Source organism: Hyphomicrobium sp. LHD-15 (assembly GCF_031157355.1).
Taxonomy (GTDB): domain Bacteria; phylum Pseudomonadota; class Alphaproteobacteria; order Rhizobiales; family Hyphomicrobiaceae; genus Hyphomicrobium_C.
Genome location: NZ_JAVIFT010000002.1, coordinates 482501 through 595971 on the forward strand (window position 1 = coordinate 482501; position 113471 = coordinate 595971).

The window sequence follows — 113471 nt, forward strand, 5'->3', positions numbered from 1 at the left end:
GAAGGATGTGGGAATCCCAAAACAGCCAGGAGGTTGGCTTAGAAGCAGCCATCCTTTAAAGAAAGCGTAACAGCTCACTGGTCTAGATAAGGGTTCCTGCGCCGAAAATGTATCGGGGCTAAAGCCGTTTACCGAAGCTTCGGATGTGCAGCAATGCACGTGGTAGCGGAGCGTTCCGTAAGCCTGCGAAGGGCGACCCGTGAGGGCGCCTGGAGGTATCGGAAGTGCGAATGCAGACATGAGTAACGACAGGAGTGTCAGAAACACTCCCGCCGAAAGTCCAAGGGTTCCTGCGTAAAGCTAAACTGCGCAGGGTTAGCCGGCCCCTAAGGCGAGGGCGAAAGCCGTAGTCGATGGGAACCACGTCAATATTCGTGGGCCAGTGGGTGAGTGACGGGTGCTGCAAGTTGTCTGGGCTTATCGGATTGCCCGGGCAGCGAAGGTGCCCCAGGAAATAACCCCCACATAGACCGTACCCGAAACCGACACAGGTGGACTGGTAGAGAATACCAAGGCGCTTGAGCGAAGTGTGCTGAAGGAACTCGGCAAATTACCTGCGTAACTTCGGGATAAGCAGGCCGTCATTCTGGGCAACCAGAGTGGCGGGGCACAGACCAGGGGGTGGCGACTGTTTACCTAAAACACAGGGCTATGCTAAGTCCAACGACGACGTATATGGCCTGACGCCTGCCCGGTGCTGGAAGGTTAAGAGGAGAAGTGCAAGCTTTGAATCGAAGCCCCAGTAAACGGCGGCCGTAACTATAACGGTCCTAAGGTAGCGAAATTCCTTGTCGGGTAAGTTCCGACCTGCACGAATGGCGTAACGACTTCCCCACTGTCTCCAGCACACACTCAGTGAAATTGAATTCCCCGTGAAGATGCGGGGTTCCTGCGGTTAGACGGAAAGACCCCGTGCACCTTTACTGTAGCTTTACACTGGCAATCGTGTTTGCATGTGTAGGATAGGTGGTAGGCTTTGAAGCAGGAGCGCCAGCTCTTGTGGAGCCGCAATGTGAAATACCACCCTTATGAACATGGTTGTCTAACCGCGGACCGTTATCCGGTCCCGGGACATTGTATGGTAGGCAGTTTGACTGGGGCGGTCGCCTCCTAAATTGTAACGGAGGCGTGCGAAGGTGGGCTCAGGTTGGTCGGAAATCAACCGTCGAGTGCAATGGCATAAGCCCGCCTGACTGCGAGACTGACAAGTCGAGCAGAGACGAAAGTCGGCCATAGTGATCCGGTGGTTCTGTGTGGAAGGGCCATCGCTCAACGAATAAAAGGTACGCCGGGGATAACAGGCTGATGATTCCCAAGAGTCCATATCGACGGAATCGTTTGGCACCTCGATGTCGGCTCATCTCATCCTGGGGCTGGAGCAGGTCCCAAGGGTATGGCTGTTCGCCATTTAAAGAGGTACGTGAGCTGGGTTCAGAACGTCGCGAGACAGTTCGGTCCCTATCTGCCGTAGGTGTAGGAGAATTGAGAGGATCTGACTCTAGTACGAGAGGACCGAGTTGGACGCACCTCTGGTGGACCTGTTGTCGCGCCAGCGGCACAGCAGGGTAGCTATGTGCGGACGGGATAACCGCTGAAGGCATCTAAGCGGGAAACCCACCTCAAAACGAGTTCTCCCTTGAGAGCCGTTGTAGACCACAACGTTGATAGGCCGGGTGTGGAAGTGCAGCAATGTATGGAGCTTACCGGTACTAATAGCTCGATCGAACTTCGATCGCTCTCATTAAGCAATGCTCATCTAATGCCTTTAATAGGGCAGGGCGGCCCCGGATATGTCCGGGACCAAGGCAGCGCCGGCGTCTTAGACGCGACGTGCGCCCGTTGATGCTCAAAGCATCGCGCCGCCTGATGAGCGTAGGAGCACAAGAAAGACCAGAATTCGCATCACGCTTCCGCCGACCTGGTGATTATGGCGGGGTGGCTGCACCCGATCCCATTCCGAACTCGGCCGTGAAACACCCCAGCGCCAATGGTACTTCGTCTTAAGACGCGGGAGAGTAGGTCGTCGCCAGGTCTGCCGAAGCGTGACGCGAATTCAATTCATCAAACATTCCTCTTCACATGGCTATTTAACGCCGCCCCTGCCTTTTGGCTCGGGCGGCGTTTTTGCGTCCGAAGATCAGCGATCTGGATCCGGATTTGGTATTCGGGTCGCGGGGTCGCGAAGTTCGGTTTTCGGATTTTTGACCGACGGGTTTCGACCCGCTGGGTTCGGCACAGCGCTGACATGCTGAGTGCGGCTGCGCGTTCTCGTTCGGCGCGCGGGTCGGTCTGGACCCACACACCCCACCGTTGGAAACATTTTGGTTTCGATGAGCTCGTGAAAAGTCTTCCAGGGCTCATCGGGGAAGAGTTTTTTTCTGCTTCCGAGTGCGACCGAGAAATCATCAGATGGAAATCGTCGGCTAGGTCGTGGTCGATCAGCGCATGACCTCAGCGCATGAACCAGTGTGCGACTGCCGGCGATGAGAATCACTCTGCCGTCTGCCGCCATTCGTTAGTCGATATGCGGTTCGGCATGCTTGGCGATCACCGCAGGGTTGTTCGTTTTGGGATTTTTCAGCGTCGGGGGCACGACGTACTTCTTGGGCTTCGCGTGCATTTTTTCGCGAACTCACCAGGCTCTATGCGGGTAGGCGCCGGCAAAGCTTCTCGGATGTGACGCGGCCGATCAACATCGCTTCGGCTTTCTGGGTTTCGGCGAGTTTGGAGGCGAGGGCAATCACCCACCGGTGTGCGGATGTGCCGGATCGCTGCCCGGCGCTTCTAGCCTGTCATCACCCCCAAGACTTCCGTCGCGGTGATCTCTCGGATGAAGACGAACGCCTTGTGAGAGATCTGTCACGGCTGGGGATGACGCGGCTTGCCGATCAAGCGTTGAGCTCAAGCCAACGGCAAGAGAACGAGGCCGAGCAGCATCGCGAGCGACATGGCCGTCGAGAGATTGACGTCGCCGAATTCGCCGACGCGGACCTCGCGAATAACTTCGCGGACTTCGACGTCCGGCCGCGCGTCCGGCTCGCGTGCGCGTATCCAATTCCAGAAAAACCGAAAAAACGATTGCGATCGTCGCCAGATCTCGAAAGGCGCGCGGCGCCACCCATATTTCACGCCATAGATGGCGAAGATCACGACTGCGATCTGCAGCAGCGTCGAAACCCAGCCGCTGATCAGGAACCAGATCAGGGACCAAAGCAATCCCAGGACGGAGAGAAAAATCGACAGGAGCCAAGTAGCGGTTTCCATGAGATCCTAACCTTGGGCAGCTCGGTTCCTTATCTACACATGCTTCTTGTCGGAAATCCTGGGCTCGAGGAGCGCCTACGGCAAGCAAGGAAGCTCCAACAATCTGGTCGCGCTCGCGAAAACGTGACTGCAGGTCCTGAAACGAGGGCGTCCGTGCTTCGTATTGTTGGCAGTAACCGCTTTTTTTCAGGGGTCACAATGCTGTTCTCAAAGAAGAAGCTCGAAATGCCGACGCGTGAGACTGCCCTCAAGGGGCGGCCAGATGCGCTTCCGACGGCCGAGGAGCACTTCATATTCGGACGTCCGTTGAAGGGACCGTATCCTGCGAGGCTCGAAACAGCGATGTTCGGGATGGGTTGCTTCTGGGGTGTGGAGCGAAAGTTCTGGGAACTCGGTGCCGGCATCTGGGTGACCGCAGTCGGCTACGCCGGCGGCCTCACGCCTAATGCGACCTACGACGAGGTTTGCACCGGGCGGACCGGGCACAACGAAGTGGTGCTCGTGGTGTTCGATCCGAAAGTCATCTCGTACGGCGATCTCGTGAAAACGTTCTGGGAGAACCACAACCCAACGCAGGGACTACGCCAGGGGAATGACGTCGGCACGCAGTATCGCTCCGGCCTCTACTATTTTTCGGAGGCGCAGAAGCAGATTGCCGAGGAGACGAAGGCTTCTTACGAGCAGCGGCTTCAGGCGGCGGGCTTCGGTCCGATCACGACGGAGGTTCTGCCGGCGCCCGAGTTCTTTTTCGCTGAGGAATACCATCAGCAGTACCTGGCCAAGGTTCCGCACGGATACTGCGGGCTCGCGGGCACCGGCGTCGCGTGCGCGGCACCGACGGGTGTCGCGGTGGGGAGCTGATGCTCGTTCCCATCGGGTATTCGCTCGACGCGGGATGCTGTTGAGATCGTAAAATATTGGGCCACCGCCCACGCTCCGGCTTCGAGAGACCGGCGTGGGCGGTGGCCTTTTTTCTTGCGTGCCGCTTCGATGCGCCACGCTGCGCAGACCGCTGATTTTTGCGATATTCACATCACAGATGGTCTCGATTTTTACCAAGTCCACCAGCTAGTTACCGCGATGCACAATTTGGCCCTTTTTGTGCAGTGAAAGGGGGCTGGATCAATACAAGACGAGGGGTGTCATGGGCGCAAAGCGGTCCCTACTGGCCTGTGCGGGTGTTGTTGCTGTCGCCACTGTGGCTGTCGCGGAAGAATTCCAGATGCCGCCGGAAGTGACGCCCGCGCTTCGTGCGGCTTGCGAGACGGATGTCCGGCGCTTGTGCATCGGCCAAAATCCCACCGTCGCGAAGGTCAAACGGTGCGTTGCACTTAAGTATTTTCAGCTCGGGAAGAAGTGCCAAGTCGAATTGGCGTCTCTCGGCTTCGGAGGTCGCTAGTCGCCTCTACTCTTTTCTAATGTCCCCTATCCGCCGGATCTCCGCTCGCGCCGCCCAAACCTATTCGTTGGGCGGTTTTTTCTTTTCAGCGCCATCAGTTAGAACTTCTGGTTGGACTGACGGCAAGTCACGGCATGCTGCGTGGCAAAATGTTTCTCCGTTCACGTCTTTGTGAGCAGGAAGTTCTCCCCGCCATTATAGGAAATTGCCCTCTCGCTGTTCTGGTATAACATCCCTACCGTCCCTGCTGTTGGTGAGGGCATTCCGCGTCGTGCGATCCATCGAGATCGCCTTCGCGTTCGGCGCTCATCGGCGCTTGTATCTTGAAAGCCAGGGAGCAGAACGAGCGATCCGACTGACGATTTTGCCGGCGGTCACCCCGCTGGCGCAGTCAAGGGACCATCAGAGTCTCGATCGCATCCGTAAGGCCAAACAACGCGCGTCAACGATCGTCTCGGTCGGCCTCTTTCGATGGCTTCCGAGCGAAAGGTTGCGCTTTGCCTGAAGCTCAAAGGGGCAAGCTCTCAAGCTAGGAGAGGAGACCGAAATGACCAAGAAGCTAGGCCTGCTCACGGGCGGCCTCATGCTCGCGATGATGGGGCTTGCCGGCCCCGTGTTCGCGAACTCCGAGGTCGACAAGCGCGCGGCCGACCCCAATCAATGGGGCTCACCCGGACGCGACAACGCACTCACGCGCCACTCGCCGCTCAAGGACATCAACGCAGAAAACGTCGGCAAGCTGCAGATGGTCTGGTCGCAATCGACCGGAGCGCTGCGTGGCCACGAAGGACAGCCGCTCTTCATCGATGACGTCGGCGGTAAGCCGATGCTCTTCTTCGTGTCGGGCTGCCCCAACATGGCCCAGTGCAACATCGCGCAGGGCATCGACCTGTCCGACCCCGACAATCCCAAGCAGATCTGGAACTACGTCAAGACGACGGACCGTGACGAATCCGCCGTGCCGCGCGCCTGCTGCGATACCGTCAACCGCGGACCTGCGTTCGCAGACGGCAAGCTCTACTACGGCACGCTCGACGGCTTCCTGATCGCACTCGATGCCGCAACCGGCAAAGAAGTTTGGGTCGTCAAGCACGCCTGGCCCGAGAAGGGCGAGACGAGCACCAGCGCTCCCTTGATTGCCGACAATCTCGTGATCCTCGGCTTCGGCGGCGACGAGTTCGCAGCGCGCGGCCGCGTCACGGCTTACGACCTCAAGGACGGCAAGAAGGTCTGGGAATGCCATTCGACAGGCTCCGACAAGGATGTCTGCCTGACGGCTGAGACCAACAAGGCCAATCCGCATTACGGCACGGCCGGCCAGGACCTCGGCATCAAGACGCACGTCGGCGAAGACTACAAGATCGGCGGCGGCGCGGCATGGGCCTGGTTCAGCTACGACCCCGAGCTCAAGATCGTCTACTATTCGACCGGCAACCCGGGTCTCTGGAGCCCCGCGTATCGCTGCTCGAAGAAGACGCACGAAGAGTGCAACACGGGCGAGTTCGACAACAAGTGGTCGATGACCATTTTCGCCCGCAAGGTCGAAACCGGTGAAGCCGTCTGGGCCTACCAGATGACGCCGTTCGACCAGTGGGACTATGACGGCGTCAACGAGAACATTCTCGTCAACGACCTCGACGTCGATGGCAAGAAGGTGAAGGCGCTGGTTCACTTCGACCGCAACGGCTTCGCCTACGTGCTCGATCGCACGGACGGAACGCTGCTGCGCGCCCACAAGTACGTGACGACGGACTGGGCCGAGAAGATCGACCTCAAGACCGGACGCCCCGTCAAGGTGCGCGAGCATTCGCCGCTCGAGCGCGGACGCAACGTTGCCGCTTGCCCGTCCGCCATGGGCGGCAAGGACCAGCAACCTTGCGCCGTGGATCCGGCCGAGCCGAACAAGTTCTATTGCCCCACCAACAACTGGTGCATGGAACTCGAGCCGCAGGAGCGCACGCACACGCAGCAGGGCACGGTCTACGTGTTCGCGAACGTGTTCATGTATCCTGAGAAGCCCGGCACGACCGGCAAGGTCAAGAAGTTCGACGTCGTCACCGGCAAGGCCGATTGGGAAATCCCCGATCCGTATCCGAACTGGGGCGGCACGATGGTCACCGACGGCGGCCTCGTATTCTACGGCTCGCTCGGCGGCGACTTCCGTGCTGTCGATCGCAAGTCGGGCAAGATCCTTTGGCACCGCAAACTTGCTTCGGGCATCATCGGAAACCCGATCACCTACAAGGTGAAAGGCAAGCAGTACGTTTCGATCCTCGCCGGCATCGGCGGCTGGATCGGCGTGCCGGTGACCGCCGGCCTCGATCTCAACGACAAGTTCGGTGCGATCGGCGCGACGGCGATGACCAAGGCTGCCAACCTCGACAAGATTCCACAGGCGGGCACGCTGTTCACCTTCCGGGTCTACGAGTGATCACGCATTGAACGAAGAAACGCCCGGCATCGCGAGATGTCGGGCGTTTTTCCTTATTTCGGCGGGAAGCATCGTGCGGGATCAACGGAACTTGATCAACGCGCGGGGGTTCTCTGCCTTGTCGCTCAAAGTTTGCAACGATATAGAGTTACAATGTCAATTCGGATGCAAAAGGGGAGCGTGCTTGTGAAACCGCTCCGTCGTTTGGTGTCAGTTCTTGCTGTCGGAGCCATGTTCGGCTTCGGGGGAGTGATGGCCGAGGCGTTTGCAGCCGATAAGGGATTTCGCGCCAACAAGGAATTCGACGAACTGACGGCCGCGGAAAAAACCGCCGCCAAGGCAGCCGGAAAGAAAGCGTTCGAGCAAAAGAATTTCGGGGCTTTGCGCGTGTGCGGCGATCCCGGAAACATGCCGCTCTCATCCATCGAAGGCGAGGGCTTCCAGAACAAGATCATGGACGTGATCGCCAAGTCGATGGGCGCGCAGGTGATCAACTTCTGGCGGCCGTATCTCGAACGCGGGATCACGCGGCAGACCTTCGAGACCAACGATTGCGACGTGCTCGTCGATATGCCGACCGTCTACGGCGGCGTTCTGACGACAGTTCCTGTCTACCGGACAACGTATGTTCTCGCCTGGCGTAGTGACCGCGGGCTCGACATCTCGGGCTTGGACGACGCCAAGCTCCGCGACCTCAAGATCGGCGTCTATCAAACGTCGGCAATCCGCGAAGTGTTGAAGCGCCGCGGGCTTGCGGCCAACGTGGTGGTTCATACCGTGAGCCACAACGGCGATCTCCTGCCCGAGCAGCAGCCGACCTATCAGGTTCAGCAGGTCATCGACGGCAAACTCGACGTGGCGGCGGTGTGGGGGCCGTTTGCGGGCTGGTTTCCCAAAATGAAGGGCGCGCCGCTTTCGGTGCTGCCCGTCAACCTCATGGACGACGACGTTCCACTCGAGTTCGACCTTTCGCTCGGCGTCAGGCCGACGAACGTGGTGCTCAAGTTCGCGCTCGACTATGCGCTCGAAGCGAACAGAGCGGAGATCGACAAGATCCTGCGCGATTTCGGCGTGCCGCTGGTGAAGTGCAGCAAGTGCGTGGTGCCCGGAGATCTCCCCGCGCACGGCTCCTATACGAAGCCGTTCGAGATCAGTCAGGGTCCGAAGGTGGAAGCTTCGCCCGATCAGCTGGTAACGCGGGCACGCCTAGAGGCTTGGCTTGCGGAGGGCGCGGACGTCCAGACGGAGCTCGCCAACGCCGTCCTGGCCTCGGATGAAGCGCGCATCCGTTTCCTTGTCGAGAAGGGCGCGGACATCAATAAGCCGGACGCGCAGGGCTATGGCGCGCTGCAGAGCGCGGCCCGCAACCGCAGCGACAAGATCGTTCCGCTGCTGATCGAACTCGGCGCGGATGTAAACGGGCGCGACAACGACGGCTTTACCGCTCTGATCCATGCGGCGCAGCGAAACCATGTTCCGACGATCAAGGCGCTCGTGGAACGGGGCGCGGATCTCGAAAAATCCGTCGATGGCGGCTTCGCTCCGCTTTCTCTCGCCATCGAGGATGGAAAGTTCCTGGCGGCGAAGTCGCTGATCGAGCTTGGCGCGTCCGTCAATGTGACGGCGGGTACGGACCGGATCACGCCGCTCATGGTGACGGCGAGCCAGCTTGCGGTCGGCGAAGCAGCCAAGGAGATCGAGCGCCGGCAGGGTTTGCGCTCGACGGATATCGCGACTGCGCTTGTCGAGCGCGGCGCCAACGTCAACGCCGTCAACGAGCAGGGTGTATCCGCACTGATGATCGCGGCGGCGCGCGGGAATATTCCGATGATCGGGCTTCTGCTCGAAGCCGGCGCCAACCCGGCGCTCGCATCGAAGGCGGGCAAGACGGCGATCGACATCGCGCGCGAGAACCTCAACGAGGACGCGGCCAAGTCGATCAAGCTGTTCGAGGCTACGATTTCCGAGCGGTCGCAACGGCCCGGGCGCGATGCTCCGGGCGGAAAGGAAAAGCTGTGAGCCGTGGTTCGGCGCGCAGATCGAAATCTCTGCAAGCACAGGGGAGAGACGAACGGCAAGAAGCCTCGCTGTCGTTCGGCACTAGGGAGGCGGAACTTGAATGACACGAGGAAGTAAAACGTGAAAAGCCAATTCCTAAGTCTGCTGCTTGCAGCAGCGCTCTCGACCGGAGCGTTCGTCGGTGCCTCGGGTGCCGCAGACGAGCCGGCTTCTGCAGAGAAAGCGGAGCCACAGGCCGCCCCAAAGGCGGAAGGGGCGCCGGAAGCGGCTGCTGCACCTGCCGCAGGCGGTGCACCGATGAAGCCAATCGATCGCGTCAACGCGACCGAGAAGGGTAAGCTCAAGAACCCCTTCGACTACAAGGATCCCAAGATCGCCGAGGAAGGACACAAGATTTACATGGGTCTTTCCTGCAATGGCTGCCACGGTGGTGGTGGCGGCGGCGGCATGTGCCCGCCGTTGACCAACGAGACCTGGGTGTACGGCGGCGACGATGACACGCTGTTTCGCCTGATCGTGCTCGGTAGCCAGGAGCTGCAGAAGCACGGCTATGCGCGCAAGGGTCAGGAAGGCGTGGTCGGTCCGATGCCGCCTTACAAGGACCTGATCGACGACGAAACCAAGCTCTGGAAGGCGATCGCCTGGATCCGCACTGTCTGGAAGGGCCGTGCCGAGAAAGCGACTTGGTGATCTGATGAGACAACGGCTCGCTCATATGGCCTGGCATGTGAAGTTCGGCTCGGCGGCCGTTGCTACACTCCTCGCGGGATGGCTCTTGGCTGGGCAACCGGCCCGGGCCATTCCGGAGGCTCCGACAGAGGCGCCGCCTGGCGCGCTCGTCACGAAAATCCTCTATGTCGGCAAGCGTTACGCTGAGCCGCCGCCACTCTCTCTGCTAGACAAGATCCTGTCCGACGAAGGTGCGCAAGGCGCGCGCCTCGCGATCAAGGAAAACAATATGACGGGCCGGCTGGTGGAGCAGCACTTCGAGCTGATCGAAGTCGTGGCCGGCGAAAAGGAAGACGTGGTTCCGAAGGTCAAGGCTCAGCTCGACGAGGGGCATGGCCTAATTGTTGCGGACTTGGAGCCTTCCGATCTTCTGGCGGTGGCGGATCTCGCGGAAGCCAAGGGGGCCGTTCTCTTCAACGTGCGTTCGAGCAGCGATGAGCTCCGGCAGGAACAGTGCCGTTCGAACGTCTTTCACATTATTCCCAACTGGGCGATGCGGGCCGATGCGCTGGCCCAATACCTGATCTGGAAGAAATGGCGGCGCTGGCTGGTCGTTCACGGAACGACGCCGGGCGACAAGGACTATGTTGCTGCGATCCGCCGGGCGGCGCAGAAGTTCGGCGCGAAGATCGTGGATGAGCGGCCCTACGAGTTCGACGCGGGTTCGCGGCGCACGGATTCCGGCCATCAGCAGATCCAGACGCAAATGCCGCTGCTGACGCAAGGCGCGCCCGAGTATGACGTGATCTTCGCGGCAGACGTGGGCGAGGCGTTCGGCGACTACCTGATGTTCCGCACCTACGAGCCGCGCCCAGTTGTCGGGTCGCAAGGTTTGCAGGCGGTCGCGTGGCATCGTTCGTTCGAGCAGTACGCCGGCACACAGCTGCAGAACCGGTTCGAGAAGCAGGCCAAGCGCGTGATGACGGAGCGCGATTTTACGGCCTGGCTCGGCGTCCGGGTGGTGGGTGAAGCGGTCACGCGCTCGGCCAAGAACACACCCGCCGACGTCAAGGCGTATATCCTGTCCAAGGACTTCGAGGTTGCGGGCTTCAAAGGCGTCGGCCTCACGTTCCGGACCTGGGATCACCAGATGCGGCAGCCAATCCTTTTGTCGGGGCCGCGGGCGCTGGTCTCGATCTCGCCGCAGGACGGCTTTCTGCATCAAAAGTATCTGACCGACACGCTGGGCTTCGACGAGCCCGAAACCAAGTGCCGGTTCAACAAATAAAAAATCAGAACAAACGACCAGGAGAGGAAACTCATGAAGCGTCCCATGGCTGCCGCTGTGTTGGCGGCGGCGTTCGTATCTCTGCCGATTGCGCCTGCGTTTGCGTCGAAGATTTTCGTCTCGAACGAGAAGGACAATACCGTCACCGTGCTCGACAGCGAGACGTTCAAGGTGGTGAAAGTGATCGAGACGGGTGCCCGGCCGCGCGGCATGGTGCTGACGCCCGATCACAAGGAACTTCTGGTCTGCGTGGGTGACGACAACCGGCTGGACGTTGTCGATACCGAGACGCTCGAAGTGGTGCGGACGCTCGATTCCGGCCCCGATCCCGAACTGCTCGATGTCGATCCCAAGGGTGAGCGGATCTACATCGCGAACGAGGACGAAGGGTTCGTCACGGTCATCGAGCGGGTCAGCGGAAAGGTGCTTGCCGAAATCCCGGTCGGGGTGGAGCCCGAAGGCATGGCGGTTTCGCCCGACAACAAGTTCACCGTCGCCACCTCCGAGCAGACGAGCATGGCGCACTTCATAGACAACGAGACCTTCAAAGTGACGGCCAACATTCTGGTCGACACGCGGCCGCGCGTCGCCGAGTTCACGCGTGACGGCAAGCTGGTGTGGGTTTCCGCCGAGATCGGCGGCACGGTTGCCGTCATCGATCCGGTGACCCGGAAGATCATCAAGAAGTTCGGCTTCGAGATTCCGGGGGTGCGGCGGGAGCTGATCCAGCCGATGGGTATCCGCTTCACCAAAGACGGCAAGACGGCATTCGTCGCGCTCAGCACGGCCAACCGCGTTGCCGTGGTGGATGTCGCGACCTATACGCCGACGAGCTACATCCTGGTCGGGCAACGGCCGTGGCACATGGCGCTCTCGCCCGATGGCTCGAAGCTTTATGTGGCGAACGGGCTTACCAACGACATGACGATCGTCGACGTGGCAACGCTCAAGCCCGAGAAGTCGGTGCCGGTTGGTCGGCTGCCGTGGGGTGTGGTGGTCAAGCCGTAAACTGGGGCAGCCGGCAACGGGCAGCAGGCAGGCCGCACGCGGAAGAAGTGGCGGGAAACCGCCATGGGCAAGCCAACAGGGATCTACTTTGCCGGATGGGAGAAGGCGGCGCGGGGGCGATGCTGGGTCTTCTCCCAGCGGTAGGGTGCCCGAACGAGCTGGAACAAGGCCCGGTAGGCTGCCAGTGAGATCAGAAGCCAGTAGATCGGCATGATGATCGCCCAGCCGGCGAGCTCGAGGCGGCCGCGCCCGGCAACGGCTACGCAACCGAGTGCGACGCCCGACACATAGCCCAAGCTCAGATTGACGATGCCGATCCATTTGACGGCGCTCGACAGGGCGTCGTGCTCGGGGCTGATCAATGGCCCACAGGTCAGCTCCCACGCGAGCACTGCATAGAACCAAGGGTGGACCAGCGCGGAGAGGATCAAGCCGCCCATCAGCACTTGGAGACCGAAGAACGGAAACCAGCCGAGATCGCGGGCGGTTCTGAACGGCTGGCGCGTATGCACGAGGTAAGTCTGCATCCATCCCTTGAGCCAACGGGTACGTTGGTTCCGCCAGCTCGCGAAATTAGGGGGCGCTTCTTCCCAGGTCGTCGAACTCAGGACCTGCACGTCCCATCCGGCGCGGGCCAGCCGGATGCCGAGATCCGCATCCTCGGTGACGTTGAAAGGATCCCAGGCGCCAACCTCTTCGAGCACGGCGCGGGAGAAATGATTTGATGTGCCGCCCAAGGGAACGGGAAGTTTCAAGCGCTGGAGTGTCGGCAGGAGGCAATCGAACAGCACGGTGTATTCGATCGCAAACTGGCGCGTGAGAAAGGTTTCGTTCGCGTTCAATACGTTGAGGCGGGCCTGCACGCAGGCGAGACGTGGATTGGCGGAGAGCAAGCGCGCGGCCTGGCGAAGTTGGTCTGGTTCTGGCACGTCCTCTGCGTCGTAGACGACGACCAGGTCTCCGGTTGCGTGGCGCAGCGCATAGTTGAGTGCGCGGGGCTTGGTGCGGGGCTCGCCACTCGGAACCACGATTGTGCTCATGTGCGGAGGAAGGCGATGACTTTCGACGGCGCGCCGCGTCGCGGGATCGTTCTCTTCGAGGATCACGAGGATCTGAAGCCGGTCTTTCGGATAGTCGATGGATTCGAGTGCGGAAACGACATCCGCGATGACGTCGACTTCGTCGTAGAGCGGGATCAGGAGGGTGTAGCGGGGAAGCCGGCAGCTATCGATGTCGATGATTTCGGCTTTGACCCGCGTGGCGTGTCCGGTTGCCTTGTGCCACAGAGCCGCCGTCCTCAAGATCACGACACAGAAGAAAGGCAGCACAAGAACGGCAGCCAGGACGAAGACAATCTCGTCGAAAGCAACGACCGCGGTTGCGGTGCTCCCCGATATCAAAAGAAAGAGACCGCGTCGCTGCCAAGGCCATGTGGGCTCGCCGGCCGAGAGATCGGGCCGGCGGCGGCGTAGGTCGTTGACGGCGTGATCAAGGTTGAGACGCGCTTCGGCCGGGCTATCGATTGAAGAGCCATTGTGACGTCGCGCGTCAGGAGGTGCGCGCGATCTGACGCGATGCCACGGCGCTAAACGGCTCCGTCGCGGCGGTGCTGGCGAACTCCGGGGTGCCGGATCCGCGCTGCCGTCTACGTCCTGAGGCACGATCGTCCCCCAAAGCGCTCCCTCGCCGCACGGCCCCCAGCCGTTCCGGCCGGCAATCATCTTGCCATATTGCTCGCGATGTTAAATAGGGAGATTGCGAAATTGCCGACTCGCTCGTTTTCCCGAGGCTCCGCCGATGACGCCTATTCAGATCGTTCAGGCCGCGAGACATGTGGTGCCGCGCATGCGCGCTGCCGCAATGCTCGGCGCGTTGCTATCGGCGTTTCTTGTCGTGGGGGTAATGGCGGAAGCCGGCCGGAGCCAAGAGGTTACCCCCGAACAGGCCGCTCCCGCAGAGCCGCGCCGCTTCGTCATTCGCTTCCTGACCGAGGGTGAGTTTCCTCCCTTCAACTATTACGACGACGAGGGTGTGCTTTCGGGCTTCAACGTTGATCTGGCTCGCGCGATCTGCCTCGAGGTTGGGGCCGCCTGCGATATCAAGGTGCGGCCCTGGGAGGAGCTGTTGATTGCGCTCCGGCGCGGGGACGCAGACGCCGTAATTGCAGCGCATACTGTCACGGCGGGTACGTTGGCCGAGGTTGATTTTTCAGATCGCTATTTCTACACGCCGGGCCGGTTTGCCAGCCGGACGGGCGAAACGGTCGGCGAGATCACCCCGGAAGGGCTGGATGGGGTGACCGTCGGCGTGGCCAAGGGAACGGCGCACGAAGCCTTCATCAAGGCGTTTTTCCGCGACAGCCGGATCGTGCTTTTCGAAAATCCGGAGCTCGCGCGGGAGGCCTTGCAGCAGAGCAAGGTGGATCTCATTTTCGACGATGCGATCAGCCTAGCATTCTGGATCAACGGTTCGCTGTCGCGCCAGTGCTGCGAGTTCAAGGGCGGCGCGTTCCTGGAGCCCAAGTATTTCGGCGACGGGCTGGCGGTCGCGCTCCCGCGAAACGATCCGCAGATCAAGGTGTTGATTAACGACGCGCTGAAGAAGATCCGCCATAGCGGTCGATTTCAGGAGCTTGTCGAGCGCTACTTTCCGGTTCGCATTTACTAAGACCTGCGCTTTCGTTGCGCTGGGGCCACGCGTTGGTGTCGCGGTTGTCCGGTTGTCATACTCCTGAAATGCAAATCCCGTTCTAAGAAGCCCAGGATACCCGCAAAACAATGCGGATTCGGAGGCTCGCCGTATGGGAACAGAACGCTCATTCCGGACGCTGTTCATTTCTGACGTGCATCTCGGCACTCGCGCTTCGCAGGCCGATATGCTGCTGGATTTTCTGAAGTATAACGAGGCGGACACGATCTATCTGGTCGGTGACATCCTCGACTTCTGGCGCATCAAGCGCGGCGCCGTCTGGCCGCAGACCCACAACGACGTTCTGCAGAAAATCCTGCGCAAGGTGCGCAAGGGAACACGTGTCATCTACATCCCAGGCAATCACGACGAAGGAATTCGTGACTACGCCGGGATGCACTTCGGTGGCATCGAAATCGAGCGCCAAGCCATACACACCACAGCGGATGGCCGGCGTTTCATCGTGATGCACGGCGACGAGTACGATGTCGTCGTGCGGTATGCTCGCTGGTTGGCCTTCCTGGGCGATCGTGGCTACGAACTCGCCTTGTGGTCCAACTGGCCGCTGAACTTCATCCGCCGTCGCCTCGGGCTCGGGTACTGGTCGCTCTCGGCCTACCTCAAGCACCGCGTCAAGACGGCGGTGAGCTTCATCGGCGAGTTCGAGAAGAACCTTGCCGAGGAGGCCAGGCGCCACGACGTGGATGGCGTCATCTGCGGGCACATCCACCACGCCGCGAACCGGGATATCGCCGGCATCCGCTACATCAACACCGGTGACTGGGTGGAAAGCTGCACGGCGGTCGGCGAGACCGAAACCGGTGAGCTCGAGCTGATCCGGTGGCTGGATGTCGTCCGCGAAAGAGCGTCGGTGCCGGTCACGAATGCGGCGCTTCAGGCGGCGTAATGCGGATCCTGCTCGCAACCGATGCGTGGGCTCCTCAGATCAACGGCGTCGTGCGGACCTATCAGAGGCTCGCCGTGGAGCTGCAGGCCATCGGCTCCGAGCTGGTAGTGCTGGGGCCCGAGAATTTTCGCTGCATTCCCTGCCCCAGCTATCCGGAGATCGGGCTTGCGATTCCGGATCAGAAGCATTGCTCGCGGCTGATCGACGAGGCGAAGGTGGATGCCATCCATATCGCGACGGAAGGTCCCGTCGGCTGGATGGCGCGATCACATTGTCTGCGCCGCCGCCTGCCGTTCACGAGCAGCTTTCACACGCGTTTCGCCGACTACGTGAGCGCGCGCTGGCCGGTTCCGGAATCCTGGGTCTATGCCTTTCAGCGTCGCTTCCATGCCAAGAGTGCCGGCGTGATGGTGGCGACCGAGAGTCTTGCCTCCGATTTGAGGAGGCGCGGGTTTGATCGGTTGCTGCCGTGGACGCGCGGCGTGGATACGGAGCTGTTCCGTCCGGATACCGTGCGCCTGTTCGGCCAGGGCCCGGTGTTTCTTTATGCCGGCCGGGTGGCGGTCGAGAAAAACATCGAGGCCTTTCTCAGCCTTGATCTTCCGGGTGTGAAAGTTGTTGTGGGAGATGGCCCGCAGCTCGCGGAGCTCGAGGCGCGCTACCCGACGGCAATCTTCACGGGCGTACGCGAGGGACGCGACCTTGCGCAGTGCTATGCCTCCGCCGACGTCTTCGTGTTTCCGAGCCGCACCGATACGTTCGGCATGGTGATGCTTGAAGCGATGGCCAGCGGCGTGCCTGTGGCGGCGTTTCCGGCCATCGGGCCGAAGGATCTCGTCACGCCGAATATCTCCGGTGTTCTGAGCGAGGATCTGCGCGGTGCGGTGCTCGCTGCCTTGAGCCTCAATCGCGAGCGCGTGCGCGAGCAGGCGATGGCGTTCACGTGGCAGACGGCCGCCGGGATTTTTCTTTCGAACATCGAAAGCGCGCTCGCCCAAGCGCGGCAGCGCGGTGATGTCGTCGCGCGCGATTTCCCGATCGCGCGCGCACGATCCGCCTGAGAGAAGAAAAGCTTACGAAACAGCAAGGTTTCCGCGGAGCTTGTGGGCTTCGTGCGCGGGCTTGTACGTATTTGCAGCGTGGACTGAAAATGCTCTGGTCAGCGAGTTCGAATTGTCTATGCTCGGCCCTTCTCGGGAAGGAATGCTACGCCGCACGGCGGGTGCCGCCGGCCCGCATAGGCAAATATGCCCACTCGTAAGATTGCGCGGCGGGGGACCGGGCCTTCATGTCGTCTTACACGAGGTTCGCTGCTTTTTTTCTGTGCGCGCTGGGACTCTCACTTCCGGCGCCGTCCGAGGCCAAGTGCCGGATCAAAGGGCCGGATCTGGAAATCGCGGGCGTGAAGCTGACGGACAGCGATAGTGCGGTCGCGGTCGTCGGAGCGTCTCCCAAGCTCGTCGAGAGCGAGGACGATCTTCCGCACGCGCGCTTCGTTTCAACCAACGGTTCGCAGGAGCTGGTTCTTTTCGCTCATTATGGTGCGGTCGAGGACGAGTATGCCGAAGCGGAAGTCCGCTATGCGGGACCCGAAGCGCTCGCGCTCAAGGACTTGCCGATCGAGAGCTTCAAGACCGCGCGCGGCGTCGAGCTTGGGATGAGCGTTGCGCAGGTGCAGGCGTTGTTTGGGACTTGCTTCAAGTCTCGACAGAAGACCGGGCAAGAACTCTTTTTCGAGTATGAGGTTGCCGACGCGGATCGCGATCGCGAACTCATGGCGTTCGGCTACCCGATCTACTACGCGGAGTACGAGTTCAAGAAAGACAAACTGGTGCGGTTCCGTTTCGGGTTCGCATACCCCTGATCGAAGCCGGCTGACAGCCGATGCCGTTTGTCCGGCTTACCTGCTGGTAAGCCGGATCCGAAGCGTCTGGATGTTTTTCGTGAGGATCGGCTGCCTGAAAGGCGCTCGCCGATCAGCGGGGGCGACGCGGACCGCCGCCAGGGCCGACGGACGAGGGCGGAGGCCCAGAGCGCGCGTCCTTGTGGCGGAAATTGATGCGACCCTTGGTAAGATCGTATGGCGTCATCTCGACCGTGACTTTGTCGCCGGCAAGAATGCGGATGCGGTTCTTCTTCATGCGCCCGGACGTGTAGGCGATCACTTCGTGTCCATTGTCGAGTTTAACGCGGCAGCGGGCGTCGGGAAGCACCTCCTCCACCACACCTTCGAACTCGAGCATTTCTTCTTTCGCCATTCAATCCCTCAAGCGATCCCGATCGCAGTAACTCAACTAGGTAATAGGAAATGCAAAAGCAACGGGGAGCAGACATCTCCGCTCCCCGTGCTCAACTGTATTTTCGCGACTTAGAGCGGACGCAGGTTGACGGCAGCGATCTTGCCGTTGCGGCCACGTTCGGTCTCGTAAGCGATCTTCTGTCCCTCGCGGAGAGTCTGAAGCCCGGCGCGCTCTACGGCCGAGATATGCACGAACACATCAGCGCCGCCTTCTTCGGGCTGAATGAATCCGTACCCCTTTTGACCGTTGAACCACTTAACAGTGCCGTTCGACATTATAGTGCCTCCAAAGCAGATCGTCATAGTCTCCGGACCCGATGACCGGAGATGCCATCAAATCGCGCGATGGAGACTTCTAGTTTCAGCGTGGGGCGCTGTCGCAGAGTGAACCCAAGGCGTGTTCGATGGCCTTATATGAACCGGCTTTTCTATAAAGGCAAGATGTTGCACAGAACGCTGACGGCATGATCTCTGAAGCACTGTCAGCATCTCAAAATTGAACAACATGAGTAAATAAGGATACTTCTCCAGCAAGTCTCCAGGGCGGGGGCGGTCCTGGATATTAATGCTGACCCAGCTGAGATGTTGTCATACTGCAGGGAAGTCTCTGGTCTGGATTGGTCTAGGAAATCCCAGTAAAGTTCTATTGGAGCTGACAAATTCTTCGATGCTCGCGGTGGCCGAGTTTGTGCTACATGGCATCAGGCGCGCGCCGCTGCTCCAAGGTTCTGAACTCCTTGTTGCAAATGCAGGGGCGCACCCGTATAAGTCCCGGCTGAGCCGCCCGGCGGGGCATGCCGTGGCGGCTTTTCATGCTTTTAAATCTGCGGATCCCGCAAGAAAGCATCCCTCGACGCGCTGCCTAAGGGCTTGGCGACGTGGAGGGTTTGTCCACCGCTTTTGCGGCCGGACTGCGGGTCGCTTCGTATTCTAAGGAGAGCAAAATGCCCAAGATGAAGACCAAGAGCGGCGCCAAAAAGCGCTTCAAAGTGACTGGGACCGGTAAGGTCAAGGCGGCTGCCCAGGGCAAACGCCACGGCATGATCAAACGTCACGCGAAGTTCATTCGCGATGCGCGCGGCACCATGGTGCTGAACGACAGCGACGCGAAGATCGTCAAGAAATACATGCCGTACGCCCGCTGAGCTTTCCAAAGCTCGCCGTTATCTCATTCCAGTCATAAGGACGTAAACCATGGCTCGCGTAAAACGCGGTGTTACCGCCCACGCCAAGCACAAAAAGGTTCTGAAGGCCGCCAAGGGCTACTATGGCCGCCGCAAGAGCACCATCCGCGTCGCCAAGCAGGCTGTCGAAAAGGCACTGCAGTATGGCTATCGCGATCGCAAGCGCCGCAAGCGCACGTTCCGCGCGCTCTGGATTCAGCGCATCAATGCCGCGACCCGCGAGCATGGCCTGACCTATGGCCGCTTTATCTTCGGCCTCTCGAAGGCGGGCATCGACATCGACCGCAAGGTGCTGGCCGATCTCGCCGTTCGCGATGCGGCTGCTTTCAAGGCGCTTGTCGACCAAGCGGCTGCAGCTGCAGGCAAGGCGGCCTGATCCTTCTTTCCTTGCTCGGAAGTCTTGGCCGCGCGATGACTGGGATGATCCCGGCGTCGGCGGCCTTTTCCTACGTGGCTCGTCCGAAGCCCGCGCAATGGTAGGCATGGAATGACTGGTACGACCGGAACTGGCACGATCGAACTCGATACACTCAAGAGCGAGCTCTTGGCCCAGATTGCGGCTGCGAAAGATCTCACGCAGCTCGAGGCCGTGCGCGTGACCGCGCTCGGCAAGAAGGGCGCGATCGCGGCGCAGATGTCGAAGCTCGCGACCTTGCCTCCCGAGGAGCGCAAAGCGTTCGGCGCCGCCAACAACGCGGTGAAAGAAGCGGTCACGCAGTCGCTCGACTTGCGCAAGGCGGATCTCGAAGGCGCAGCCCTCGAAGCTCGCCTCGAAAGCGAACGGGCCGACGTGACGCTGCCGGTGCGCCTCGGGCCGGAGGCGCTGGGGCGCATCCACCCGGTGAGCCAAGTCTTCGACGAGTGCGTCGAGATCTTCGCCGATCTCGGTTTCGACGTGGCCGAAGGGCCGGATATCGAAACCGACGAGATGAACTTCGACAAGCTCAACATTCCGGCCGAGCATCCCGCGCGGCAGGAGCACGACACGTTCTATTTTCCGGCCAAGCCCGACGGCTCGCGGCTGCTTCTGCGGACGCATACGAGCCCGGTGCAGATCCGCACCATGGTGAGCCGCAAGCCGCCGATCCGCATCATCGCGCCGGGGCGCGTCTATCGCAGCGACAGCGATCAGACGCACACGCCGATGTTCCATCAGATCGAAGGCCTCGTCATCGACGAGACGACCCACATGGGTCATCTCAAGTGGGTGCTCGAAGAGTTCTGCAAGGCGTTCTTTGAAGTGTCGGACGTGAAGATGCGCTTTCGCGCATCGCACTTTCCGTTCACCGAGCCGTCGATGGAAGTCGACATCGGTGCGGAAGCCATCGGCAAGCCGGGGCAGTGGCTCGAAATTCTCGGCTGCGGGATGGTGCATCCGAACGTGCTTCGGAATTGCGGGCTCGATCCCGACAAGTACCAGGGCTTCGCGTTCGGCATGGGGCTCGACCGGCTGACGATGCTGAAGTACGGCGTGCCGGATCTGCGCGCGTTTTTCGCGGCCGATCTCAGGTGGCTGCGCCACTACGGCTTTTCCGTGCTCGACGTTCCGACGCTCGGCGGCGGGTTGTCGAGCTGATTTTTCTCCCTCGCCCTCTGCCTGAAAGACCGGGAAGAGGGGATCACGGAGCACCCCATGAAGTTCACGCTCTCCTGGCTCAAGGACCATCTCAAGACCAAGGCGACGGTCGACGAGATCTCGACCAAGCTTTCGGCAATCGGGCTCGAGGTGGAAAGCGTCGAGGACCCGGCGGCCAAGCTCGGCGCGTTCCGCGTCGCGCGGATCGTGGAAGCCAAGCGCCATCCGAATGCCGACAAGCTGCAGGTGGTGCAGGTCGAGGTCGAGAAGGGGCAGCCGCTGCTGGAAGTGGTGTGCGGAGCGCCGAATGCGCGCGCCGGCATGATCAGCGTGTTCGCGCCGCTCGGCACCTACATTCCCGGCTCCAAGATCACGCTCGAGAAGAAGCCGGTACGCGGCGTCGTCTCGAACGGCATGATGTGCTCGGCGGCGGAGCTCGAGCTTGCCGCCGACAGCGAGGGCATTCTCGATCTTCCGGCCGAAATGGCCGAGCATGTGGGCGCCCGCTACATCGATGCGGCAGGTCTCAACGACCCGGTGTTCGAGGTGAAACTCACGCCGAACCGGCCGGACTGCACGGGCGTGCGCGGCATCGCGCGCGATCTCGCGGCGGCGGGGCTCGGGACGCTCAAGGACGAAAAGACGATCGCCGGCGTCGAGGGTGGCTTCGACAATCCGATCGCGATCGAGCTCGAATTCCCGAAGGGCGCGGAAAGCGCATGTCCGGTGTTTGCCGCCCGCCTCGTCAAAGGCGTTACCAATGGGCCTTCGCCCGAGTGGCTGCAGACGCGGCTGCGCGCCGTGGGGCTGCGGCCGATCAATGCGCTGGTCGATGTCACGAACTACATCAGCCAGGATCGCGGGCGGCCGTTGCACGTCTATGACGCCGACAAGCTCAAGGGCGCGGTGCGGGCACGACTCGGCAAGGCCGGCGAGACGTTCACCGGGCTCGACGGAAAAGAGCATACGGTCGACGAGACGATGTGCGTGATCGCCGACGACAGCGGCCCGCTCGCGCTTGGCGGCATCATCGGCGGAGAAGCTTCGGGTTCCACCGAGCAAACCACCAACGTGCTGATCGAGAGCGCGTATTTCGATCCGCTGCGCACGGCCGCGACGGGCCGCAAGACCGGTCTTGTGACGGATGCGCGTTATCGCTTCGAGCGCGGCGTCGATCCAGAGAGCGTGCTGGCGGGGCTCGATCTCGCGACGCAGATGATTCACAAGCTCTGCGGCGGCAAGCCGTCCAAGGCGACCGTTGCCGGTCATGTGCCGGACAACAAGCGCGCCATCGTGTTCGATATCGGCCGCGTGGAAAAGCTCTCGGGTCTTTCGCTGCCGGGCGCCGAAATCAAGACCATTCTCGAAACGCTTGGCTGTGTGCTGGTCGGCGAAGGGGATGTGGTGGAAGTCACGGCACCCTCGTGGCGGCCGGATATTCATGGTGCGGCGGATCTCGTGGAAGAGGTCGTGCGCATCGCCGGCATCGACCGCATTCCGGCGACGCCGTTGCCCCGCACTAGCGGCGTGTCGCGGGCGGTGCTCACCGACAAGCAGAAGCGTGCGCGCCGCGCCCGCCGTCTGCTGGCGGCCCGAGGCTTCGTGGAAGCCGTGACGTGGTCTTTCCTGCCCAAGCCGCAGGCCGAGACGTTCGGCGCGGGCAGCACGCTCGTAGAGCTTGCCAATCCGATTTCGGTGGATCTCGCGGTCATGCGGCCGAGCCTGCTGCCGGGCCTGGTGACGGCCGTCGAGCGCAACCGCAATCGCGGGTTCGCCGATGTGGCGCTGTTCGAGCTGGGCCAGGCCTATCGCGGAGAGACACCGCAGGATCAGTATCTGGCCGCGGCCGGCGTACGGGCCGGAACGGCAGGTGCTTCCGGTGGCGGACGCCATTGGGACGGCAAGGCGCAGGCGGTTTCGGTGTTCGACGCGAAGGCCGATGCGGTGGCCATCCTCACGGCGCTGGGTGTCGACCCCGCCAAGGCGCAGGTCACGCGCGATGCGCCGGCCTGGTATCACCCTGGGCGCTCCGGCACATTGCGGCTCGGTCCCAAGACCGTGCTCGCCTACTTCGGCGAGATCAATCCGAAGACGCTCGCCGTGCTCGACGTGGCGGGGCCGGTGGTCGGCTTCGAAGTGTTCATCGATGCGCTTCCGCCGGAGAAGCGGAAGAGCCGGGCCAAGGCGCCGCTCGATCAATCGGATCTGCTGGCGGTCAAGCGCGACTTCGCGTTCATCCTGGATCGCGGCGTTCATGCCGGTGATGTGGTGCGGGCCGCGCTCGGCGCCGACAAGGCGCTGATCGACAGCGTCACCGTGTTCGACGTGTTCGAGGGCGGCGCGCTCGCGGCCGAGGGCAAGAAATCCGTCGCGATCGAGGTCACGCTGCAACCCAAGACCGAGACGCTGACCGACAAGGCCATCGACGCGATCGCGCAGAAGGTCATCGCCGACGTGAAGAAGGCGACCGGCGGCGAAATCCGGAGCTAGGACGTTTCGTTTGTGCGGCGGGGGGCTGCCACGCTTCCGGTTCGCTCCGGGGCAGGCTCGCGGCTACGCTCCTCCTATCGATATTCTGTCGCCGTCCTTTAACGATTTCTGGTAATAGACTGCGCGGCTGGATAGGGCGCGATTGCTTCGCTTTGAAGCGAAATCTCGCTCTAAACTTTTGATGAGCCCAATGATTCACGCTTCGGACTGATGGGTCCGAAGCGATCATGGGCTGGGTGCGGGAGACACGAGATGGTTGCCGACGTCAGCGCGAGTGGTTCTGCTCCTCTGGTGATACCGAGGCCGGATTTGCATCACATCATCGTGGTTGGAGGCGGCGCAGGCGGGCTTGAGCTTGCGACGGCGCTGGGCGACAAGCTCGGCCGCGATACTTGGTTTCGCAAAAAGCGGGCTGCGATCACGCTCGTCGATCGTTCTCGCACGCACATCTGGAAGCCGCTGCTGCACGAAATCGCCGCCGGCAGCATGGATGTCGACCGGCACGAAGTCGAATACATGGCGCAGGGCCATTGGCACGGCTTCAAGTATCGCTACGGCGAGATGATCGGTCTCGATCGGGCGAAGAAGCTCGTGCATCTGGCGCGTACCGTCGATGAGGACGGGCGCGAAGTGACCCCCGATCGCTGGCTGCCTTACGATACGCTGGTTATTGCCGTCGGTAGCGTCTCGAATGATTTCGGCGTGACGGGTGTCAAGCAGCACGCTCTGATGCTCGATACGCCCGAGCAAGCCGAGCGCTTCAACCGCCGCCTCATCAATGCCTGCGTGCGCGCCAATACCCAGGCTACGCCGATCCGGCCCGAGCAGCTTCATGTCTCGATCATCGGGGCGGGTGCGACGGGTACGGAGTTGTCGGCGGAGCTGCACGGCACCGCGCGTGGCGTGGTGGCGTTCGGGCTCGACAAGATCAATCCTGAGAAAGATATCAAGATCACGCTGATTGAAGCTGCCGATCGGATCGTGCCGGCGCTGCCGCCGCGTATTTCTCAGGCTACAAAGGACATTCTGACGAACCTCAACGTGGACGTGCGCACCAATGCGCGCGTGACGGAAGTGACGGATACCGGCGTCAAGCTCGCCTCCGGCGATTTCATTCCGTCCGAACTCGTGGTCTGGGCCGCCGGCGTCAAGGGACCGGACGTTCTCAAGAACTTGGATGGCCTCGAGATCAGCCGCTCTACGCAGCTCGTCGTCAAACAGACGCTCGAGACCACACTCGATCCGGACATCTTCGCGATGGGCGATTGCGCCTATCTGGTTCCGCCCGGCGAGACGCTCCCTATTGCGCCGCGTGCGCAGGCGGCCCACCAGGAAGCCTCGCATCTCGTCAAGCAGATCGTGGCCCGACTGAACGGGCAGCCGCTCAAGCCTTTCAAGTATCGCGACTTCGGCTCGCTGGTGTCGCTCGGTCATTATTCGACCGTCGGAAGCCTCATGGGCTTCGTGACCGGACGGAACATGTTGATCGAGGGGTTCGTCGCCAAGCTCATGTATCGCTCGCTTTACAAGATGCACGAGACGGCGCTGCACGGATACTGGAAGGTGGCGCTGGATTCTGTTTCGCGCCTCCTGACGCGCCGGACGGAGCCGCACGTCAAGCTGCACTGAGAGGCAGCGGGCAACAGGCAGGCGGCAGGGAGCAGGCATCGGCAACATGGCGCAGGACGTACATGCGACCGGGCAATGCCTGTGTGGGGCCGTGCACTTCAGAGTCGCCGGGCCGCCGATCTGGATGGCGCAATGCCATTGCCGGGATTGCCAGCGCGCTTCCGGAACCGGGCACATGTCGAACGCCATCTTCAAGCTGGCGGATGTTGAGATCGTCGGCGAGACCGCGAGCTATGCGAGCGAGGCCGACAGCGGCGCTACTCTGGCGCGCCATTTCTGCCCGACGTGCGGGTCACGCCTGTTCAGCGTCAACTCGGCGCGGCCGTGGCTGATCATCATGGCGGTGGGTGCCTTCGACGACACGCGCTGGTTCAAGCCGCAGATGGTGCTCTACACCAAGAGCCGGGCGGCGTGGGACCACACCACCGATCAGGTTCCCAATTTCGAAGGCATGCCGCCGCCTCCGCCACCCAAGTCGTAGCTGCTCTGTCGTTCCAGGCCTTGTGCCCCGGACGTGAATCCTCGGCCTAAAGCCGAGGAGGGGCAGGCGTGCCGGCTGTTGCCTGGCTGCTTTCATACCGCTTTGGCGTCAGATCCATCCAATTTTACGAAACCCTTCAACTAGGAATTGACGGGGAGCTGTTAGGGTTTCTGCCACGGGTCAGAGGGCCTGCAGGAGGACGCTCCCGTGTGTGAGCTGAGCGCAGTCTTTATGTTCGTGATGGCGCACTTGGTGGCCTGGCATGCGCTGGGCGGCGGCTGGCGCGGTGCGGCGCGGGCGCCGTTCGCGGTGATGGTGCCGGCGGTCGCGCTCTTGGTGCTCAACGCCGTCTTCTACGATTCCTACCAGGGCCTGCTGCTTCGGCTCTGGGCGTTGATCAGCTGGGAATTTTTGTATCTGTTCGGCTATGTCACGCTACGGATGATGATGCGCTCTACCCCGGTTCGCTCGTAGCGAGTTCACAGCCTAGGGTTTGCCCTGCAGGTAACCGATCCGCCCGCCGGATTCCTCGCGCAGCCGTTCGAGATGCTTCAGAAGCTCGGCGGGATGCAGCGGGAGCCCCGTCGCTTTGACGCTGTCCTCCTCGAGATTGGCGAGGATCGGCATCAGCTGCTCGGCGGATTTGTGCAGCATCACGATGGTCGCCACGCAGTTGCGAGTCATGTTGCGCGGGACTTTCGGGATGACGCCCGAGAGCAGGTTTTTCGCGCGGTCCGAGAGATAGCTCGACAGTCGCCCGAAGACGGCAATCAGGCTCACGAAGAAGTCTTCGCGGAAGCGGTAGTCCCGCGTCTCCATCCATTCGAAGAACTTCGTCATGATCATATCCTGCCGGCGCAGGACGGGCGTGATGCGGTAGTCCTGCCATTCGGCCACGAGATCGAAGCGCGGATCGATGTCGATGTCGCCCGGCGCATAAGTCTCCCTGGCCTTGACGCCGATGCTCTTGAAGAACTCCCGGTTCTTGTTCTGGTCGAGCCGGGTCTTGAACGCCGGCACATCGATCGCGCCACCGCTGGCGTCGGCATAGGCCTGCGAGACGAGCTTGGCGCAGAACAGAGTTTTCCGGCCCTTGAGGCGCATCGTGAAATCATAAGGGATGTGCGGCGCCTTGCCGGTCTTGGTGGCTTCGATGCGCTCATAGGCGAGCTGGGCCGCCTTGGCTGCTATCTCGGCGTCCTTGAAGCGATAGAGAACCGCGCGGCCGAGGCCGTGGTCGAGAACATGGGCAAGCGAATTGATGACCGAGCCATCCTCGATCAGCGCTTCCACGACCCAGTGCTGGCCCTGTGGGTCGATGTAGATGATCGCGGTGTGGCTGAACTGCGTGTCGACATCGCCGATGCGCGCGATCGCTGCACTGTTGTGGGCGCTGCCACGAACGAGGATGACGTCGCCCGAGCGGAACGGGATGTTGTGGCCGTTGTAGAAGGCCGGGTTGACGAGGGTGTTGTGGGCGCTGCCCGAGAAACCGCGCTTGGTTTTTTCGTCGGCGACGAGGCGCGGATTTCCGGCGGCGATTTCGCCCAGGATGTCGCTTGCGTAACGGGCGAGGCGAAGTACGTCTCTCAGCGCCGTTTCGGCCGCGCGATCGAGCAAGCCGTTGGATTGCCAGGAGGCGATGCGGTCGCGCAGGCGGATGCGGGCGGCGAACAGGCTGTTCAGCAGATGCGGGGCAGCGCTTGCAATCTCGTAGCGGTCCGTGGCCACCACATCGGGGTCGTGAAGCGTCTGATAAAGCGTTTGCAGCGCGGCCGTGAGCTCGGCGGATGTTTCATAGCGCCCGTCTGCAACGGCGCTGATTTGTGAAAGCCGCTGTTCGATTCCGCTGATCACCGATCGCTGCACGGTATTCCCCCCGGTCCTGGTTCCGCCCCACTGGACATGTCGCAGTTTTTTACGACAGCAATCCGGGCCGGAAAATGCTCAGGCCCACATTATATCGCTGGGGCCGGGTGTTCCGGCCCCAGATCATCTTACGATCCCAATCGGCAGAGTGCGCAATATTGCGAGGCTTCGGCGGCGCATCGCGTTCGATCGTGGTAAAAACGCGCCGGAAGCTTTGCGTTCAGCCGCCCCTCAGTGCGGCCAGAAGGTCGGGGGTGGGGTAGGAATCCGCCGGCAGTTTGTATTTTAACTGCATGGCCTTGATGGCCTGGCGGCTTTTGAGGCCGATCAGCCCGTCGATCTCGCCGACGTCGAAACCGCGCTGGGTCAGGAGCCGTTGCAGCTCCTTGGCCTCCTCGATGTTCAGGACCGGGATGCCTTCACGGCCGCGACGCATCACGGGGGCGCCGTCAATACGGGTCGCGAGATAGGCGGCCGTCGTCGCGTAGTTGAGCGACTGGTTCCATTGCAGATAGACGTCGAAGTTAGGCAGGGCGAGGAAGGCCGGTCCGAAGCGGCCCATCGGCAATAGCAGAGATGCCTGCAGCGCATCGTTCTGGAGCGGCTCGCCGTTGGTCTGCTTCACCCCCCAGGCGGCCCATTTCGAGCGCGGATGCTTGATGGTGAGATCGGACTGATCCCATGGCAGATTTTCAGGAACGATGACCTCCTGCAGCCACGGCTCGTTTGGCCGCCAGCCGAGATGGTGCATGTAGTTCGCGGTGGTGCCGATGATGTCGGTTGCGTTGTCGAAGAGGTCTGGGCGGCCGTCGCCGTCATAGTCGATGGCGTGCTCAAGATAGCGCGTGGGCAGGAACTGGGTCTGGCCGATTTCGCCGGCCCAGGAGCCGATCATCGTGTCGGGGGTCATGTCGCCGCGATCGATGATCTGCAGGGCGGCTTTAAGCTCATCGCGGAACATCGGGCCGCGGCGGCAATCGTAGGCCAGTGTCACCAGCGAGCGCATGATCGGCAGCTTGCCCATGCCGGCGCCGAAGTCGCTTTCGAGCGCCCAGAAGCCGGTGATTACGGCTGGGTGGACGCCATATTCCTTGACGGCACGATCGAACGCAGCGCGGTTCTTCTGGATCTGCGCCCGCCCATTGGTCACGCGGTTGGGGGTCGCGAGCTTCGCTGAAAAGTCGAGGAAGCTCTGGGCGAAGAAGCCCTGGCGGCGATCGCGGGCGATGACGCCCTGGTCCGGCGTCATGCCGTCGAGGGCGAGCGAGATTGCGCGCTGGCTGATGCCTTCGGCGGCCGCCTCGCGCCGGAAGTCGCGCATCCAGGAGTCGAACGACCAGGAGGTTTTGCAATTGCGTGGCGCAGGGGGCGGCGGCAGACCCTTGGTCGAGACGCGGCCCGTTGCAGCGGGTACCGCCGGTGTCTGGACGGCCGCGGGCGTGGCGGCAGGGGGAGCGACTTCTGCGCTCGGTGCGGGGGCTTCTGCCGGTGCGGCGGCGGGCGCTGCGGCTGCGGCGGGAGCCGGCTGCTTTTTCTGCGGCTTTGCCTTGGGGGCGTCACGCGTGGGGCCGAACTCGATGCCCTGCGCCAGCGACGGTCCGTTTGCGACGGAGACCGAGAGAAGAGAGACGGCGGCGGCGGTTAGAACAGGAGCAAGGCGCATTTCGGTCCTTCCGAAGCTCAGTTTCGCCGCCACTCATGCCGACCGATATGGCGGCGTCAAGACGCCAGGACGTCTTGGAAGCCCGAAAAATGAAGGCGCAGGCTGGTGATGCCTGCGCCTTTGTAACCGTATGAGAGGGGTGTCTCAGCAGCGATCGCGGCAGGCTTGGCGGGCCGCCTCGGCCGCGGCGATGCAGACGGCGGTTGCGGCGCCGCCGGTATTTGCCGTGCACCATGCGACGGCTGCTGCGGCTACGGTGTCGCAAGCGGCTTTGCAAAGGTCTTTCAGCGGGTTCCACTGAGGCTCCAGCAGCGTTTCCGCCGTGAATTCAGGCACGCCGGGATCGCCGATGATCCGATCCGTTGCTCTCAATGCGCCGGTGGCCCTCAGGCCGGAGACAATCTTCTCCTTTTCGGCTTCCGAAACGTTATCCCATTGATGTTTATTGACTTTAATATCCGTCATGACGTCCTCACTCTAAGGATGCAGAGACGGCTTTAGTTAAATCTTAAATTGTATTTTTCATCAATCACAATTAGAGGCTGTCTCCCTTCGAGTCTGATCGTTTTGGGCGGCAATTCGTGTCCGCTCGGTGCTGCGATCTCCCTTTTTCCTCGGCGTGCGAGGTGATAAGCACGCGCGCATGACCGACATCTCATTGATCCGAAATTTCTCCATCATCGCGCACATCGATCACGGCAAGTCGACGCTGTCGGACCGGCTGATCCAAATCTGCGGCAACGTCTCGAACCGCGAGATGAAAGAGCAGATCCTCGATTCCATGGATATCGAGCGCGAGCGGGGCATCACCATCAAGGCGCAGACCGTGCGCCTCGACTACAAGCACTCGGACGGAAAAATCTATCAGCTCAATCTGATGGATACGCCCGGGCACGTGGACTTCGCCTACGAGGTGTCGCGCTCATTGGCGGCCTGCGAAGGCGCAATCCTGGTCGTGGACGCAAGCCAGGGCGTGGAAGCGCAGACGCTCGCCAACGTGTACCAGGCGCTCGACAACGACCTCGAGATCCTGCCGGTCCTGAACAAGGTCGACCTGCCGTCGGCGGACGAAGACCGCGTGAAGCAGCAGATCGAAGACGTCATCGGCATCGACGCTTCGGAAGCGATCGGCGTTTCGGCGAAGACCGGCCTCAACGTGGAAGCCGTGCTCGGGGCGATCGTGGAGCGTCTTCCGCCGCCCAAGGGCGATCCGGACAAGCCGCTCAAGGCCATGCTGGTCGATAGCTGGTACGACGCGTACCTCGGCGTCGTGGTTCTGGTCCGCATCATCGACGGCACGCTCAAGCGTGGCCAGAAGGTGCAGATGATGGCGACGGGCGGCCACTATCAGGTGGAGCGCATCGGCATTTTCCGGCCCAAGCAGGAAATGCTCACGGAGCTGGGGCCGGGCGAGGTCGGCTTCTTCACGGCCGCGATCAAGGAAGTGGCCGATACGCGTGTCGGCGACACCGTCACCGACGAGAAGAACCCGACGCCGGAGCCGCTGCCGGGCTTCAAGCCGGCGCAGCCGGTGGTGTTCTGCGGTCTGTTTCCGGTCGATGCGGCCGACTTCGAGGATCTGCGCGATGCGATGGGGCGGTTGCGCCTCAACGACGCGAGCTTCTCGTTCGAGACCGAGACTTCGGCGGCGCTGGGCTTCGGCTTCCGTTGCGGTTTCCTCGGGCTCCTGCATCTCGAGATCATCACCGAGCGCTTGGAGCGCGAGTTCAATCTCGATCTCATTACGACCGCGCCGTCGGTCATCTATCACCTGCACATGACCGATGGATCGATGGTCGAGCTGCACAATCCGGCCGACATGCCGGATACGGTGCGCATCGATCATATCGAAGAGCCCTGGATCGAGGCGACGATCCTCGTGCCGGACGAATATCTCGGCGCGGTGCTGAAGCTTTGCCAGGACCGCCGGGGCCGCCAGAAGCAGCTCACCTACGTCGGCACGCGCGCCATGCTGATCTACGAACTGCCGCTCAACGAAGTGGTGTTCGACTTCTACGACCGGCTGAAGTCGGTCTCGCGCGGCTATGCGTCGTTCGACTATCACATCAAGGGCTACGAGGAGAACGAGCTCGTCAAGCTGTCTATCCTCGTCAACGACGAGCCGGTGGATGCGCTTTCTATGATCGTGCACCGGACGCGGGCGGAGAGCCGGGGACGCGCGATGTGCGAGAAGCTCAAGGAGCTGATCCGCCCGCACCTGTTCAAGATTCCGATCCAGGCGGCGATCGGCGGCAAGGTCATTGCGCGCGAGACCATCAGCGCGCTTCGCAAGGACGTGATCGCCAAGTGCTATGGCGGCGACATTACCCGCAAGCGCAAGCTGCTCGACAAGCAGAAGGCCGGCAAGAAGAAGATGCGCGAGTTCGGCAAGGTCGAGATCCCGCAGGAAGCCTTCATTGCCGCGCTCAAGATGGACGAGAACTAGAGCTAGGCGGGCGGCGCCTCATTCGTCCATTCAGGCAACGGCTAACCACTATCGGCGCAGAGCTAGAGGCAAACGTTCGCAGGTCTCGTTGTTCGGCTGCTTTTTCTGATCGTCACACTCATTGTTCTACAAACACACATCAACGGAGGATATCCCATGCCCACGCTTTCCGATCGTCGCCGCAAGCAAATTCAGGCTCGCCAGCGCAAGGCCAAGAACGCGCTGAAGCGCGAAGCGAAGGCTGCAAAGCGCGAGCGCAACAAGGCGAAGTGAGACCTTGCGGTTCGGTTCAAAATGAAGGCCCTCCGGAAGGAGGGCCTTTTTTCGTGTCGGTTGGGATAGATGGAGGCTAGACCGGGGTCCGGGGCTACCGGTTTTGTCATCCTCGGTCAGCTCTGGAGCATGATTGCCTTTGTTTGACTGGCAATCACGCTCCAGCTTTTTTGGTGAGACCGATGATTCACGCTTCAGACTTTTCCTGCGCTGCCGATTCACGTCGCGCCCGATAGGGGCCGCGACGATCGGAGCGCGTGGGCCCGAAGCGATCATGGTCTGGGCGTCGCTACTCCGCGGCGGTGTCGAAGGCGTCGCTCTCGATCATCGGGAGCGTGAGGGCGTCGATCTCGTCGAGAGCCTTGCCGGCGATGCCCTGCACGTCGCCGTACATGCCGACAGTCGCTTCGATCACACCCTTGATCTGTGCTTCGCGCTTGGCCCAAAGCCGCGTCATCGCCTTTCGCTCGCGATCGAGATCGGCCTGCATGTCGGTGAACTTCTCGACAATCGCCTCGACGCGATGGCGGAAACGCGGCCCCGTGAGATAGTCGTAGACCATCTCCATCTTGGTCTCTTGGCCTACCCTGGCGTGACGGGCGGACGCGAGTTCAATCAGGGACTGGCGCAGCGCGATGGCAACCGGAATTGCGATGCGCGATTCCACCACCCAAACGCCGTCGATGAGATCGAAGCCCACGACATCCTTCGGAAGCGCATTGGAGACCAGAAGCGCCATGTCGGCTTTCGCCGCGCGCTGATCCCCGCGCAGTTTTGCGAGCCAGCCGTCGCTCCAGTTCTTGGTGCGTTTCGATTCCCAAAGGATCGTGCCGCACGGCTGATCGAGCGGCCCCATCACCCTTTGCAGCACGTCGCCGCCGAATTCGCCCTTCGGCACCGGCTCGATGAGATCGCGCGGGAACTTTCCGCGCAAAGTTTTCTCAAGCTCCAGCTCCAACGCTTCGCCCTGAAGCTGCTGCGAGCCCTGCTCGGCCTTGCGCTTCAGATCCTCGATCTGGCGCTGCATCGAGGAAATCTGCTCTTCCTTTTCGAGCACCTTGAGCTTGAGGCCGTCCTCGGCTTCCTGCCGGGCTTTCTGGCGCACGTCGCCGAGCGATTCCTGCACGCGCTTCTCGATGGTGAGGTCCATCTCGCGCTTGGCGTCGTCGAGCTCGCGCTGCTTGCGGATCAGATCCGCCTGCGCCTTCTGCGCTTCGGCGAGTTTGCCGTCGCGCTCGCGTAGCACGTCCTGCAGATCCGCGAGCTGCTTGTTCTTTTGCTCGATGTCGGATGCGGCCAGCAGTTTGGCCTTCTTGGTTTCTTCGGCGGAGATGCGCTCGCGCTCGGCGGCCACGCGGGCCGCGATCTCGTCGCCTAACGATGCCTTTTCCTTATCGAGTGCCGCTTTCTGACCGCGTATCTCGGCTTCGCGCTTGGCGACCTCGGCATCCTTCGCCGACAACGCCTGTTCGAACTTTTTGCGCGTCACCGCGATGAGGGGCGCGGCGAGCTGCTCCGTCAGGTGAATTTCGGTGCTGCAGTTCGGACATTTGATTGTGGGTTCGGTCATGCCGTCCTTCCAAGCGCATTTTGATAAGACCAATCACGGTCTTTAGTGAGACCGATGATTCACGCTTCGGATTGTTAGGATCCGAAGCGATCATGGTCTCGGGATGCAGAAGCGCGAATCCATTACGTGCCCCGAGCGTTCCCTGCGGCGCGCTTGGGGTGCAACCAGTGCTGTGATGTCGCGAGTCTATGTTCTCTAAATGTTCTCACTCTTTCCCCGCTCCGTCAACAGCAATCTCGCCACCGCGTGGGCGATGCAAGTTGAGGGCGGGGAGGCCCGAGTTCCGGGAGGCGTGTCACTTGCCGCGTTTGGCGAGCCACTCCTTCATGAAGGCAATCTCTCCGGCCTGGGCTTTGATGACCTCCTCGGCGAGCTTTCGCACTTCAGGGTCTTTCCCGTACTTCAGCGCGACCTCGGCCATGGCGACGGCGCCTTCGTGGTGGGGGATCATGCCGCGCATGAAATCGACATCGGCATCTCCCGTGAGCGGGATCGACATGTCGGCGTGCATCTTCGCGTTTGCAGCCTCGTAGGCCTTCACGACATCGCTTGCGGGCTGCGTGGTTGCTTGCGCGGGCTGCTCATGGCCATGGTGCGCGTGGGGATCGTCAGCCAGGGCCGACCAGGCGAGGGCGCCAGCGAGCGAGAGCGTTGCGAGGGAAAGAGCAGTCGAGCGTATCATGGAGTCTCCGAGGGTGATGATGTCGGTTGCGCCGATGACGATGATGAGCAGTCTTCGGCTCAGCCGTTGACGACGTTCATCATCGCTTCTGGGTAGCGGGTGCCGGATGCAGCGCCGGCAGGGAATGCGGCTTCGATGTCCGCCAACTCTTTGGCCGAAAGCGCGACGTTCACCGCATTGGCGTTCTGGTCGAGATAGGTCCGGCGCTTGGTGCCGAACAGCGGCACGATGTCGTCGCCTTGGGCGAGTAGCCAGGCGAGTGCGAGTTCGGATGGCGTGACGCCCTTGGCGGCCGCAATCTCGCGCACCTTGTCGACGAGCAGCAGGTTCTTCGCGAAGTTCTCGCCCTGGAAGCGGGGGCTGGTGCGGCGGTAGTCGTTTGGTTCGAAATCGTCTGGGCTCTTGATCGCGCCAGTGAGAAAGCCGCGGCCGAGCGGGCTGTAGGCAACAAATCCGATGCCGAGCTTGCGGCAGGTCTGCAAGACGTCGTCCTCAGGATCACGCGTCCAGAGCGAGTATTCGGTTTGCACCGCGGTAATGGGATGAACCCTGTGGGCGCGGGCGATGGTCTCGGCGGAGGCTTCGCTCAAGCCGAGGTGGCGAACCTTGCCGGATTTCACCAGCTCCGCCATGGCGCCGACGGTTTCCTCGATCGGCGTCGTGGGATCGACGCGGTGCTGATAGTAGAGATCGATGTAATCGACGCCGAGGCGTTTGAGGCTCCCGTCTATGGATTGGCGCACGTATTCGGGACGGCCGCTGATGCCGCGCGCGGCAGGATTGCTCGGATCGCGCACGATGCCGAATTTGGTCGCGAGAAACGCCTGGTCGCGCTTGCCCTTCAGCGCGCGGCCGATCAGCTCCTCGTTGGTGTGGGGGCCGTACATGTCGGCGGTGTCCAGAAACGTGATGCCGAGATCGAGTGCGTGATGAATTGTGGCAATGGATTCGGCATCGTCGCGGCGCCCGTAGAAATCGGTCATGCCCATGCAGCCGAGAGCGAGGGCCGAGACTTCTGGGCCGGTAGGGCCAAGAGTGCGCGTTTTCATGGACTGCTCCGTATTTCGTGAAGAGGGGTGATCTGGCCGATATGGGTCCGCACAAGCCCGTAACCAAGGCGTTCAGACCAGGCCTTGCCGTTTGGTCTCGGGATATGTGCAAAAACGTCCCGCGCAGTATTGCCGGACGTGACCTTGCGAAATTGTCGCACGCAGCTCCTCATTCGTCCTGCTGCGGAAGATGAGGGATGAAGCCGTTTCATGGCTGGTCATTCCTCGTTTCCAAGGCGCGAACGTCTGCAACGGGCGTCGCAACGATAACTTTGGGAGTTGAAACGATGAGGAAAGTACTGATCGCCGCCGTTGCGGCCATGATCCCCGCTTCTGCCGCGCTCGCGGATTGGGCCAGCGACTTCAAGACGCTCGACACCGATGGCAACGGCCGGATCAGCCGCACGGAATACGAAGCGAACGTGTCGAAGCTGAAGCTCGATCCGGCGCCGACCTTTACGGCAATGGACGCCGACGTGAACAACGGCGTCGATGAGGATGAATGGGCGACGGCGGAGAAAATGGCGAAAGCCTTCCCCGTGTCATGCAAGTCGTCCGGCGAATCCTGGTGTCCGAAGGGGTACTGAGCCTCGGGATACCTTTGATTCGGCTCGAGACCCGGAGGGAGACTTCCGGGTTTCGGGTGCCGCGGCCGGCAAGCGGGGCCGGCAGCGGCGCTCTTTGTGGATGTGATTGCCGCCGGGATCATTGCAACTCGATGCGGTTCAAGCGCAGCGCGTTGGCAACAACGCTGAACGATGACAGGGACATCGCGAGGGCCGCGATCATCGGCGAGAGCAGAAGGCCGAAGACCGGATAGAGAACGCCCGCCGCGATCGGTACGCCCGCCGCATTGTAGAAAAAGGCGAAGAACAGGTTCTGGCGGATGTTGGCCATGGTCGCGGCGGATAGCGCCCGGGCGCGCACGATACCGGTCAGATCCCCCTTGAGCAGCGTCACGCCGGCGCTTTCCATCGCGACGTCAGTGCCGGTGCCCATGGCGATGCCGACATCGGCCGCGGCGAGGGCCGGAGCATCGTTGGTGCCATCGCCGGCCATGGCGACGACGCGTCCTTCACGGCGGAAGCGTTCGACGATCTTGCTCTTGTCCTCCGGCAAGACTTCGGCTTCGACGTCGTCGATACCGAGCTTGCGCGCAACGGCGAGCGCCGTCGTGCGTTGATCGCCGGTGAGCATGACCACGCGAATGCCGGCTTTCTTGAGAGCCGAGATGGCGGATGGCGTGGAGGCTTTGATCGGATCGGCGATGGCAATGATGCCGGCGGCTTTGCCATCGATGGCGACGTAAATCGCAGTCGCGCCTTCGCTGCGGAGTGCGTCGGCGGCTTGGTCGAGGCTTGCGTTCCCGATGCCAGCGTCGGCCATGATCTTGACGTTGCCGATCACGAGCTTGCGGCCTTCCACCGTTCCGACAACGCCTTTTCCTACGGGCTGATCGAAGCCTTGCGGCTCGGTGAGCACGAGGCCGCGTTCCTGGGCAGCCTGGACGATGGCGGCGGCAAGGGGATGCTCGCTGCCGCGCTCGAGACTGGCTGCCAGGCGGAGAAGGTCTGCCTCTGTAATTCCCTCCGCCGGGCGGATCTCGACGACACGCGGTTTGCCTTCGGTCAGCGTGCCGGTCTTGTCGACGAGCAGCGTGTCGATCTTCTCCATGTGCTCCAAGGCTTCGGCATTCTTGATCAGCACGCCGGACTTGGCGCCGCGGCCGACGCCGACCATGATCGACATCGGCGTTGCCAGGCCCAACGCGCAGGGGCACGCGATAATGAGCACGGAAACGGCTGCGATCAGACCGTAAGTGAAGCGGGGCTCGGGCCCCCAGATCGACCAGGCGGCAAACGCGATGAGGGCGACGGCGATGATGGTGGGAACGAACCAGGCCGCGACCTGATCGACGAGGCGCTGGATCGGCGCGCGGCTGCGCTGGGCTTCGGCCACCATCTGCACGATGCGGGCGAGTACGGTATCGCGCCCGATCTTGTCGGCGCGCATGATAAAGCCGCCGGACTGGTTGGTGGTGCCGCCGATGACGTTGTCGCCTGCGGTTTTGGTTGTGGGCATGGACTCGCCCGTCACCATAGATTCGTCGATGGCGCTGCGACCTTCGAGAATCTCGCCGTCGACAGGAACGTGCTCGCCGGGACGCACGCGCAGCCGATCTCCAACAGCGATCTGGTCGAGATCGACATCCTCGTCAGTGCCGTCTGCGCGAATGCGGCGGGCGCGCTTCGGCGTGAGGTTTAATAGCGCGCGGATGGCGCTGCTGGTGCGTTCGCGGGCGCGCAGCTCCAAAACCTGGCCGACAAGCACGAGCACGGTGATGACGGCGGCGGCCTCGAAGTAAACGGCGACCGATCCGTCGTGCCCGCGCATCGAAGCAGGGAACAGGCCAGGCCAGAGCGTGCCGACGATGCTGTAGATCCACGCGACGCCGGTGCCCATGGCGATCAGCGTGAACATGTTGAGGTTCATTGTCTTGATCGACGACCAGCCGCGTTCGAAGAACGGCCATCCGGCCCAGAGAACCACTGGTGTCGCGAGAAGCAACTGTATCCAGTTGGATGTCTGGCCGCCGAGCGAATGCTGAAGGCCGGTGAGATGGCCACCCATTTCGAGGACGAAAACGGGGAGGGTCAGGACGAGTGCGATCCAGAGGCGGCGCGTCATGTCTGCGAGTTCGGGATTTGGCGCGGCGTCTGCCGTCGCGACCTCAGGCTCGAGCGCCATGCCGCAGATCGGGCACGAGCCCGGGCCAACTTGCCGGATCTCAGGATGCATCGGGCAGGTGTAGATCGTGCCGGGCGGAGACGCGTCCGGCTCTTTCGCGACTGGAGCGAGATACTGCTCCGGATTGGCGATGAACTTCTCGCGGCAGCGCGCGGCGCAGAAGTAATAGGTGTGGCCCGCATGGGTGTGCTGGTGCTTGGCGGTCGCCGGATTGACCGTCATGCCGCAGACCGGATCTTTCACGCCAGATGTGTTTTCACCCGAAGAAGCGCCTGGCCCATGGGCATGCTGATGCGTGTGCGTGTGACGGGCGCCGTGGCCGGTACCACCCCCGTGCTGGCAGCAAGACGACCCTTGCCTTGCGGGATCCTGCTGGTCGGCCATGGCATGTGCTCCAATCGAACTTGAGACTTCCGATATACCCTGTGGGGGTATTGATTGACAGGTATACCCCCGCAGGGTATTCGTCAAGGCATGATAAAAGCTTCGAAAACCTCTCGCCTCAAGCGCCTCTCCCGCATCGAAGGTCAGGTGCGGGGGCTCAGCCGTATGGTCGAGGAGGATCGCTATTGCATCGAAATCGTGACGCAGATCGCGGCCGTACGGGCCGCTTTGAGGCGCGTGGAAGAAGATGTGCTGCGGGACCATATCTCCCATTGCGTCGCGCATGCGATGGCAAGCGGGGACGCGGCTGAGCAGACGAAGAAGATCGATGAATTGATGGACGTGTTGGCGCGCAGTGCGCGTTGATCTCGATCAGAAGTCGGGTCGATTAAGCGGGAGGTGTGACATGGGTACTAAGCCGTTGTTGCTTGATCGTCGTCATGTGCTGGGCCTGATGGCCGCTGGGCCGATAGTGCTCGCCGGCCGCGCACGCGCAGACGCACTGCCGGCGATGGCAGTGCATCATGATCCGACCTGTGGCTGCTGCCACAAATGGGTCGACCATCTCAGAGCCAATGGATTTTCGGTGACCTTGACCGACGAGCCGAGCATGAAGGCGGTCAAAGCCCGGCTCGGGGTGCCGGCTGCGCTCGCGTCCTGCCATACCGGCGAGGTGGGCGGCTACGTCATCGAAGGCCACGTTCCTGCGGATGCGATCAAGCGGCTGCTCGCAGAGCGGCCGAGCGCGCGCGGGCTAGCGGTGCCAGGAATGCCGATCGGATCGCCGGGCATGGAGGTGGAAGGCAGCGCGCCGGAAACCTACGACGTCATGTTGTTCGGCGCGGAAGAGCCCAAGGTGTTCGGCCGCTACCGCGAATCCAAGGCGGCGTGAGGCGGAGCGGCTTCCCACTTGCTTCAGAAGCGCTGTGACAGTCCGACGAAGACGTTGAGGTCGTCGGCGGCTTCGGTCACGCCGACGTTTGCGCCGGCATCGAGCTGCAGATTGTCTGTCACGGCGTAAGTGAAGCCGCCGTCGAGCGTGACGACCGTTTCTGCGCCGCTCTCGGTGCTGCGCTCGACGAAGGCTTCCACGTACATGCCGAGACGCTGCGTCAACTCGAAGCTCACGGTTGCGGAGTTGACGAAGGTCGGCTCGTAGCCGCTTCCGCTTTCGCTTCTCAGGATGTCGATCTCGGTCATGAGGCCGAAGCCCATGCCATTGCCGAGGTCGATCGCGAGCGGCACGATCACGCCGCCTTCCACATCGTTATTTAGGCTTGCCATGTCGTTGGTTGGAAGCTTGACGAACGGCATGACGCCGAGCGCGGTGGTGCCGCCGTCGTTGCCCCAGATGTTGTGCTTCAGGCGGACGACGAGATCTCCGAAGCCGTTTTCCGTTTCGCTCGTGCCACCGCCTGATGTGCGGATATGGCTGAAGGCGCCGTAGACGAACTGGATATCGGTGCTGTTCGTGAGGCCGATCTTGAAGTTGAACGGCGCGACATCGTAGGCGCGGGTGGTGATGCCGTCGCGACGGTCGTGTGTGTAGGCGACGAGATCGGTCTCGAGCTGAAAGCGCCCGGCGTCGACCGTGTAGGGGCTTTCGGTCTTGTCGGGGCGGTCGGTCGACATATCGCGAAGCTGGCTCGTGGGCGTCGGGTTTCGCAGCGAATACTGGCGCTTGTCGGCAGCTATAGCCGCGGTGCATGCGATCAGCATCACGGCCGTGCCTCCGATGTGTCCTGCGGCTATTCCCAAACCCCGGCGTCCCATCTCGCTCCCCTTGTTGCGAACTATTTGCAACAGAGAAATTGCACGGATGAGCGACGGACACAATACTTATTCGGAATAATTCGCATTTGCATTTTGGGGTGTGGCTTTCGCGGCCGGGTCTAAAGCAGACGTGGGTGTGAAGCTCTCTTGGCGTTGCCACGGGTGCTTCCCGTGCGAAGGCCCGCGTCGGAACTGCGAGACGGTGAAGGCTCGATGGTGAGGCATTGTGCGAGCCCGCAATTACGCTGCGTGTACGCAGCGTATCCCGCTCGCGGTGCTTTTCTTATGAGAACTCACGATTCGTCTTGGGGCGGGCGCGCTGCGTAGGATTGTCGCATCACGATTCAATAACGACAATCATCGGGGAAACGCACATGTCGATTGCCAGTACGGAGGTCGCGTCAGAGCGCCAGGCGGGTATTACCAAGGACGAGCGGCGCGTCATCTTCGCGTCGTCGCTCGGCACCGTGTTTGAGTGGTACGATTTCTATCTCTATGCAACGCTCGCGCCGTTCTTCGCGGCGCTGTTCTTTCCACCCGGAAACGACACGGCGGCGCTGTTGTCCGCATTCGCGACCTATGCGGCGGGCTTTCTAGTGCGTCCGTTCGGCGCCATCATTTTCGGTCGCGTCGGCGATCTCGTGGGGCGCAAATATACCTTCCTCGTCACCATCGTGGTGATGGGCCTTTCGACCTTCGCGGTCGGTTTGCTGCCAACTTTCTCGGATTCGACGATCCTCGGCTTTTCGGTGCCGGGCATCGGCTGGGCCGCTCCCGTGCTTCTGGTGACGCTTCGCCTGCTGCAAGGCCTCGCGCTCGGCGGCGAATACGGGGGAGCCGCGACCTATGTGGCCGAGCACGCGCGGCCCGGTAAGCGCGGGTTTGCAACGTCGTGGATTCAGACGACGGCGACGCTGGGCTTCTTCCTCGCGCTGCTCGTCATCGGTCTCTGCCGCTTCTACTTCTTCGACGCGAAGACGTTCGCGGAGTGGGGCTGGCGCGTCGCGTTCCTCGTGTCGCTCGTCCTTTTGGTGTTCTCGATCTACATCCGGCTCAAGCTCAACGAGAGCCCGCTGTTTGAGAAGATGAAATCGGAAGGCAAGGGCTCAAAGGCGCCGATCACCGATAGCTTCCTGCGTTATCCGAACAACAAGTACGTGTTGCTCGCGCTGCTCGGTGCGACCGCAGGCCAAGGCGTCGTCTGGTATACGGGGCAGTTCTATGCGCTGTTCTTCCTGACCATCACGGCCAAAGTCGATCCGCTCAACGCTTACATCCTGATCGCCGCTTCGCTGTTGATCGGTACGCCGTTCTTCATCTTCTTCGGCTGGCTCAGCGACAAGATCGGACGCTTGAAGATCATTCTTGCGGGCTGCCTGATCGCGGCACTCACTTACTTCCCGCTGTTTGATCTGTTGGCGAAAGCGGCCAATCCGGATCTCGCCGCGTTCCAGGCAAAGACGCAGATTTCGCTCAGCGTCGACCCGGCGGAGTGCAATTTCCATATCTTCGTCGGGCCGTGGTCGAAGTTCACCGAATGCGACAAGGCGAAGGACCACATCATCAAGCAGGGTCTTTCGTTCGAGACGCTCGAAGGGGCGGCCGGTTCGCCCGTCGTCCTCAAGATCAACGGAACAGAGGTGAAGCCCTTCACGCCCGAGGCCTACAACGAAGCCCTGGTCGCGGCGGGATATCCGAATCTTGCAAAGGGCGAGAAGGACGGCAAGACGGTCTACACAGCCGTTCCGGCGGATGTTTCCAAGATCAACTGGGGGCTAGCGCTCGGTATTCTGGTGATCTTCCTGATCTACGTGGCGGCGGTCTACGGCCCGATCGCGGCGTTCCTGGTGGAGCTGTTCCCGACCAAGATCCGCTACACGTCGATGTCGCTTCCCTATCACATCGGGAACGGCTGGTTTGGCGGCATGCTGCCCCTTCTGGCGACAGCGATCGTGGCCTGGGCCGGCAACATCTACGCGGGCCTCTGGTATCCAATCATCGTTGCACTCGCGACGTTTGTCATCGGACTGTTGTTCCTGCGGGAAACCAAGGACAGGGATCTCACCGAGATCTAGGCAGCGGGCGTTCGTTTGTCCGATCTTCGACCAGAGCAAACGTGGGGAGGCTGTGCGGCGTGGTGCTGCACAGCCTTTCTCGTTGCCAAATCGCAACGACGTTCGTGTTTCGTGGGTGAAGACGCGGAGAATGGTGCTGGCACTTCGACCATTCTCTCTCCGCACGCAAACCCAACGATTCCAATGCTTAAACTCTACTATTTTGGTATGGTTTTTACAGTTGCGGGAGAAGTCACTTAGACTCGATCTAATTCATTGGTGTTGCGGGATTTTTCTTGTCGAGCTAGCAGAGGTGTCATGAGCTCTGCTGTGTCGCTGCGGAGTGCCTTGGTCACAGATCGCTTGCCGTATCGCATTCATGACGATGGTTTCGACAGAGGTTTCCGATGATCTCACCGCATTCTACCTGCGGCATTGGAAGCTGCTGCGCGGGCTCTTGAAGAGGCGGACCGGCTCGCTCGATCTAGCCGAGGACGCGCTGCAGGAAACGTGGCTGCGTCTCGCGAGCATGACCGCGCCCGATACCGAAATTCGCGATAGGCAGGCGTTTATTCTGCGGCTGGCCGGTAACATCGCCACCGATCTCGTCCGCCGTGAACGGCGCCACAGCTCGCGTGCGATCAGCGACGAAGCTGTGCTGGAGGCGGTTGCGGACAGCACGCCCTCGCCAGAAACCTTCGTCATCGACCGGGATCAGCTTCGCCAGCTCGTGTTGGCGTTGGCGCAACTCCCAGCCAAGCCGCGAGCGGCACTCTTAATGAGCCGTTGCGACGGGCTTTCGCATGCGGAAATCTCTACCAGGCTCAAAGTCTCGGAAAGCATGGTTGCGAAGTATCTCGTTCGGGCGCTCTGCCACTGCCGGGATCATTTTCGCCGCATTGGCTGATTTTCGAGGGTGTTTCGCTGCAACTTGGCTCGCTTCGTTTCGTCTTAGCAGGTAAGGGGCGTGCTCACCGGCGCGGCTCGTGCGGAGCGATGCGGAAATTTCAAGTGAACGTGGGACGGCTCGACCGATGACGCCCGACTATCCCGGCAAGGCGGATGTTGCGCTCAGCGACGAAGCGGTCGGCTGGCTCGTGAAGCTCAAGTCCGGGCGGGCGACTGCGGCAGATGAGGACGCATTTGCACTCTGGCGCGGCCAGAGCCCGGCGCATGAGGCTGCCGCGCGCGAGGCCGAAGCGGTCTGGCAAGGGCTGGGCCTCGCTGGCGCTGAGGTGCGGGATGCAGAGCGCAAGGAGAAGCGGTCCAAGCTGACGCGACGGACGGTGCTTGGGGGTGGTGCTGCGGCACTCGCCGGAGCGGGCCTCTATCAATCCGGCGTGATCGGGCCGCATCTTTTCGCCGACTACACGACGGCCGTTGCCGAGCAGCGGAGCATTTCCCTGCCGGATGGCTCGTCTGTATTCCTGAATGGCGATACGGCGCTCTCCGCCGATTTCGATGGGCCCGCGCGCGAGCTTATCCTGTACAAGGGGCAAGCGACGTTTTCGGTCGCGCGCGATCCTAACCGGCCCTTCATCGTGGAAGCCAACAACGGGCGCGCGCAGGCGCTCGGGACGTTGTTCGATGTCGATATTCGGCCCGTTGATACCGTTGTGACGGTTGTGGAAGGCAAGGTTGCGGTGGCGTCCGGGACGATAGGATCCAGCGCCGTGGACGTGGTTGCCGACCAGCGCGTTCGCTACGGGGCCCGCAAACTTCCTTCGCTGCCGGAGCGGGTTGACGCGAACGCCGAGACGGCGTGGCGCAGGGGCAAGTTGATCTTCAACGGTCGGGCGCTGGGCGATGTGGTCGCGGAAATCGAGCGGCATCGGCGCGGGCGCATCGTGATCGTCAATTCTAGCCTCAGCTCTCTTGAAGTGACCGGCGTGTTCGATATTTCGGACCCGGAGTCGATCCTCGGCATGATCGAGGAGACGCTACCCGTTCAGGTTACGCGGCTGCCGATGCTTACCGTCATTCGCTAGAGGCGCAGTGTGTGGGCTGGCCGATCGCCGCTTTGCCGCGGATGGAGGAGCGCATTTGCGCCCTTGATCAGGGCTAGCAAAAAATATCTGTACTTTTTACTGCAAGAATCCAGACGCCATTTCGTCCTCGCTGATGACGGACATCGAATGTCTCGGGGGACGAGATCTCGATGTCCTTTTTTGGGGTTGGCGTGTAGGGATTGGTGAGTTTGATGAGTAACGGGATATTGCGGGGGGCGTCCGCCTTCAATGGTTCGATCAAGGCTGCTTTGCTGGGATCGGCGGCCGTCTATCTGGTGCTTGGCCTTGCGGGACGCGGGTTTGACGAAGCGCAGGCGCAAAGCGCGGTTGGGCAGAGCGCGGCGCAAGGGATCACCTACAATATCCCGGCGCAAAGCCTTGGTTCGGCACTGACTACCTTTGCCGATCGCGCCGGATTGAAACTGCTGTTCCCTTCAAGCCTTGTCGCCGGGAAGTCGAGCCCGGGGCTTTCCGGAAAGCTCTCGCGCCAGCAAGCGCTCTCTCGCCTGCTGGCCGGAACGGGTTTGAGCTATCAGTTCACGAGCGGGAATACGGTGACGATCATCGGTCCGGGTGTGGGCGCAAACGATGCCGCTGCGACCCTTCCAGGCGCGATCGCGCTCGATACGATCGACGTGGGGGACGGTGGCACGGAATCCTCCGCGGATGTTCCGTACCAAACGCCGGGTTCGAACGCTTTCATCTCTCAGGAAAATATCGAGCGTTTTCGCGGCAATTCGGCCGGCGATATGTTCAAGGGAACTCCCGGCGTCATCTCGGGTAGCAACACGAACGGCGCTGCCATCAATCCGAACATCCGCGGATTGCAGGGCATGAACCGCGTGGCGACGTCTGTCGACGGTGCGGAGCAGGCGACCTCGACTTATCGAGGATACTACGGCGTGGACAATCGCACGTATGTGGATCCGGATCTGCTCGGCGGCGTGAGCATCACGAAGGGACCGAGCGATGGGGCGCAGGGCGCTTCGGCAATCGGCGGGTCCGTCATCATGGAGACGCTGAACGCCAGCGATATCCTGACGGACGGCAAGAGCTACGGCGTGCGCATTAAGGGAAGCGTCTCGGACAACAGCATCGCGCCGCTCGACGGGCTGGCAACGCTCCCATTCCCCTACCAGAGCATTCCCGGCCAGACGGATGGGCGAACCGGAGATACGTCCCTTCTGGATTTCGAAACGAAGTCGGGCAGCTTTGCCGCTGCGTTCGCGGGTGAAAACATCGAGGTGGTGGGTGCCATCGCGCGCCGGAAATCTGGTAACTATTTCGCCGGAACCGATGGGCCTACGACTTACAAGACGCCTACGGGGCTGGAGCTTAATCTGTCGCCAGCGGGCTTCGGAGAGGAGGTGCTCAACACCTCGGAGGATTCACTCTCTGCTCTGTTCAAGACAACGCTGAGGTTCGGTGATGGGCATCGCCTCAGGCTTGGCTACGTTCATTATGAGAACGATTTCGGCGAAATCCTGCCGAACACGATCCGCGGCGGATATCGACAACTGCCGCTCAGCACCGTCGAAACCGACAGCTATACGGCCCGCTACAGCTGGAAGCCTTCTTTCAGTGACTTGATCGATCTCAAGGTGAATTCGTGGTTCACGAACACGGACGAGAATTCCCTGCAATCCGATCTGATCCAGGTTATCGACCGCAAGACGAATTCGGAGACGTTTGGCCTCAACGGCTCCAACACATCTCGGATAGAGACGGGGGTTGGCAAGTTCGCCTTCAACTATGGCGGTTCCTACGTGCTGGAAGACGTGGAGCCGCGCGAACCCAGCACCAACAACAGCTACTATATCATGTCGGGTACGCGCGAAACGTCGAGCGCGTTTGCCAAAGCAGAGTGGGAACCATGGCAGTGGCTCAAACTCGATGGCGGTCTGCAATACCTCAACTATGAGGTCGAGGACACCAGCGGCTATGCGGGAACGTTCTACGGCCGGCCGGCTTTCGAAGGCTATCATGGCGACGAGGTCAGCCCCAGCTACGGACTCACAATTACGCCGGTTCCGGGATTGCAGCTGTTTGCCAAGTACATGAGCGGTTTTCGCCCGCCCAGCATTCGCGAGTCGACCTGGAACAGTTCGGGACTTACCTACAATCCAAATCTGAAACCGGAGCATGCCTCCAACTGGGAATATGGCGCGAACTATCTTGCATCGGATGTGTTCAAGGCGGCCGACAAGCTGCGGCTCAAGCTCGCCTACTTCGATAACGACTACGAAGATTATCTGGGCCGGATGTACGGGTTCACTCCGACCTGGACGCTTGTCACTCAGATCGTCAACTACGATCGGGTGACGATGAAGGGTGTGGAGTTCTCGGCGAGCTACGACGCGGGGTTGTTCTTCGCCGAAACGGCCATGAACTATTATACGGATTTCAGCTATTGCCGTACGGCTACGACCTGCGCGTCAGGTGCCTATCAATCCGACTACATGGTCAATCAGGTGCCGCCGGAGTTCACCGCGACAACCACCCTCGGCGTGCGGCTGCTGGAGGAAAAGCTGACGCTCGGAGCCCGCCATACCTTTGTCAGCGCGAGCATCGGCGACTTTCTCTATGATCCGACCAGCTTCGCCTCGCTCGTTACGGTGCCTTGGCCCGAGTATCACCTGTTCGACCTATTCGCCGAATGGAAATACACGGACGAGGTCCAATTCGGCTTCTCCGCAAACAACATAACAGACCGATACTACGTGGATCCGCTCTCGAATGCGCTCTTGCCATCGCCCGGACGTACGCTGCGAGCGGATTTGACGATGAAGTTCTGATCGATTGGCAGGCGGGAGAGCCCCCGCCTGCCAACCTGCGTCGCGCTATCCATACGGGGCTGGCGGATATGATTTTTTCGTTTAAAATCATAGGCCAGCCGACGCTTGCGGCACTCCACGACAGACGGGATCGAAAATTTTTTGGCTAAGCTGGGTGTAAAAATCCAGTTCTGAATCGTCTTATGGGTAGTGGGCGCAGAGGGCGCCGGTCGAGCGGGTCGGCTGAGGCCATGCTTGGATGGGGACAGAATGAATATTGCAGTAGATGCCGGCGGGCGGGCGAAGCGGCTCAAAGCCGCGACGAACACGACGCACGACCGGTTGGACAAGCGGATCATGGCGGCGGATCCGTTCGCCGAACGCGCGCGTTACGGCCAGTTCGTCGTGGTGCAGCACGCGTTTCACCGGGAGATCGACGCGCTCTACGACAACGCGGTGCTGGATCGGCTGTTGCCGGACCTCGCTGGTCGCAGGCGGTTTCCGCAAATCACACAGGACCTCGCCGATCTCGGTATCGTCGCGCCGGGATACGATTCCGCGCCGCAGTTCGCAGCTGACACTGCCGACATTCCGACGGCGCTCGGATGGCTCTATGTGGCCGAGGGGTCGAACCTCGGTGCTGCGTTTCTGCTCAAGGAAGCCTTGAAGCTCGGTCTTTCCGAAACCTTTGGCGCTCGGCATCTCGCCGGCGCACCTGAGGGGCGCGGTTTGCATTGGCGCACATTCACAGCCGCGCTCGATGCGGTCACGCTCTCCGAGGCGGAGGAGGCTCGTGTCATCGCGGGCGCTGAAGCCGCCTTCAAGCGCGTTCTGGGTCTCGTCGAGGTGCTGTTGCCGGTCGCGGCCGAGCGGGGCGTCGCGGGCTGATCCCGTCGCCGTTCGTGCGACGACAAAAGAATTCCGGTTGCCGTGCTCGTCAGGCGGCAAGCGGTGCGCTCTCCCTTTACGGGGGCGACCAAACGCAAGCCAGTCAGGGCCGGGGCAAACCGGCCGATAGCCAGCCAGCGTTCGTTTCGATCGATACGAACATTCAGCGCAAAAGTGGGGCGTGCGCTGCTCCGAGCATTGCAAGGTTGGGCCAGGCATGACGCGGATTCCTTATTTCTGTCTCGGCTGCCTCATGCTCGCGCTCGGTTTTATCGGGGCGTTGCTTCCGCTGATGCCGACGACGATCTTCCTGATCCTTGCCGCCTGGTTCTTTGCGCGCTCGTCGCCGCGTGCCGAAAACTGGCTGCTTTCGCACCGGCAGTTTGGCGCGACGTTGCGGGCCTGGCAGGAGAGCGGCGCGATATCGCGCTCCGCGAAGCTGATGGCGTGCACGGGCATGACGACAGGCTTCGTGCTGTTCTGGATCGGCGCTCATCCCCAGCCGTGGCTTGCCGCGGGCGTGGCCGCGATGCTCGTGGCTTCCGCCTTCTATGTGCTTTCGCGCCCGAGCCCTTCGCGCTCTTGAGGCCGACACCCAAAAGGAACAATTTCGGAATGCGATCGTATCGACCTGTTTCGTTCCTGAAGAAGGACTTGAGCTTGCGCCTTTGCGCTGCCGTGCTGGCCGCCACCTTGGCAGGCGCGGCGGTGCTGTCTAGTCCGCTTGCCGCGCAGGAAATACAAGGGCAAGAGACAGGTGCGCCACAAACGCCTGGAGCAAGCGAGCCGGCGCCGAATGCTGCAGCTCCTTCGCCCGAGGCGGCTGGTCCGAGCGCACCGCTCGCTTCCGAACCTGGTTCGCCGTCGGACGCTGCGCCCTCGCAGTCCTCTCCCTCAGAGGCTACCGTTCCTTCATCTGGCGCGGATGCTTCATCGGCAGAGCCGCCTGTTGCCGCGGACGGCGGAGATGCCGCGATAGCTCCTGTCTCTCCGCCTTCGGCCGCAGCGTCTTCAAGCGAGGCATCTCCCACAGCCATGCCGGCGGCTGCGCCCGCTGACGGGCCGTCCGATACGCAGGGCGTAGCGACCCCTCAATCCGCAACCGGGCCCTCCGACCAGGGCGTCGCCGAGGCGCCCTCTGCGAAGCCGGGCGCGTCTCCCGGAGCGCTACCGCATGACCTGTCACCGTGGGGCATGTTCCAGGCAGCCGACATCGTCGTCAAAGTGGTGATGATCGGTCTTGCCGTGGCGTCCTTCATTACCTGGACGGTTTGGCTCGCGAAGGCGTTCGAGCTTGCGGGTGCGAAACGGCGCCTGCGTGGCGCGATCCGCCGGTTCGCCGCGGCAGAGAACCTGGCCGATGCGGTCGAGAGTGCTTCGCGGTCGCGAGGAGCGGCTCGCGCGCTCGTGCGCGAGGCAGCAGAGGAAGTGCAGCGATCGGCTCCGGCGCTCGACTACGGAGATCCGGATGGCGCGCACGCCGGCGTTAAGGAGCGGGTCACTTCGCGCTTGTCGCGGGTGGAGGCGAACGCGGGGCGGCGCATGACGCTCGGCACCGGCGTGCTGGCGACGATCGGTGCAACGGCTCCGTTCGTCGGTCTGTTCGGCACGGTTTGGGGTATCATGAATTCGTTCATCGGAATCAGCCAGTCGCAGACAACCAATCTTGCCGTCGTTGCGCCGGGCATCGCCGAAGCGTTGTTGGCTACGGCGCTGGGCCTTGTCGCCGCAATTCCGGCGGTGATCATCTACAACGTATTTGCGCGCGGCATCGCGGGCTATCGGGTGCTGCTCGCCGATGCTTCGGCCGAGGTCGAGCGTCTGGTCAGCCGCGAGCTCGACTTCCGGCGCATTCCCGCAAGTGCGCCGTTCGCGCAGGCTGCGGAGTAGCGTCATGGCCGGCAGTCTCAAATCCCGCAACGACAGCGATGATCTCGACGAAAATCACGAGATCAACGTCACGCCCTTCATCGACGTGATGCTGGTGCTGCTGATCATCTTCATGGTGGCGGCGCCGCTCTCGACGGTGGACGTCGCGGTGGACCTGCCGGCATCGAATGCCAATCCGACGCCTCGCCCTAACGAGCCGATCTTTCTCACCGTCAAAAGCGACCTGACGCTGGCTTTCGGCAACGATCCGGTGACGCGGGAAGGGCTCAAGAGCGCGCTCGACGGCAAGACGAAATCCAATACCGACGAGCGCGTGTTCGTGCGCGCGGACAAGACTGTCGACTACGGCGATCTGATGGAGGTGATGAACCTCCTTCGCAACGCGGGCTATCTGAAGATCGGTCTCGTCGGGCTCGAGGGGCTGCCGACGCCGGCGCCTGGCGCGGCTGGCGCCTTGCCGGTTGACGGTGCGATGCCGTCGGCTGCGCCCGTGGCGCCTCCTTCCGCGGAGGGCCGCTGAGCGTGATGGCGCTTCATCTCGACGTTGAAAGCGAAACGCTGCGCCGGCTGCTGCTGCGCTGGGGCGGCGCGGGGCTCTGCGTGGTGCTGGCGCATGCGACGGCGGCATTCGCCGTGCTCTATTGGCCGCAGCCGAACGTCGCCGCCGGTGAGCCGCCGGCCGCAGTCATGATCGAGCTGGCGCCGCTCCCTGCCGCGCCCGACGTTCCTGAGCAGGAGCTTGCGGTCGGTCCGCAATCCGTGATGTCGGACACGAGTACGCCCAGCGAGAAAAAGGACGATCCGGTCGAGAAGGTCGAGCCCGAGCAGCCGAAGCCTGCGCCTTCGGAAGCCAAGGTCGAGCCAGTCGAGGAGCAAGTCAAAACGGAGATCGAGACGGCCGAGCTGCCGCAGATCGATACGGCCGAAGCGGTGCTCGAAGCGCCTAAGCAGCCGGAGGCTGCGCCGGAAAAGGTCGAGGACGAAAAGCCGCCCGAGCCGCCCAAGAAGACCGAACAGAAGAAGCAAAAGCCTCAGGACAAGTCGCAGAAGGCCGCGCAGGTGACGGCCGCGCCGAAGCCGATCAAGGCGCAAACGGCCAAGACCAATGCCGCGCCTTCGTCGGGCGTTTCGTCGTCGATGTCGATTGCGACCTGGCGCGGCACGGTCATGGCGCACATCAATCGCCAAAAGCGTTCTCCTGGCGGATCCAAGGGGAGGGCGTTTGTTGGCTTCAGGATCGATCGCGGCGGCCGGGTAACGACCGCGTGGCTAGTCGGTTCGTCGGGCAATCCGGCGCTCGACAAGGAGGCTGTTGCTCTTGTCCGCCGGGCGAGCCCGGTGCCGCCGCCGCCCGCCAATGTCAAAGGCGGGTCGATCCTGCTTTCCGTTCCGTTGCGGGTGAGATGATCCGGGCGAAGGCATAGTCGACGGCCGGCTGCGAACTGAACCTCGATACAACGAGTAGGCGCCATTCCCGAGCAATCTCTGGATCGCGCAGGATGCTCAGTCGCCCGGAGATCCGACGGTGCGGATGCCGTACCGACGCTTCAGCAGTGCGAGCGCCGCCCCTCGGTCGTACTCCCCGCTCCGCAAAATATAGTAGTGCTGGGAAACGGCGCCGAAGCCCTCGGTCTGGCCGATCTCGCCGGCGACTGCGGAAATGTCTTCGAGGATGTTAGCAGCGCTTTCCTCCACATTGAGCTTTGCCAGCATCTGCTCGAGCTGAACGGCGCGATTGGCGATCATTCGTTCGCTTTCCCGGTAGATGTTGTGCGCAGCCGTGAGATGCTTTTGCACGCGCTGCATCTCCTCGTCCGAAGCCGATCGCTCTTTCGGTTTCCTCCAGTCCAAAACCCACTGTGCGGGTTTGATTGAGCTGTTGAGTTCCAACCATTGCCGCTGCAGCCCCGTGCCGGGCGGGGTCTCCATTACTGTCTTCTTGCTTTGAACCACCGGTTCGTCAGTGCAGGCGGGTAGAACAAGCGCGAGCACGATGGCGATGAATGACGCCACGTTGAATGGCGCATAACTTCTTTTGTCGTTCGGTGAGGCGCGCCAGCTTGGCATGTTCTCTCCTCCGCTTGCCCGTACCCCGGAAACGTTGCCGCCGCGGGGTTGGATCTGATCCGCCGGTAGGGAAATGAGGCAAGAACTCGGAGGCAAAAGTCCCGGCCTAGCATGAACCGTTGCCCGTTGTTCGCCGACAAAAGAACTCTAACCTGGAGATCCGAACAGAACCGGGCTTCGTTGGACGAAGAGGTCGATGTTCCGTCGCAAACAGCTGGCTTGGCATCAAGAAGGCAATGGCAACAACAATAACGACGCTCCTTTTGAGCGCAGCAACGGTGCTGGTCTTGGTCAGCGCATTCGCGCCATCCAGCAGCTACGCCGCGCAGCCTGGGGCATGCGACGGAAGTAGTCTCATCGCCGAACTTGCCCTAAAGCGTCCGGCAGGGCTTACATCCTTGCTCGAAAATGCCTCCAAGGCAGAAAACAGTCAGGCCGTACTCTGGCGCATCGAAAGGAACGGCACATCGCCGTCGTTCGTTCTCGGTACTCTCCATATCGCTCATTCGAGCCTCCAGGAACTTAGTCCGGCTATAAAATCCGCTATCGCCGCTTCGCGCGTGGTGGCCCTTGAGCAAGAGCAACTGTCGCGCGGGGCTTACGGTCAGGTGATGGCGCAGGCTGGAAAGCTGATGAGCGCCCGCGACAAGCCTTTGCAACGCATGCTGGACGAGAGCGAGCTGAAAGTGGTCGAGAAGGCGATTTCCGCCGCTGGCTATCCGGAAGATCTCGCGCTCGGCGTCCGGCCATGGGTAGCCACACTCTTTCTGGCAGGCGGATGCCCGCATGAGACGCACGAACCGATGGATTTGATTGTCGCTAATTTTGCCAAGTCGCATGGCAAGCAAATCTTGGGGCTCGAAACTCTCCTCGAACAGTTCGAAACGCTGGCTGCCATACCAGACGAAGCCCAAGCTGCCTGGTTACGCGCCAGCATCGAGATGAATGATCGGGCCGACGATGTCACGGTCACGATGCTGGAATTATACAGAGATCGTCAGATCGCGGCTTCGCTCGATATTATGCGGGAGCTCGCACCGAACGCCGGGTTGACCGATGCACGGATGCAGGACATCCGACACGGCTTGATCACGGATCGAAACATGCGAATGGCCCAGAGGGGAATGCCGCTGTTCGAGGCAGGTGGAGCATTTGTTGCCGTCGGTGCGACCCACCTTCCCGGATCGGACGGTTTGATCTCGATCCTGAAATCGAACGGCTTCACCGTGACGCCTGTCGAATAGCGCAGTTCTCTGACCCGAGCGAGGAATGGAAAGCATGAGGTTTGCTCTCGTGGTTGTCGCGAGTCTTGTCTCGCATTGCGCGGCACTCGCCGGAGATCATCCCTATGCTGGTCTCTGGTCTGAGGCGGGGGCAGACGATCTGAAGGGAAATCCCGAATTGTCAGGTCCGCAAGGGTGCTACAATCGGTTCACCGAGCAATTTCCCGACGGCCGCTTCCGATATTATCTGGTCGATCATGCAAAGTGGCTCGGCGAGCGGAAAGTCGAGTATCTGCTGGCTCAAGAAGGCCAGTGCACCATGAACGTCGACGGCAGAGGCGAGAAGTGCGTCGGTCATGTCATGGGGGAGAAGCAAAGCGAGTGGTTCATCGCCTACCAGGACGCAGCCTCGGATGAAGTTCGCGCGACCTATTACGAGAACGTGTTCTTCTTCGAGAAGCGCTTCGGCGGCGAGCCGATCATCCGCAACAAGTGCCCATTCGATATGCCGGCGATCAAACATTACATCTCGGGGAAGACCATCGCCGACTGCGCAACGCGGTGCAGGGCTTTCGGGCGCTCCGAAAGCGAGGAGTTCAAAGGCATGCTGAAGGAACTTGGGGTGACCAAGTAGATGCCAATTCCGCACGCGCCGACAACTGAGATTTCTCGATGACCGCGCGCGTGGCCAGCCGGGCCGTGATCCTGATCATGTCCGGGATCGCGACTGCAATTTTGATCGGCTTCGTGACCCTTCAGCTGTTCGAGCCGCCCTCTGTGCCGTCCAAACAGGCCGCGGAGAAGTCTCGGCAGCCACCCGTGGAGGGCTTGCCTCCGTCGCTCGATTGTGGGTTCAACGCCTTCATGCACAGCACCACGGCCATCTTCTTTTATTTCGACGTCGCGGTTTCCGAGGGCGAGACACCACGCTTCTATGAACGGGCTTTCGTCTCGGCAGACGGCGCCCGCCAGGCCTACGAGGGCGGTGATCGTCCGGTGTGGGTGTACAGCCTCGATGCCGATAGCCAGCCGACGATTGCCTCGCCGGACGGCGCGACCCATATTGTTCTCTACGGTTTGAAACTCGGTGTTCCTGGAATCAGCGAGGTCGAGGCTGGCGTCAGGAGCAATGTGTTCCGGAATCTCGGCGGCAAATGCCGGCAGACAAACCTCGACGGCAAACAAAGATAAGAGCGCTCAAAATTTCTCTCTGCGCGCGATGAGATGTCCGCGTACGGCCGTAGGGGAGCGGTGCGGTCTCTGACCGGAGTCGATGTTTTCCGGTCGACAGACTTCGATGCCAGCTTTCCCCCAGATCGAAATCTGGTCCCTGCTGCGCTCGGCCTGTCAGGACGTGGTGGAGCCGATCGGGATCGAACCGACTACCTCCGCAGTGCGATTGCGGCGCTCTCCCAGATGAGCTACGGCCCCTAAGGGTATGGGATCGAGGCGATTAACCCTCGCGCTCGATGGCTGGTCCGATCGGGACGGCAGCCCGAAGTCCGCGCATTTACCGTCCGCTTTCCAGCATTGTCAAGAAACGCCCGGCCTCCCCGAGCTGCCGGGGGCTGTGGCCGATCGGCCGAAAGCGCCGTGGAAGAACGGGTTTGCCGGGGCGCCGGAGCGCCACATCGGCTTGCCGGGTTCTCTCCCAGCGGTTACACGTCGAAAAGATATTTCCGCGGTTTTTGAGGATCTCGCGCCCCATGATCGAGCTGCTCGGCTTCATCAGCTATCTCATCACGCTTTACACCTACGTCATCATCGCCTCGGTCATCCTGAGCTGGCTGATGGCATTCGGAGTCGTCAATCCCTACAACCGGTTCGTGAGTTCCCTCGCGCATGCCTTCCATGCCGTGACCGAACCGGTGCTGCGTCCGATCCGCAATTCGCTGCCCGACCTCGGCGGTATCGATATCTCGCCCATCGTTCTGCTGCTTGGCCTGTTCTTCATCCAGAGCGTGGTGCTTCCCAACATCGCCAAAGTCTTCTTGTGACGCAGGCGGGTGGACAACGCGCCCGGTCCGCCTTCTCCTGCAACGGGAGCGGGTGCGTCATCGTGCGCGTGCGTCTCACGCCAAAATCGTCCAAAGATACAATTGACGGCGTCGAAACAACGGCTGAGGGCCCCGCCCTCAAAGCCCGCGTTCGCGCGGTGCCGGCCGACGGCGAAGCAAATGCGGCGCTTATCCGGCTCCTGGCCGATTGGCTCGGGGTTGCGAAAAGCGGCTTGCGGCTCGTCCAAGGCGGGAAATCGCGTGTGAAGTCGGTCGAAATCACAGGCAATTCACAAGAGATCGAGGCGCGCTTGGCCGAGCGTCTGGCTGCTCTCGTTTCACGGAACCAAGAAGCGTAAGGCAAAAAAGAGGAGAGGGAGCCCATGGCAGCCCAGATCATCGACGGCAAGGCCGTCGCTGCGGAAGTTCGCAAGCAGGTGGCAGAGGATGTGAAGGCGATCGTGGCCAGCCATGGCTCGGCGCCGGGCCTCGCGGTGGTGCTCGTCGGCGAAGATCCGGCCAGCAAGGTGTACGTCAAGAACAAGGCCGCGCAGACCGTCGAGGTCGGCATGCAGTCGTTCGAGTACAAGCTGCCGGCGGAGACCTCCGAACACGAGATCCTGACGCTGGTGCAGCGCCTCAATGCCAACCCCAACGTCAACGGCATCCTCGTGCAGCTGCCGCTGCCGAAGCACGTCAACGCCGAGAAGATTTTGAACACGATCGATCCCGACAAGGACGTCGACGGGTTCCATCCGACCAATGTCGGCCGTCTCTGGATCGGCGAGCGCACGCTGGTGCCTTGCACGCCGACGGGTTCGGCCATTCTGGCCAAGAAGGCGGTGCCGAGCCTGCAGGGCCTCAACGCCGTCGTGATCGGCCGCTCGAACATCGTGGGCAAGCCGATGGCGGCGCTCTTGCTCCGCGAAAGCTGCACGGTGACGGTTGCGCACTCCAAGACCAAGGATCTGCCCGGCGTTTGCCGTACCGCGGACCTTCTCGTTGCGGCGGTCGGCATCCCGGAGCTGGTCAAGAAGGATTGGATCAAGCCGGGCGCGATCGTGATCGACGTCGGCATCAATCGCGTGCCGGGCGAGAATGGCAAGACCAAGCTGGTCGGCGACGTGGCTTACGACGAGTGCGCGGAAGTCGCTGGCGCGATCACGCCGGTCCCGGGCGGCGTCGGCCCGATGACGATCGCCTGCCTTCTGCAGAACACCGTGACGGCGTTCAAGATTCAGAAGGGTATCAAGGACTAGGCAGTAGATATGCCGGCATTCGGCATCCGGCACTAGGCATTCGGAGGGGGCGGCCGCGCGAGCGGCGCCCCCTTTTTTTGGTCTGTCACCGCTTGGTGATCACGCCACGCGCTCTTGTCTCAGCGTTTCACCGCGATAAGACAGCGCTTCGGCGACGTGGATGCGGCCGACGGTGTCAGCGCCGTCGAGATCGGCGAGGGTGCGGGCGACGCGCAGCGTGCGATGATAGCCGCGGGCCGAGAGCTTCAATGTCTCTGCTGCCTGGCGAATGAGCGCGACACCCGCGTCGTCGGGCTGCGCGACGGTTTCCAGCATGTGTCCCGAACAGTCGGCGTTGGTGCGCAGCTTCGATATGCCATGATCGATGAAGCGCTGGCGTTGGCGTTCCCGCGCGGCCGTCACGCGGGCGCGCACCTCGACGCTGCCTTCGTTCGGCGGCGGCAGAACGAGGTCGGCCGCGGAGACCGCCGGCACTTCGATCTGGATGTCGATGCGGTCGAGAAGCGGGCCCGAAATCCGCGCCTGGTAGTCGGCCGCGCAACGCGGGCCGCGCTTGCAAGCCTGCCCCGGCCCGCCGCCGCAGCGGCAGGGGTTCATGGCAGCGACAAGCTGCAGGCGCGACGGATACGCAATGCGATGGTTGGCGCGGGCAATAATCAGCTCACCGGTTTCGAGGGGCTGGCGCAACGCGTCGAGCACGGCAGGCTGGAACTCGGGTAGCTCGTCGAGAAACAGGACGCCCAGATGCGCGAGGCTCGCTTCGCCAGGACGCGGGCGCGTGCCGCCGCCAACAAGCGCGGCCATGCTCGCCGAATGGTGCGGAGAGCGGAACGGGCGCTCGGTGCAGAGCTTACCGCCCAACAGCTCACCGGCCAAGCTGTGCACCATCGAGACATCGAGCATCTCTTCCGGCGTGAGGGGCGGCAGGATCGAAGGAAGGCGGGCCGCCAGCATGGATTTGCCTGAGCCGGGCGGGCCGATCATCAAGAGATTGTGGCCTCCGGCTGCCGCCACCTCCAATGCGCGCTTGGCGTTTTCCTGGCCGCGGACGTCGCGGAGATCCGGAAGGGCGGTGCGGTCGCGATCCAGTGCAGGCTTGGGGCGTGCAAGCGTTTGCAGCCCCTTGAAATGGTTGACCAGCGACAGGAGATGCGGCGCGGCCAGGATGTCGGCGTCCTCGCCGGCCCAGGCGGCCTCGGGCCCGCACTCGGCGGGGCAGATCAGGCCTTTGTCCATGGCGTTGGCGCCGATAGCGGCTGGAAGCGCGCCGGGGATCGGACGGATCGAACCATCGAGAGCCAGCTCGCCGACGGCCGCATATCGTTCGATGGCATCGGGCGCGATGGCTTCCATCGCGGTCATGAGCGCAAGCACGATGGCGAGATCAAAGTGGCTGCCTTCCTTCGGCAAATCGGCGGGAGCCAGGTTGACCGTGATGTGTTTGTAGGGGAGGCCGAGGCCGACGGCGTGCAACGCATTGCGGACGCGTTCGCGGCTTTCGGCGACTGCCTTGTCCGGCAGGCCCACGATCATGAACGCCTGCGCACCTGGGGTGATGCGGACCTGGACCTCGACGGCGCGCGCTTCGACGCCCACGAATGCGACTGTCGCGATGGTTCCGTACATCGGTGTGCGCCCCGGTCCCGCTGTGATCCGTAGGGTGAACGTTCGCAGGGCCGGCGTTCCGTCGCGTGAAGCTGTGCGCAAGGGTGGCCGTGTTGTCGAACCTGGGCGGCATCAGGGCGTTTCGAGATCTGCCATTATCGCGCGGTAGCGTACGTAAGTTATGGTTTGCCAATGTTTTCTGCAGGGGAGATGTCGAAATGACCGAATCCGAGCCGCGAAGCTCGCTCGTTTCCTGCCTGGGCTACAAGGATGCCGATGCGGCCGTCATCTGGTTATGCCGAGCATTCGGGTTCGAGGAACATGCCGTCTACCGCGACGAGGCGGGCAAGGTCGTTCATGCCGAGCTTACGTTCGGGAATGGCATGATCATGCTGGGACCTGACCAGGGCGGTGATTTCGGTAAGCGGGTCATGACGATGCCGGAGCGCGCGGGTGGGCGCTGCACGCAGACGATTTACGTCATCGTTGCGGACGTCGATGCGCATCATGCGCGTGCGGAGGCGGCGGGTGCCGAGATCCTCATTGCTCCGCGCGGCGAGAGCTATGGCGGGCGCAGCTATTCCGCGCGTGATCCCGAAGGACATGCCTGGAGTTTCGGAAGCTACGATCCCTGGGTCCGCTAGGCTTTGAACTCACTGTGGATGGCTCATCACTGCACCAGCAGCAATGAGCTCACAGCCTCGTGCTTGTGCTCGCTTTGTCGATCGTTCAGGTTCGGTGTCCTAGCCTCTTGGCGGTGGAGTTTTCTATGAGCTTGTGGAGATGTTTGATCGGATTGTCGGTGGTTTTGACGGCGGCGTCGGGTGTGCGCGCTGAAGATGAAGCGGGACTCGTCGGTGCGACGTGGCTCGCGGAGGATATCGGCGGGGCGGGTGTCGTCGACAACGTACAGTCCAAGATCACGATCGATAGCGCCGGAAAGGTGAGCGGATCGGGTGGATGCAACCGGTTGATCGGATCGGTGGAGGTGGATGGCGACAAGATCACCTTCGCGCCGCCCGCGACGACGCGGATGATGTGCCCTCCCGCCGTGATGGATCAGGAAGGGAAGTTCATCGACGCGCTTCAGAAGGCACGCGGCTTCACGCTCGAAGAGCCGTTTCTGAGGCTTCTCGGCGAGGACCGCGCGGAACTCGTTCGCCTCATCAGGTCAGAGCCGTGAGCGTGGAGTTGGGGAAAGCAGAAGTGGCTTTGACGATACGCGCTTTTCGCCCGGACGATGCCTATGCCGTATGGGAGCTTCTCGAGCCCGTGATCCGAGCGGGCGAAACTTACGCGCTTGCGCGGACGCTGACCCGGGCTGAGGCCCTTGGCTATTGGACAGGGGCGGATCGCGAGGCGTTTGTTGCGGAGGCGGGCGGGCGCGTGGTCGGCACTTACTATCTCAAGGCAAATCAAGCAGGCGGCGGTTCACACGTTGCCAACTGCGGTTATGTCTCGGCTCAAGATCAAACCGGGAAGGGCATTGCGCGCGCGATGTGCTCGCACTCTCTCGCGGCGGCGCGCGAGAGAGGTTTTCGCGCCATGCAGTTTAATCTGGTCGTCAGCACGAATACGCGCGCGGTCGAGCTTTGGAAAAGCCTCGGCTTCGAGATCGTGGGCCAGCTTACGCGCGCGTTTCAGCATCCGGTTCACGGCGAAGTCGATGCCTTCGTCATGTATCGTCTGCTGTGACGACGCTTGATGTGCGACTGATCAGATCTTTGCGAAGTGACCCGCAGGGCGGCACGACCATTTCTTGACGTACCAGTTCGGGTGCTCGCCGGTCCATTTCGCGACCTCGGGGATCGCGCGCATCATGCATTGCTGCGGAGTTACGCTCTCGCTCGCGTAGGTGAGGCCGACATCCTTGCACTTCGCGGGGTCGGCGGAGAGGCAGACCACTAAAGCAAGCTCGATCATCTTATGGACCCTTTTTATTGGCGTTGAGCCGTTCCTCAAGGCCGGGCGTTTCGGGTCCCCATTGTCGTTTGTTGTTATTGGGAATGCGGTCATTGCCGCCTTCCGAAGCATTGGGAGAAAGCTAAATTTGGATTCGTCCACCGCCTACCAACAAAACCAGATTTGCATTTCCATTTCGGAATTCCATGGCTGGGAATGTCGCAGGTCCGGTCGATGCATGGTGTGTTTCCGTTGATTTTACGGGCGTGCCGAAGCGCCGGGGATTAGTTGTCGCGGGCTTTTGCGCGTGACGTTGCGTCAACGCGCCTCGCGTCCGGCGATATCAAACATCATTCAAATTCGACGGTGGGGACAAAGCGCGAGAGAAATTGACGCAAACCGCTATGCGAAAAATCGGACGAGCAGGCCGAGCCCGATCGTCGCGATCAACGTCAAATCGACGGGACCGAAACGATTGTCCACCCAGGCCGAAAGATGCTGGTAGCGCGGCATGAGGCGCGCGAGCCAAAGGGCTCCCAAGAAGATCCATCCAAGAAGGAAAGCGATCAAAGCGAAGACGAGGACGGTGTGTCGGGATCCGGGAGGCGTGGGGTCCGGCACGAGCGCAAGCAGGATCACGATGCCGATGGCGGAATAGACCAGGAAGCCGGCGAACACCTTCGCCGATTTGAGGAAGCCGGCGGGGTCGGTTTGCCACTGGCGGCGGAGGGCCGGGACCGCCGTGGCGAAGACCGCCAGGAGGAGGATGACTTTCGAAAGACTGGTGAGGTCCAAAGCTGTTGTCTCCGTCGCGCCATCGACAGGCATTTTCTTGCATCGAACCGGTGGTGACATCGCCGGGTCAAGCTCCAGCACCCGTATCACTACGCCCGTGCCGGGTTTGATGGAGCGTACACTGTTATTATTTTGCAACAGACGGAGCACAAGGGAAGGGTAATTACTGAGGTAGGGAACTCTTCCCATTTTCAAAGCCAGACTATCCGTTCACTGTTCTGGCGTGAAACGTTATTGCGTTTTGTGTTCTCCGCCTCCGCGGTACCCAAAATCGACAAATAACGGCTGAGATCGGGTGTCATCGGCACGGCGGGTAGGAAGCCTCTCCGTTGTCGGTGTCCAAATGCCCGGCGGGAGGAGCATATGTATCGCGTTCGACTGGGCTCATTCTGCCCGCAGTCCTCTTGGTATTTCGGCCAGAAATTCCGTCCGCCTTGGGACTAGCCCATCGCGCGTCATAGGACGCTGACGCGCTCAAGCGCACGCCATCTCGAAACATCACGATTTGCGCACCACCATCGCTCGATGGGGGACGGCATCACTTGTGCCGCGTTCTGCGCGGACGTCACCAGATTCAAGATCTCAGAGAATTCGATCGCGCAGAGCGGGCCTCGAAGCCCGACTGCGTGAACGGGTGGGTAATGCATAACAATGGGAGGAAGTGGAATGCTCAAGAAGACGATCTATTTGGCATGGGGATGTGTGCCGCTCATTCTCGGCGCCGCATCTCAGGCTGAAGCAGGAGACGCGGCCCGTTTCTCCGGCTTCTATGCCGGCGGACATGCAGCCTATGCCTACGGTGCGCCAGGTATCCAGATCTCCGGGTCAGAAGACGGGGCTGCGGAAATCGAAAAGGTGTTCGACATCACACCCGATCAGCGTAACAACGCGGGCGATTCGTGCACCAGCTCGTCATGCCGCTATGCGCGAGACGGCGTTTTCGGCGGAAAAATAGGCTCGGATGCCGACGGTTTTACGGGCGGTGCTCACATCGGCTACAACACTCAGTTCCAGAATGTCGTGCTCGGCGTTGAAGGCAGCTACGATTTCGGCGAACTCACCGGCAGCGGCAAGGGAGAGATCGAGGCCAAAAGCGGCAGCCTCTATTCCGGTCAAACGCTGGTCGATACGCCGACCTATCTGACCGCGCGATCCAGCCTTGAAAATCTGGCGAGCTTGCGCGGCCGCATCGGTTTCACGTCCGGATCGTTCATGCTCTACGGCACGGGCGGCGTTGCGTGGGTGGACTTCGAAGGAAGCGTGACGTCGCCGGATGGCTTCCCGCATCCCGTGAACACGGCGGTTTCCAACGAAAGCGCGACGCTGAAATTCGGCGAGAGCATGGTCGGTTGGGTGGCCGGCGGCGGCATCGAGTACATGGTTAGCGATGCGATCTCGATCCGGCTGGAGGCGATGCACTACGATTTCGGCGATGTTAAATTCGACGCCGAAGACGAAGGGAACATCGAGCAGATGGTCGGCAAGCAAGCCGTAACCGTCAATCAGGCGCGGGTTGGCGTCTCCTATCATCTGAACTGAAACGCGGATTTCTTCTCCCGCGATGGGGCCGTCCGCGAAAGCGGGCGGCTTTGTTGTTGGGCGCGGTGTTCCGCGTGTCAGGCGCTGGCCGCGGCGCGCGCAAAATGTGGGCGCAGAGCGGAAACCACGAACGCCACGCCGGTTGCCGCGAAGGTGGCGGCGATCACAAGCGCGACCTCATCCGTCATGCTTCCTGACCATTTGGAAGCGTGTAGGCCAACCGCCGCGAGGATGGCCGTGCCGGTCAACAAGCGAATGAGGCGGCCGGCGATGCGCGCTTCGGATGCGAAGAGCGCGCCCGCGATGCAGGCCACGAGTGTCACGATATAGGTTGGGATGGCGTAGGCTTCGCCAACCGTGAACACCGCGAGCGCGGTTGTCGCGAAGGCGAACGGCTGGCTCCACGTCACCCCGCTCCACACCTTTTCCCAGTGTGGCGCAGGACGTCCCGCGTCGCGGCGGCGCGAGAGCCAGATCGTGATGCCGGTGTGGGTGACGATGGTGAGGGCGAGGCCGAGTATTCCGTAGGCGACTTTCACCAGGAAACCGCCGAACCAACCGAAGTGCAAGGGTTGGAGGGCGCCCAGGATCTGCTTGCCGATCGAGCCGGTCTCGAGGCCCCCGTCTCCGAGCGGCTTGGCGTTGCCGTCGAAATAGTAAGTGTTGGACATCGCGAGATGGCCGGGCGTTCTCATGCCGAGATGGATGATCTGGCCGGCGTGAGCAACGTGACTCAGGTTGGCAGACACAAACTCGGCGTCCGGTGTCTTGGCTTGGATCTGGCGGATCATCGCCGCGATATCCGGAAGGGGTGCGGCCGTCTCGTCCTCGGAGGCGTGCGGCCCCAGGATGGTGGCGAAAGCTTTCTCGGAATCGCCATCGTAGGCTGCGAGCGCCAGCACGCCGACGATCAGCGTCGAGAGCCCAAGCAGTGCGCCGGTCGTCGAGACGACGACGTGAAACGGCAGCCCCCAGACGCCGAGACGATTGTGCAGGTCAGCTTCCTGCAGTCGGCGCGAGCCGCCCCATCTCAAATAGAACGCATCCTTGAACAGGCGCGGGTGGGACAAGAGGCCGGAAACGAGCGACGAGAGCAGGGCGACGCCGGTCAGCCCCACCAGAAACATGCCCCAGGTGCGCGGTAAATGAAGGTGCATGTGGAGATCACCAAGGAACTCCGACCACGGCGCCTTGTTCTCGGCGACGAGGGTGCCGGTCTGATCGGCGATCCAATTTCCTTCTCCGCCGGTCTCGTGATCGTGGAAGCTCACGAGAAAGCGTTTCTGGATCGGGCCCGGACCCATCAGGAACATGTCGTGCACGGCGTTGGCGGCGAGCGCTTTCTGATAGGCATTTTTGAGAGCCGTCGCCACGGCTTCGGGTGAGAGCGGTTGCTCAACGACGGGCGCGTTAGGTTGCTCCCAACGCTGCAGCTCATGGAGGAAGACGACCACGGTGCCGGAAAGGCAGACGATGTAGATGAGAGCGGCAAAGGCGATGCCGAGCGCGGAGTGGCCAGCGAGCATCGCGCGCACGAACTGCGGCGGCAGGAAGGGCTTCTTGCGTGCCTTCTGTGGTGTTGTGTCCTGCATATCAAAGCACCTTGGGCAGGAAGGCGATCCCGTATCCGAGCGCGGAGACAGATAGCAGAATGATCGTCGCGCGAACAAGGCGCGGATCGCAAAGCGTCCACGCCATGCCGCCTCCCCAAAGTATGGGAACGAGCAGGCCGCCGATCACGGCGCGATCTGCCGGCGGTAAGGGAAGATAGATCGCGAGGGCGACGCCGACGCCGATGGCCGCTATCCCAGACAGGACGATCGCGAGCAGGCTCTTGGCGATGCCGCGGCGCCAGTTGGTCGGGCGATCCTCGGGATCAAATGCGCTTTCGCGCGGGCCTCGCTGCTTGCTCACACGACGCTCATAGGTCGAGCCGATCAGCGCGTAGGCGGCGGTCGACACCGCACCGAGTGCGTAGGTCGTGCCCATTTCGGCACCCCATGCGCGCGCGAAGACATAGAAGCCGGAGATAACGGCCAGCCAGCCGCCAATGAGAAAGGCAAGGCCGCCAGAGCGTTTTTGCAGCCAGCGTCGGCGCAACAGCACGACGCCGGCGGTCAGAAGAAGACCGCCGGCGAGCGCGAGTGGCAGGGTTTGGTCGAGCGTATCAAGGCTCAATGCGGGGATGCCCTTTCGTCAGAATTTGTAGGTGAAGCCGGTGATGATGGTGCGGGCTTGGCCGATGAAGCAGTCGCCGCGATAGGCTGCGCAAGACGTCACGAAGAATTTGTCTTCCAGGTTCTGAGCCGTCAGCTGCCACCGCCAATCCTCGGTTTCGTAGGCGATCATGGCGTCGAACAGCGTGTAGGAAGGAGTTTTGATGTGCAGTTCCTGTTGGGTTGCGATGTCTCGTCCCCAGCTCTCCGCTTCGCCGACGTAACGCACGCCACCGCCAAACGATAAGCCTTTGAAGAGGCCGTCCTGGACACTGTAGATGGCCCATAGAGACGCGAGATGCTGCGGGATGCCGTCGACGCGTTTGCCTTCCATGAACTCCGGGATGCCGGATGCGACGGGATAGAGCTCGGGGTATTTCTCGTAGGTCGCGTCCGTGAAGGAGTACGAGCCGATGACTTTGAGTTCCGGCGTCACACGCCCAATGGCCTCAATTTCAAAGCCGCGAACCTTGACGTCGGCGCCCTGTACAGCCTGGAAGAGGATATCGGGCTGTACTATCTGGTTCTTGTCCGTCAGTTCATAGGCCGCGGCGTTGATCACGAAAGGCGCACCGTTCGGCTGATATTTGAAGCCGATCTCGACCTGTTCGCCTTCGACTGCTTTTGCAGCACGGGTTTGGGTGAAGGGGACAAAGATGTTGTCGCCGACGGGATTTCCGGGCTGTGGGGTAAACGACGTCGAGTAACTCACATAGGGCGTCAGTCCGAAGTCGAAATTATACATGAGGGCTGCGCGGCCAGTTGTGGCCGTATCGTCTTCGTCAGGTTGACCCTCTTGCTCGACCTTTAGCCAGTCTTGCCGCAACCCGAGGACTGCCGACCAAGGCCCCATCTTGAGCTGATCTTGAATGTACAGCCCGGTTTGGGTTTGCTCTTCGTGCGGACGGGCATAGAGGGGGATGGCGTTTGCCGGAATGAGGCCGCCCGAAAACGAAAGGAGGCTGGTCGATCGGCCGTAGATAGGATTGTAGATGTCGAAAATCGGCTGCGCTGCGAAGGGGCCGTAGTTCGTTTCCGTCAATAGGTTGTCGATTAGCGTGCCAGCATTCATCTGATCGGTGGAGTAGTTCATATAGTCGAATCCACCGGTCACTTTGTGATCAATCCAGCCGGTTCTGAACTTGCCCGTCAAATTTGTGTCCGAGTTGAAGACGTCGGTTTCCTGGTAAGTGATCGTGCGGGCGCGAGCGATTTCCGACTGCCCTTGATTGAGGAACGGTGCATGGCTTGTATCTAACGGCGGCAAAGAGATAGATCCCAAGAGACCATTGATGAACGAGAAACGAGAGGGTGTCAGGATCGCGGCATAGGTCGAGTCGTAGTCGTTCTCGGTGTGCGCATAGCGTGATGCGTGGTGAAGCTTCAAATACTCGCCGAACTTGTGGTCGACGAACACCGAGACGGACTGTGCATCGGTATCGTAGTGGTCTGTGGGCTCGCCGGCGAAGGTGCTGTGCTTAACGCGATTTCCGAAGTCGTTTGGTGTCAACGTGCCCAATGCGGGGAGGAATTGCTGTGTCGATCCGCTTTGATCCTTGCGGAAGTTTCCGAGCACGGTGATGCTCGTATCGTTCGTGGGCCGGTAGGTGAGTGACGGCGCCAGCATCAAGCGATCATTGTCGACGTAGTCGACCTGCGTGTCCGCCTCTCGACCGAGGCCCACGATGCGATAGAGCCACTTTCCGTCTTCGGTGAGCTTTCCAGTTGCGTCGAACTTCACCTGCTTGAAGTCGAACGACCCGTATTCGACGCCGATCTCACGGTAGGGGATTTCGCTTGGAAGCTTGGAAGCTCCGTTGATGATGCCGCCAGTCGGTGCCTGGCCGTAGAGCATGGAAGCCGGTCCGCGGAGAACTTCGGCACGCTCGAGCGCATATGGCTCGATGGGCGCCGTCGTCTGGCTGTAGCCGTATGTGGTGCGCAATCCATCGATAAAATATGAGCCGGCGATACCCCGTATGATGGCGGAATCGCCCCGGCTGTCTGGGCCGTACGGGTCGGCGAATACACCAGGAACATAGCGGAATGCTTCCTGGATACTCTGTACGCCCTGATCACGCATCTGCTCCTTGCCGACGACAGTGATCGACTGCGGCGTTTCTTTCAGCGGCGTGTCGGTCTTGGTGCCGGCTGTGGAGCTGGTCGCCACGTAATCCTTCACCGGAGACGCACCGTTGGTGACGCCTGAGGGGCGACCACCGGGAGGGGCGGCGATCTCGGCAGGCTGCGCCTGAGATGCGGCCTTGGGTGCGGCTTTGGCCTGAGCCTTTTTGGCGGGGGCCTTTTTCTGGGCGGCCTTGGCGGTCACTTCGAGAGGCGGCAATTCTGCGGGAGTCGCTGCGGGTTCGGCGGCTTGCTGGGCGTTGGCCGCGAACGGCGCCGTGCAAAATGCCAATGTGCATGCCGCGATGCGCGCGGTCGTGCGCGGATTGCGCGAGTTGAACTTCATCCCTAGCCCCCAAAGCCGTCTACGCAAGTACGAAGTCAGATGGGTTTGGCTGGCGTCGATCCGAGCTACGCAAAGGATCGGGGATGGCTGGCTAATACGCGAACTGACTGTAAGGGACGATATACCGGCACGCTGTTTTGTCTACCGTCGTAATCAACTTTACGAGCAGGCGTTGCTGCGATGCATCGCGGGAGCGGCTATCCGCGGAGCGTCAAAGCGCGTGAGTGGATCGGTTCGCGGTCAGCGGGCCGCAACCTTGGCCTCGACGACATCCCAGATCAAAGCCGCAATGTCGGCTCCGCCGAAGGCTTTTACCTGGCGAATGCCGGTCGGTGAGGTGACGTTGATCTCGGTGAGGAAGCCGCCGATCACGTCGATGCCGGTGAAGATTAGTCCGCGGCGCTTCAGCTCGGGTCCAAGGCGTGCGCAGATTTCGCGTTCGCGATCGGTCAGCTCGGTTTTGGCTGCGGTGCCGCCGACGTGCAGGTTCGAGCGGGTCTCGCCTTCGGCGGGCACCCGATTGACGGCACCTGCGACCTCGCCGTCGACCAGAATTATGCGTTTATCGCCGACGCGCACCTCGGGCCTGTATTCCTGCACCATGAACGGCTCACGGAACACGGTCTGGAACAGTTCGACGAGCGATCCGAGGTTGGTGTCCTCGGGGCGGAGGCGGAACACGCTGGCGCCGCCGTTGCCGTAAAGCGGCTTCAGGATGATGTCCTTGTGGGCGCGACGAAACGCGAGCACGTCTTCCAGCGAGCGGGTGACCAGCGTCGCCGGCATCAGGTCGAGAAAGTCGAGGACGAAGATCTTCTCGGGCGCGTTGCGGACGTGCGCAGGGTCATTGACCACCAGCGTTTTCGGATGAATGCGTTCGAGCAGGTGAGTGGTGGTGATGTAGGCCATGTCAAAGGGCGGGTCCTGGCGGAGCAGAACCACGTCCCAGTCGGCAAGATTTTCACGCCGCTGCTCGCCGCTGAGCTTGAAGTGGGCGCCGAGCTTGTCGGCGACATTCAAAGTGTGTCCGCGTGCGAGCAGGCGGTCGCCTTCGAGGGCCAGATTGGGCGGAGTGTAATAGAAAATCTCGTGCCCGCGCCGCTCGGCCTCGAGCAGGATCGCGAACGTGCTGTCGCCGCGGATATCGATCCGCTCGATCGGGTCCATCTGGCAGGCGACGCGGAGTGTCATGCAGGTGCTCTCGTCAGTGTCTCAAAGCCGAAGCGCAGGATTAGCACGGCATGCGCGCGTGCGCGCAAGTCCGTCGGTTTCGTTCCGGACGCCTGAGATGGGGTTACCGGGCCGCTGCTTCTACCAACGTGGGCCGATGTAGGGCGGATCATAACGCGCATCGGCGCAGCGTTCGCCGTTCCAATAGCGATACTTGCCGCAGCTCGACGGTGCCGGTGGGAGAGCCAGCCAACCGTAGACCGGAGGCTCGTAGACGGCAGGCGGCGGCGGTGGCACGGCGCGATAGATGCGGGCAGGCGGCGGAGGTGGGGGTGGCAGGTAGTATTCAGGCGGATAATAGAAGTCGTCGTCCTCGGCGTCGCGATACCAACGCTCTCCAACCTCTATCCGCGCCGGATCTTCTCGAGAGAGGCTCGCCGCTCCGGACAACGGACCTGCGGTTGCGTTATCTGTGGTCCAGAGAAGGTTGGCGGCCAGAAGGCCGTACAATGGGACGTGGACGAGCGTACGCATAACGAACTCCATGGCTCCCGGCCCTGGAGAGTTTAGCGAATTCGGTCTGGAGAGTCCTTGCCCGCGCAACTCGGGCGGCTGGTCAAGTGTCGTTAATCTTGACGTCCGGTGACACGCGCCCCAATCCCGGAAAGGGCGCGTGCGTACCGGGCGGGCTCAGGCTTTCTCGTCGCCGCTAATGACACGGCCCATCCATTCATCGATCGAGATATGTCCGGCTTTCTCTACGGCGGTGGTCTCGTGCGGACGCAGGATATCCTGCAGGCCGTCGATGCGTTTCCACTCGCAAAGCGGAGTTTCGGTGCCGGCGCGCGGCACATAGCGCGAAGCGGCTTCCTTTTTGTAGCGGTGGACGTAGCGCGGGCAGTTCTGCCAGATTTCCGAGACGGTCACCTTGACGACGAGCTCCGCTTCTTTGAAGAGGCCCAGAAGTGGGCCTTCCTTCACCAGCTCCGCGCGGCCCTGAAGGCGCAGGCGGTGCGGCTTTTCGAAATCGATGAAGAGGCAGCCTATCTCGGGATGGGCGGTGATGTTGCCCGTGGAGTAGTACATCCCGTTGCCGTCGTAGCTCGGGAAGGCGAGAGTTTGGGCGTCCAGTACGCGGACGAAGCCGGGATCGCCGCCTTTGTACGACACGGTGGGGCGCCCGTTGTGATCGACGGACGAGAGAAAGAACATGTCGCGGCTTTCGATGAAGGCGCGCGCCATGTCGTCGATCTCGGTCTTGGCCGCGATCGCCTCGATGCGATCAGCCATCGGCCGGCTTTCGAAGCGATCCTGAAGCTCGCGATGCTGCGGCCCATACAACCTGCTCATGTTCCTCTCCCTGGACTTTCTTCTTGTCCTTGTTTCCTGCCTTGGTCAGCGCCCTGCGACGCTTAGACATTTTTAGTGTTCGTTAATGAGATGTTAACCGCTTGGCATCGATTTACCAGCGTCACCCGCGGGACAGCGCCCGGTGGGATTTCCCGATAGTTTCTGCGTCATGTAAGGCCAATGGAGATTACCATGACGCCCAATTCATCGATTGCCACAGCCGGAATTTTCTCGCCGCTTCGCATCGCGCTCGCCGCATTCGCGCTGACCGGCGCGCTGGCCACCGAGGCCGGTGCCGTCAGCCTCACCGTCAAGCTCGCCTGCGCCAACGACTACTACGCCTATTGCAGCCAGCATTCGCCCGGTAGCCCCGGCGTTCGCCAGTGCATGCGCGCCCACGGCTCGCAGCTGTCGCAGCGTTGCGTGAGCGCGCTGATTTCGGCGGGCGAGGTTTCGCAGACCGAGGTCGAGCGGCGCAAGGCCGTCGCGTCGGCGCGGCGCTCCAAGACGGCTTCCGCCGACTGATCTTTTTTCCTCCGGAGCGAGGAGACGAATAAGGGCGCGAGACCTCGGGTTTCGCGCCCTTTCCATTTTGCTGGAAGCCAAGCGGCCGCGCTTACTTCTTGTCGTCGTCCTTGTCGGGCGTGCCGTGCTTGGCCTTGATGCTGTCGATGCCGGCCTTGAAGATGCCGTCCATGGTGCTGCGCGCTTCCTTGGCGTCCTTGCCGTCAGCCGGATCGTAGGTCGCGCTCCAGCTCACGTTGATCTCGTCGAGATCGTCGTCATCCGGGGTCACCGAGAACTGCGCTTCGTAGTTCTTGACCGGCAGCGGGCTTTCGATGATCTCGTAGCGATAGCTCGTGGCCCCGGTGTCGACGAGCTTTTCCTTGATCTTGCCGCCGTCCTTCAGGGTAAGCGTGCGGAAGGTGTCATTGCCTTCCTTGCTCTCCTCGCAGGAGGCGATGGCGGGGTGCCACTCCTGGATCGCGCACCAGCCGCCAATCTTGGCCCACAGCGCTTGGCGCTCCTGCTCGGTCTTGGTCTCGTCGACATTAAGCTCGAGCTTCTTGGCCGAGACGAGGCTCGCGGCGGTGGCGGACACAGTTCCTGCAACCAAAGCGCCTGTGGCCAGCATCAGCGCGACAATCGATCTTCTCATAAGGCGTTCTCCCGTGGCGGGCCGTCGAGGCCTCGGTTTGATGAGGTTGTTACTCTGTAGCGTATAAAACATCAGGGTGGGGTCAGGAAGACCTGGCAATCACACATGTTCGTGTGGTCCTAAATGCTGCCGTCAGAGGGCATTTTCGAGGTGCTGGGGCCAGCGCCAGCCGACCAGAAATACGATGTCGAAACCGAGGTCGTGAGCCTGGAAGGCCGGGTTCCGGCTGAGCCAGAGGCTCGCTGCGCGGCGAATTCGGGCGCGCTGGGCCGGGGTTATGGCCGCTTCGGCCGCTTCCAGCGTCGCGCGTTGCTTCACTTCGACGAAGGCCACGCGGTGTCCGCGGACGGCGATCAGGTCGATTTCGCCAAGCGGGCTTTTTTCCCGTTTTGCGAGGATGCGGTACCCGTGCAGCCGGAGAGCCAGGGCGGCCAACCATTCGGCGCGCCGGCCTCGCCTGTCGCGGGCGCGGCGCTCGTCGCGCCACTTTTCGTCGGGTGCCTTTCCGCTCCCGACCACGGCGCTCAGCTCCGGTCGCGGCGTTTGAGGGCGAGGGCAACGTCATAGACCCGGGCTTTGGGCACCTTGAGCGTATCGGCGACGACGCGGGAGGCGTCTCGGAGGCTCAGGCTTTCCAACACCGGGGCCAGGCTCTCCTCGATCATCGCGTCCGAGATGTCCCGCTGCTCGGGCGGGCCGACGACGATTACGACCTCGCCTTTGGGCGCTTCCGCAGCAAAACCTTGGGCGAGATCCGAGAGGGTGCCGCGGCGTACGTCCTCGTGCAGCTTGGTCAGCTCGCGCGCGACGGCCGCCTCGCGGTTGCCGAGCTCTTGCGCGAGGTCAGCGAGCGTTGCGGCGGTGCGGGTGGGGGCTTCAAAGAAGACCAGCGTTGCGGGAATGGCGGCAAGCTCGGCGAGGCGGGATTTTCTTGCGCCCTCCTTGGCCGGGAGGAAGCCCGCGAAAAAGAAAGCGTCAGTCGGCTGACCGGAGACGGTGAGGGCGGCTAAAGCAGCAGAGGGCCCGGGAACCGCGATCACCTGATGCCCGGCCGCCGCGGCATCTCGCACCAGCTTGAAGCCGGGATCGGAGATCAGTGGGGTGCCGGCATCGCTGATCAGCGCCACGACACGGTCGTCCGCCAGCTCGCGGAGAACGCGCGGCCGTTGCTCCTCGGCGTTATGCTCATGATAGGGCCGAAGGGGTGTGCGAATGGCATAGTGAGCAAGCAGCGTGCGGCTGTGCCGCGTGTCTTCGCAGTAGACGACATCGGCGCGGGCCAATGTCGCGACGGCGCGCAAGCTCATGTCGGCGAGATGGCCGATCGGGGTCGAGACGAGATAGAGGCCCGGTGCCAGCGGCAAGGCAAGCTGGCGTTCGATTTCGAACGTCACGCGTCCCACCGTCGCGGTGGTGGATCCCTTCGGGGTTTCGGGAGGCTCGTCGCTCATCTTTCCGCCCCTAAGCCGGACTAGCGTTCTGACGTTTTCTAACGTTCGCCTGCGGTTATCACTTTCGACGGCGCGGGTGCGCCTTGGCGGGTGGTGGTCTCAAACTCCTCGCGGCCCCCTGTTTCAACCATCCGCCGTGGAAAAACCAAGACATATTTGGGTTGCCGTGAGAAAATTCACTTCACCCTGCAAGACTGGACCTGTAACCAAGGGCGCTCGAAAGCGAGTGAGACTGGCAGCCGGTCTACGCGTTTTCCGTGTGTTCACTCGAATAGGTCATGGTACTCCCAGCGTGACGATTGTGTTTCCCGGCTGCAGAGGACCGCATCCATGACCGGCGCCAACTCGGCTGTCCGTCTTGTGAATTGGGTCCGGTGTCTGCGCGTTCGCGTTCACTCCGTCCTTTGCGTTGCGGGGCTCGTCGTGCTGGCGGGGCTAGCCGCGGGATGCGCGACGAACTTCGGCGGCTCGTCCGACATGACGGCTGCGCTCGGCGATTCAAAAGGTGGCGTGCCGCTTGCCGACGGAAAGCCGCAGAAGCCGGTGCGGATCGGTATGCTGCTGCCGCTTTCCGGGTTTGGCCAACAAGCGGCCACGGCCAAGGGCCTCAAGCAAGCCGGCGAGCTTGCGCTCTTCGAACTCGACAATCCGCTGGTGCAGCTCATCGTCAAGGATGACAAAGGCACGCCGCAGGGCGCTGCCCGCGCCGCCGAGGAAGCGATCAGCGAGGGCGCCGAAATCATCCTGGGGCCGTTGACGGCGCAGGCAACCACGGCCGTCGCGCCGATCGCGAGCAAGGCCAACGTTGCCGTGATCTCGTTCTCGAACGACCGGCGTGTTGCCGGCAATGGCGTCTATCTGATGAGCTTCCTTCCGGAGCAGGAGATCGAACGTATCGTCGGTTATGCGGCGGGCAAGGGGAAACGCCGCTTCGCGGCGCTGCTGCCGGATGATGGCTATGGGGCGGTGATCGAGCCGGTGCTGCGTCGTGCCGTCGAAAAGAACGGCGGCACGTTGGCCGCGGCCAGCCGCTACCCGCAGGACACCAATGCGATGCTCGCGCCAGTTCGGGCGATGGCAGACGAATTGAAACAGAGCATGGATACGGGGGCGCCGATCGATGCGTTGTTGATCGCGGCGGGGCCGGATGTGCTGCCGCAGATCGATCCCATCCTGACCTACTCGGGCATCAGCAGCGATCGCGTGCAGCTGCTCGGCACCGGGGGCTGGGATTTCCCGAACGCGGGACGCAGCCCGGCGTTCGTGCGTGGATGGTATCCGGGGCCGGATCCGCATGGATGGGCCGACTTCGCGCAGCGGTTTTCGCGCTCGTTCGGGCAGGCGCCGCCGCGCCTCGCGAGCCTAGCGTATGACGCCGTCAGTATTGCCATTACGCTGTCTTCGGCTGAGCCGGGGCAGCGCTACACGCCGCAGATGATGGCGCGGCCTTCCGGGTTCACGGGCGTGGATGGCAGTATCCGGTTCGCAACCAACGGGCTGCCGGAGCGCTCTCTGGCCGTGCTCGAACTGCAGACGTTCGGCGGCAATATTCTCGATCCGGCGATGCCGGTCGCGCCGTCCGATGCGCGGATGACGGCGGTCGGCGCGCGGTAACGCCGTCCGCGCGAGCCATTTTGCGCAGTGTTTCTTGAGTTCGATTTGTTGGATCAGGCGGCGGCCGTCAGCATCCGGCCTTTGGGGCGCGTGGCGGCATTCTTGCGCGATAGCTCAAGCAGCGCTTCGATCGATGTTTCGAGTTCAGCTGCCTGCGGGAACAGCGGGATCGGGCCGTGCTCGAGCTGCTCGTAGCTCATCAGCGGACGCAGCTCGTCGCGCATGCGGTCCAGAACGTAGGTCAGGGCGTCCAATTGCTCGGCAGCGGCGTTGTGATACGCGATGGCGGCTTCGGTGCCGGTGCCGACGGCAGCCAGCGGTTCGGTGGCGAGCGACCAAGCCAACGGCTCGTTCAACAGCTCGGCTTCAACGTGCCGGATCTTGATTTCGGGTTCGGCTTTTTCGGCGGCGCTAAATTTCTCGCGGATCGCCGCAATCGGTGCCGATCGAAGAGTTTCGCTTGCCTGCCACGTCGTTCTCGCGAAGCTGTTCACGCGGATTGCGAAATCCTTCGCGCGGCCGGGCAGACGGCGCCCTTCGTCCAGAACGAAGAAAACGAGATCCTCGAACCAGAATGGGCGGGGCGGTGACAGGCGTAGGCCGAGCATTCGCAATTTCCGTGCGCTGTAGCGTCAACGCGAAAATCGTCGCCACGCATAGCGGCGCGGCCGGTCTTTCGCAGCATTTCGGTGGGCAGTCGAAAGCTGAGCTTATTCGCGTATTTAGGCAATCGAATTCGTTTCGTAAGGTTTTCGACCGCCGCAAATTCGCAACTTCATTATTGAAATTGCATGGCTAATATTTCGTAAATGGAAAAGCTGCCTAGGCAACGAGACGCAGTTTTCGCGGCTGTTTGGGCGAAAGCGGGGATCAATGCCGCCCAGTGGCCGGAGCCGTTTCGGGACCGTCGATCTTCAGTGCCGCAGGGACGACATGAGAGGCCGGCATCAGCAACCCGGCTGGGCCTGCTGCGCGGTGCGCCGCCTTTGACTGTCCGCTCTGGCCTTCGTCGTGCGCAGCGTTGCGGATGGCGGCCGGTCCGCGATAGCGATAGTGCCCCGTGACCTGATCGACGAAGAGCGCGTCCTCGAGCTGGGGACCCCAGCCGCGATTGTGGACGATCATCAGCCGGCCGGATGGCGCCATGACTGACGACACCATCGCGATGTGGGCGCGGGCGCCCCGGTTCTGCGGCCGGTGGTAGGTGACGATGTCGCCGGGCCGGTAGTCCTCAGGGAACGAGGTGATCGGCAAGCTTTCGCCGTGGGTCGCGAAGAATTTGCGCAGGATCTCGGTACGGCGATGATCGATGTTGGCGTCGCCACGTCCGGAGCGGGCTTCATGGACCAGCGTTTGCAGGTCGAGGCCGATGGCGCGGTAGGCGCGGACGATCACGTCGGTGCAGACGCCGAACAGGCTCGGAACGTCGCCCATCGGATAGGAGATGCTCCGATAAGCGTCGTTATAGATGACGAGCTTGCCGACCTGGGATTCGGCAGCGGCGGCGAGGCGCAGGCCAAAGGCATCGGCGGTCAGCGTCATGTGGTCGTTGGCCGGAGCCGCGACCGCTGTCGCGAGGGACGCGGCCTGATCGGCCGAGCAAATGCCGGCGAATATAGGGTTGCCGTTGCTGTCGGCTTCATAACTTTCGAGAAGCGGAGGGGCCGCGGAGCGTTCCGGGCCGCCCATTTCCCGGGCAGGAACCGGCGGAAGCATCAGCGCGAGCGTGGTTACTGGCGCGGTCGTCTGCTCGGCCGCTGTCGCCGGAACCGACGCGAGTTCGCTTTCGGTCGTTGAAGGCGCGCCCAAAGGTTCGGGAGCGCCGAGCGCCAGAGCCTCTTGCCCGAGAGGGGCGGTATTCAATGCCAGCCCGGCGTCCTGAATTTCGCGAACGAATGCGGAGCCTGCTACCGGTGCCAACAACGCGGTGGGGCTTAGCTGGACCTCGCGCGCGACGGAGCGGGGAAGCGCCGAGAACGGCAGTCCGGCGGTGGCGTCCGGGCGAACGGGAGCGATTTCAAGCTCCGGGGCGCTGACGACCGAGATGTAGGAGTGCAGCGTGCGGACCGACTGATGAACCACCACGGCGGAGGCCACGAGCAGGAACGGCAGGAAGAGAAGCGCCAGGGCTTCACGTTCGTCCGAGGAATAGGGCAGCGTCGCCGCCCGCGCGCGGGATTGGAGGTGGCGGAAGCGCGCCTGAAGTTTGTGCGGGGAGAGAGCGTCGGAGAGGTTCCGCGGGTCTGGTAGATCCGCGAGGCTGCGTCGGGCGAAGGCGATCCCCGACGCGGCGAAATCAGAGACACGCCGTTCAGCGGTCGCGAAGAAGGCGGCCGGGTTGCGAGGTTTGCTCTGGGGCTTCAGCGCACGCAAAGGCGCAGCCGCGGGCCTGGGTGCGCGGTGCTTTGCCTTCGGCTTTGGTTTGCGCGGCTTTTTCACCTCGAGGGCCCGATATCCCGGGGAAAGTCTCTGCGTGAATTCTAGTTTACAACCCGATGTTTCACCATCGTAAAAATCGGTTACGGATGATTTTCCTGGGCAGGCGTTGCAGGTATTGGCAACCCCAGGCGGTGTCGGATCTGCAACGCGTCGATGCCGGCCGCACGCAGCTCCCGCAGCCCCGTGTCACGAGCGCTTTTTGAGAGCTTGCGTCCATCGGTGTCGGTCAGCAACCGGTGGTGATGATAGACCGGCTCGGGCAGCCCGAGGATTGTTTGCAGCAAACGATGCAGGCTCGTTGCGGCGTAGAGGTCTCGCCCGCGGGTGACGTGGGTCACGCCTTGGCGGCCGTCGTCGACGACGACGGCCAGATGGTAGCTCGTCGGCGTGTCCTTGCGCACAATCACCGCGTCGCCCCAGTCGGCGGGGTTTATCTCGATGCGCTGCGGGTTGCCGTGTTCATCGAGCTCGGTGAACGTGACGTGGCGCGTGCCGGTTATGCCTTCGAGCGCATCGATGGCGCGATCCATGTGGAGGCGCAGCGCGAACGGCTCGTTGCGGGCGAGGCGCACGGCGATCTCCTCCTTCGGCAGGTGCTTGTGCAGACCCGGATAAAGGGGAGCGCCATCCGGATCGACGGCGTCCGGGAAAAGCTCCGTGGCTTCGCCGATCTCGGCGCGGGTTGCGAAGCAGGGATAGAGCAGGCCGAGCTTCAGAAGCCAGTCGGATGCGGCGCTGTAGGTCGTGAAGTGAAGGCTCTGGCGCAGCACCGGCTCTTCCCAGGTGATGCCGAGCCAGGCGAGATCCTCGTAGATGTGCGTGATGTATTCCTCGCGGCAGCGCGTGGTGTCGATGTCCTCGATGCGGAGCAGGAAGCGTCCGCCGAGTTTCTCCGCCATGTCGAAGCCTATGAGTGCCGACAGTGCGTGGCCGAGATGGAGCTCGCCGTTCGGGCTCGGCGCGAAACGCAAGACGGGGCGCGCGCTCATAGGATGAGACCGGGGACGCTATGGGGGATGTGGAGGTTCATTCGCATCAATCGCATTGGCCGGATTTTCCGGCGCCGGGCGAGTAGGTCGGCGCGATGGCTTCGATGATACGATCGTAGATGTGCCGCTCGGAGACCGGATAGAGCAAGGCCCAGCTGTTGATGATCCGCCCGCCGCACGTGAAGCTCACGCGTTCGTAGAAATGCATGCTGCCGCGGGTTCCGGAGATGATGAACCACCTATTCTTGACCGGCGCGTAGTCGATATCCGCTCCGTTGTAATTTTCGGAGAGCAGCTGGTCGCGATACTCAGCGAGCGTTGCGGCGGTCTCGTTTGCAAACGCACCAACGACCAGCCTTGCTCCGCCATCGCGCGAGACGAGCACGAGGCCGTCATCAGAGGGGATTTCGTTCTGTATGGTGAAGACCGAGCCCGGATAGGCAATCATGAAGCCGTGCCGCTCGCTCTCGATCTTTTCCCAGTCTTTGAGCTTGGCGCGTGCGGCCAACGCATCGGCCGCGCAGACACCTGTTCCGGCTGCCACGACCAGGGCCAGCAAACCCGCGTACCAGCGCCGCTTCAGGTTGTGCCGCATTACACCACCTCCACACGCGAGACTTTTCAATGTCAGTTCGGCTAGCCTACTTTGCAAGGTGAGCGGCGAAAAGCGCGGAGCGTGTCACACCCGGTGCCGAGAAAGGTCGTCCACAAAAAAGCGCAGCGTGGTGCGGTCGCGACGATCGAGACCGTCGATGACATTCGGGCTGCTGCGCGTGCGCTGCGCAAGCTCTGTCCGGTGATGCGGCGCGTGCACGATCTCGTCGGGGATCCGCCGTTGCGCCGCAACGTATCGGGGTTCGTCGGGCTGGCGCAGGTCGTGGTCAGCCAGCAGCTTTCGATTGCGAGCGCAGGGGCGATCTGGAAACGCACGGCCGCCGCCGTCGATCCGTTCGACGCCGAGACGCTGCTTCTTTCGGAAGATGCCACATTGCGCGCCGCGGGACTTTCGCGCGGAAAGATCAAGACGCTTCGGGCGATGGCCGCGGCGCAGGTCTCCGGCGCGCTTCGCTTCGATCAGACGGTCAGTGCGGAGGAGTTGCGCGAAGCGCTGCTCGCGATCAGCGGCATCGGTCCTTGGACGGCGGACATCTACACCATGTTCTGTCTCGGCGACGTCGATGGTTTTGCAGCCGGGGATCTCGCGCTGCAGATCGCAGTGCAGCGCGCATTTGGCCTCGCTGAGCGCCCCACCGCGCGAGCGCTCGAGGAGATTGCGGAGCGGTGGCGGCCCTGGCGCGGTGTTGCCGCTCGGTTGCTCTGGGCCTTTTACGCCCATCGCGATCCGTTGCCGTGACTCAGATCCAATCGGGGTTTTTTCCCGTATTAACATCGTCATCCTGCGAAATCGGCGTCTAAAATTTCTAATATCGGCGAGGAGCTTCACAGAGCTGACATGCGTCGCTAGTATCCGCTCCCGAAAGCGGGGGTGACGCCCCGATTCGACGAACCGACTGGAAGCAAGCTCGTGAATGCTCATGCTGCCACGCCGGAAGCGTTTCCGGCACTGGTTCTCAACGCCGACTTCCGACCCCTGAGCTACTATCCTTTGTCGCTCTGGAGCTGGCAGGAGTCGGTGAAGGCCGTCTTTTTGGACCGCGTCAACATCGTCTCCGAATATGACCGTACGGTCCGGAGCACGAGCTTCGAGATGCGGCTGCCGTCCGTCGTCTCGCTCAAAACCTACGTCAAGCCAGCGCTTTATCCGGCCTTCACGCGGTTCAACGTGTTTCTGCGCGATCGCTTCTCGTGCCAGTATTGCGGGTGCCGGGACGATCTCACGTTCGATCATCTGATCCCGCGCTCGCGCGGTGGGCAAACGCGCTGGGACAACGTCGTGACGGCGTGCGCGCCGTGCAATCTCCGGAAGGGCGGCGAGATGCCGTGGGATGCCGGGATGCGGCCCTATCAGCATCCGTATCGGCCGACGGTGTTCGAATTGCACCGCAACGGGCGTTTGTTCCCACCCAACTACCTGCACGATAGCTGGCTCGACTATCTCTACTGGGATACCGAGCTCGAGCCTTAGGCTCCCGGCATCGGCGCGAATGCGGCGGGCGAGCTAGCGGCGCGAAGTCACGCGCCGTTGACTTTGCGGCCATACGCGGTTCTGGTGGACTTCTGTCCTTTTCCCGAGCGTGAGCCATGAACAGCGTGTCCTGGGGTGAATATCGTCCGCCATTCCCCGAACGCCTGGCGTTCGGGGCCGTGAAGCGCCGCTTGGCGCGCGGCGACTTGAAACGAGCCATCCGTCGCTATCTCGCACGCAATGGGTTCGTTGCGGATGTCCTGATCGACGGCATCAAGATGCGCTGTCACGTCGGCGACAATTACACCGAGCGGCTTCTGGCCGAAGGGACCTATCAGGGAAACCTTGAGAGCATCAGCCTGATCACTTCTTCTCTGAAGCAAGGCGATGTTTTCGTGGATGTCGGCGCCAATTGCGGTTTGTTCACGCTATTCAGCGCTCGGGTCGTGGGACCGGCCGGGTTGGTGGTTGCAATCGAGCCGGTGCCGGCCATGCGCGATCGTCTCAGCTTCAATGTTGCGTCCAATGACTTCGGCAACGTGCGTATCGTCGGCAATGCTGTCGGCGATGCGCCCGGCGAGCTGGTCATTCATTCGAATCCAACGCAGTTCGGACGGTCTAGTCTGCTGCCGGCCGAAGACAGCGTCCCGATCAAGGTCGAGGTCACGACGCTGCACGATATCGTCGTTCGCGCGGGGGCTTCACGCGTCGACGCGCTGAAGATCGATATCGAAGGGTACGAAGATAGGGCTCTGGCGCCGTTTTTCGCCACCGCGCCGCGCGAACTTTGGCCCCGCCGCGTTCTGATCGAGGACCGTCACAAACACTGCTGGGAGCGTGATGTTATCGGTCTCATGCAGTCGCTCGGCTACGAGACGGAATGGAGAGGGCGACACGATGCGCTCCTCTCCTTAACGGGTCATCCTGCGGCGGCCTGAAGCCTGCAAAAAAATGACCCCGTTTCCGGGGCCAGTTTTGGAAGGTCTAACAGGGATCGCTGCACGCGTGGCCTAGGCCGCGCGTTTGACGGGTTTGGCGCAGAGCACGAAGGCGATGGCTTCGACGGCCTTGCTCCAATCGCCCGCGTCCGCAGCCGTGCTCTCGGCGCCGAATGCACGCATCGCGTCTTTGGCGGAGCCGCCGTCGCGGAAGAAGCGCGCGCAGGACTGGCGCGCAATGCCGACGGCCTGATGCCACTGCATGGGGTTGATGTGCTCGGGGATCATCGGATCGCTCCTTATTCCTACTTGCGACGCAAATGGATCGGCAAGCACACCTGAGTTCTTCAGTGCCACTACGCGAGACCGGTTCATGTGGCACCAACTAAGACTGATGTCAGGTTCCAGGTATGCTTGCCTACTCGTTGAAGGCGGGACTGCCTTCGAATCTCACAGCCGAGAAACGCACTACTCGGGGCTCGGCCATTCCCGATTTATCTTTCGCTTTCCGTCTGCGACGCAGGGTGACCTGCACCGCTTGCATCGGGATGGGATGCCGCCAGGATTACGCCAACAACATCACGCAACGAACGCCACGTACTCTCTTCCATCGTACTCACTCACGTTAGGCGCCACTTTCACGCTTTGCTTGGCACGCGGATACGAATGATCTCGCTTGGACGCATACGACTGGACGCGGACCATGGTGCGGGCTCGAACAAAAACGCGGGACGCTGACACTCTGAACTCTGCTTTTCGTGTGCGAGCCGTCCGGACATACGCACGAACTTTGTTGTCCGGGCGGCTCGCTTCATTCTTTCAAACACGCCCGCAAGCGTGTTTTTGGGGGATGCAGGGGGGTACGCGAACTCGGTTTTACGCATTACGCCTACGCTTTTACGCAACTCACACGGACGCATTACTGGGGTACGCGGTACTAGGGGGTACGCACTACAGAGGCAGCTTGTTGGCCGATACGCAGGCCGGGTACGCTTACGCAACGCAACGACACTCTGTACGCAACTGACGCAACGCTCACTCACTCGGTTCCGGACAGCGGAACGAAACTCTGTTGATAACGTTCGGGTCGAGTGGGGGACGCTCGACCTTGTCACAGCTTTGGAGTGCTTCTGCTGTTTCGAGAGAGACATCGGGGAGCGGCTTATACTCAAGACCGCTTCGCTGCTTCTCTCGCCTCAACTTTGACTCCATCGCGGTCCGCATCACTCGAAGGTTCATTTTGTGTTCCGCGAATGATGACAATTAACCGTGACACTATGGCCACGCGAAGGCGCAAAATTGACTGGCTCAGGAAATCATCTTGATGTGATGCGACGCAGCCATACGCGGCGTGCGCAAGCGCTTCATCGTGCTCGCATTTCACGCGGCACGGGCTGCTTGTTGATAACTTGCGTGGGACTTACGTCGGTATTTTCAGCCGATTTTTCGATGAGATCGACGGTTCGCGCTTAGGCGTTATCTGCTTCACGCCGCGCTCGATAGGGAGCGCGACGATCGGAGCGGCTTCTCCTGCGCTGCCGATTCACGCCGTGCCTGGTAGGTGGCACGGCGATCGGAGCGCCTAGGTCTGAAGCGATCTGTGTGAGACCGATGATTCACGCTTCAGGCTGATAAGGCCTGAAGCGATTATGGTCTCGAAGCCGCGAGGAAGGCGGCTTTGATGGCGCCGGTGAACGCCAGCAGCGACGCGATCACGTTCCAGCCCGCCATAGAAAGCCCCGCGAACGTCCAGGCTGCCTCATCGCAGCGGACGACGCGGGTCGCTTCGAGGCCGCTCAAGAGATCGGCAGCCGAGGTCGGTAGCGTCTGGGCGGTGCCGCAGGTGTCCGGGCCGGGCCAGAATTTCCATTCGACGCCGGCGTGGTAGGCCGCAAGCCCCGCGTTTGCGAGGAACGCCAGTGCCACCACGAAGAAGAGAACGCCTGCAAGGCGCGGCTTCTCGGATACGAGCGCCATGGCAACGAAGAGAAGAGGGATCGCCGCGTAGTAGGCGTAGCGCTGGAGCAGGCAGAGCGGGCAGGGTGCGTAGCCGCCGAGGTGCTCGAAGCCGAGGGCCGTCAGGATTACGCCAGCCGCCAGGAACAGCGTGAGGCCGCCATAGCGATAGGCAGCGGTCCGTTCCGGCAATTCGGGCGTCAACATGGGACTCAACTCCTTGCGCGGGTTGGGCTTCCCGCGCTTCTAGAATACGTACTTGATGGCGACGAAACCCGCTACCAAGAGTACGACGAACACCGTCGTCACCAGTGTCAGGCGCTTCTCGATGAATTCGCGGATCGGTTCGCCGAAGAAATAGAGCAGCCCGGCTACGAGATAGAACCTCATGGCGCGTGCGATGACGCTCGCAGCCATGAACTCGATGAGCGGCATGTGGGTGACGCCGGCGGTGATCGTCAGCACCTTGTAGGGGAACGGCGTCATGCCCTTGATGATCAGGATCCAGACGCCCCATTCGTTGAACCAGCTCGTGAACTCGCCGAAGCTTTCGGACTTGCCGTAGAATTCGAGGATGGGGCGGCCGATCTGCTCGAAGAAGAAGTAGCCGATGGCATATCCGGCCACGCCGCCGATGACCGACCCGATGGTGGCAACGGTGGCGTACCACCATGCCTTCACACGGTTCGCGATCACCATGGGGACCAACATCACGTCGGGCGGGATCGGGAAGAACGAACTTTCGATGAAGGATACCCAGAAGAGAGCCTGGGGAGCGCGCCCGTCGCGCGCCAAGCCCATCATCCAATCGTACAGTCGCCGCATCATGCTGGGTCTTTCCCCCCGGGGTGTGCTTTTGGCTGATTAGTGTGCGCGGGAGAGATTGTCCATGGTGTGTGACGCCTGAGCGGCAATCGGCTCAAAGGCGGCGGACAATTCGAGCACGACCTGATTCAGGATGAAGCGGCCGGACGCCGTTGCGCGGATACGGCCCAGCGGCAGGGGGGGCTTGATCGCGGTCGGGGCCAGGCCGGGGCCGATGCAGGCGCGGATCTCATCGAACGCGTCGTCGAGATCTTCGGCGGGCGCAGGCATCCGCTCGATGAGACCCTGACGCACCAGGTTGTCGATGACGGCGCGGCGCGGCGTCACGCCGCCGATGTCTGCAAGCCTTTCGAGATCGACGCCTTCCGCCAGCCGCAGGCCCATCAGGAGCATTTCGTCGGCGCGGTGTTCGGCTTTGAGGTGTTCCGTATCGGCAATGCCGTGGCCGCTGCTCTCCACCTGATCGAGCCAGCGCTCGGGGTTGCGCTCGGTCGAGGTCGCGAGGTGGGCATTCTCGGTGCCGATGCGTCCGTGGGCGCCGGGGCCAATCCCTGCGTATTCGCCGTAACGCCAATAGACGAGGTTGTGGCGGCTTTCTTCGCCGGGGCGTGCGTGGTTGGAAATCTCGTACTGCGCGAAACCGGCTTTGCTGGTCAGCTCCTGTGTCAGCTCGTAAAGATCGTGGGCAGCTTCCGCTGCGGGAATGATGAGCTTGCCCTTGGCGTAGAGATCGGCGAAGCGCGTCTCCGGCTCGATGGTGAGCTGATAGAGCGAGAGGTGACCGCCGGCCATCGCGAGCGCCTCGGCGAGCTCGGTGCGCCAGTCTGCGAGCGTTTGATCGGGGCGGGCGTAGATGAGGTCGAACGAGAAGCGGTCGAAGGTCTTGCGGGCGATTTCGACGGCGGCTTTCGCTTCCGAAACGGAGTGAATGCGGCCGAGCCGTTTCAAGTCCGCATCGCGCAAGGATTGCACGCCGATCGAGACGCGATTGACGCCAGCGGCGTGGTAACCTGCAAAACGAGCGGCCTCGACGCTGCCGGGGTTGGCTTCGAGCGTGATCTCGGCGCTGGGATCGACCGGCCACAGCGCGGCGATGTGATCGAGGATGGCGCCCACGGTTTCGGGCTTCATCAGGGACGGCGTGCCGCCTCCGAAAAAGATCGAGGAGACGGTGCGCGAATTTGCAGACGTGGCGATCAGCGCCGCGACGTGGTCCAGCTCGCGCTTGTAGGCGGCGAGATAGCGCGGCTCATCCCAGCCGCCGAAACGCACATGGCTGTTGAAGTCGCAGTAGGGGCACTTCTGGGCGCAGAATGGCCAATGGATATAGACGCCGAAGCCCGGGTCGCTGTTGGTCTCGGTGATGGTGGTCTGGCGCGTCATCGGCTGGCCGCAAGGAGCGCGCGGGCGAGGGTTCGCCAGCGAGGCTCTGCATCCGGGACATCGGCTGCGGCGGCCGTCTTTTCAAGGGCGGCGAGAAAGGCGGCGAGATCGGCCGTCTTCCAAGCGGATGCGTTGCGGGCAAAGTCGTCGCGAAGACCGGAGATGAAGCGGGCGAGTTCGGCTTGCGTCGATAGATTGCGAGCGGCGGCTTCGAGGGCTTCGAGGTCACGTCCGGATTTCGCGGCGGCGTGAGCGGGCTTCACCTCTTCCAGGCAATCGCGCTTGAAAGCTGCGAAGGCGCGCGTGCGATGTGAGATCGCGTATTTCGACGCCGGCTCCATCTCGCCGAAGGTCAGGGTTTCTCCGTCGGCGACGAACATCGGATCGTAGCCGAAGCCGTTGCCGCCGCGTGGCGGCCAGACCAGCGTGCCGTACACTCGGCCTTCGAACAGGCGATGCTCTCCCGTCGGCCAGGCGAGGCAGAGCACGGAGATGAAGTTCGCGCGCGGCGGTGGACCGTTCCACGCGCCTTTTTCTTCCAGCGCGTCGTGGACACGGCGCATGGCGAGGGCGAAATCCTTGCCGGGGCCCGCCCAGCGGGCGGAATAGATGCCGGGGGCGCCATCGAGGGCTTCGACTTCGAGGCCGGAGTCGTCGGCGAGGGCGGGAAGGCCCGAGGCCTCGGCCGCCGCGAGCGCCTTCAGGCGGGCGTTGCCGTCGAATGTCGGCTCGGTTTCCTCGGGCTCGGCGAGGCCGAGATCGCCGGCAGAAACCGCGTCGAACCCATACGGCGCGATGAGCTGTTTGATTTCCCAGGTCTTGCCGGGGTTGTGGCTGGCGACGACGAGACGGCTTCCGGGTGCGAGCTGCTTCATTGTGCGAATCCCCAAATGCGCGGCTCGGCAAATTCAACGGAGTTGCCGGCAGGATCGCGGAAGTAGATCGAGCGGCCGCCGTTCGGCCATTCGAAATCGGCTTCGATGGCGATGCCGAGACGGCTCAGACGATCGCGCCAGCCCGCGATGGCGATCGCGTCGGCGGCAAAGCAGACGTGTCCATGACCTTCCGCGCCATGCGTCGGTACCGGCAGGGCGCCGCCCATGGGCTTGCGGGTCGCTTCGGGATTGAAGATCAGCAGCATCTGGTGCTCGAGCTTATAGAAGACGTGGCGGCCTTCGATCTTGGCGTAGGGGGTGAGCCCGAGCACGCGCCCGTAAAATTCCTCCGCGGCGTCGAGGTCGCGGGCGTAAAGGACCGTTTCGAGAACTGCTGTCGGGGTCATGGTCGAATGGCAGCAGGCAGCTGGCAACAGGCAGGACATCATCTTGCCGGCTGGCCGTTGCCTGCTGCCTCCCTTAGGCGACTGTCAGCTTCTGCAACTCGACCAACTCGGCGATGCCCTTGCGGGCGAGCACCATCAGCTGGTCGAAGCTTTCCTGGCTGAACGCGACCGTCTCGGCCGTGCCCTGCACCTCGACGATGCCGCCGGCGCCGGTCATGACGAAATTCGAATCTGCGTCAGCCGCGGAGTCCTCGGCGTAATCGAGGTCCAAAACCGGTGAGCCCTTGTAAAGACCGCAGGAGACGGCGGCGACGTGATCGCGCAGGACGCCGTCCTTCACCATGTCGCGCAGCTTCATCCACTGGATGCAATCGTGGAGCGCCACCCAAGCGCCGGTGATGGCAGCGGTGCGCGTGCCGCCGTCGGCCTGGATCACGTCGCAGTCGATCGAGATCTGGCGCTCGCCGAGCTTCGGAAGATCGACGACGGCGCGGAGTGCGCGGCCGATCAGGCGCTGAATTTCCTGGGTGCGGCCAGACTGGTTACCGACGGAGGCTTCGCGGCGCGTGCGCTCGCTCGTGGCACGCGGCAGCATGCCGTATTCGGCGGTCACCCAACCGCGGCCCTGGCCTTTGAGCCACGGCGGAATGCGCTCTTCCAGGCTCGCCGTGCAGAGCACGTGCGTGTTGCCGAACTTGATGAAGCAGGAGCCTTCGGCGTGCATGGAGACCGCGCGTTCGAGAGAGACGCGGCGAAGCTCGCCTGGCTGGCGTTTGGACGGGCGCATATGGGCTCGATTCGTTGTGTGGGACGTCGTGGTGCCGGGCGGGGCTGATGGACATTCTCGCCCCCCTATCCGGTCGTTGGCGCGACCCTACGGGAGCGCTCTTTCGGGATCAACCTCAATTCCGTGCCGTTTTGGCGGCGGTTGCGGAGCAGGCGCAACTCCGTTCCGCTCGCTTTCCGGCCGTCTCTCAAGGTTATCCGTGGGTGGCCGGGGTCTTGCATTGACGAGCAGGCCCGCCATTTTTTAGGGTCGTTGGTGGCGCCTTCGTCGCAGACCTGAGAACTCGATGTCCGAACCCCAGTCCGAAATCAAAAGGCTCAGCGAGCGTTCGCGCACCATTCTGCGCGAGATCGTGGACAGTTATCTGGCGACCGGCGAGCCCGTCGGCTCGCGCAATCTGGCGCGCGTGCTGCCGATGGCTTTGTCGCCTGCCTCGATCCGCAATGTCATGAGCGATCTCGAGCACGCAGGGCTGATCTATGCGCCGCACACGTCGGCCGGACGTCTGCCGACGCAGTCGGGCCTCAGGATGTTCGTCGATGGACTCCTCGAGGTCGGGGATCTCAGCGAGGACGAGCGGCGCAAGATCGAAGCGCAACTCGCGGTGAAGCGCACGAAGTCGCTCGATCAGGTTCTGACGGAAGCCGGAGAGATGATCTCGGGGCTTTCCCACTGCGCCGGCGTGGTGCTGACCGAAAAGCAGGTCGCGCGGCTGAAGCACATCGATTTCGTTCCGATCGAGCCGACGAAGGCACTGGTGGTGCTCGTCGACGAGGACCGGAACATCGAGAACCGGCTGATCGAGATTCCGGCCGGGCTTCCGCCTTCGGCGCTCACGGAAGCGGCGAACTATCTCAATGCGCACATCCGCGGGCTCACCATCGCGGAGGCGCGGGCAGCCGTGGAGGCGGAGCTCGGAAAAGCGCGGGCGGAGCTCGACAAGCTCACCCAGAAGGTGATCACGGCGGGGCTCGCGGAATGGTCCGGCACGCTCGACGATCGCAAGAGCCTGATCGTGCGCGGGCAGGCCAACCTGCTCAAGGATCTGACCGCGATCGAGGATCTGGAACGGATCCGGCAATTGTTCGACGATCTCGAGACCAAGCGGGATCTTTCTCAGATTCTCGGGCTCGCGGAGCATGCGGATGGCGTGCGCATTTTTATCGGCTCTGAGAACAAGCTGTTTTCGCTCTCCGGCTCGTCGCTGATCGTGGCGCCCTTCCGCGACGAAGAGAGAAAGGTTGTCGGCGTGCTCGGCGTGATCGGGCCGACGCGCCTCAACTATGCAAGAATCATCCCTATGGTCGACTACACGGCCCGGCTGGTCAGCCGCGTGTTGACTTGATTTTTCTCTCCTGGCGGCTGATATCGGGCGCACGTTTGCGCTGTCGCCCTCGGCTGGATCCACCCAGGGCCGCACGGCGTTCAATGCCTTTCGCATATTCCTTTCGCACCGAGGCGGAGATTTCATGACTGACGAGACGTCGAAACCCAATGCAGCCGGCGGGGCAAACCCAGCTGACGCTTCGTCCGATCCCGCGGTAAACGCGGCCGATGAGGTGCTGCGGCTCGGGGCCGAAGTCGATACCCTCAAGGGGCAGATCGCGGATCTGACCGACCGCTTGCTGCGGGCGCATGCGGAGATGGACAACATCCGCAAGCGTGGCGAGCGCGAACGCGAGGAAACAGCGAAGTACGCGATCACGAAGTTCGCGCGCGACGTGGTGAATGTGGCCGACAATTTCGAGCGCGCCATTCAGGCCGTTCCGGCAGGGGCCGCCGAGCAGGACGCGGCGCTTCAAAGCCTGGTCGAGGGCGTGAGCATGACGGAACGCGAGTTCCTAAACGTGCTCGATCGCAACGGCGTCAAGCGCATCAATCCGAAGGGCGAGGTGTTCAACCCGCATCAGCATCAAGCCATGATGGAGATGCAAAACGCCGAGGTGCCGTCGGGTACGATCCTCGAAGTGTTTCAGCCGGGCTACGTGATCGAGGATCGCGTGTTGCGTCCGGCGATGGTGGTGGTTGCCAAGGGCGGGGCGAAGCCGGGCAGCAAGCCGGCCAAGACCGAGGATGCTGCCGAGGCCGCCACGGAAGCGCCGAAGGAGACGTCCGGGTCTTCGGATGCACCCCGGTCCGGAGAGGACGACGCCGCCTAAAGCTTGCTTAAGCATAGGGAGGCGGGACCGATCGGTAACATCGCGTTGGTCGTGGTTTCGTGAAGCCGAGCGGATGGCAGGCTTATCGGATGCGGCGCTTGGTAGCGGGATAGTACCGCGTCGATCGTTTGATGGCGGCTGTTGATGCACACGATGCGAGATGTGCCGCAAACCTTAGCGTTTGGACTTCCTTTTGCATCGGCATGGAGCACGTTTTTACCGCAAAGGACTTGCGCTGTGCCCTCGGAGGAGTGTTAAAGCAATGGCCCCAAAATTGATGGCGCGACGGTGAGCCCGGCCCGTTGTGCGCCGAAATGGCCTCCCTATATAAGTCCGCATCATCAATTGTTCTCCTTGGGGACCGTATCCCTGCCTCCCTCCGGAGGCTGAAGGAAATAACCGGGCGCCGGCCTTTCTTGGGTCCGGACGGTCTGCCGCAACGAAGAGGAATTTTGGAGACATGGCAAAAGTCATCGGTATCGACCTCGGCACAACCAATTCGTGTGTCGCCGTTATGGAAGGGGGCAAGCCCCGGGTGCTCGAGAATGCCGAAGGTGTGAACACGACGCCGTCTATTGTCGCCTTCGCGGACGACGGCGAGCGTCTCGTCGGTCTTCCCGCCAAGCGCCAGGCCGTCACCAATCCGACCAACACCCTATTCGCGATCAAGCGCCTCATCGGACGGCGCTACGACGATCCGATGGTCGAGAAGGACAAGAAGCTCGTTCCCTATAACATCGTGAAGGGCCCGGGCGGCGACGCGTGGGTCGAGGCCAACGGCAAGCAGTATTCGCCGCAGCAGGTCTCGGCTTTCATTCTTCAGAAGATGAAGGAGACCGCCGAAGCCAAGCTCGGCGAGCCCGTCACGCAGGCCGTGATCACGGTTCCCGCCTACTTCAACGACGCCCAGCGTCAGGCGACGAAGGATGCCGGCAAGATCGCCGGGCTCGAGGTGCTCCGCATCATCAATGAGCCGACGGCTGCTGCGCTCGCGTATGGCCTCGACAAGAAGAAAGAAGCCAAGACCATCGCCGTGTACGACCTCGGCGGCGGTACGTTCGACATCTCGATTCTCGAGATCGGCGACGGCGTGTTCGAGGTGAAGAGCACGAACGGCGACACCTTCCTCGGCGGCGAAGACTTCGACATGAAGCTCGTCACCTATCTCGCCGACGAGTTCAAGAAGGAGCAGGGCATCGATCTTCGGAACGACAAGCTCGCGCTGCAGCGCCTCAAGGAGGCAGCTGAAAAGGCCAAGATTGAGCTGTCGTCCTCGGCGCAGACCGAAATCAACCTGCCGTTCATCACGGCCGACCAGTCGGGTCCCAAGCATCTGACGATGAAGCTCACGCGCGCTAAGCTCGAGAGCCTTGTCGACGATCTGATCCAGAAGACGCGCGGTCCGTGCGAGCAGGCCATCAAGGATGCCGGCCTCAAGGCAGCCGAGATCGACGAAGTCGTTCTCGTCGGCGGCATGACGCGCATGCCGAAGGTGCAGCAGGTCGTCAAGGAGCTGTTCGGCAAGGAGCCTCATAAGGGTGTGAACCCGGACGAGGTGGTGGCCGTTGGCGCGGCGATCCAGGGCGGCGTCCTCAAGGGCGAAGTCAAGGACGTGCTGTTGCTCGACGTGACGCCGCTTTCGCTCGGCATCGAGACGCTCGGCGGCGTGTTTACGCGCCTGATCGATCGCAACACGACGATCCCGACCAAGAAGGGCCAGGTGTTCTCTACGGCTGAGGATGGTCAGAATGCGGTGACGATCCGCGTCAGCCAGGGCGAGCGCGAGATGGCGGCCGACAACAAGCTGCTCGGCCAGTTCGATCTCGTCGGCATTCCGCCGGCGCCGCGCGGCGTACCGCAGGTCGAGGTCACCTTCGATATCGACGCCAACGGCATCGTGCACGTGTCGGCGAAGGACAAGGCGACCAACAAGGAGCAGTCGATCCGCATCCAGGCGTCCGGCGGTCTCTCCGACGACGAGATCCAGCGCATGGTGAAGGACGCGGAAGCTCACGCGGCCGAGGACAAGAAGAAGCGCGATCAGGTCGAGGCCAAGAACCAGGCCGAAGCCCTGATTCACACGACCGAGAAGGAGCTTGTCGACAACGGGTCCAACCCGGCGGTGGCGGCGGTCAAGGCCGATGTCGAAAAGGCGATCGAGGCGGCGAAGGAGGCAATTGCTTCCGACGACGTCGAGCGGATCAAGTCCGCGACGACGGCACTGGCTCAGGTCGCGATGAAGATCGGCGAAGCCATCTACAGCGCCAAGGGCGGAGACGCCGGCGCGGGCGAAGCCTCTTCCGACAAGGACAGCGCCGACGACAACGTCGTCGATGCCGACTTCGAAGAGGTCAAGGACGACAAGAAGAAGGCGGGCTAAATCCTCCGCCTTTCACGCTCTCCCTCTCCCCGGCGTGCGCCCGCATGTTCGGGGAGAGTGGTATTCAGGGCGTGGCAGGATTTCCTCATCAGCGCTTCAGGGCGGCAGCCGGGTTGTTCGGCAATAGTTCTTGCTTCCCGCCTCGACCCGCCGGATAGAATGCCTCCCCATGGCCAAACGCGACTACTACGACATTCTTGGTGTCCAACGCAGTGCAAGCGAGCAGGATCTCAAATCCGCTTTCCGCAAGCTCGCCAAGGAATGCCACCCCGATCGCAATCCCGGCGACAAAGACGCCGAGCAGCGTTTCAAGGATCTCAACGAGGCCTATGAAGCGCTGAAGGACCCGCAGAAGCGCGCCGCGTATGACAAGTTTGGCCATGCCGCCTTCGATCAGGGCATGGGCCGTGGCCATGGCGGCGGGTTCGGACCCGATTTCGCGTCGTCGATGTCGGATATCTTCGACGATCTGTTCGGCGAGTTCATGGGTGGGCGGCGCGGAGGTGGCGGCGGAGGCGGCCAGCGCGGGCGCTCCTCTCGCGAGCGCGGCGCGGACCTGCGCTACAACATGGAAATCAGCCTCGAAGAGGCTTACGCCGGCAAGGCCGCCGAAATCCGCGTTCCGACCAGCGTTGCCTGCGAGACGTGCGACGGCTCGGGCGCGAAGGCCGGCACCAAACCAGTCCAATGCCCGACCTGCGGCGGTATGGGCAAGGTGCGTGCGAGCCAGGGCTTCTTCACCATCGAGAGAACCTGCCCGACGTGTGTCGGCCGCGGTGAGGTGATCGACGATCCATGTCCGGCGTGCTCGGGCGCGGGCCGCGTCATGCGGGAGCGGACGCTGCAGGTCAACATCCCGGCCGGCGTCGAGGACGGCACCAAGGTGCGGCTCGTCGGCGACGGCGAAGCAGGACTTCGCGGCGGTCCGCCCGGCGATCTCTACATTTTCCTTTCGCTGAAGCCGCATTCGTTCTTTCAGCGCGATGGCGCGGACCTCTTCTGCAAGGTGCCGATCGCCATGACGACCGCGGCTCTCGGCGGGCAAATCGAGGTGCCGACACTCGACGGAACGGCGAGCCGGGTGAAGATCCCCGAAGGCACCGAGAGCGGAAAGCAGTTCCGGCTCAAAGGCAAAGGCATGCCGGTGCTGCGCTCGAAGGTGATCGGCGACATGTACATCCAGGTGGATGTCGAGACGCCGAAGAACCTCACGCGGCGCCAGCGCGAGCTGCTCGAGGAATTCGAGAGCGAAAGCCACAAGGGGACCAGCCCCGAAAGCGCCGGCTTTTTCGCGCGCGTCAAAGACTTTTTCGAAGGCAAGGGTGGCGCCTGACGGCGGCGCTAAGCCTCGCTCGCACGGAGGGTAAATGAGCCTGTCATCAACCAAGCTCTTGTTCTTTGCCGGCAGCGCACGGGAGGCTTCGTTCAACAAGCGCCTCGCGCGGCTTGGCGCTGAAATCGCAGAGGCAAACGGGCTTGCCGCAACGTTTGCCGACCTCGGCGACTATCCGATGCCGCTCTATGATGCCGATCTCCAGGCGATCGACGGCATCCCGGAAAATGCGCTGAAGTTCGAGGCGCTGATGCGGGTGCATACCGGCATTTTCATCGCCTGCCCCGAATACAACGCCTCGATCACACCGCTGCTCAAGAATACGCTGGATTGGGTGAGCCGCGTGCGCGTCGAAGGGGAAGAGCCGCTTGCTGTCTTCAAGACGCGGGTGTTCGCACTGGGCTCGGCTTCGCCGGGCGGTATGGGCGGATTGCGCGGCGTGAATACGGTTCGCGTGGTGCTCGAACTCGGCGTCGGCGCGCTCGTGCTGCCGGATCAGTTCGCGGTTCCGAAAGCGGGCGAGGCCTTCGAAGACAACGGGCATCTCAAGAACAAAGAGAGCCAGGAAAAATTCAAGCAGCTGGTTCAGAAGCTGGCTCGCGCGGCCCACGTGCTACATGGTTGATCGATGACAGATGCCTCGGCAAAAGACCACTTGATCGTTGCCCTCGACATGCCGACGGCCGAGGAGGCGCGCCGGCTCGTCAGCACTCTTGGCGACACGGTCTCCTTTTACAAGGTTGGTCTCGAGCTGCTGTTTGCCGGAGGGCTGGATCTTGCCCGCGACTTGAGACGCCAGGGCAAGCGCGTGTTTCTCGACATGAAGCTGCTCGACATCGGCAATACGGTAGAACGCGCCGTCGCCAACGCGACGGAGCTGGATATCACCTTCCTCACCGTGCATGGCCACGATTCCAAGACGCTCAAGGCGGCGGTCTCCGGGCGCGGGGATAGCCGGGTGAAGCTGCTGGCCGTAACGGTTCTCACGAACTTGTCGGCGGACGATCTCGCCGAGCAGGGGTCTAGCTTCGCACCTGCCGACCTCGTGCTCAAGCGCGCGCAACTCGCGTATGCCGCTGGTTTCGACGGGGTTATCGCATCAGGGCAGGAAGCCGCGCGCATTCGCGCCGCGACGGGTCCGAATTTTCTGATCGTGACCCCCGGTATCCGCCTGCCCGGCAGCACCACCGACGATCAGGAGCGTGTCATGACGCCGGATCACGCGATTTCGGCCGGTGCGAACCACGTTGTCGTCGGGCGGCCGATTACGCAGGCCGACGATCCGAAGGCCGCGGCCGAGATGTTCCTCCACCACATTCGTGAGGCTCTCGCGCGGTCGTTGCCCGCGTCGGGCCTTCACTGACGAATTCCACAGAGCAAGATCGAACAGGAAAACAAGCCATGCCGAAGGGTTATGTCATTGCGCACGCGGTCGTGACCGATGCCGAAAAGTGGGGGCAGTACGTCGCCAAATCCAAGGTCGCGCTCGACAAGTTCGAAGGCAAGCCGATCGTGCGCGGCGGCAAGTGCGAGATCATCGAGGGCAACGGAACGCAGCGCAACGTCGTGCTCGAGTTTCCGAGCTACGAGCATGCTCTCGGCTACGCCAAGAGCCCGGAGTACGCCGAGGCCAAGGCGCTTCGGCAGGGCGCCGGCACCATCGACATCACTGTCGTCGAAGGCGTCTGAAATTTTCGGAACCGCGCGAGAACGCTTCGGGCTCGATAGGCCCGGAGCTTTTCATCGCCCAAATTCTGCCCGTACGTGGCCAGAATCATCGTTCAAACTTCCTTAACTCGCCCGATTTTAGGGTGGACGTAGGGAGTATGACGATGGTTCGCTTGCTCTACAGGTTGGAAGATCATTTCGATGCCCTCGCCGATCGGCGCAGTGGGCATTTCTCTGGCTGGGTGAGCCGTTGTCTTTCGAACGCGTTCGCCGTGGCGGGCGATGTTGGCCAGGTCAATGTCGACATGCGCCGCTCCCAGCAGGCGTATCGGCGCGGGGCGCCTACGGCTTTCAATCCGTGATCTGATCTCTTGCAACGACGGCAGGCTGATTTGTCGGCTTTCGTTGCTGGTTTGACCTCCGCCTTTTTCCTTGTACGCTGTTTTTGTCCGCTGTATTCTTACTACAGAAGACGGGATTTCGTGGTTGGGTTGTGTAATGCGTAAGTTTCTGTATGCGCTCGAAGATCACTTCGACGCTCTTGCCGACGACAGGCAGGGTTATGTGTCCGGCTCGCTGAGCCGCTGGATCGGCAAAATTTTCGCTGTCGCCGGCGACGTTTTGCAGGTGGGTCTCCGCTCCGGGAAATCTTGATAGGCCAATACTTCATCTTCCGCCCCGGTGGGGTTGGCCGAGTGCCGATGTCTTCCTCTCAGTTTCGTTTCCCTCCTCACGATCGTCTCGGCTATTGTCTCGGCGCTGCTTGCCTGAGAGCTGGCGTTTCCGTGCTTCGATACCGAGACTAACTCCGACATGGCTCATTTTCCGACCGGCACTGGCCGCCGCCCATGGCGCGCGTCCGTTCTCACGTTGTTTCCGGAGATGTTTCCCGGGCCGCTCGGCTTTTCGCTCGTCGGGCAGGCGCTCGAGGCGGGGATCTGGTCGCTAACGCTACAGCAGATCCGAGAGAGCGGGATCGGCCGTCACCGCGCGGTCGACGATACGCCGGCAGGTGGGGGCGCCGGCATGGTGATGCGGGCCGACGTGCTTGCCGATGCGATCGACCGTGCTCGCGTTCCAAATCCGGATCTGCCGTTGATCTATCTGTCGCCGCGTGGAGCTCCTTTTTCGCAAGCGCGCGCACACGCACTTTCCGAGGGCCCGGGCGTGATGCTGCTGGCGGGGCGCTTCGAAGGTATCGACGAGCGTCTGATCGAAGCGCGCGGCATTACGGAGATCTCGATCGGGGACTATGTGCTGTCCGGCGGTGAACTGGCGGCGATGACGCTGCTCGATGCCTGCGTGCGGTTGATTCCAGGTGTGCTTGGCGCCGAGGAGAGTCTCAGCCAGGAGAGCTTCGAGGGTGGGCTGCTCGAATATCCGCAGTATACAAAGCCCCGCGAATGGGAAGGCCGTCCGACGCCGGATGTTCTGCTCTCGGGCGATCATCAGAAAATCGCGGCGTGGCGGCGCGCGGAAGCGGAGCGCATTACGCGCGAGCGACGGCCGGATTTGTTGCGGTCCAAGCCGACACGCTAGCCTTTTATTCGTCTCCTTCGAAATGTTGCACACTTGAAAGGTGCCGGGCCGCTCAGCTGCTGCGCCTGTCGTCTGTCGACGGTCTTTTGCGTCTTTTGTCCAGAGGCCGAAAGACGCTCTCCGTCTCAACAAGCGCTTAACACCTGAGCCGTAATGATCGGCTCATTCGAGGGGTTTCGCTTCAAGGTGGGGAATGACGCGGCACGTTTCTTTGCAGCTAAGGCTCGCATTCAATCAAATCGACGACAGAACGAGCGCGGTCATTCGTCAGCACAAAGATTTTATCATGGGTGAGCTGCCCGCGATTCTCGATACGTTCTATGATCATGTCGCGAATTACTCCGAGACGCGCGCGTTCTTCGGCTCGCGGGAGCACATGAAAGCCGCGCAGGCGGCTCAGCTCCGCCACTGGTCCACCATCATGGACGGTCGTTTCGATGCAACCTACGAAACGTCAATCCGCAGAATCGGCGAGACGCATCACCGGATCGGGCTTGATCCCTGCTGGTACATTGGCGGCTACAACGCCCTGATCAGTGGATTGCTGAAGGTTATCTCCGATAAATTTTCTGTTCCCCAGAAGGGCCTCTTCAATCGCGGGGCGGGCGCAACCGACGACGCCAAGACCGAGCTTCTGATCGCGATCAACCGGGTGGCGCTTCTCGATATGGATTACGCAATCAGCGTCTATATCGACGCGGGCCGGCGCGATCTCGGGAAACTCGCGTCCACCGTCGTGGATATGGCGACGACCGTCGTCGATACGACGCACCTGCTCGAAGGCGCGGCCGATCAGCTGTCGTCGACGGCCCAGAGCGCGACCGATCGCACAGCCGCGGTAGCCGCGGCGGCGGAGCAGGCCTCGGCCAACGTGCGCGCGGTGGCTGCTGCCGCCAATCAGCTTTCGGCTTCGGTGCAGGAAATCGGCCAGCAGGTTCAGACGTCGAGCCATGTTGCTGGGAAGGCCGTGACGGCGGTCCAAGAGACCTCGAACAAGGTTCGGGATCTCTCTGTGGCGGCAACACAGATCGGCACCGTCGTGGAGCTGATCAGCAACATCGCGCGGCAAACGAACCTGCTCGCTCTCAATGCCACGATCGAAGCTGCGCGCGCGGGCGAAGCCGGCAAAGGGTTTGCCGTCGTCGCGCAGGAAGTGAAGATGTTGGCCGCGCAGACCGGCAAGGCCACAGCCGAGATCGGCGGGCAGATCAGCGCCATCCAATCGGCGACGTCGGAGGCGGTCTCGTCCATCGAGGCGATCACGGAATTGATCTCCAACATGAGCGGGGTCACCACGACCATTGCATCAGCCGTCGAGCAACAAGGTGTGGCGACCACCGGGATCGCGCGCAATGTCGAGGATGCCGCCCAGGGCGCGGACGAGGTGGCGTCCAACACCACCGGGCTTACGGACGCCGCGTCCTCGACGAAATCGGCGGCTGAGCAGGTGGCTGGCTCCGCCAAGGATATCGCGGCGAAGGCTCACGAGCTTCGCGAGTTGGCAACGGGGTTCGTCGACAAGGCGAAAGCGGCCTAGCCGCCCGCTGCGTAGAACGGCGTTCCGCCCCTCGTTTTACCGCGAGAAATTGGCGCAGCGCGGTCACACGACCGCCGCTAAGGGCCATATGCGGCCCGCCCATCTGTTCCCGAGCTTGCGCACTCCTGCCAGAACCCTTTATCGAGGTGATGCAACCCGTTCATAGATCGTCTCTATGAGTGGGCCGGTGCCCCCTCACACCCAGGAGATGATGGCGACGATGGCAGCAGACGCAACGGCGGTAAACCTCGGTCATGCGGTGGCGCTGCTCACCGCGAGCGTCGTGGCGGTGCCATTATTCCGGAAACTCGGGCTCGGCTCGGTGCTCGGCTATCTGACGGCAGGCCTCGTGGTCGGGCCGTTCGGGTTCGCGCTTTTCAGCGATCCCGTCGCCATTCTTCACGTGGCGGAGCTGGGTGTCGTGATGTTCCTGTTCATCATCGGCCTCGAAATGAGACCGGCGAAGCTGTGGGCGTTGCGCAAGGACATATTCGGTCTGGGGCTCGTGCAGGTGCTGACCTGCGGCGCGCTGCTTTCGGGTGTCGGCGTCATGGGCGGCCTTACTGTGCCGGTCGCGGTGATCGGAGCCATGGGCTTCGTTCTGTCCTCGACGGCCGTCATCATGAAAATGCTCGACGAGCGGGGAGAGACGGCGACGCCTGCCGGGCAAAGGGCAGTTTCGATCCTGCTGCTCGAAGATCTCGCCATCGTACCGTTGCTTGCGCTCGTCGCGATTTTTGCGGCGATCGGCGGCACGAACGTGGATACCGCTTCGCAATCGGTTTGGATGTCCATTCTCATCGGGGGCGCATCGCTGCTGGCGGTCGTTGCGGCAGGGCGCTGGCTGCTCAATCCGCTGTTCGGGCTGGTCGCGACGCTCGGCGGACGCGAGATCATGCTGGCCGCTTCGCTGATGGTCGTGCTGGGGGCTGCGCTGTTCATGCAGTGGGGCGGGCTCTCGCAGGCGATGGGTGCGTTCCTCGCTGGCGTGCTGCTCTCGGAGTCGACGTTCCGCAATCAGCTCGAGGTCGATATCGATCCCTTCAAGGGGCTGCTGCTCGGCCTCTTCTTTCTCAGTGTAGGCATGTCGCTCGATCTCGCGCTGGTACTTCGCGAATGGGCGGTCATTCTCGGCGGCGTCGTGGCTTTCATGATCACGAAGGCGATCGGCATTTTCCTGATCGGGATGCTGTTTGGGTGCAATTGGCGCGAGGCGTTGCTCCGCGCAACGCTGTTCGCGCAGGGTGGCGAGTTCGCGTTTGTCCTCTACTCGGCGGCTTTGACAGCCGGGGTATTTGACCCGCGCTCGGCCGCCATCTTCAGCGCGATCGTTATTCTGTCGATGGCGTTGACGCCGCTGATGCTGCTGGTGTTCGACAAGTACATGCCGAAAGAGAAGGAGTCGTTCGACGGCGTGGAGCTTGCCAACGGCCTCAAGAACCGCGTGCTCGTCATCGGGTTCGGCCGCTTCGGACAGCTCGCCAGCCAGCCGTTGCTGTTGCGGGACGTGGACGTGTCGCTGATCGAGATCGACGTTGACATGATCCGGGCCGCCGGAAACTTCGGCTTCAAGGTCTACTACGGCGACGGTACGCGGCTCGACGTGCTTCGCGCTTCGGGCGCGGACAGCGCCGAAGCCATTCTCGTCTGCATCAACAATCCGGAAGCCACCGACAAGATCGTGGAACTCGTGAAAGCGGAGTTCCCGGTCGCGAAGCTTTATGTGCGCTCCTTCGATCGCGGCCATACGCTGCGGCTGATCGAGGCGCGGGTCGATTACCAGATCCGCGAGACGTTCGAATCCGCGCTCTCCTTCGGCAAGCAGGTTCTGATCGGTCTCGGCTTCGATCCGGCAGTGGCTGAAGATACGGCGCGCGACGTGCGCAAGCGCGACGAGGAACGCCTTGCGATGCAGGTCGTGGGCGGGTTCACAGCAGGGCGTCAGCTTTTACGCGGCAACATGACGACGCCGGAACCCACGCCGCTCGCTGCACCGAAGAACAAGGGCAAGGCGCTGAGTCCGTCGACGGCCGAGGTGATGGACGAGGCGGCCAAGGCGGATCAAGCCAAGCCTTAGGGCCGTAATTCTTGCGGGCTAAGATTGCGCGATCAGGTGCGATAGGCCGCGAGAAAAACGCCGACGGCAGAGGTGACCGTATTCCGGATCTCCTCTTCTGATGGGGGCTCCGCCGCCACGGCATAGAGGCGCGGACGGAATAGCGTCGCTTGGGCCAGCTCCATGAACTGGGCGGCGGCGAGAAAGGTGTTTTCGATTTTGAGGGTGCCGCGGGCGACGTGATGGTCGAGAAATTCGGTCATCGCGCCGACGAGCCGTTTGGCTCCGGCTTCGAAGAATTCCCGGCCGATTTCGGGCATGCGCTCCGCAACGCCGATGACGATGCGCTGGGCTGCGATCACCTGCGGCTGCGAGATCCGGCGTACCATGTCGGTTCCGAAGGCCGTCAACATCTCCTCGAGGGGCTTTGCAGTGTCGAGCAACGCGATCAGCTCGCCGATGTTGCGGTCGCGACGCTCGGCGCAGATCGCCGTGAAGAGATGCTCCTTGTCCTGGAAGTAGACGTAGAGGGTGGCCTTCGAGACCTGGGCTTCGCGGGCGACGTCGCTCATGCTGGCGGCATCGAATCCGAGGTTCGTGAACACTCGGCCGGCGCCCTCCATGATCTGGCGGCGCTTCTGCGGATCGGTTCCGGCCGGAGGTCGTCCGCCCCTGCGGGCTTCTGACGCCTCGCTCGGCGGCTCCTCTTTCTCCAATGAAATCAGTTCCTTCATCGCAGTCCTACGAAAGTTTAAGCGGAAAACGAACCGAACGGTTCAGTTTGATATTGATATCGGCTTCCTTCGGGTCTATGTCAATGGCGAATTGAACCAAACGGTTCAGATTGCTCCGCGATGCCTAGGATGACCGCTATGTCGATGTCCGCTCCGCTCCGTTTCAAATCTGTGTCCGATCCAAATTCCGTCGAAAACCGCCTTCCGCTGCGGTCGAAGCCGGGCACCTATCCGCCGCTGCCGGAGTTCGAAGATGCCCGACCGGCGATGGATCGGGAAGCGCGGGTGCCGTCCGGAGATCCGGGTTCGCCGGCTCAGACGGAGCCGCCGGGTTCGGAGACTGCCAACAAGAGCGGTGAGAAGTCCGAGCCGCGCTCCCGGAAGAAGCTGATGCTCGGCGGCGTCGGTGCCATCGCGCTGCTCGCCGCGTCGTGGTTCGCTTACGATTATATCACGGTCGGGCGGTTTCTGGTTTCGACCGATGACGCTTACGTCGGCGCCGACATGGCGCTGATCGCGCCGAAGATCGCCGCCAACGTCGCCGAAGTGCCGATCGTCGAGAACCAGGCGGTTAAGGAAGGCGACGTGCTGATCCGCCTCGATGACGGGGACTACAAGCTCGCGGTCGACCAGGCGACGGCCAAGCTCGCGACGCAGCGCGCCGCGATCCAGACATTCGATGCCCAGATCCGCGCGGCCCAGGCGGCGGAAACGCAGTCGCGTGCGCAGCTCGATGCGGCGCAAGCTTCCGTGCTCAAGGCAGAAGCCGACTATCTCCGTACCAAGCCGCTCGCCGATCGCGACTTCACTTCGAAAGCAACGCTCGACGCGGCCATTGCCGCGCGCGATACGGCGCGGGCGCAGGTCAAGTCCGGCGAGGCGGCGATCGAGAGCGCTGTCGCCAACGTTGCGCTGCTCGGTTCGCAGAAGCAGCAGGCCGAGCAGGTCGCGAAGGAGCTCGAGGTTGCGCTGGCCAAGGCCCAACGCGATCTCTCCTTTGCGGTTATTCGCGCGCCCTTCAACGGCGTCGTCGGCAACAGAAGCGTGCAGGTCGGTGACTACGTGACGCCGGGGAAGCGGCTGCTCGCGGTGGTTCCGCTCGATCACGTGTTCGTCGATGCCAACGTGAAGGAAACGCAGCTCGCCGATATCAAGGTCGGCGATGTGGCGGAGGTTCGGGTCGACGCGCTCGGCGGAGAGGCGTTCAAGGGCGTTGTCGAGAGCGTTGCGCCGGCCTCCGGCTCGCAGTTCTCGCTGCTGCCTCCCGAAAATGCCACCGGCAACTTCACCAAGATCGTACAGCGCGTTCCGGTCCGCATCGTCGTCAATGCACCTGAAGCCGACGGCAAGCTACGTCCGGGGCTCTCGGTCGTGGTCAGCATCGATACGCGTACGGCATCGAAGAGCGGCACGCAGCAGGCCGCGGCTCGCACCGAGTAAGCCGGAGCCGTAAGCCATGGCCCAGAGCACGACATTCGACGGCGCCGCACCCGAGGCGCCCGCATCCGGTGACGGAAAGCTTGCGTGGATCGGCGTTACGCCGCGCGAGCTTGCGGGCTTTCTCGCCATGGTGTTCGGCATGTTTATGGCGATCCTGGACATCCAGATCGTCTCGGCGTCGCTATCGGAAATCCAGGCTGGTCTGTCTGCGAGTGCGGACGAGATCCCTTGGGTGCAGACCTCTTATCTCATCGCCGAAGTGGTGATGATTCCCCTTTCTGGCTTGCTTGCGCGTGCGCTTTCGACGCGTGTTCTGTTCACCGCATCCGCCATCGGCTTTACGATTGCGAGCGCGCTTTGCGCGACGGCGACGACAATCGACCAAATGATCGTCTATCGGGCGCTGCAGGGCTTCATCGGCGGCGGCATGATCCCGAGCGTGTTCGCGGTGGCGTTCACGCTGTTTCCGCCGTCCAAGCGCGGGATCGTTTCGCCGATGATCGGCCTCGTTGCGACGCTCGCGCCCACCATCGGCCCGACGGTCGGCGGCTATCTCAGTAACGCGTTCTCCTGGCACTGGCTGTTTCTCGTCAATGTCGGCCCGGGCATTCTCGTCGCGCTCGCGGTGTTCTTTCTTGTCGATTTCGACAAGCCGGATCATTCGCTGTTCCGCCGGTTCGACGTGCTCGGTTTCGCGGCGATGGCGCTGTTTCTCGGCTCGATGGAGTACGTGCTCGAGGAAGGGCCGCGTTACGACTGGTTCGACGATTCGACCATCACCACGTTCGCGATCCTTTGCGTCGCGGGCGGCATCCTGTTCTTCTGGCGCGCATTTACCGCGGTTCAGCCGATCGTCGAGTTCCGGGCGTTCCGAAACGCGAATTTCGCGTTCGGATGCGCCTTTAGCTTCATCATGGGTATAGGCCTCTATGGCCTCACCTATCTCTATCCGGTGTATCTCGCGCAGATCCGAGGCTATGACGCGCTGATGATCGGCGAGACGATGTTCGTCACGGGTGTCGCGATGTTTCTGACCGCGCCGCTCGTCGGCCGTCTTTCGCAGATTCTCGATCCGCGCTTCATGATGTTCACGGGATTCATGGGATTTGCGCTCGGCACCTATGTTGCGTCGGGCATCACCGTCGATTGGGATTTCCATGAGCTGTTGGTTCCGCAGATCCTGCGCGGCTGCTCGCTGATGCTGTGCATGGTGCCGATCAACAATCTGTCGCTCGGAACGCTGCCGCCCGATCAGCTCAAGAACGCATCCGGCCTTTACAACCTGACGCGCAACCTCGGCGGCGCGGTCGGTCTCGCGGTGATCAACACCGTGCTCAACAACCGGCTCGACCTGCATCTCGCGCGCCTGCACGAGAGCGTGTCCTGGGGGCGTGCGAAGGCGGAAGAGATGCTCGCCGGGCTTACGCAGCAGATGGCGGAGAAGATTCCCGATGGCGATCTCGCGGCGTTGAAGCAACTTGCCTTGGTCGTTCGGCGGCAGGCGAGCGTGCTCGCGTTCTCGGACGTTTTCATCGTATTGACGGCACTGTTTGCGGGCATGGCGTTGATGGCCGTGTTCATGAGCAAGCCGGTTGAAGGCGTGCAAGCCTCCGGGCATTGATCTCCAGGCTTAATTATCCTTCCCGTGCGATCTGTCATTTGACGCGCGATCCCGTTGGCCTAACATGGTTCCGTTACGGATCGAGGGATGCATCGCACGGCAGGTGCGGAGAAGCGCTGCCTCTCGCGAGGCGCGTGTCTGTTCCCTGGGGAACAGACACTTGATAACGGCTGAGTTTGTCTCGCAGGCTGGAGATCTATCCATGCAGACGCTCGCTATGCAGGATGCACCGCGTGTCCTCGAAGGCTTTGGGCCGGATCCGGGGCGCGCTGTCGAAGTGCTATCCGTCGCGACGGCAAACCCGCCGATCAAGCTGCGGCAGGAAGATGCGCTTGCGGCGGCCAGATCCATTTTTCCGCAGTTCGCACGTCTCGAAGCGCTGTTCGCCAATACCGGCATCGACTACCGCTACAATTGCCAGCCCGTCGAATGGTATCAGACGCCGCACAGCTGGGAGGAGCGGACCGAGGTTTTTCAGAAGCACGCGCTGGATCTGATCGAGAAGATCGCCGTTGATGCAACGGAGCGTGCGGGTCTTCAGCTTTCCGACATCGATGCGCTCGTCACCAACACGATCACCGGGCTCGCTATTCCGAGCCTCGACGCGCTGCTGATGAACCGGGTCGCCTTCGCGCCGAACGTGGAGCGGATGCCGATCTTCGGGCTTGGATGCGGCGGCGGCGTTGCTGGGCTCGCGCGGGCGGCGCGCATGGCGCAGGGGCGCCCCGGCTCCAACGTTCTCTTCATCACCGTCGATCTGTGCAGCCTGTGTGCCCGGCCCAACGATCCCAGCATGGCGATGTTCGTTTCGGCGGCGCTGTTCGGCGATGGTGCGGCGGGTGTCGTGCTGAGAACGGCCGAGCCCGGCGGGTCTTCTGCCCGGAAAGACCTCGCAAAGGCGCGTATCCTCGCGTTCGGCGAACATCTTTGGCCGAAGACGCGCCACATCATGGGATGGGACATCAAGAGCGACGGCTTCGGTGTGGTGCTCAGCCCCGAGCTGCCCGCACTGATGCGCGACAACCTGCGTCCGGCGCTGCAGGGCTTTCTCGAGCGCAACGGGATGGCGCTCAGTGACTTCTCCGGGTTTCTCGTTCACCCGGGCGGACGCAAGGTGCTGGAGACCGCCGAAGAGGTGCTCGGCATCGAGAGACGGCAGATCGTCCATTCGTGGGACGTGCTACGCGACTTCGGCAACATGTCGTCGGCGACCGCGCTGTTCGTTCTCGAGCGAGCGGTGCAGGCGGGTGCAAAGGGCCGCCACCTGCTGGCGGCGTTCGGCCCGGGGTTCTCAGCTTATTTCGCCGCGCTCGATCTCTAGATTTCAAGAGTGTTTAGCCGTGTCGCGCCGGCGAGCCTGGTCACGATGTTGGGCGCATACCTCGCGAGCGTGATCGCCGCGCGCCGGAGCAGTGGTCTTGCAATCACGCGGTCGAGCGCGCGGACCAGACGGAATTGTCCGCGATGCCGCGCGACGAGCCGGTGCTGAAATGCGCGCGCGTCTTCGTTATTCAGCATGGCCTGGGCGGCCGCGATACCGGAGGCGAGCGCGAGCGACGTGCCGTCTCCGGCGAACGATGGGATCACCGCAAGCTGGTCTCCGATCGGATAGATGGCGGGGGAAATGGTTGCGGTGCGCAAGAAGCCGTATGGCAGGCCGGAGATCGCGAGCGGTTTCGTCCAAAGCGGATCGGCATCGCGGGCGAGCTCTCCGAACAGGGGTGACGCGCGAGCGATGTGGGCGCTTTGCTCGCGCCAGCTGGTCCCGACCGCATTCAAAACCTTGCTTTCGATGTTCCAGGCGATGGAGAGGGTGCCGTTTTCAACGAGGCAGGCACCCGCATATCCGCCGGGGAAGGCGATCAGCCGAACCAATCCTTGGAGCGATGCGCGGGCTGTGTTGGTGGGGGCGAGGTGCAGCTTGAATCCGACCATTGGGCCGGACGGCCGCGCGATTCCGCGGATGTTGTGCTTGCCGCTGGCCAGCGCCGCAGCCTTCGCTCGATACGTGGAGTGCGTGGTGCGCACGACGACCTCGCCGCCGAGATCTTCGAGGGCTTCGACGGTTGCGCCTCTGACGACGACGATGCCGCGTTGGGCGGCGGCTTCGAGAAGGGTTTCATCCAGGCGAAACCGCGAAAGGCCGATGGCTTCGAACGGAAGCGGCGCCTTCACTTCGGCGGCGCGATCGGACAGGCCAAGAGTTCGGATCGGATTGCCGCCAAGCGGGGCCAAATCGATATCCAGATGCTGCAGGAGTGCTCGCGCCTCGCCGCTCAGGAAATCGCCGCAGACTTTGTGATGGGGGCCGGGCGTGCGCTCGATGATCATGACCTTGGCGCCGGTGCCGGCGAGCTTCAGTGCGAAAGCCGTGCCTGCCAGTCCTCCCCCGACGGCAATGGCATCCATGGCGGTCAGGCTCCCCGTTCCGAAACCTGGCGGCGGGTCGCCAACGCTTCGTCCTCGAGCTTGATCTTGTAGACGAGCACGCTCAGCCACACCGCGCCCATGATGGCGCCAAGCGCCCAGGCGCCGAACACCGCCGGGAGCAGGAAAGTCTCGGTGATGGTCACGGCGTAGTTGGGATGACGGAGGAATTTGTAGGGTCCCCGTTGGACGATGGGCGCATTCGGGAGCGTGATGATGCGGTGGGTCCAGAACCGCCCGAGCGTGGCGATGACCCAGTAACGCACGCCTTGAAGCGCGAGGTAGGCGAGGCCCAGGATGAGGGACGCTTCGGCCGTGGGCGGAATGAGAAAGAAAAGGCTCGCGATCCAGGCGAGGTGCGTGGTGGCGACAACGGGATAGAAGTTGGAGCCGGCTTCGGCCCCGCCGGCTGCGAGAAGGGCGCGGGTGTTCCGGGCCGAGAGCAGCTCCTCGGCGCCCCGTTGCAGCAGCACCAGCACGGCGGCCAGCTGAGGCAGGCCGATGGCCTCGGACAACATAGGACTACCCCGTCTCCCGGCGAATCCGCGTGCAGTCTAGCCGAGGGCGGCGAGGCGCGATGGAGGGGGCGCGGCAAAGTGTTAATTTCCTTGCCGACCCGTGGCGGGTAAACGACATGTCGAAAGCATGGGCCGGTCTCAACAGCACTCGGCCTTTCTGCTCGCGCTACCTCTCGACAGGGGCTCGCTTTTCGGCTATAGCGCGGCCAACAATTCCCCAAAGAGGGTTTGCTCCATAAGGAGCCGCACGAGCCGTGCACGCCGGGCCAGACCCGCGGCGCAGCTCCTCTGCTATTGATATACAAGCAAAAAGGAATGAAAATGAATATCATTCAGCAGATCGAGCGCGAGCAGATGGATGCCGTGCTCCGCACCCGTTCGGTGCCTGAGTTTGCTCCCGGCGACACCGTCAAGGTGATGGTGAAGGTCATCGAAGGTGAGGGTGCGAAGCAGAGCATCCGTCTTCAGGCGTATGAAGGCGTCGTGATCGCGCGCTCCGGCGGCGGCATCAACGAGAGCTTCACGGTTCGCAAGATTTCCTACGGCGAGGGCGTGGAGCGCGTGTTCCCGGTCTACTCGCCTTACATCGCAGAAATTGAAGTTCTGCGCCGCGGCAAGGTCCGCCGCGCCAAGCTCTACTATCTCCGTGGCCGCCGTGGCCGCGCCGCTCGCATCTTCGAGCGTACGGACGTTCGCGCCCGCCGCCTGAATGCCGCCTGGAAGGGCTTCAAGAAGCCGAAGGGCGAGGTCGAGGATCTGACGCGCATCAAGGGCATCGACGCGGATCTCGCGGCACGCCTGAAGACGCTCAACTGCTACAAGTACGAGCAGGTCGCGAACTTCTCGGACGAGGACATCGCGAACGTCGACGAGGCTCTGAAGCTCAACGGCCAGATCGAGCGCGACAACTGGGTGGGCGAGGCACAGAAGCTGCTGGCCGAGACCGCCGCAGCAGAAGTTCCCGCCGAAGAGGCCAACTCGTAAGAGCGGTTCGACGCCCGACGCGGCCTAGAGCCTCGGCGGATTGTCGGAAGTAAAGGATAGCAACGGCGGCGCGCAGCATGGCGGCCGCCGTTTTGCTTTCAAGGGTCTGGAGCCACAGCGGCAAGTTGCGCAAAGGCGCAATTGCATTACATTCCGGTTTGATCGCGCGCTGATGCGCGATGTTCCATAGCCGGGCAAGGGATCGCACAGCACCATGTCCAACGTCGAAGTTACCCGCGGCGCGCGTGAATCGAACACCATCAAGCTGCATGGGCCCGAAGCGTTTGCCGCCATGCGCAAGGCCGGACAGCTGGCGGCCGCTGCGCTCGACATGATCGGGCCCTTCGTTCAGCCCGGCGTGGCGACGGATGAGCTCGACGATCGCGTGCTCGAATTCGCGCTCGATCATGGCGCGGTGCCGGCCCCGCTCAACTATCGTGGATTCCCGAAGTCGATCTGCACCTCAATCAATCATGTGGTTTGCCACGGCATTCCGGGGCCTAAGCCGCTGCGCGAAGGTGATATCGTCAATATCGACGTGACGCTGATCGTCGACGGGTGGCACGGCGATACCAGCCGGATGTATGCGGTCGGCCAGATCAGCCGCCGCGCGGAGCGCCTGATCGAAGTGACCTACGAAGCGCTGCGACTGGGCGTCGAGCAGGTCAAACCGGGCAACACGATCGGCCACATCGGCGCTGCGATCCAGGAGTTCGCCGAAAAAGAACGCTGCAGCATCGTCAGGGATTTCTGCGGGCACGGCCTCGGGCGGGTGTTCCACGATCGTCCGAACATCTTGCACTACGGCGAGCGGGGCGAGGGTGTCGTCATGGAGCCCGGCATGCTGTTCACCATCGAGCCGATGATCAACCTCGGCAAAGCGCACGTGAAGGTGCTGGCCGACGGATGGACGGCGGTGACGCGAGACCGCGAGCTTTCCGCTCAGTTCGAACACTCGGTCGGCGTTACGGAAACCGGCGTCGAGGTGTTTACGCATTCGCCGGCAGGCCTCGAGTGGCCGTCGGTTCCTAAAGGCTAGAGCGTGATTGCTTTTCTTTGAATCGCAATCCCGCTCTAGGTTTTTGATGAGACCAATGATTCACGCTTCGGACTGATAGGGTCCGAAGCGATCATGGTCTATCGGGATCGGGAGACCCCATGCAGGACCCGGGTGAGCGAGATCCGAAGGAGCCTGCTCCCGCTGCATCGCCCGCTCCCGGGGCTGCCGAGCAAGGCTCGTTTCTCGAAGCGCCCCAGCCGCTTTACTCCGGACACCGGCAACGGCTTCGCGACAGGTTTCGCCAGGCGGGAGCGGACGCGCTGCCCGACTACGAGCTGCTCGAAATGGTGCTGTTTCGCGCCCTTCCACGCCGGGACACCAAGGCGCTCGCCAAGCAACTGCTCTCCCGTTTCGGCTCGTTCGCCGACGTCATCAACGCGCCCGATGCCCGTCTCAAGGAGATTTCCGGCGTGGGGGACGCGGTCATCACCGAGCTTCGGCTGATCCGGGCGGCTGCGCTTCGGCTGATGAAAGGCGAGATCGCGACCACGCCTCTGCTCACGTCCTGGAACCAAGTGCTCGACTATCTCAGGGTGGCGCAAGGTTTCGAGCAGCGGGAGCAGTTTCGCATCCTGTTCCTGGACAAGAAGAACCGGCTGATTGCCGACGAAGTGCAGGGGCAGGGAACCGTCGATCATACGCCCGTCTATATTCGCGAGGTGGTGAAGCGGGCGCTCGAGCTATCCGCGACGGCGATCATTCTCGTGCACAACCATCCGTCCGGCGATCCGACCCCCTCGCGCGCGGACATCGACATGACACGCATGATCATGGAGGCCGGAAAGCCGCTCGGCGTCGTCGTGCACGACCACGTGATCGTCGGGCGCGGCGGCTGCGCAAGTTTTCGCGCGTTACGGCTGATCTAATTCGTCGCCTATGGTTTCGCTACCTCGCGTGCCGTCGCTATTTTCGCGGCCACTTAACGTTCGGTAAGTGTCCGGGATTATCGTGCTGTTAGAAACCACACACCGACCTGCGGTCGGTGCACAAGCCGTCCTAGTGGAGCCTGGACGATGTCGACGTTCTTCGATCGGAGAGAGAGGTCGCGCCCGGTTCGTCTCGATGGGCTGCCGCCGGGATTGGCCGGCGATATCGCCTACCGGCGCTTCTGCCTGCCGCGTTTTTCCACCCGCCGGACCGCCGATCATGCGGTGCTGGTGGAGCGGGCGCGGTTTCATCTCCGCAATGCGCGCTGGGTCGACGTCGCGACCAGCGGGGGCCGCGTGCAGGCCTATATTTTCGAACCCGACAGCGGTGCGCCCGATCGCGGCAGCGTGCTGGTCGCGCACGGTTGGACGAGCGAAGCTTCGTTCATGGCGGTGATTGCCGAGCAGCTTCGCCGCGCCGGATTCCGGGTGGTGGCTTTCGACCAGCCCGGCCACGGCAAAAGCGAGCGCGAGCGCGCCAGTCTGATCGATTGCTCGCGCGCGCTGCTGCAAGTGGCGGAGGCGCTTGGGCCGATGCGATTTGCGGTTACGCATTCGATGGGCGGGCTTGCGGCACTGCTCGCGGGGGAAGGCCAGGCGCCGCTCGGCCACGCCTATCCGTTCGAGCGGTATGTGCTGATCTCCTCGCCCAACGCGTTCGGCCGGATTACGCGGGAGTTTGGCGACGAGGTGGGGCTCAGTCCGGCCGGATTGCGCGTCTACGAACGGCATCTCCAGCGGATCGCGCACCGGCCAATCGCCTCGTTCACGGCGGCGAACATGCTCGCGGCGACCGGCCGGCCGGCGCTCGTCGTTCATGCCCGCGACGACTTCGAGGTCGGCTTCGAGAATGCCGAGGAAATCGCGGCAGCTTGCCCCAAGGCCGAGCTCAAGGCCGTCGATGGATTCGGGCACAGGAATATTTTGTTCGCGCCGCCAGTGATTCGTGTGGCCGTTTCCTATCTGACTGACGAGTAACAGCTATTTCCTTGCTTTTGGTGGGGCTCGCGCTCTGGCTCCCGCTTGATTATATGGAGGCAGCATCGCGGTCAGGTTCGCGAGTCGTAGAGACCGGATCGTTCCTGTCGGGAGATCCCTGGTCCAGAAGGGTCGGTTATGAGCAAAGCCAAGCACGCAAGGGTCATTATTCTCGGGTCGGGACCAGCCGGATATACGGCGGCCATCTACGCGGCCCGCGCCATGCTGAAACCGGTGATGATCCAGGGCAACCAACCGGGCGGTCAGCTCACCATCACGACCGATGTCGAGAACTACCCGGGCTTCGCCGACGTGATCCAGGGGCCGTGGCTCATGGAGCAGATGCGTGCCCAGGCCGAGCATGTCGGCACCGAGATCGTCATGGACTATATCGTCAAGGTGGATCTCAAGCAGCGGCCGTTCCGGCTCGAAGGTGATTCCGGCGACGTCTACACCTGCGACGCGCTTATCATCGCGACGGGCGCCCAGGCGCGCTGGCTCGGCATTCCGAGTGAGCAGACGTTCCAGGGGCACGGCGTTTCCGCATGCGCAACCTGCGACGGCTTCTTCTACAGGGGCAAAGAGGTGGTCGTGGTCGGCGGCGGCAATACGGCCGTCGAGGAAGCGATCTTCCTCACCAACTTCGCGAAGAAGGTGATTGTCGTGCATCGCCGCGATCACTTCCGCGCCGAGAAGATCCTGCAGGAGCGCCTATTCAAGAACGACAAGATCGAGGTGGTCTGGGACAGCGCGCTCGAAGAGATCGTCGGCACGGACGAGCCGCGGTCGGTCACGGGCGTGCGGCTCAAGAACGTCAAGACCGGCAAGATCACGGAGCGCAAGGTCGACGGCGTGTTCGTCGCGATTGGTCATGCGCCGGCGACGGAGCTGTTCAAGGGGCAGCTCGAAATCAAGCCGTCGGGTTACCTGATCACGGCACCGGATTCGACCGCGACCTCCATCCCCGGCGCGTTCGCGGCCGGCGACGTGAAGGACGACGTGTACCGGCAGGCCGTGACGGCAGCCGGCATGGGCTGCATGGCCGCGCTCGAAACCGAGCGCTTTCTGGCTCACGCCGAAGAGACGGCCGCCGCCGCGGCGGAGTAGAGAAACTCACCTCTCCCCATTGACAGGACTGCAATGGGGAGAGGGAGAAAACTCTCAGAACTTGTAGGCGGCGACCTTGCCGTCGACCATCAGCGGGATGATGAGCGTGCGGGTGGCGGGGATGAAGCCGATGTCGGCGGTGCCCTGGCTCAGCGTGAGGAGTTCTGTGGCCTTCCCCGAGCGGGCAATCCGGAACACCTTTCCGGCAACCCAATCGCTGACGAGATAGCTTTCGGCGTCGAACGGCTCGAGACCGTCGAGGTTGCCGACAGGCTTGCCGTCGCCAAGGTTGGCGATGGTTTTGTCGGCCAGCGAGACAGTGAGCAGATTGCCGGGGCTTTTGGTCGAGAAGTCGGCGCCGATGCCTTCACCCCAGGCCGCGACGATCAGGTTGCCATTTTCTACGAGCAGTCCGTTCGGCGCTTTGAGCTGGTCGCTCTCCAGCCACTTCTCGAACTTGCCACCGGACAGCTTCCAGATGGCGTTGCCCGGCCAATCGGAGACATAGATGCTGCCGTCGGGGCCGGCGGCGACGTCGTTCAGGATCTTGGCGCCTGCGGCTTCATGTTTGGCGGCGATGGCGCCGGCCGCGACGTCGATTTCCACGAGCTTGTCGATATCGGCCACGAACAGCCGACCGCCAACAAGCGCAAGGCCCTTTGGCGAATCGAGGCCGGTGATCCATTTGGCGTCGGTTACCTTGCCATCGATCGAGACTTTCGAGATGTAGCCGTTGCCGTCCTTGCCGTTGGGCGTGCCGTTCACGTTGCTGACGTAGATCACCCCCGCAGCGGTGTCCGGCAACGTCGATTCCGGGGTTTCGAAGCCGGTGGCCTCCCAGACTTTAGTCGGGGCATCGGCGGCGGCGCAGACGGAAGCGGAGGCAGCCAGTGCAAGAGCGACGATGATCGAATGGCGCATAATGGAGTTGGCCTCTTAGGTTGGCCGGGGCGCGAGGCCCGGTCGGCTGGTTTTGCTGGGGTTCCGGCTTGTCGCGCCGGGGCGGGCATTTCGTTGCTTGCCATATAGGCAATTCGGTCCGGGGCTGCCACCCTGGCCGGATTTCCCCTGCGGTGGAACGGCGCTGGTATGCATTTTTCGATGGCTTGACCGCTTCTGATATCAAATAATCGCAATGCTAAGTTTTGATGGTGCGTGTGCGTATCGGTGGCGAGCCCGCCGGCTCCGCATTTGCGGATCGATTGCGCTCGCGAGGGCATTTTGATGGACTGGGACAAACTCAGAATTTTTCACGCGGCTGCCGCGGCCGGCAGCTTTACGCATGCGGGCGATGCGCTGCACATGAGCCAGTCGGCTGTGAGCCGGCAGGTTTCGGCGCTCGAGCGGGATCTCAAGGTCTCGCTGTTTCACAGACATGCGCGCGGGTTGGTGCTGACCGAGCAGGGCGAGCTTTTGTACGGCACCGTGGCCGAGGTGATGAGCAAGCTGCAGACGGCGGAAACGCTGCTGGCGGACACCACGACGAAGCCATCGGGCCTCTTGAGCGTGGCGGCGCCGGTGGGGCTCGGCACGGTGTGGGTGTCGCAGCGGCTTCGGGAATTCATGGATCTCTATCCCGATGTGCGCATCGAGTTGATCCTCGACGACGACCAGATCGATATCGCCATGCGGGCGGCAGACGTGGCGATCTGGACGCGCGAGCCGGAGCAGCCGGATCTCATCCGCCGGCCGTTGTTCACGGCGAGCGTGCGGCCGATGGCGTCTACCAAATACACCCGCCGCTACGGCGTGCCGGAAACCTTCGCTGACCTCGAAACGGGCAATCATCGCGTGGTGTCTTACAGCGGCCAGACGGCGCAGCTTTTGCCGGCGATCAGCTGGCTCGAGACGGCGGGACGCGAAGGAAAAGAACGGCGAGAGCCGGTGCTACGCACCAACAGCGTGGTGGCCATCAAACAGGCTGTGCTGGCCGGGATCGGGATCGGCATGATCCCCGACTACATGAGCGAGCAGGACAGCGATCTCGTGCCGGTGCTCATGAAGTGTGAAGTGGAAAAGCCGAGTTTGCCGGTTTTGTTTGTCTATCCGGAAGAGCTCAAGAGCTCGAAGAAAGTCCAGGTTTTGCGCGATTTTCTGGTGGCCAAGGCCCGGCACTGGCGCGAATAGCCAGGCTGTAAACTCACTATGGCTGGTGCAGTGATGAGCCAAAGCGAGCCAATGGCGTTGTCAAACCGCTTGTCCGATACGACGGGCATCGACCGTCGTGCTGGAAGCACGCCTTCGGCATGACGCGCTTTTCCTAGCCCTTGGCTCGCTTTGGCTCACCCCGCAGGGGCGCCGTCCTTTTCCGCCTCCGGTTCGTCGCGAGACCTTGCAAACCATGGAGGTTTGCGGCGGCCTCGCTCCTGCCAGCGACGCAAAAGTCCTCGCGTCAATGCGCCAGCCATAGTGAGTTCACAGCCTAGCTTTCGCGAATTTAATGCTTTGCCCATGATCCAAAGACCGGTTTGGGATGTAATAATGTTATCCAGACTGCCGTAGGCTTCAGGGTTATTTGCCACCACCCGAGAGTCCTTGGCGTCGGTTGTCTTGGGTCGGGCGCCTGGATTCATTTCGGGAGTCCGGCCCATTTCCGTTGAAATCTCCGGTCAAAACGTCGCGCGGGCGGGCTTATGGCCCTTTCGAGCCCGGCTGATTTGCAACCTCTCACGCGAAACGCTATCTGATGGTTTCATTTGATAGTCGTGCTTCGTGCCGGAAGCCGGTACCCGATCAAAATCGCGGTCCCGGAGAGGTTTTCCCCGAAGCACTTTGCCTCTGAACATCGAGCCCGCTACCCATGGCCAAGACGCTTTACGACAAGATATTCGACGACCACGTCGTTGACAGGCAAGCCGACGGAACCTGCCTGCTCTATATCGATCGTCATCTGGTTCACGAGGTGACAAGTCCCCAGGCTTTCGAGGGACTTAGGATGTCCGGCCGCAAGGTGCGCGCGCCCGAGAAGACGCTGGCCGTGGTCGATCACAACGTGCCGACGACCGATCGGCGCAAGGGTATCGCCGACGAAGACAGCCGCGTGCAGGTGGAAACGCTTGCCAAGAACGCGCGCGATTTCGGCGTGGAATATTACAACG

The 113471-nt window shown here is 62.2% G+C and carries 108 protein-coding genes, 1 tRNA gene and 2 rRNA genes (2 of these 111 running past the window's edge); 69 read left to right on the forward strand and 42 right to left on the reverse strand.

Annotated elements, in window-relative coordinates:
- Together RCO24_RS08905 and rrf are read left to right on the forward strand one after the other, a co-directional pair.
- Positions 1-1736 (forward strand): 23S ribosomal RNA (locus RCO24_RS08905); it begins 1063 nt to the left of the window's first position.
- Between the two features lie 181 nt (positions 1737-1917).
- Positions 1918-2032, forward strand: a 5S ribosomal RNA gene (gene rrf / locus RCO24_RS08910).
- A gap of 869 nt (positions 2033-2901) precedes the next feature.
- On the opposite strand, the gene RCO24_RS08915 is transcribed toward rrf, so the two are convergent.
- Positions 2902-3264: a hypothetical protein gene (locus RCO24_RS08915; protein WP_308961491.1), complete on the reverse strand. Its 363-nt coding sequence runs from the start codon at positions 3262-3264 to the stop codon at positions 2902-2904.
- Positions 3265-3462: 198 nt separating this feature from the next.
- On the opposite strand from RCO24_RS08915, the gene msrA reads away from it, so the two are divergent.
- Complete coding sequence (gene msrA / locus RCO24_RS08920; RefSeq protein WP_308961492.1) at positions 3463-4125, forward strand: peptide-methionine (S)-S-oxide reductase MsrA; 663 nt, start codon at positions 3463-3465, stop codon at positions 4123-4125.
- Positions 4126-4426: 301 nt separating this feature from the next.
- On the opposite strand, the gene RCO24_RS08925 is transcribed toward msrA, so the two are convergent.
- Positions 4427-4627, reverse strand: a complete 201-nt coding sequence (locus RCO24_RS08925) for a hypothetical protein (protein ID WP_308961493.1) — start codon at positions 4625-4627, stop codon at positions 4427-4429.
- Between the two features lie 583 nt (positions 4628-5210).
- On the opposite strand from RCO24_RS08925, the gene RCO24_RS08930 reads away from it, so the two are divergent.
- The 5 genes from RCO24_RS08930 to RCO24_RS08950 all read left to right on the forward strand — a co-directional run bounded on the left by RCO24_RS08930 (position 5211) and on the right by RCO24_RS08950 (position 12078).
- Entirely contained in the window at positions 5211-7094 is a 1884-nt protein-coding gene (locus RCO24_RS08930; protein WP_308961494.1) for a PQQ-dependent dehydrogenase, methanol/ethanol family, read from the forward strand.
- Positions 7095-7280: 186 nt separating this feature from the next.
- Positions 7281-9113, forward strand: coding sequence for a quinoprotein dehydrogenase-associated putative ABC transporter substrate-binding protein (locus tag RCO24_RS08935; RefSeq protein ID WP_308961495.1), 1833 nt, complete (start codon positions 7281-7283; stop codon positions 9111-9113).
- A gap of 120 nt (positions 9114-9233) precedes the next feature.
- On the forward strand, positions 9234-9803 hold the full coding sequence (locus RCO24_RS08940) for a c-type cytochrome (protein WP_308961497.1): 570 nt from the start codon (positions 9234-9236) through the stop codon (positions 9801-9803).
- A gap of 4 nt (positions 9804-9807) precedes the next feature.
- Complete coding sequence (locus tag RCO24_RS08945; protein WP_308961498.1) at positions 9808-11070, forward strand: ABC transporter substrate-binding protein; 1263 nt, start codon at positions 9808-9810, stop codon at positions 11068-11070.
- Positions 11071-11103: 33 nt separating this feature from the next.
- Positions 11104-12078 (forward strand): PQQ-dependent catabolism-associated beta-propeller protein, encoded by a 975-nt coding sequence (locus tag RCO24_RS08950; RefSeq protein ID WP_308961499.1) that lies wholly within the window; start codon positions 11104-11106, stop codon positions 12076-12078.
- An 83-nt stretch (positions 12079-12161) separates the two neighbouring features.
- Here the strand turns inward: RCO24_RS08950 and RCO24_RS08955 are convergent, their stop codons facing one another.
- Complete coding sequence (locus RCO24_RS08955) at positions 12162-13478, reverse strand: glycosyltransferase (protein ID WP_308961500.1); 1317 nt, start codon at positions 13476-13478, stop codon at positions 12162-12164.
- Positions 13479-13875: 397 nt separating this feature from the next.
- On the opposite strand from RCO24_RS08955, the gene RCO24_RS08960 reads away from it, so the two are divergent.
- The 4 genes from RCO24_RS08960 to RCO24_RS08975 all read left to right on the forward strand — a co-directional run bounded on the left by RCO24_RS08960 (position 13876) and on the right by RCO24_RS08975 (position 17537).
- Positions 13876-14745, forward strand: a complete 870-nt coding sequence (locus tag RCO24_RS08960) for a transporter substrate-binding domain-containing protein (protein WP_308961501.1) — start codon at positions 13876-13878, stop codon at positions 14743-14745.
- Between the two features lie 133 nt (positions 14746-14878).
- A complete protein-coding gene (locus tag RCO24_RS08965) occupies positions 14879-15673 on the forward strand; it encodes a UDP-2,3-diacylglucosamine diphosphatase (protein ID WP_308961502.1) in 795 nt (264 codons plus the stop codon).
- Positions 15673-16734, forward strand: a complete 1062-nt coding sequence (locus RCO24_RS08970) for a glycosyltransferase family 1 protein (RefSeq protein ID WP_308961503.1) — start codon at positions 15673-15675, stop codon at positions 16732-16734. Before RCO24_RS08965 ends, RCO24_RS08970 begins: the two co-directional genes overlap by 1 nt.
- A gap of 227 nt (positions 16735-16961) precedes the next feature.
- Positions 16962-17537 (forward strand): hypothetical protein, encoded by a 576-nt coding sequence (locus tag RCO24_RS08975; protein ID WP_308961504.1) that lies wholly within the window; start codon positions 16962-16964, stop codon positions 17535-17537.
- A gap of 112 nt (positions 17538-17649) precedes the next feature.
- Here RCO24_RS08975 and infA read toward each other — a convergent pair whose 3' ends face one another.
- Together infA and RCO24_RS08985 are read right to left on the reverse strand one after the other, a co-directional pair.
- Positions 17650-17931 (reverse strand): translation initiation factor IF-1, encoded by a 282-nt coding sequence (gene infA / locus RCO24_RS08980; RefSeq protein ID WP_026867740.1) that lies wholly within the window; start codon positions 17929-17931, stop codon positions 17650-17652.
- Positions 17932-18041: 110 nt separating this feature from the next.
- A complete protein-coding gene (locus tag RCO24_RS08985; protein ID WP_020084059.1) occupies positions 18042-18248 on the reverse strand; it encodes a cold-shock protein in 207 nt (68 codons plus the stop codon).
- A 668-nt stretch (positions 18249-18916) separates the two neighbouring features.
- Here RCO24_RS08985 and rpmI point away from each other — a divergent pair.
- The 7 genes from rpmI (at position 18917) to RCO24_RS09020 (ending at position 25806) form a co-directional block, all read left to right on the forward strand.
- Positions 18917-19117: a 50S ribosomal protein L35 gene (gene rpmI / locus RCO24_RS08990; protein ID WP_308961506.1), complete on the forward strand. Its 201-nt coding sequence runs from the start codon at positions 18917-18919 to the stop codon at positions 19115-19117.
- A 49-nt stretch (positions 19118-19166) separates the two neighbouring features.
- Positions 19167-19532: a 50S ribosomal protein L20 gene (rplT, locus tag RCO24_RS08995; protein WP_308961507.1), complete on the forward strand. Its 366-nt coding sequence runs from the start codon at positions 19167-19169 to the stop codon at positions 19530-19532.
- A 111-nt stretch (positions 19533-19643) separates the two neighbouring features.
- A complete protein-coding gene (pheS, locus tag RCO24_RS09000) occupies positions 19644-20732 on the forward strand; it encodes a phenylalanine--tRNA ligase subunit alpha (protein ID WP_308961508.1) in 1089 nt (362 codons plus the stop codon).
- A 57-nt stretch (positions 20733-20789) separates the two neighbouring features.
- Positions 20790-23222: a phenylalanine--tRNA ligase subunit beta gene (pheT, locus tag RCO24_RS09005; protein WP_308961509.1), complete on the forward strand. Its 2433-nt coding sequence runs from the start codon at positions 20790-20792 to the stop codon at positions 23220-23222.
- Positions 23223-23474: 252 nt separating this feature from the next.
- Complete coding sequence (locus tag RCO24_RS09010; RefSeq protein WP_308961510.1) at positions 23475-24851, forward strand: NAD(P)/FAD-dependent oxidoreductase; 1377 nt, start codon at positions 23475-23477, stop codon at positions 24849-24851.
- Between the two features lie 124 nt (positions 24852-24975).
- Positions 24976-25332 carry a GFA family protein gene (locus RCO24_RS09015; protein WP_308962409.1) on the forward strand — a complete coding sequence of 119 codons (357 nt, stop codon included), beginning with the start codon at positions 24976-24978 and terminating at the stop codon, positions 25330-25332.
- A gap of 207 nt (positions 25333-25539) precedes the next feature.
- Positions 25540-25806, forward strand: coding sequence for a hypothetical protein (locus RCO24_RS09020; RefSeq protein WP_308961511.1), 267 nt, complete (start codon positions 25540-25542; stop codon positions 25804-25806).
- 12 nt (positions 25807-25818) lie between these two features.
- Here the strand turns inward: RCO24_RS09020 and RCO24_RS09025 are convergent, their stop codons facing one another.
- From RCO24_RS09025 to RCO24_RS09035, 3 genes are all read right to left on the reverse strand, one after another.
- On the reverse strand, positions 25819-27201 hold the full coding sequence (locus tag RCO24_RS09025; RefSeq protein WP_308961513.1) for a YiiX/YebB-like N1pC/P60 family cysteine hydrolase: 1383 nt from the start codon (positions 27199-27201) through the stop codon (positions 25819-25821).
- 220 nt (positions 27202-27421) lie between these two features.
- Positions 27422-28792 (reverse strand): lytic murein transglycosylase, encoded by a 1371-nt coding sequence (locus RCO24_RS09030; protein ID WP_374990950.1) that lies wholly within the window; start codon positions 28790-28792, stop codon positions 27422-27424.
- A gap of 216 nt (positions 28793-29008) precedes the next feature.
- Positions 29009-29329, reverse strand: coding sequence for a hypothetical protein (locus tag RCO24_RS09035; protein WP_308961515.1), 321 nt, complete (start codon positions 29327-29329; stop codon positions 29009-29011).
- A gap of 178 nt (positions 29330-29507) precedes the next feature.
- Here RCO24_RS09035 and lepA point away from each other — a divergent pair, with 178 nt between their 5' ends.
- Positions 29508-31310, forward strand: coding sequence for a translation elongation factor 4 (gene lepA, locus RCO24_RS09040; protein ID WP_308961516.1), 1803 nt, complete (start codon positions 29508-29510; stop codon positions 31308-31310).
- 562 nt (positions 31311-31872) lie between these two features.
- On the opposite strand, the gene RCO24_RS09045 is transcribed toward lepA, so the two are convergent.
- The 3 genes from RCO24_RS09045 to RCO24_RS09055 form a co-directional block, all read right to left on the reverse strand.
- Positions 31873-33153 carry a DUF2130 domain-containing protein gene (locus RCO24_RS09045; RefSeq protein ID WP_308961517.1) on the reverse strand — a complete coding sequence of 427 codons (1281 nt, stop codon included), beginning with the start codon at positions 33151-33153 and terminating at the stop codon, positions 31873-31875.
- Positions 33154-33448: 295 nt separating this feature from the next.
- Positions 33449-33835: a DUF305 domain-containing protein gene (locus tag RCO24_RS09050; RefSeq protein WP_308961518.1), complete on the reverse strand. Its 387-nt coding sequence runs from the start codon at positions 33833-33835 to the stop codon at positions 33449-33451.
- 59 nt (positions 33836-33894) lie between these two features.
- On the reverse strand, positions 33895-34884 hold the full coding sequence (locus RCO24_RS09055) for an aldo/keto reductase (RefSeq protein ID WP_308961519.1): 990 nt from the start codon (positions 34882-34884) through the stop codon (positions 33895-33897).
- Between the two features lie 287 nt (positions 34885-35171).
- Here RCO24_RS09055 and RCO24_RS09060 point away from each other — a divergent pair, with 287 nt between their 5' ends.
- Positions 35172-35471, forward strand: coding sequence for a hypothetical protein (locus RCO24_RS09060; protein WP_308961520.1), 300 nt, complete (start codon positions 35172-35174; stop codon positions 35469-35471).
- A gap of 118 nt (positions 35472-35589) precedes the next feature.
- Here RCO24_RS09060 and RCO24_RS09065 read toward each other — a convergent pair whose 3' ends face one another.
- The gene (locus RCO24_RS09065) at positions 35590-38016 is read right to left on the reverse strand and encodes a heavy metal translocating P-type ATPase (protein WP_308961521.1); all 2427 of its coding nucleotides are present in this window, start codon (positions 38014-38016) and stop codon (positions 35590-35592) included.
- 90 nt (positions 38017-38106) lie between these two features.
- Between RCO24_RS09065 and RCO24_RS09070 the strand changes: the two genes are divergently transcribed.
- On the forward strand, positions 38107-38382 hold the full coding sequence (locus RCO24_RS09070) for a metal-sensitive transcriptional regulator (RefSeq protein ID WP_308961522.1): 276 nt from the start codon (positions 38107-38109) through the stop codon (positions 38380-38382).
- A gap of 40 nt (positions 38383-38422) precedes the next feature.
- The gene (locus tag RCO24_RS09075; protein ID WP_308961523.1) at positions 38423-38908 is read left to right on the forward strand and encodes a DUF411 domain-containing protein; all 486 of its coding nucleotides are present in this window, start codon (positions 38423-38425) and stop codon (positions 38906-38908) included.
- Positions 38909-38931: 23 nt separating this feature from the next.
- Here the strand turns inward: RCO24_RS09075 and RCO24_RS09080 are convergent, their stop codons facing one another.
- The gene (locus tag RCO24_RS09080; protein ID WP_308961524.1) at positions 38932-39735 is read right to left on the reverse strand and encodes a transporter; all 804 of its coding nucleotides are present in this window, start codon (positions 39733-39735) and stop codon (positions 38932-38934) included.
- Positions 39736-40163: 428 nt separating this feature from the next.
- Between RCO24_RS09080 and RCO24_RS09085 the strand changes: the two genes are divergently transcribed.
- The 9 genes from RCO24_RS09085 to RCO24_RS09125 all read left to right on the forward strand — a co-directional run bounded on the left by RCO24_RS09085 (position 40164) and on the right by RCO24_RS09125 (position 50811).
- Positions 40164-41864, forward strand: a complete 1701-nt coding sequence (locus tag RCO24_RS09085; RefSeq protein ID WP_308961525.1) for an MFS transporter — start codon at positions 40164-40166, stop codon at positions 41862-41864.
- 364 nt (positions 41865-42228) lie between these two features.
- The gene (locus RCO24_RS09090; RefSeq protein WP_308961526.1) at positions 42229-42750 is read left to right on the forward strand and encodes an RNA polymerase sigma factor; all 522 of its coding nucleotides are present in this window, start codon (positions 42229-42231) and stop codon (positions 42748-42750) included.
- Between the two features lie 127 nt (positions 42751-42877).
- A complete protein-coding gene (locus RCO24_RS09095; protein ID WP_308961527.1) occupies positions 42878-43831 on the forward strand; it encodes a FecR family protein in 954 nt (317 codons plus the stop codon).
- Positions 43832-44043: 212 nt separating this feature from the next.
- Complete coding sequence (locus RCO24_RS09100) at positions 44044-46647, forward strand: TonB-dependent receptor domain-containing protein (protein ID WP_308961528.1); 2604 nt, start codon at positions 44044-44046, stop codon at positions 46645-46647.
- 249 nt (positions 46648-46896) lie between these two features.
- Positions 46897-47514 (forward strand): biliverdin-producing heme oxygenase, encoded by a 618-nt coding sequence (locus tag RCO24_RS09105; RefSeq protein WP_308961529.1) that lies wholly within the window; start codon positions 46897-46899, stop codon positions 47512-47514.
- A 217-nt stretch (positions 47515-47731) separates the two neighbouring features.
- Positions 47732-48100: a YbaN family protein gene (locus RCO24_RS09110; RefSeq protein ID WP_308961531.1), complete on the forward strand. Its 369-nt coding sequence runs from the start codon at positions 47732-47734 to the stop codon at positions 48098-48100.
- Between the two features lie 449 nt (positions 48101-48549).
- Positions 48550-49404, forward strand: coding sequence for a tonB-system energizer ExbB (gene exbB / locus RCO24_RS09115; RefSeq protein WP_308961532.1), 855 nt, complete (start codon positions 48550-48552; stop codon positions 49402-49404).
- Between the two features lie 4 nt (positions 49405-49408).
- Positions 49409-49924 carry a TonB system transport protein ExbD gene (gene exbD / locus RCO24_RS09120; RefSeq protein WP_308961533.1) on the forward strand — a complete coding sequence of 172 codons (516 nt, stop codon included), beginning with the start codon at positions 49409-49411 and terminating at the stop codon, positions 49922-49924.
- Positions 49925-49929: 5 nt separating this feature from the next.
- Positions 49930-50811: an energy transducer TonB gene (locus tag RCO24_RS09125; protein WP_308962410.1), complete on the forward strand. Its 882-nt coding sequence runs from the start codon at positions 49930-49932 to the stop codon at positions 50809-50811.
- A 96-nt stretch (positions 50812-50907) separates the two neighbouring features.
- Here RCO24_RS09125 and RCO24_RS09130 read toward each other — a convergent pair whose 3' ends face one another.
- Positions 50908-51471, reverse strand: a complete 564-nt coding sequence (locus tag RCO24_RS09130) for a hypothetical protein (RefSeq protein WP_308961534.1) — start codon at positions 51469-51471, stop codon at positions 50908-50910.
- A gap of 236 nt (positions 51472-51707) precedes the next feature.
- Here RCO24_RS09130 and RCO24_RS09135 point away from each other — a divergent pair, with 236 nt between their 5' ends.
- From RCO24_RS09135 to RCO24_RS09145, 3 genes are read left to right on the forward strand one after another with little or no spacing between them, the layout of a single operon-like run.
- Complete coding sequence (locus tag RCO24_RS09135) at positions 51708-52715, forward strand: TraB/GumN family protein (protein ID WP_308961535.1); 1008 nt, start codon at positions 51708-51710, stop codon at positions 52713-52715.
- A 34-nt stretch (positions 52716-52749) separates the two neighbouring features.
- On the forward strand, positions 52750-53328 hold the full coding sequence (locus tag RCO24_RS09140) for a hypothetical protein (protein ID WP_308961536.1): 579 nt from the start codon (positions 52750-52752) through the stop codon (positions 53326-53328).
- Positions 53329-53366: 38 nt separating this feature from the next.
- Entirely contained in the window at positions 53367-53885 is a 519-nt protein-coding gene (locus RCO24_RS09145; protein ID WP_308961538.1) for a hypothetical protein, read from the forward strand.
- Positions 53886-54049: 164 nt separating this feature from the next.
- Here the strand turns inward: RCO24_RS09145 and RCO24_RS09150 are convergent.
- A tRNA-Ala gene (locus tag RCO24_RS09150) sits at positions 54050-54125 on the reverse strand.
- A gap of 275 nt (positions 54126-54400) precedes the next feature.
- Between RCO24_RS09150 and RCO24_RS09155 the strand changes: the two genes are divergently transcribed.
- The 3 genes from RCO24_RS09155 to folD all read left to right on the forward strand — a co-directional run bounded on the left by RCO24_RS09155 (position 54401) and on the right by folD (position 55950).
- Complete coding sequence (locus tag RCO24_RS09155; protein ID WP_308961539.1) at positions 54401-54691, forward strand: YggT family protein; 291 nt, start codon at positions 54401-54403, stop codon at positions 54689-54691.
- 68 nt (positions 54692-54759) lie between these two features.
- Positions 54760-55050, forward strand: a complete 291-nt coding sequence (locus tag RCO24_RS09160) for a DUF167 family protein (RefSeq protein ID WP_374990951.1) — start codon at positions 54760-54762, stop codon at positions 55048-55050.
- 24 nt (positions 55051-55074) lie between these two features.
- Positions 55075-55950 carry a bifunctional methylenetetrahydrofolate dehydrogenase/methenyltetrahydrofolate cyclohydrolase FolD gene (gene folD / locus RCO24_RS09165; protein ID WP_308961541.1) on the forward strand — a complete coding sequence of 292 codons (876 nt, stop codon included), beginning with the start codon at positions 55075-55077 and terminating at the stop codon, positions 55948-55950.
- A gap of 99 nt (positions 55951-56049) precedes the next feature.
- Here the strand turns inward: folD and RCO24_RS09170 are convergent, their stop codons facing one another.
- Positions 56050-57576, reverse strand: a complete 1527-nt coding sequence (locus RCO24_RS09170) for a YifB family Mg chelatase-like AAA ATPase (protein WP_308961542.1) — start codon at positions 57574-57576, stop codon at positions 56050-56052.
- A 197-nt stretch (positions 57577-57773) separates the two neighbouring features.
- Here RCO24_RS09170 and RCO24_RS09175 point away from each other — a divergent pair, with 197 nt between their 5' ends.
- The 3 genes from RCO24_RS09175 (at position 57774) to RCO24_RS09185 (ending at position 59250) form a co-directional block, all read left to right on the forward strand.
- Positions 57774-58199: a VOC family protein gene (locus tag RCO24_RS09175; RefSeq protein WP_308961543.1), complete on the forward strand. Its 426-nt coding sequence runs from the start codon at positions 57774-57776 to the stop codon at positions 58197-58199.
- 125 nt (positions 58200-58324) lie between these two features.
- Complete coding sequence (locus RCO24_RS09180; protein WP_308961544.1) at positions 58325-58738, forward strand: META domain-containing protein; 414 nt, start codon at positions 58325-58327, stop codon at positions 58736-58738.
- A 23-nt stretch (positions 58739-58761) separates the two neighbouring features.
- Positions 58762-59250, forward strand: coding sequence for an N-acetyltransferase (locus tag RCO24_RS09185; RefSeq protein WP_308961546.1), 489 nt, complete (start codon positions 58762-58764; stop codon positions 59248-59250).
- Between the two features lie 21 nt (positions 59251-59271).
- On the opposite strand, the gene RCO24_RS09190 is transcribed toward RCO24_RS09185, so the two are convergent.
- Positions 59272-59478, reverse strand: coding sequence for a hypothetical protein (locus RCO24_RS09190; protein WP_308961547.1), 207 nt, complete (start codon positions 59476-59478; stop codon positions 59272-59274).
- Positions 59479-59859: 381 nt separating this feature from the next.
- Entirely contained in the window at positions 59860-60441 is a 582-nt protein-coding gene (locus RCO24_RS09195; RefSeq protein ID WP_308961548.1) for a hypothetical protein, read from the reverse strand.
- A gap of 477 nt (positions 60442-60918) precedes the next feature.
- Here RCO24_RS09195 and RCO24_RS09200 point away from each other — a divergent pair, with 477 nt between their 5' ends.
- Positions 60919-61791: an outer membrane beta-barrel protein gene (locus RCO24_RS09200; protein WP_308961549.1), complete on the forward strand. Its 873-nt coding sequence runs from the start codon at positions 60919-60921 to the stop codon at positions 61789-61791.
- Between the two features lie 77 nt (positions 61792-61868).
- On the opposite strand, the gene RCO24_RS09205 is transcribed toward RCO24_RS09200, so the two are convergent.
- The 6 genes from RCO24_RS09205 to RCO24_RS09230 form a co-directional block, all read right to left on the reverse strand.
- On the reverse strand, positions 61869-63383 hold the full coding sequence (locus RCO24_RS09205; RefSeq protein ID WP_308961550.1) for a PepSY-associated TM helix domain-containing protein: 1515 nt from the start codon (positions 63381-63383) through the stop codon (positions 61869-61871).
- Position 63384: 1 nt separating this feature from the next.
- On the reverse strand, positions 63385-63969 hold the full coding sequence (locus tag RCO24_RS09210; protein WP_308961552.1) for a hypothetical protein: 585 nt from the start codon (positions 63967-63969) through the stop codon (positions 63385-63387).
- A gap of 18 nt (positions 63970-63987) precedes the next feature.
- Positions 63988-66477, reverse strand: coding sequence for a TonB-dependent siderophore receptor (locus RCO24_RS09215; protein WP_308961553.1), 2490 nt, complete (start codon positions 66475-66477; stop codon positions 63988-63990).
- 240 nt (positions 66478-66717) lie between these two features.
- Entirely contained in the window at positions 66718-67668 is a 951-nt protein-coding gene (gshB, locus tag RCO24_RS09220; protein WP_308961554.1) for a glutathione synthase, read from the reverse strand.
- A 120-nt stretch (positions 67669-67788) separates the two neighbouring features.
- A complete protein-coding gene (locus tag RCO24_RS09225) occupies positions 67789-68181 on the reverse strand; it encodes a hypothetical protein (RefSeq protein ID WP_308961555.1) in 393 nt (130 codons plus the stop codon).
- A 156-nt stretch (positions 68182-68337) separates the two neighbouring features.
- Positions 68338-68997 carry a pyridoxamine 5'-phosphate oxidase family protein gene (locus RCO24_RS09230; protein ID WP_308961556.1) on the reverse strand — a complete coding sequence of 220 codons (660 nt, stop codon included), beginning with the start codon at positions 68995-68997 and terminating at the stop codon, positions 68338-68340.
- A 192-nt stretch (positions 68998-69189) separates the two neighbouring features.
- On the opposite strand from RCO24_RS09230, the gene RCO24_RS09235 reads away from it, so the two are divergent.
- Positions 69190-69522, forward strand: a complete 333-nt coding sequence (locus tag RCO24_RS09235; protein WP_308961557.1) for a hypothetical protein — start codon at positions 69190-69192, stop codon at positions 69520-69522.
- A 91-nt stretch (positions 69523-69613) separates the two neighbouring features.
- On the opposite strand, the gene RCO24_RS09240 is transcribed toward RCO24_RS09235, so the two are convergent.
- The 3 genes from RCO24_RS09240 to rsmI form a co-directional block, all read right to left on the reverse strand.
- The gene (locus RCO24_RS09240; protein ID WP_308961558.1) at positions 69614-70156 is read right to left on the reverse strand and encodes an SRPBCC family protein; all 543 of its coding nucleotides are present in this window, start codon (positions 70154-70156) and stop codon (positions 69614-69616) included.
- 132 nt (positions 70157-70288) lie between these two features.
- Positions 70289-70675 carry a YraN family protein gene (locus RCO24_RS09245; protein ID WP_308961559.1) on the reverse strand — a complete coding sequence of 129 codons (387 nt, stop codon included), beginning with the start codon at positions 70673-70675 and terminating at the stop codon, positions 70289-70291.
- A 5-nt stretch (positions 70676-70680) separates the two neighbouring features.
- Positions 70681-71607 carry a 16S rRNA (cytidine(1402)-2'-O)-methyltransferase gene (rsmI, locus tag RCO24_RS09250; RefSeq protein WP_308961560.1) on the reverse strand — a complete coding sequence of 309 codons (927 nt, stop codon included), beginning with the start codon at positions 71605-71607 and terminating at the stop codon, positions 70681-70683.
- Between the two features lie 330 nt (positions 71608-71937).
- Between rsmI and RCO24_RS09255 the strand changes: the two genes are divergently transcribed.
- Positions 71938-73221 carry a penicillin-binding protein activator gene (locus RCO24_RS09255; RefSeq protein WP_308961561.1) on the forward strand — a complete coding sequence of 428 codons (1284 nt, stop codon included), beginning with the start codon at positions 71938-71940 and terminating at the stop codon, positions 73219-73221.
- Between the two features lie 53 nt (positions 73222-73274).
- Here the strand turns inward: RCO24_RS09255 and RCO24_RS09260 are convergent, their stop codons facing one another.
- From RCO24_RS09260 to RCO24_RS09275, 4 genes are all read right to left on the reverse strand, one after another.
- On the reverse strand, positions 73275-73829 hold the full coding sequence (locus RCO24_RS09260) for a hypothetical protein (protein ID WP_308961562.1): 555 nt from the start codon (positions 73827-73829) through the stop codon (positions 73275-73277).
- A gap of 262 nt (positions 73830-74091) precedes the next feature.
- The gene (locus tag RCO24_RS09265) at positions 74092-75594 is read right to left on the reverse strand and encodes a DUF1287 domain-containing protein (RefSeq protein WP_308961563.1); all 1503 of its coding nucleotides are present in this window, start codon (positions 75592-75594) and stop codon (positions 74092-74094) included.
- A gap of 146 nt (positions 75595-75740) precedes the next feature.
- Entirely contained in the window at positions 75741-76649 is a 909-nt protein-coding gene (gene gluQRS, locus RCO24_RS09270) for a tRNA glutamyl-Q(34) synthetase GluQRS (RefSeq protein ID WP_308961565.1), read from the reverse strand.
- Positions 76650-76695: 46 nt separating this feature from the next.
- The gene (locus tag RCO24_RS09275; protein WP_308961566.1) at positions 76696-77244 is read right to left on the reverse strand and encodes a hypothetical protein; all 549 of its coding nucleotides are present in this window, start codon (positions 77242-77244) and stop codon (positions 76696-76698) included.
- A 93-nt stretch (positions 77245-77337) separates the two neighbouring features.
- Between RCO24_RS09275 and RCO24_RS09280 the strand changes: the two genes are divergently transcribed.
- The 3 genes from RCO24_RS09280 (at position 77338) to RCO24_RS09290 (ending at position 79673) form a co-directional block, all read left to right on the forward strand.
- Positions 77338-78003 (forward strand): DNA-3-methyladenine glycosylase 2 family protein, encoded by a 666-nt coding sequence (locus RCO24_RS09280; RefSeq protein ID WP_308961567.1) that lies wholly within the window; start codon positions 77338-77340, stop codon positions 78001-78003.
- 171 nt (positions 78004-78174) lie between these two features.
- Positions 78175-78735: an HNH endonuclease gene (locus tag RCO24_RS09285; RefSeq protein WP_308961568.1), complete on the forward strand. Its 561-nt coding sequence runs from the start codon at positions 78175-78177 to the stop codon at positions 78733-78735.
- A 116-nt stretch (positions 78736-78851) separates the two neighbouring features.
- Positions 78852-79673 carry an FkbM family methyltransferase gene (locus RCO24_RS09290; RefSeq protein WP_308961570.1) on the forward strand — a complete coding sequence of 274 codons (822 nt, stop codon included), beginning with the start codon at positions 78852-78854 and terminating at the stop codon, positions 79671-79673.
- 72 nt (positions 79674-79745) lie between these two features.
- Here RCO24_RS09290 and RCO24_RS09295 read toward each other — a convergent pair whose 3' ends face one another.
- The 7 genes from RCO24_RS09295 to rph all read right to left on the reverse strand — a co-directional run bounded on the left by RCO24_RS09295 (position 79746) and on the right by rph (position 85906).
- Entirely contained in the window at positions 79746-79961 is a 216-nt protein-coding gene (locus RCO24_RS09295) for a hypothetical protein (RefSeq protein WP_308961571.1), read from the reverse strand.
- A gap of 1359 nt (positions 79962-81320) precedes the next feature.
- Positions 81321-81836 carry a disulfide bond formation protein B gene (locus tag RCO24_RS09300; protein WP_308961572.1) on the reverse strand — a complete coding sequence of 172 codons (516 nt, stop codon included), beginning with the start codon at positions 81834-81836 and terminating at the stop codon, positions 81321-81323.
- Positions 81837-81875: 39 nt separating this feature from the next.
- Complete coding sequence (locus RCO24_RS09305) at positions 81876-82457, reverse strand: YqaA family protein (RefSeq protein ID WP_308961573.1); 582 nt, start codon at positions 82455-82457, stop codon at positions 81876-81878.
- Positions 82458-82493: 36 nt separating this feature from the next.
- A complete protein-coding gene (gene hemW / locus RCO24_RS09310) occupies positions 82494-83837 on the reverse strand; it encodes a radical SAM family heme chaperone HemW (RefSeq protein WP_308961574.1) in 1344 nt (447 codons plus the stop codon).
- Positions 83834-84712, reverse strand: a complete 879-nt coding sequence (rdgB, locus tag RCO24_RS09315; RefSeq protein ID WP_308961575.1) for an RdgB/HAM1 family non-canonical purine NTP pyrophosphatase — start codon at positions 84710-84712, stop codon at positions 83834-83836. The genes hemW and rdgB overlap by 4 nt, the downstream gene beginning before the upstream one ends.
- Complete coding sequence (locus RCO24_RS09320; protein WP_308961576.1) at positions 84709-85119, reverse strand: VOC family protein; 411 nt, start codon at positions 85117-85119, stop codon at positions 84709-84711. The genes rdgB and RCO24_RS09320 overlap by 4 nt, the downstream gene beginning before the upstream one ends.
- A gap of 73 nt (positions 85120-85192) precedes the next feature.
- Complete coding sequence (gene rph / locus RCO24_RS09325; protein ID WP_308961577.1) at positions 85193-85906, reverse strand: ribonuclease PH; 714 nt, start codon at positions 85904-85906, stop codon at positions 85193-85195.
- A 286-nt stretch (positions 85907-86192) separates the two neighbouring features.
- Between rph and hrcA the strand changes: the two genes are divergently transcribed.
- The 12 genes from hrcA to RCO24_RS09385 all read left to right on the forward strand — a co-directional run bounded on the left by hrcA (position 86193) and on the right by RCO24_RS09385 (position 98599).
- The gene (gene hrcA / locus RCO24_RS09330) at positions 86193-87251 is read left to right on the forward strand and encodes a heat-inducible transcriptional repressor HrcA (RefSeq protein ID WP_308961578.1); all 1059 of its coding nucleotides are present in this window, start codon (positions 86193-86195) and stop codon (positions 87249-87251) included.
- A gap of 124 nt (positions 87252-87375) precedes the next feature.
- The gene (gene grpE, locus RCO24_RS09335; RefSeq protein WP_308961579.1) at positions 87376-88065 is read left to right on the forward strand and encodes a nucleotide exchange factor GrpE; all 690 of its coding nucleotides are present in this window, start codon (positions 87376-87378) and stop codon (positions 88063-88065) included.
- 460 nt (positions 88066-88525) lie between these two features.
- Positions 88526-90445, forward strand: coding sequence for a molecular chaperone DnaK (gene dnaK, locus RCO24_RS09340; protein ID WP_308961580.1), 1920 nt, complete (start codon positions 88526-88528; stop codon positions 90443-90445).
- Positions 90446-90614: 169 nt separating this feature from the next.
- Positions 90615-91778: a molecular chaperone DnaJ gene (dnaJ, locus tag RCO24_RS09345; RefSeq protein ID WP_308961581.1), complete on the forward strand. Its 1164-nt coding sequence runs from the start codon at positions 90615-90617 to the stop codon at positions 91776-91778.
- A gap of 34 nt (positions 91779-91812) precedes the next feature.
- A complete protein-coding gene (locus RCO24_RS09350; protein ID WP_308961582.1) occupies positions 91813-92403 on the forward strand; it encodes an NAD(P)H-dependent oxidoreductase in 591 nt (196 codons plus the stop codon).
- Positions 92404-92406: 3 nt separating this feature from the next.
- Positions 92407-93141 (forward strand): orotidine-5'-phosphate decarboxylase, encoded by a 735-nt coding sequence (gene pyrF, locus RCO24_RS09355; RefSeq protein ID WP_308961583.1) that lies wholly within the window; start codon positions 92407-92409, stop codon positions 93139-93141.
- Between the two features lie 38 nt (positions 93142-93179).
- Complete coding sequence (locus RCO24_RS09360) at positions 93180-93467, forward strand: DUF1330 domain-containing protein (RefSeq protein WP_308961584.1); 288 nt, start codon at positions 93180-93182, stop codon at positions 93465-93467.
- 143 nt (positions 93468-93610) lie between these two features.
- Positions 93611-93808 carry a hypothetical protein gene (locus RCO24_RS09365; RefSeq protein WP_308961585.1) on the forward strand — a complete coding sequence of 66 codons (198 nt, stop codon included), beginning with the start codon at positions 93611-93613 and terminating at the stop codon, positions 93806-93808.
- Between the two features lie 136 nt (positions 93809-93944).
- Positions 93945-94100: a hypothetical protein gene (locus tag RCO24_RS09370; RefSeq protein ID WP_308961586.1), complete on the forward strand. Its 156-nt coding sequence runs from the start codon at positions 93945-93947 to the stop codon at positions 94098-94100.
- 159 nt (positions 94101-94259) lie between these two features.
- The gene (trmD, locus tag RCO24_RS09375) at positions 94260-94985 is read left to right on the forward strand and encodes a tRNA (guanosine(37)-N1)-methyltransferase TrmD (RefSeq protein WP_308961587.1); all 726 of its coding nucleotides are present in this window, start codon (positions 94260-94262) and stop codon (positions 94983-94985) included.
- 193 nt (positions 94986-95178) lie between these two features.
- Entirely contained in the window at positions 95179-96522 is a 1344-nt protein-coding gene (locus tag RCO24_RS09380) for a globin-coupled sensor protein (protein ID WP_308961588.1), read from the forward strand.
- Between the two features lie 220 nt (positions 96523-96742).
- Positions 96743-98599, forward strand: coding sequence for a monovalent cation:proton antiporter-2 (CPA2) family protein (locus RCO24_RS09385; RefSeq protein WP_308961589.1), 1857 nt, complete (start codon positions 96743-96745; stop codon positions 98597-98599).
- 32 nt (positions 98600-98631) lie between these two features.
- Here RCO24_RS09385 and RCO24_RS09390 read toward each other — a convergent pair whose 3' ends face one another.
- The gene (locus tag RCO24_RS09390; protein ID WP_308961590.1) at positions 98632-99312 is read right to left on the reverse strand and encodes a TetR/AcrR family transcriptional regulator; all 681 of its coding nucleotides are present in this window, start codon (positions 99310-99312) and stop codon (positions 98632-98634) included.
- A 138-nt stretch (positions 99313-99450) separates the two neighbouring features.
- Between RCO24_RS09390 and RCO24_RS09395 the strand changes: the two genes are divergently transcribed.
- The 3 genes from RCO24_RS09395 (at position 99451) to RCO24_RS09405 (ending at position 103694) form a co-directional block, all read left to right on the forward strand.
- Entirely contained in the window at positions 99451-100752 is a 1302-nt protein-coding gene (locus RCO24_RS09395; RefSeq protein ID WP_308961591.1) for an HlyD family secretion protein, read from the forward strand.
- Between the two features lie 16 nt (positions 100753-100768).
- Entirely contained in the window at positions 100769-102373 is a 1605-nt protein-coding gene (locus RCO24_RS09400; protein WP_308961592.1) for a DHA2 family efflux MFS transporter permease subunit, read from the forward strand.
- Positions 102374-102575: 202 nt separating this feature from the next.
- Positions 102576-103694, forward strand: a complete 1119-nt coding sequence (locus RCO24_RS09405) for a 3-oxoacyl-[acyl-carrier-protein] synthase III C-terminal domain-containing protein (RefSeq protein ID WP_308961593.1) — start codon at positions 102576-102578, stop codon at positions 103692-103694.
- On the opposite strand, the gene RCO24_RS09410 is transcribed toward RCO24_RS09405, so the two are convergent.
- Both RCO24_RS09410 and RCO24_RS09415 read right to left on the reverse strand, forming a co-directional pair.
- The gene (locus RCO24_RS09410; RefSeq protein ID WP_308961594.1) at positions 103691-104782 is read right to left on the reverse strand and encodes a hypothetical protein; all 1092 of its coding nucleotides are present in this window, start codon (positions 104780-104782) and stop codon (positions 103691-103693) included. The genes RCO24_RS09405 and RCO24_RS09410 overlap by 4 nt on opposite strands.
- Before the next feature lie 5 nt (positions 104783-104787).
- Positions 104788-105318: an isoprenylcysteine carboxylmethyltransferase family protein gene (locus RCO24_RS09415; protein ID WP_308961595.1), complete on the reverse strand. Its 531-nt coding sequence runs from the start codon at positions 105316-105318 to the stop codon at positions 104788-104790.
- 321 nt (positions 105319-105639) lie between these two features.
- Between RCO24_RS09415 and rplS the strand changes: the two genes are divergently transcribed.
- The 5 genes from rplS (at position 105640) to trxB (ending at position 110373) form a co-directional block, all read left to right on the forward strand.
- Positions 105640-106302 carry a 50S ribosomal protein L19 gene (rplS, locus tag RCO24_RS09420; protein WP_308961596.1) on the forward strand — a complete coding sequence of 221 codons (663 nt, stop codon included), beginning with the start codon at positions 105640-105642 and terminating at the stop codon, positions 106300-106302.
- A gap of 214 nt (positions 106303-106516) precedes the next feature.
- Positions 106517-107341, forward strand: a complete 825-nt coding sequence (map, locus tag RCO24_RS09425; protein ID WP_308961597.1) for a type I methionyl aminopeptidase — start codon at positions 106517-106519, stop codon at positions 107339-107341.
- Between the two features lie 119 nt (positions 107342-107460).
- On the forward strand, positions 107461-108228 hold the full coding sequence (radC, locus tag RCO24_RS09430; protein ID WP_308961598.1) for a DNA repair protein RadC: 768 nt from the start codon (positions 107461-107463) through the stop codon (positions 108226-108228).
- A 147-nt stretch (positions 108229-108375) separates the two neighbouring features.
- Positions 108376-109266, forward strand: coding sequence for an alpha/beta fold hydrolase (locus tag RCO24_RS09435; protein WP_308961599.1), 891 nt, complete (start codon positions 108376-108378; stop codon positions 109264-109266).
- Positions 109267-109404: 138 nt separating this feature from the next.
- The gene (gene trxB / locus RCO24_RS09440) at positions 109405-110373 is read left to right on the forward strand and encodes a thioredoxin-disulfide reductase (protein ID WP_308961601.1); all 969 of its coding nucleotides are present in this window, start codon (positions 109405-109407) and stop codon (positions 110371-110373) included.
- Positions 110374-110427: 54 nt separating this feature from the next.
- On the opposite strand, the gene RCO24_RS09445 is transcribed toward trxB, so the two are convergent.
- On the reverse strand, positions 110428-111294 hold the full coding sequence (locus RCO24_RS09445) for a hypothetical protein (RefSeq protein ID WP_308961602.1): 867 nt from the start codon (positions 111292-111294) through the stop codon (positions 110428-110430).
- A 303-nt stretch (positions 111295-111597) separates the two neighbouring features.
- On the opposite strand from RCO24_RS09445, the gene RCO24_RS09450 reads away from it, so the two are divergent.
- Both RCO24_RS09450 and leuC read left to right on the forward strand, forming a co-directional pair.
- Positions 111598-112500, forward strand: a complete 903-nt coding sequence (locus RCO24_RS09450; RefSeq protein WP_308961604.1) for a LysR family transcriptional regulator — start codon at positions 111598-111600, stop codon at positions 112498-112500.
- A gap of 673 nt (positions 112501-113173) precedes the next feature.
- Positions 113174-113471: the 5' end (the start) of a 3-isopropylmalate dehydratase large subunit gene (gene leuC / locus RCO24_RS09455; RefSeq protein WP_308961605.1), read on the forward strand. Its footprint extends 1109 nt past the window's final position; the window shows 298 of its 1407 coding nt (coding positions 1-298); the start codon lies at positions 113174-113176; its stop codon lies off the right edge, out of view.

Coding starts and splice junctions, on each gene's coding strand:
- RCO24_RS08915 (WP_308961491.1), bottom strand. CDS start 3,264: ATGGAAACCGCTACTTGGCTCCTGTCGATTTTTCTCTCCGTCCTGGGA.
- msrA (WP_308961492.1), top strand. CDS start 3,463: ATGCTGTTCTCAAAGAAGAAGCTCGAAATGCCGACGCGTGAGACTGCC.
- RCO24_RS08930 (WP_308961494.1), top strand. CDS start 5,211: ATGACCAAGAAGCTAGGCCTGCTCACGGGCGGCCTCATGCTCGCGATG.
- RCO24_RS08945 (WP_308961498.1), top strand. CDS start 9,808: ATGAGACAACGGCTCGCTCATATGGCCTGGCATGTGAAGTTCGGCTCG.
- RCO24_RS08950 (WP_308961499.1), top strand. CDS start 11,104: ATGAAGCGTCCCATGGCTGCCGCTGTGTTGGCGGCGGCGTTCGTATCT.
- RCO24_RS08960 (WP_308961501.1), top strand. CDS start 13,876: ATGACGCCTATTCAGATCGTTCAGGCCGCGAGACATGTGGTGCCGCGC.
- RCO24_RS08965 (WP_308961502.1), top strand. CDS start 14,879: ATGGGAACAGAACGCTCATTCCGGACGCTGTTCATTTCTGACGTGCAT.
- RCO24_RS08970 (WP_308961503.1), top strand. CDS start 15,673: ATGCGGATCCTGCTCGCAACCGATGCGTGGGCTCCTCAGATCAACGGC.
- RCO24_RS08975 (WP_308961504.1), top strand. CDS start 16,962: ATGTCGTCTTACACGAGGTTCGCTGCTTTTTTTCTGTGCGCGCTGGGA.
- infA (WP_026867740.1), bottom strand. CDS start 17,931: ATGGCGAAAGAAGAAATGCTCGAGTTCGAAGGTGTGGTGGAGGAGGTG.
- RCO24_RS08985 (WP_020084059.1), bottom strand. CDS start 18,248: ATGTCGAACGGCACTGTTAAGTGGTTCAACGGTCAAAAGGGGTACGGA.
- rpmI (WP_308961506.1), top strand. CDS start 18,917: ATGCCCAAGATGAAGACCAAGAGCGGCGCCAAAAAGCGCTTCAAAGTG.
- rplT (WP_308961507.1), top strand. CDS start 19,167: ATGGCTCGCGTAAAACGCGGTGTTACCGCCCACGCCAAGCACAAAAAG.
- pheS (WP_308961508.1), top strand. CDS start 19,644: ATGACTGGTACGACCGGAACTGGCACGATCGAACTCGATACACTCAAG.
- pheT (WP_308961509.1), top strand. CDS start 20,790: ATGAAGTTCACGCTCTCCTGGCTCAAGGACCATCTCAAGACCAAGGCG.
- RCO24_RS09010 (WP_308961510.1), top strand. CDS start 23,475: ATGGTTGCCGACGTCAGCGCGAGTGGTTCTGCTCCTCTGGTGATACCG.
- RCO24_RS09015 (WP_308962409.1), top strand. CDS start 24,976: ATGGCGCAATGCCATTGCCGGGATTGCCAGCGCGCTTCCGGAACCGGG.
- RCO24_RS09035 (WP_308961515.1), bottom strand. CDS start 29,329: ATGACGGATATTAAAGTCAATAAACATCAATGGGATAACGTTTCGGAA.
- lepA (WP_308961516.1), top strand. CDS start 29,508: ATGACCGACATCTCATTGATCCGAAATTTCTCCATCATCGCGCACATC.
- RCO24_RS09045 (WP_308961517.1), bottom strand. CDS start 33,153: ATGACCGAACCCACAATCAAATGTCCGAACTGCAGCACCGAAATTCAC.
- RCO24_RS09050 (WP_308961518.1), bottom strand. CDS start 33,835: ATGATACGCTCGACTGCTCTTTCCCTCGCAACGCTCTCGCTCGCTGGC.
- RCO24_RS09055 (WP_308961519.1), bottom strand. CDS start 34,884: ATGAAAACGCGCACTCTTGGCCCTACCGGCCCAGAAGTCTCGGCCCTC.
- RCO24_RS09060 (WP_308961520.1), top strand. CDS start 35,172: ATGAGGAAAGTACTGATCGCCGCCGTTGCGGCCATGATCCCCGCTTCT.
- RCO24_RS09065 (WP_308961521.1), bottom strand. CDS start 38,016: ATGGCCGACCAGCAGGATCCCGCAAGGCAAGGGTCGTCTTGCTGCCAG.
- RCO24_RS09070 (WP_308961522.1), top strand. CDS start 38,107: ATGATAAAAGCTTCGAAAACCTCTCGCCTCAAGCGCCTCTCCCGCATC.
- RCO24_RS09075 (WP_308961523.1), top strand. CDS start 38,423: ATGGGTACTAAGCCGTTGTTGCTTGATCGTCGTCATGTGCTGGGCCTG.
- RCO24_RS09080 (WP_308961524.1), bottom strand. CDS start 39,735: ATGCTGATCGCATGCACCGCGGCTATAGCTGCCGACAAGCGCCAGTAT.
- RCO24_RS09085 (WP_308961525.1), top strand. CDS start 40,164: ATGTCGATTGCCAGTACGGAGGTCGCGTCAGAGCGCCAGGCGGGTATT.
- RCO24_RS09090 (WP_308961526.1), top strand. CDS start 42,229: ATGGTTTCGACAGAGGTTTCCGATGATCTCACCGCATTCTACCTGCGG.
- RCO24_RS09095 (WP_308961527.1), top strand. CDS start 42,878: ATGACGCCCGACTATCCCGGCAAGGCGGATGTTGCGCTCAGCGACGAA.
- RCO24_RS09100 (WP_308961528.1), top strand. CDS start 44,044: ATGAGTAACGGGATATTGCGGGGGGCGTCCGCCTTCAATGGTTCGATC.
- RCO24_RS09105 (WP_308961529.1), top strand. CDS start 46,897: ATGAATATTGCAGTAGATGCCGGCGGGCGGGCGAAGCGGCTCAAAGCC.
- RCO24_RS09110 (WP_308961531.1), top strand. CDS start 47,732: ATGACGCGGATTCCTTATTTCTGTCTCGGCTGCCTCATGCTCGCGCTC.
- exbB (WP_308961532.1), top strand. CDS start 48,550: ATGCCGGCGGCTGCGCCCGCTGACGGGCCGTCCGATACGCAGGGCGTA.
- exbD (WP_308961533.1), top strand. CDS start 49,409: ATGGCCGGCAGTCTCAAATCCCGCAACGACAGCGATGATCTCGACGAA.
- RCO24_RS09125 (WP_308962410.1), top strand. CDS start 49,930: ATGGCGCTTCATCTCGACGTTGAAAGCGAAACGCTGCGCCGGCTGCTG.
- RCO24_RS09130 (WP_308961534.1), bottom strand. CDS start 51,471: ATGCCAAGCTGGCGCGCCTCACCGAACGACAAAAGAAGTTATGCGCCA.
- RCO24_RS09135 (WP_308961535.1), top strand. CDS start 51,708: ATGGCAACAACAATAACGACGCTCCTTTTGAGCGCAGCAACGGTGCTG.
- RCO24_RS09140 (WP_308961536.1), top strand. CDS start 52,750: ATGAGGTTTGCTCTCGTGGTTGTCGCGAGTCTTGTCTCGCATTGCGCG.
- RCO24_RS09145 (WP_308961538.1), top strand. CDS start 53,367: ATGACCGCGCGCGTGGCCAGCCGGGCCGTGATCCTGATCATGTCCGGG.
- RCO24_RS09155 (WP_308961539.1), top strand. CDS start 54,401: ATGATCGAGCTGCTCGGCTTCATCAGCTATCTCATCACGCTTTACACC.
- folD (WP_308961541.1), top strand. CDS start 55,075: ATGGCAGCCCAGATCATCGACGGCAAGGCCGTCGCTGCGGAAGTTCGC.
- RCO24_RS09170 (WP_308961542.1), bottom strand. CDS start 57,576: ATGTACGGAACCATCGCGACAGTCGCATTCGTGGGCGTCGAAGCGCGC.
- RCO24_RS09175 (WP_308961543.1), top strand. CDS start 57,774: ATGACCGAATCCGAGCCGCGAAGCTCGCTCGTTTCCTGCCTGGGCTAC.
- RCO24_RS09180 (WP_308961544.1), top strand. CDS start 58,325: ATGAGCTTGTGGAGATGTTTGATCGGATTGTCGGTGGTTTTGACGGCG.
- RCO24_RS09190 (WP_308961547.1), bottom strand. CDS start 59,478: ATGATCGAGCTTGCTTTAGTGGTCTGCCTCTCCGCCGACCCCGCGAAG.
- RCO24_RS09195 (WP_308961548.1), bottom strand. CDS start 60,441: ATGGGAAGAGTTCCCTACCTCAGTAATTACCCTTCCCTTGTGCTCCGT.
- RCO24_RS09200 (WP_308961549.1), top strand. CDS start 60,919: ATGCTCAAGAAGACGATCTATTTGGCATGGGGATGTGTGCCGCTCATT.
- RCO24_RS09205 (WP_308961550.1), bottom strand. CDS start 63,383: ATGCAGGACACAACACCACAGAAGGCACGCAAGAAGCCCTTCCTGCCG.
- RCO24_RS09215 (WP_308961553.1), bottom strand. CDS start 66,477: ATGAAGTTCAACTCGCGCAATCCGCGCACGACCGCGCGCATCGCGGCA.
- gshB (WP_308961554.1), bottom strand. CDS start 67,668: ATGACACTCCGCGTCGCCTGCCAGATGGACCCGATCGAGCGGATCGAT.
- RCO24_RS09225 (WP_308961555.1), bottom strand. CDS start 68,181: ATGCGTACGCTCGTCCACGTCCCATTGTACGGCCTTCTGGCCGCCAAC.
- RCO24_RS09230 (WP_308961556.1), bottom strand. CDS start 68,997: ATGAGCAGGTTGTATGGGCCGCAGCATCGCGAGCTTCAGGATCGCTTC.
- RCO24_RS09235 (WP_308961557.1), top strand. CDS start 69,190: ATGACGCCCAATTCATCGATTGCCACAGCCGGAATTTTCTCGCCGCTT.
- RCO24_RS09240 (WP_308961558.1), bottom strand. CDS start 70,156: ATGAGAAGATCGATTGTCGCGCTGATGCTGGCCACAGGCGCTTTGGTT.
- rsmI (WP_308961560.1), bottom strand. CDS start 71,607: ATGAGCGACGAGCCTCCCGAAACCCCGAAGGGATCCACCACCGCGACG.
- RCO24_RS09255 (WP_308961561.1), top strand. CDS start 71,938: ATGACCGGCGCCAACTCGGCTGTCCGTCTTGTGAATTGGGTCCGGTGT.
- RCO24_RS09260 (WP_308961562.1), bottom strand. CDS start 73,829: ATGCTCGGCCTACGCCTGTCACCGCCCCGCCCATTCTGGTTCGAGGAT.
- gluQRS (WP_308961565.1), bottom strand. CDS start 76,649: ATGAGCGCGCGCCCCGTCTTGCGTTTCGCGCCGAGCCCGAACGGCGAG.
- RCO24_RS09275 (WP_308961566.1), bottom strand. CDS start 77,244: ATGCGGCACAACCTGAAGCGGCGCTGGTACGCGGGTTTGCTGGCCCTG.
- RCO24_RS09290 (WP_308961570.1), top strand. CDS start 78,852: ATGAACAGCGTGTCCTGGGGTGAATATCGTCCGCCATTCCCCGAACGC.
- RCO24_RS09295 (WP_308961571.1), bottom strand. CDS start 79,961: ATGATCCCCGAGCACATCAACCCCATGCAGTGGCATCAGGCCGTCGGC.
- RCO24_RS09300 (WP_308961572.1), bottom strand. CDS start 81,836: ATGTTGACGCCCGAATTGCCGGAACGGACCGCTGCCTATCGCTATGGC.
- RCO24_RS09305 (WP_308961573.1), bottom strand. CDS start 82,457: ATGATGCGGCGACTGTACGATTGGATGATGGGCTTGGCGCGCGACGGG.
- hemW (WP_308961574.1), bottom strand. CDS start 83,837: ATGACGCGCCAGACCACCATCACCGAGACCAACAGCGACCCGGGCTTC.
- rdgB (WP_308961575.1), bottom strand. CDS start 84,712: ATGAAGCAGCTCGCACCCGGAAGCCGTCTCGTCGTCGCCAGCCACAAC.
- RCO24_RS09320 (WP_308961576.1), bottom strand. CDS start 85,119: ATGACCCCGACAGCAGTTCTCGAAACGGTCCTTTACGCCCGCGACCTC.
- rph (WP_308961577.1), bottom strand. CDS start 85,906: ATGCGCCCGTCCAAACGCCAGCCAGGCGAGCTTCGCCGCGTCTCTCTC.
- hrcA (WP_308961578.1), top strand. CDS start 86,193: ATGTCCGAACCCCAGTCCGAAATCAAAAGGCTCAGCGAGCGTTCGCGC.
- grpE (WP_308961579.1), top strand. CDS start 87,376: ATGACTGACGAGACGTCGAAACCCAATGCAGCCGGCGGGGCAAACCCA.
- dnaK (WP_308961580.1), top strand. CDS start 88,526: ATGGCAAAAGTCATCGGTATCGACCTCGGCACAACCAATTCGTGTGTC.
- dnaJ (WP_308961581.1), top strand. CDS start 90,615: ATGGCCAAACGCGACTACTACGACATTCTTGGTGTCCAACGCAGTGCA.
- RCO24_RS09350 (WP_308961582.1), top strand. CDS start 91,813: ATGAGCCTGTCATCAACCAAGCTCTTGTTCTTTGCCGGCAGCGCACGG.
- pyrF (WP_308961583.1), top strand. CDS start 92,407: ATGACAGATGCCTCGGCAAAAGACCACTTGATCGTTGCCCTCGACATG.
- RCO24_RS09360 (WP_308961584.1), top strand. CDS start 93,180: ATGCCGAAGGGTTATGTCATTGCGCACGCGGTCGTGACCGATGCCGAA.
- RCO24_RS09365 (WP_308961585.1), top strand. CDS start 93,611: ATGGTTCGCTTGCTCTACAGGTTGGAAGATCATTTCGATGCCCTCGCC.
- RCO24_RS09370 (WP_308961586.1), top strand. CDS start 93,945: ATGCGTAAGTTTCTGTATGCGCTCGAAGATCACTTCGACGCTCTTGCC.
- trmD (WP_308961587.1), top strand. CDS start 94,260: ATGGCTCATTTTCCGACCGGCACTGGCCGCCGCCCATGGCGCGCGTCC.
- RCO24_RS09380 (WP_308961588.1), top strand. CDS start 95,179: ATGACGCGGCACGTTTCTTTGCAGCTAAGGCTCGCATTCAATCAAATC.
- RCO24_RS09385 (WP_308961589.1), top strand. CDS start 96,743: ATGGCAGCAGACGCAACGGCGGTAAACCTCGGTCATGCGGTGGCGCTG.
- RCO24_RS09390 (WP_308961590.1), bottom strand. CDS start 99,312: ATGAAGGAACTGATTTCATTGGAGAAAGAGGAGCCGCCGAGCGAGGCG.
- RCO24_RS09395 (WP_308961591.1), top strand. CDS start 99,451: ATGTCGATGTCCGCTCCGCTCCGTTTCAAATCTGTGTCCGATCCAAAT.
- RCO24_RS09400 (WP_308961592.1), top strand. CDS start 100,769: ATGGCCCAGAGCACGACATTCGACGGCGCCGCACCCGAGGCGCCCGCA.
- RCO24_RS09405 (WP_308961593.1), top strand. CDS start 102,576: ATGCAGACGCTCGCTATGCAGGATGCACCGCGTGTCCTCGAAGGCTTT.
- RCO24_RS09410 (WP_308961594.1), bottom strand. CDS start 104,782: ATGGATGCCATTGCCGTCGGGGGAGGACTGGCAGGCACGGCTTTCGCA.
- RCO24_RS09415 (WP_308961595.1), bottom strand. CDS start 105,318: ATGTTGTCCGAGGCCATCGGCCTGCCTCAGCTGGCCGCCGTGCTGGTG.
- rplS (WP_308961596.1), top strand. CDS start 105,640: ATGAATATCATTCAGCAGATCGAGCGCGAGCAGATGGATGCCGTGCTC.
- map (WP_308961597.1), top strand. CDS start 106,517: ATGTCCAACGTCGAAGTTACCCGCGGCGCGCGTGAATCGAACACCATC.
- radC (WP_308961598.1), top strand. CDS start 107,461: ATGCAGGACCCGGGTGAGCGAGATCCGAAGGAGCCTGCTCCCGCTGCA.
- RCO24_RS09435 (WP_308961599.1), top strand. CDS start 108,376: ATGTCGACGTTCTTCGATCGGAGAGAGAGGTCGCGCCCGGTTCGTCTC.
- trxB (WP_308961601.1), top strand. CDS start 109,405: ATGAGCAAAGCCAAGCACGCAAGGGTCATTATTCTCGGGTCGGGACCA.
- RCO24_RS09445 (WP_308961602.1), bottom strand. CDS start 111,294: ATGCGCCATTCGATCATCGTCGCTCTTGCACTGGCTGCCTCCGCTTCC.
- RCO24_RS09450 (WP_308961604.1), top strand. CDS start 111,598: ATGGACTGGGACAAACTCAGAATTTTTCACGCGGCTGCCGCGGCCGGC.